Here is an 81,064-nt window from a genome sequence, read left to right as displayed (position 1 = left end):
CAGAAGACTCGCCCGACGCCCGCGAGCCGTGTTGACGACTCTAGACCAACAGGTCGCCGCAAAGATCGGGAAGGCGCAAACGGAAATGCTGGCTGGAACACCAGGAGTCTGGAAACTACATGCGGGCCACCTTCCGTGCGAGCGCCAGAAACCCGAACAGGTGGGGAGAGCGATTGTCGCGTCGATAGTTTAGCGAGAGTTTGGTGCCCGGATTGAATCCTTCAAAAGTCCGGTAGACGACACCGGTCCGCTCGTTGAGGGCCACCGACTGGGGAACGATGCACACACCCACGCCGACGGAGACGAGACTGATGGCAGTCAGAAAGTCCTGGGCCATCACCTGTGAAGCTGGGATGAAGCCGTTCCGCTTGCAGACGTCGAGAACGTAGTCCGCATAGCTTGGCCTCGGCCGGCGCGGAAAAAGCACGAACGTCGTTTCTCGCAGGTCTTCCAGTTTCATTGAACCTTGAGCGTCAGCGTATATGTCTGGCAGCGCAAGGACCAGCGGCTCCTCGATCAACGTCTCGGATTTCAGCTCCGGATCCTCGATCGCGGGACGCGCGACAGCAATGTCGATCTCCCGTTGGATCAGTGCGCGCTGCAGCTCGGCATTGTTCATGGCAGAGAGAGCCAGCTCGATGTCTGGATGGGCGAGTCGAAACGCCTTGATGATGTTGGGGAGGATACCGAACGTGGCAGTGCCGACGAAGGCGATCCGAAGACGGCCTGCAACCCCCTCGCCGATGCGCCTCACCTCGCGCTCCGTCTGGTCGACGCGCTCGAGTATCTCTCTTGCCCGTTCCTGAAGCAGCTCGCCGGCTTGGGTGAGCCTGATCTGGCTGCGGCTTCGATCAAACAGGGCCGCGCCGATCTCCTTTTCGAACTGAGCGATCTGGCGACTGAGCGGGGGCTGGGCAATGCCGAGCCGCGCGGATGCCCGGCCGAAATGCAGCTCTTCCGCCACCGCCAGAAAATAACTCAGCCGTTTGAAGTCCATTATCGTCCCTCAGATATGAGCCAGCTCCGCCCTGGAGTGCCTCATACGCTCCAGCGCCTCCTCAAAATAGGGTCGGAAAGCAGAAGGGTTCTCGCTCATCGGAAAATGTCCAAGATCCTTCATGATGGCAAGGGTGGCGCCGTCAATCGCTTCCGCCGTACGGCGGGCGTCCTCGGGTGTGCAGGTCAGGTCGTATTCTCCGCACATGATATGTACCGGCGTTTTTCTCGTGTCGATCATTCCCAGCCTGCCGGTGAGGCTGTCATCCTTCGTGTAGAAACTGAGATCGCCGCGGAACACACCCGGCCCCGATTGCATGAACATCCACTGGGTGTTCCAGCGTTCGACAGACGGCGCCTGGGGAGCAATATTGGCCGACACGAGGGCGGCGCCCATCTCTCCGCCGTGGGCGTCAGGACGATGGAACCAGTCGATGTCATACCAAGCGGGCTGGAAATCGGACGCCTCGATGGCGATGAACCCGGCAAAGCGATCGGGATGCAGCGCCGCCAGTTGCAGAGCGATCCGGCCTCCCATGGAGCACCCCGCGAGCAGTGGCTTCTCCAGCCCCAGCGCACTGCAAAACGAGAGCACTGTTTCAATGTAGGTTCCGGTGGTCAGCAGGTATTCCGCCGTCTCGAAGCCTTCCGGCGGGAGGGACTTGCCGTGCCAGGGCATGTCGAATGCCACGAAGCGGTGCGAACTGGTGAACGCCTCGTCGTTGAGAAGGAACCGCCATTGGCGGGTATCGGCTCCGGCGGTATGCAGGCAGACAACCGGGCGGCCCTGGCCGGCTTCCTCGAAGTAAACCCGCAATGGTGTGCCATTGACGGTCAGGCGGACATACCGGCCGGTGATCGGTTCGATGGACGATGTCATGGGCGTTCCTCCCGTCGGCCCAGTGCCATGAATTCCTTGAAATAGCGCAGGTTCTTCACGAGAGTCAGAATGTCTCCGTCGATGCGGCCGTGCCCATATTTCACGAGGCCGAAGATGTCATGGTACCCAGGCTCTGGCAGCGGGTGCCAGAATTTGTCCAGCGCCTCACCTTTGACCCTGAGCGCGAAGCGCCACGGCAGTTTCTTGCTCGGACCTTCCTTGATCTCAACCACGCGGCCCTTCTCGAAGGTGAGGTAGAATTCATCCCGGTCTATTTCGAGCAGCACGGTCTCATTGAACAGGCGTCCGAGGCGCAGGAGATGAGGGGTGGCGTTGAGCCTCTCCGCCATGTCTTCGAGTTTGAACCGATGGAGTGCGTACGGCATTTCCGGTGTCATTGGCTTCCTGCCTTGCGCGCCATGAAGCGTACCTTGTCTTCGTCGAGGGTCACGCCGAGGCCGGGACCAGTCGGCACATGGATCTCGAACTCCTCGAAGACCAGCGGCTCCGCGACCAGATCGTCCACGAGAATACGGGGACCGAAGTGCTCGCTTCCCCATTCGAGCTTGGGAAGCGTCGAAAACACAGCCATGTGCGCTGCTGCGCCGATGCTGCTTTCCAGCAGGCATCCGCCGTAAAGCTCGATGCCGAATGCCTGCGCGATGCCGGCCGCTCGCTTGAGCTCAAGGAGCCCGCCGCTTTTCACCAGCTTGAGGGAATAAACGCTTCCGCAGGCCTGCGAGGCGACGCTCGCCAGTTCCGTGTTGGTGAAGGCCGCCTCGTCGATGAGAAGCGGGATGCGGGTTCGGGAAGCGACGCGCGCCATGGCATCGCGTTGGGATGCCGGAACCGGTTGCTCGATCAGCGCCACGCCAAGTTCCTCGAGCGCCGGAAAGAGCCTGATGCACAGAGCTTCTGTCCACGCTTGATTGACATCGACGATCAGCCTCACGTCGTCGCCCAAGCCGCCGCGCAAGTGTTGCAGTCGCTTGACATCGGCATCCGGCGTGTTGAAGCCGAGTTTGATCTTGAAGTCCCTGTGCTGACGCAGACGTAGCTTCTCGCGTGCTTCTTCCAGTTCCTGCCCGGCATCGCCGGAGGCAAGCGCCCAGATCACGCCGATTCTGTCGCGGACCTGCCCGCCGAGCAATGCACTGGCGGGCAGGCCGAGCGTGCGTCCGACGGCATCGAACAGTGCCGACTCAACGGCCGCCTTCGCAGCGAAATTGCGCGTCGCCGCCTTTGACATGCGCACCGCATTGGCCTCGAACAGCATGGCATCCTGATCGGCGAGTGCGGGGGCGAGATAGTTTTCGATGACCGCCTGTATCGACTCCACGCTCTCCTCAGCCCAACGTGGCCCGCCGAGCGTGGATGCCTCGCCGATGCCCGTGACGCCGTTCTCAAGGCGAACCCGCACGAGGACGAATCCCTGGTGGGCAATCTCCGTATTCGAAAGCTTGTGCCGCCGAACGGTAGGAGCCTCGAGAATGGTCGCCACAATGGAGCGAACCCGTATGTCCCGGGCGTTGACCGCAGAGTGGTCCGGAATTGAGGATGGTTCAGCGCTGGCGAGGGGCATTTTCCTATTGCCTTTCGAGCTGATCCGCTGAGACATGTCTCGGCGGATCGATGCTTGAGTGCTTGTTTGGTGATTACTCGGCGGCGACAGCGATAGCGCCCGCAGCCGGCTTGAGCTTGAAATCGAATTCCATGACAAGGTCGGTATCCGCATCGGCTGCGGCCTTGTCCATCTTGCCGATGAGGCTTTCCTTGACTGCGAACACCGAGTCGTTGTCGAGATACTGGGTGTCAGCGTCATAGATCTGCGAGACGAGGCTTTGATAGCCATCCTTCTTGAGCATGAAGTGGATATGGCCTGGCCGCCACGGGTGGTGGCCCATATAGTTCAGCAGCTCTCCGGCGGCTCCATCATAGGGGATCGGATAAGGAACCGGCCGAATGCCGACGAATTCGTATTCGCCTCTTTCGTCGGTCAAGAAGCGGCCGCGAAGATTGTAGTCGGGCTGCTCAGGATCCTGCTGTTCATAGAGCCCGTTCGGAGCATCCTCCCAAACGTCGATCGTCACGCCCTCAACCGGACGCCCGGCGGTATCGCGCACGGTTCCGCGGACACGCACGGTCTCGGAGCCTTCGAAGCTCTTCTGAACAATGGAGGCGCCTTTCGGCAAAACCGGCGGGTTGTCTCGATAGAACGGCCCGAGGACAGTAGATTCGCTCTCACCATCCGTCACGGTGTGGTCGAGCATGTCGACCAGAACTTCGACGCCCAGGATGTCGGAAAGCAGAATGAACTCGTTGCGAGCATCATCAGAGATGTGTCCGGCGCGGACGAGGAATTGACAGACTTCAATCAGCTCCGCGTGGGTGATCTTCGCTTCGATGCAGAAGCCGTGGATGTGACGGATGAGGCTCTCAAGAATCTCACGGTTTCGGGCCGGGATATCCGAAGACAGCGCGGCGATTACAACATCCGAGATGTTTTGCTGGGTTACGTTTCGCATTTTCTCCTCCTTGCAAACTGTAAGTATGCGGTTCATCCTCACCACATAAACTCGGTCTCGACCTGCAGCAGGCCAGCCGTAGTCTTTCGCGTATTTTCCATGGCGCCGAATTTGCCTTTGAAGAAAAGCAGTGGTTCGTCGCCTCCGCTTCCCGCGAGCGACTGAACATGGCCCACGAAAATCGTGTGATCGCCGGCGAGGATTTCGTCGTGGACGATGGCCGAGAACGTGACGATCGCGCCGCGGATCACTGGAAGGTCATCGAGAGTGTCGAACAGATCATGCAGGTCAGCGTTTGGCTTGCCTGCGAAATGCCAGGCCACGGCGTCCATGCCGGACGCAAGAACGCTGAGGGCGAAGCGGCCCGATTTTTGGATCTTCTCCAGCATTCGAGCCTTCTCGGCGATTGAGATGGCAATCAGTGGCGGATCGAGAGAAATCGACATGAACGCGTTCGCGGTCATGCCGTGATCGTGGCCGTCGCAGTGGGTCGTGATGATGTTCACACCGGTCGCGAAGACACCACAGGCGTCGCGAAACGTGCGGGGATCAAGCAGTCGCATGGTGCCCTCCATTGTCGTTGGATCCTCGAAACGGCGGAAGCTCCGACCATCCTTCCAGTCGTTCCGCCTCCAGGAAGCGTCCTGCGGCCCTAAGGGCTCGAATCCGGGTGCTCGATACGACCTCTCCAGACTCGCAGCATACGGCCGGAAGGATGCGAGTATCGAAGTGGCTGGCGAGCAACGCTGGGTTTCCCTTCTTGCAGGAACCGAAGCGAAAATCCGAGCCGAGCCAAATGACCCGCGGCGAAATCCGACCGATTTCGCGAATGAAATCATTTGCTGTGCGGGCCCGATAGGACGCGTCGAAACGGGCGACGACGATGTGATCGGGGCCGAGGGCGCTTATCCGCTCGATTTTCTCATCGATCGAAGTGAGGGGGCGGGCACCGCACAGCAGAGCCTTGGGAGGTGGATCGAATGTGTAGACGACAGAGGGAACGCCGAGACATTGCGCATTTAGCACAGCCGACCGGATCAACGCCTGATGGCCGCCATGAACCCCGTCGAAGGCTCCGATCGTCAAGGCCGATCCGCAAAGCGTCAATTCTGCCCCATCTTGAATCTGCACATGAATGCGGGGTTGATGATCCATGGTCTCCTCCCATGTTCCCAGCCGTAGCGCCTTCGCCAGCGCCATCGATGAGTATATCTAGCGCCTGACGGCATGCTCTGCGATGCCTGAAGCGGTATCGCATGATACCTATCAATCGCTCCCTTTAAGCGCATAGTTCTCTCCCTCGGAAAGGGAAGGAGTGCCCTGTCGGATCAAAGCGCCGCACCGGCACGCAGCCCACCCGGCCAAAATGGAGGAGTGAACGACATGCACAATCTGGCTATCGCGTCCGAGGAGAACGCAAACTCGACCGACGCCTACACCGGTTCGGAGTTCCTGGAGAGCATTCAGGACGGCCGCGAGATCTACATCTATGGTGAGCGCGTCAAGAACGTCACCGAGCATCCGGCATTTCGGAATTCCGCGCGCATGGTGGCGCGCTGGTACGATCGCTTCCATGAAAAGAAGCAGCAAATCGGCGTGCTGACCGACACGGGGTCGGGCAAGTTGACGCATCCCTTCTTTCTCGGCTCCAAAACGAGCGAAGACCTCATCAAGTCACGAGACGCTATTGCCGAGCTGCAGAAGGTCTCCTACGGCTGGATGGGCCGGTCCCCGGACTACAAGGCCTCGTTCCTCGGAACGCTGGGTGCGAATTCCGACTTCTACGGCGAATACGCCCAGAATGCGCGTGCCTGGTACGCCCGTACGCAGGAACGGCTCGACTATTGGAATCACGCTATCGTCAATCCGCCGATCGACCGTGACCGCCCGATCGAGGAGGTTCGCGACGTCTTCATGCATGTAGAGAAGGAAACGGACAAGGGGCTCATCGTCTCGGGAGCCAAGGTTGTCGCGACCGGCTCGGCCCTCACGCACTACAATTTCATCGCCCACTACGGCATCCCGATCAAGGACAAGTCCTTCGCGCTGATCTTTACCGCGCCGATGGACTCGCCAGGTATCAAGCTCATTGCCCGCTCGTCATACGAGTTCAACGCGGCCGCGACCGGATCGCCGTTTGACTACCCGCTTTCGAGCCGTATGGACGAGAACGACTCCATCCTCGTCTTCGACAAAGTCCTGGTGCCCTGGGAGAACATCTTCATCTATGGAGACGTCGACAAGATCAACCAGTTCTTCCCGGCATCGGGCTTCGTCCCGCGCTTCACGCTGCATGGCCTTACGCGTCTGTCGGTGAAGCTCGACTTCATCGCAGGCCTCTTCTCTATGGCTGTCGAAGCAACGGGTTCGAAGGATTTTCGCGGCGTGCAGGCCGGCGTCGGCGAGGTCATCGCGTGGCGCAACACATTTCATGCACTGGGTGATGCGATGGTGAAGTCGCCCGTTCCGTGGCAGGGAACCGAAGGCTACAACCTGCCGAACCTCAATGCCGGTCTTGCCTATCGCGTGCTGGCGCCGATGGCGTATCCGCGCATCAAGGAGTTGATCGAGCGTCACGTCGCGAGCGGCCTCATCTATCTGCCGTCGAGTGCTGCTGATTTCGAAAGTGAGGCTATCCGCCCTTACCTCGACCGCTTCGTCCGTGGGTCGAACGGCTATGCCGCGCTCGACCGCGTCAAGCTCCTGAAGCTTCTATGGGATGCCATTGGCACGGAGTTCGGCGGTCGCCATGAGCTCTATGAGCGCAATTACGCTGGCAACTATGAAAACCTCAGGATCGAGACCTTAGGGGCGGCGACGGTAACCGGCGATCTCGAGTCCATGCAGTCCTTGGTGAAAGACTGCATGAGCGAATATGACCTGTCCGGATGGACGGGTTCTGATTTGATAAATCCGGATGACATTAGCCTGGTCGGCCGGGGTACAGTCCAGGCTGCCTAGTGGTTCCATGGCAAGCTTGGTTCGGCTTCGCCTTACCGCAGCTCCAAATACTTGTCGCATGCCTCCAACCCTTGAGAACTGGGTTGGAGGCATGGGGATTTTGAGGCCGACCAGATCAAGGAAGCGGTCGACACGGCACTGTAAACTTATCGGCCGACGGTTAAGATAAGGCCACCCGGTCAGGGATCACGCCACCTGAAGATGGGCGATCTCGCTCCACATCCGCATCGCGGCCTCTCGCAGCTCGCGATAATGATGAGATGGAATGTCGTGGCGGGGGGTTCGGAAGAGGTTGGCGATCGGGTCGTGGATCGAAACGAAGCGCCGAAGCTGTCGGGCTGACTTGAAGCGCTTCATGATCTTTTCCCTCCGTCGCATCGGCTGATGGGAGTTTTCTGCTCGGTTGTTGAGGCCTTTGTGCGAGCGATGTTCGACGCCGGGCATGACCTGGCGCTTCGCAGCACCGTAGGAGCGGAGCTTATCGGTGATCATGACGCGGGGCGAACGGCCTTGCCCTTTCAGAAGCTTGCGCATCAACCGCTTTGCAGCCCTGGTATCGCGGCGACTTTGGACCAGAACATCGAGGACGAAGCCATCCTGATCCACGGCGCGCCAGAGCCAGTGTTTCTTCCCCCCAATGGTGATGACGACCTCGTCGAGGTACCATTTGTCACCGAGCCGACCGGCTGATCGCCTCCGGATATCATTGGCGAACTGCCTGCCGAATTTCTCCGCCCACAATCTCACAGTCTGGTGAGACACGATGACGCCACGGGCTGCCAGCATATCCTCGACCATGCGCAGGCTGAGCGGAAACCGGAAATAGAGCCATACCGCATGGGCAATCACTTCTGCCGGAAATCGATGGCGACGATAAAGAGGATCTCGGGCAAGTCTGGTCATGCAGCCAGATCCCATATTTTCACCAATGCCCGCTTAACGTTACGATGCCCTTCAGACATCTCATAGGAAAGCTCACGCACATCGAAGATCGATGGTACGTACGGGCGTTCTCGCTAGCGGCCAAAGCCTCATGGGCACTGTATGCGTTTCTCCTGGTTACCATCGGCCAAGCAATCGTGACTGCCTATTCCGACGGCGGGTTGAAGGTGCCTGCCGATGGCAAGCCCACAGTGTCCGCACCCGCTCGCGCCGACTAACAGCCCTCAATAGTGCCACCAATTTGGCATTGTGGAGCGGCTTGGTTGCCGCGTACACCTACTTCAACACTCCGGCAATTAGAACCGAGCTAGCCGATTCTGCTAGCTGTACAGTAGGGCTTATCTTGAACGCGCCAAAAACGTGAACTCGACTCCGTAGAGCGACGCTGGAGCGCCTCACGGGTGACCGCAGCGCAGCGGCGGCTATTCCACTTGCGGTCCTGAAAGCTGCCATTCCGCTCTCGGCCCGATATAAGCCATTCCCGAGGGCAAGTAGTTGCCCCTATACTGAAATTCAGCGCGAACTTATCGGCCAAATAACGGGGTCGACGGTTCGAGTCCTTTCAAGGCGGCCAATCTAATCAGCGGCAGGACGGACGTCCGCGGACACTATGGGTGGGATTGGTCAGCCTGGCCGATTAGCCGCTGTGCCGTGAATTTGTCTGTCACCAGCGTGTCGATCACGCCCACTCGCAACGCGCCGGCGATTGCCGCGCTCTTCTTCGCGCCCCCGGCCAATGCAATAACGCGGTCGACGCCGTGGAGGTCTTCGAGCGGAAGGCCGATGACCCGGTCGTCGAGCGGGGTTTTCACAGACTTTCCGTCTTTGTCGAAAAAGCGAAGCGAGATGTCGCCAACGGCGCCGGCCTCGGCGAGATCGGCTAGCTCGCGTGACGAGAAGATGTTTCCGGATCGGCTGAGCAGCTCCGATGGTTCGACTGCGCCAATACCGACGATCGCCAGCGTAATGCTGCCAAACAGGTCCATCGTCTCGCGAACGAAGGGATCGGCTTGCATGAGGAGCTTCGCCTCGCGCGAGGAGGTCACGCCTTGAACAGGAAGAAGTTTGGGCTCGGCGCCCGTTAGGCGGGCCAAACGCGTCGTCAACTGCGTCGCGTGCGTCTGGACGGAAGGGTCGCCCATCCCGCCGAGCGTCTGCACGACGTATTTTGCCCGAGCGCTCTTCTGCGGATGGATGTTTTCGACCATCTTGAAGATCGTCTGGCTCCAGCTCGAGACGCCGATGATTTCTCCGGGGGACAGCGTCAATTCGAGCAGATGGGCTGCCGCCTCGCCGATGCGCGCCATGATCGCGCCATCGCGATCTTCCGTGCATTCGACGACGATTGCTTCCGGCAGGCCGTATTTTTCGCGTAGCCCGCTCTCGAGTTCGCTATAAGTCCCGACCGGAGGGATGACGCTCGTGCGCACGATGTCTTCGGCCTCCGCCCGTTTCAGCATTCGTGAGACGGTCGCTTGCGACAGTCTCAGATGCTGGGCGATTTCCGCCTGTCGTCGCCCCTCGATGTGATACATCTGGGCCACTCTCGAAATCAGGCGGAGTTCGTTGAGGCGGGACATGGGCAATTCCGGCTTGAATGTTTATTCACACTTAGCCGGTGTCGGGCGCGCCGTCGAGCGCGCGAGCGCATCATTCCACGTATTCAATAAACCGGCACGGTCCCGAGCCTCAGGAGTGATTGCCCGAACGGCCCGGGGAAGGGACGCGATTGTGTCGAGATCCTTCCACAGACCCAACGAGAGCCCGGCAAGATAAGCGGCACCAAGCGCCGATGCCTCCGGCGCTTCGCACTGGATGACGGCATGCTCGATAAGGTTTGAGACGCTTTGCATCAGGAAGCGGTTCTGGCTTGGCCCGCCGTCGACGTAGAGCGCGCCGAGCTCGCCTCCGCTTTGGGCGCGCATCGCGGCGATCACGTCATGCACTTGGCAGGCGATCGAGTCCGTCACGGCGCGCGCCATCTGCGCTTTCGTCGTGGAAAAGTTGATCTGCGAAAAAAGAGCCCGCGCCTCCGAGTTCCAATAGGGTGCTCCGAGGCCGACGAAAGCCGGGACGAAGCCTGGGCCGCCCGGTTCTGCGGTTGCGGCGAGTTCGACCAATGCCGCAACGTCGGCGAGCCCGAGGATCTCCGCCATCCACGGCAGGCTGGCGGCGGAAACGAGGATATTGCCTTCGAAAGCGAAGGTTGGCGTTCCGCCGATCCGCCAGGCAACGGTCGTCGTGATGCCGTTGCGCGGTGCGATAAATGCGGGCAGCGTCTTCATGACGGAAGACCCGGTACCGAAGGTCACCTTTCCGTCGCCCGGTTTAAAGGCGCCGTGGCCGAAAAGCGCCGCATGACTATCACCGATAGCGGCGCGGATCGGCGTGCCATCGGCAATGCCGGGCAGCCCTTGCGTGGATCCGAAATCGGCTGAACTGTCGAGCACCTCGGGTAGGAGCCCGACATCGATGCCGAAGATCTCGCCGAGTTCCTCGCTCCATTTCTGATGTTTGAGGTCAAACAACTGGCTACGCGCGGCGTTGGACGCATCGCAGACATGCCGGCTGCCACCGCTCAGGCAATGAATGAGCCAGCTGTCGATGGTCCCAAGCCTAAGCCGCCGGCCGGCTGGAGCACGGTCGAGAAGCCAGCGAAACTTCGCGCCAGGAAACATCGGATCGAGCGGCAAGCCGGTCAGCGCTTCCACACGCGATAGATGGCCCTCGCCTATCAGGCGTTCGCAATCGCTAGCGGTTCGCCGGCACTGCCAGCTGAGCACCGGGCCGAGCGCATCGCCGGTTTCGGCGTCCCAGACGGTGACGGATTCGCGTTGATTGGAGATAGCGACCGCCTCGACGGTGACTTCGCCGGCCTTCGTCAGGCAGGCCTCGATCGCTTCGCAGACGGAAGCGAAAATTCTGCGTGGATCTTGCTCCACCCAGCCCGGCTGCGGATAGGAAATTCCAACCGCGGCCGAGCCTCTGGCAAGGATCTCTCCAGCTTCGGAAACCAATACGGCCTTGGAATTGGTGGTACCCTGGTCGATTGCCAGAATTGCCCGCATCGTCGTCTCCTCACATATAGGGCCGGGGCGGATGCGCGCCCCGGCTTATATAATCTGCTACTAGATTATTTGCGCTTGAGCAGCGCGCCTGCGGCATCGGCAATTGCTATAGGCGCCATGCCGAATTCGTCGAGGAGGAATTCGGCCGAGCCCGTCGGGGCGTAGATACCGGGAACGCCGAGGCGCTTCATCGGCACGGGTGCATTGTCGACGACGACTTCGGCTACGGCCGAGCCGAGACCGCCGAAGATCGAATGCTCTTCGGCCGTCACGATTGCGCCCGTCTCGTTGGCTGCAGCTATGATTGCCGCCTCGTCGATCGGGCGGACAGTTGCCATGTTCAGGACGCGAGCCTGGATTCCGCGCTCGGCCAGGATCTCGGCGGCCTTCATCATCCGGTGAGTCAGCGTGCCGTTGGCAATCAGCGTGACATCGGAGCCTTCGCGCAGCAGGTTCGCCTTGCCGACTTCGAACTTGTGACCTTCGGGCAGCAGATCCGGAACGCCGACCCGTGACAGGCGCAGGAAACAGGGACCGTTGTAGCTTGCGGCCCATTCGACGGCGGTGGCCGTCTCGATGCGATCGCAGGGGGCGATCACCGGAAGGTTCGGCAGCACGCGGGTCCAGGCGAAATCCTCGATTGAATGATGGGTCGGCCCGAGTTCGCCGTAAGCCAAGCCCGAGGAGATGCCGACGAGCTTGACGTTGGCATTGGAGTAGGAAATGTCGGCCTTGATCTGTTCCAGCGAGCGGCCGGTCAGAAATGGCGAGGCACCGCAGACATAGGGCAGCCGCCCGCCGTTTGCGAGGCCGGCGCTAACGCCGACCATGTTCTGCTCCGCGATGCCGACGTTGACGAGGCGTTCGGGAAACTTGGACTTGAAACCTCCAAGCTTGGAGGAGCCGACGGAGTCGTTGCAGACGGCGACGATCGTTTCGTTTTCGGCCGCCAGGCGTTCAAGCGTCGTGGCGAAGGCATCGCGGCAGTCGTGAAGCTTCGGTGTGTTTAAGGGCGCGTTCATCAAATTGCCTCCGACAGTTCTGCCAATGCGATTTCATATTGTTCCTTGCTCGGAACCTTGTGGTGCCAGTCGACTGTGTCCTGCATGAACGAGATGCCGTGCCCCTTGTTCGTGTGGGCGACGATGCAATGCGGGCGCGATCCGCGGCGCTCGAGCGCGGGAACGACTTCAGCCATAGAGTTGCCATCAATCTCGGTGACGTCCCAGCCGAAAGCCTCGAGCTTTGGGCGTAGAGGGGCGATATCGTTCGTGTCGGAGAGGGACGCGCCCTGCTGGAAACGATTGTGATCGACGACAAGCGTGAGATTGTCGAGGCCGAACTGGGCGGCCGCCATGATCGCTTCCCAGTTCGAACCTTCCTGCATCTCGCCGTCGCCGGTGATGACATAGGTGTGGTAGCGCGCACCTGATAGCTTTGCGGCTTTGGCCATCCCGACAGCGACAGGCAGCCCGTGTCCGAGCGGCCCCGTATTGGTCTCAACGCCGGGAACCTTGTTGCAGTTGGGGTGGCCGTTCAGCCGCGAATGCGGCTTGAGGAAGGACGAGATTTCCTCTTCCGGGATGAAGCCGCGCTTTGCCAGCACGACATAGAGCGCGCAGGCCGTATGACCCTTGGAAAGGACGAAGCGATCGCGATCGGGGTTCTTCGGATTATCCGGCCAAACCCGCAGCACTCGAAAATAGAGTGCTGCCAGAAGATCGATCACCGACATTTCTCCGCCGATATGACCGGCGCCGGCTTCGTAGACGGCCTGTAGGTCGCGCACACGGATCTGTCGAGCAACGCGCTCAAGGTCGGTAATCTCCATGATATTCCCTCATAGTGCATAATTATTCAGATAATGATATTTTTGCACAGCGATCGGTTTAGTCAAGCCCCATTGCGGCGTTTCAATAATTGATGCGGCTGGAGAACGGTAGTTGACAGACTTTCGTCAAGTTGTTACGAATTTTCCACCATGCTTGAATATTTATTCTTATATGAACAAATATCAAGGTAACGTCGCAATTGCAGGAGGAACGATGGTGGCGGTAGATATCCAAGACCGGGCTCATTCGTCTGGGACATGGCGCAGCAAGCTCACTGGAGCCACGGGGCCGCTTGTCGGCCTTTTTCTTCTTTGCCTGTTCCTGACATTCACCACCGACGCATTCCTGTCGCTGCGCAATGGCTTGAACATTCTCGACCAGATCACCGTGCTCGGCATCATGGCCGTCGGCATGACCTTCGTGATCTTGATCGGCGGGATCGACCTGTCGGTCGGGTCGGTTCTTGCGCTTTCGATGATGGTGATGGGCTGGACGGCCAATACCGCCGGCCTGCCGCTCGGCGCCGGTATCGCACTCGGATTGCTGGCCTCGGCGACCAGCGGGCTCATCGTCGGTCTGGTCATCACGCTCTTCCGGGTGCCCGCCTTTATCGCGACACTTGCGATGATGTCGGCGGCGCGCGGTGTTGCCAACATGATCACCGACGGGCAGCAGATCGTCGGCTTTCCAGACTGGTTCATGATGCTGGCGATCGACCGCCATTTCGGTGTGTTGACGGCAACTGTTTTTCTGATGCTCGCCGTTGCGCTCATCGCCTGGCTGTTTCTACATTTCCGGTCGGAAGGCCGCATGCTTTATGCCGTGGGCGGCAATCCCGAGGTTGCGCGCCTTGCCGGCATAAACGTGCAGATCGTCACGATTCTCGTCTATGTACTGAGCGCGATTCTCGCGGGCCTCGCCGGCATCGTCCTTGCGGCTCGCCTCGACTCCGCGCAGCCGTCCAGCGGTTTCGGCTATGAACTGGACACGATCGCTGCTGTGGTCATTGGCGGGACGTCGCTCTCGGGCGGCACCGGCGGCATTGGCGGCACGCTGATTGGCGTTCTCATCATCGGTGTCCTTCGCAACGGCCTGAACCTGCTCAACGTCTCCCCATTCCTGCAACAGGTCGTCATCGGCATCGTCATCGTTCTGGCGGTCGGCGCAGAGACAATTCGCAGACGTCGGGCTGCTTGAGATTTCGGCCCGGGAGCCGTGCGGGCCAAGCATATTCCTCTCCGAAAGGTTGGAGCGGACTACGACCCGATGGGGAGGTACCCAGGGGTTCATCAAAATGGAGGAAAGAAAATGAAACTTGCGCGTATTCTTTTGACCTCGGCCGCCGTTCTGGCCGTCTCGCTCGGCTCGGTTCAGGCCAAGGAAGCTAAGAAGATCGGTCTCGCCGTCGCCAACCTGCAGGCAAACTTCTTCAATCAGATCAAGCAGGCCGTTGAGGCCGAAGCCAAGGCGCGCGGCATTCAGGTTGTAACGGTCGATGCGAAGGGCGATGGCCCGACCCAGATCAACCAGGTACAGGACCTTCTGACGCAGAAGATCGACGCCCTCATCTACATTCCGGCAGGTGCGGCAGCCGCAACCGTCCCGGTGAAGCTCGCCAAGCAGGCAGGCATCCCGGTTGTCAACGTGGACCGCAACGCTGACGGCGCGCCGGGCGACACCTTCCTTGCAACGGACTCGGTTGCATCCGCGAAGGCCGTTTGCGACTACATCCTCAAGGAAGCTGGCGGCAAGGGCAAGATGGTCATCATCCATGGCCAGAAGGGCACGACGCCCGAGCTCGACCGCTCAAAGGGATGCGCGGATTCGCTGAAGGCCAATCCGGACGTGAAGGTCGTCGCCGAACAGTATTCCAACAACTGGTTCCAGGACGAGGGCTTCCAGATCATGCAGAACATGCTGCAGGCCAATCCGGACATCTCCATCGTCTTCGCACAGGCCGACGCTCTGGCGCTCGGCGCCGCCCAGGCAATCAAGGTCGGCAATCCCTCCCAGAAAATCGTCGTCGGCGGGTTTGACGGCGACACCGCGGCGCTCGAAGCGCTGAGCAAGGGCGTGTTCGACGTGACGGCTACGCAGCAGACGCAGAAGATGGGCCGCGATGCGGTCGCAAATGCCGTTAAGCTCGTTGCCGGCGAAAAGGTGCCGCCGGTACAGCTTCTCGACGCGACCCTGACGACCAAGGAAAACGTGGCTGGCTTTATCGCCAACCACCCGTGATCAGTCGATATCCAGAGGAGGTAGTGTCGTGACCGAGCCGGTTCTTTCCCTCAGGGGCATATCCAAGCGCTACGGAGTGCTTCAGGTTCTCAAAAACGTGGACCTGGACGTATATCCCGGCGAAGTGGTTGCGCTTCTCGGAGAAAACGGCGCCGGCAAATCGACGCTATCGGGCATCATTGCTGGATCGCGGACACCCTCCGAGGGCACGATGACCTGGCTGGGGCAGCCCTATGCCCCGGCCACCCCACGCGAGGCGATCGACAAGGGTTTGGTGCTGATCCACCAGGAACTCCAGCTTCTGCCGCATCTTTCGATCGCCGAGAACGTCTTCATCGGCCGCTGGCCGATGAAGAATGGCGTGGTCGATCGCAAGGAGATGGTTCGCCGTGCTCAGGAACAGCTCGCCCGGCTCAACCTGCACATTCCGGCGACGCGCAAGGTCGCGGGCCTGTCGACCGCCAACCAGCAGCTCATCGAGATCGCCAAGGCTCTCGCGCTAAACGCGAAGCTGCTGATCCTCGATGAGCCGACAGCGGCCCTTGGCGGGGCCGAGACGGAAGCTCTCTTTGAGCAGGTGCGCAAGCTTCGCGCCGAGGGCGTCGGCATCATCTACATTTCGCACCGCATGGAAGAGATCAAGAAGATCACCGACCGTATCGTTGTTTTGCGTGACGGCGAGCGGGTTCACGAATTTGCCGACAGCTCGACGCAGGTGCGTACGATCGTCGAAAGCATGGTTGGGCGCTCTCTCGATCGTTTATTCCCAATACTTCCAGTACCGACCGACCGGCCGGTGCTTCAGGTTTCCGGCCTATCGTCGCCGGAAAAGTCCTTCCGTGACGTCAGCTTCGACGTTCATGCGGGTGAGATCCTTGGCATCGCCGGTCTCGTCGGCGCCGGACGCACCGAGCTCGTGCGGGCGATATCAGGTGCCGATCCCGTCAGTTCCGGCACGATCAGGCTGGAGGGCGAAGCCCTGAAGCTGCGCAGTCCTGCAGACGCGATTGCCCGCGGCATCGTCATGGTCCCCGAAGACCGCAAGGAACAAGGCCTCGTCGTTTCGCACAGGATCGGCGAAAACATTATCTACGCCAATCTCGACAAGCTGGGCGGGCGGTGGATTACGTCCGCAGTCAAGCGTGCCTTCGCCGATAAAGCGGTCGCCAAGTTTGGCGTCAAGGGTCGCGCCGAGCAGTTTGCCTCGGATCTGTCCGGCGGCAACCAGCAGAAGGTCGTCATCGCCAAGTGGCTGATGCGCGATCCCAAGGTTGTCGTACTGGATGAGCCGACGCGCGGCATCGACGTCGGCGCTCGCGCCGGTATCTACGACATCATCGTCAACCTCGCTAAACAGGGCGTTGCGGTCATCGTCGTCAGCTCGGACCTCGAGGAGATCCTCGGCGTTTCGAACCGCATCCTCGTTTTGGCGCAGGGCAAACAGGCGGGCATTTTGAACCGGGACGAGGCCAACGACGTCTCCGTCATGGAACTGGCGACAATCTAAACAAGACAGAAAGGAAGAGCGGTGTCGGACGTCACTCTCAATGCACCGAAACTATTCGATCTCGGCGGCCAGGTGGCTATCGTTACCGGCGCCGGCAGCGGTATCGGCCAACGTATCGCCATCGGCCTTGCGCAATGCGGCGCCGACGTCGCACTTCTCGATCGTAGCAGCGATGACGGCTTAGCGACAACCGCAGGCCACATCAGAGCTGCCGGCCGTCGCTCGATCGAAATTGCCGCTGATGTCACGAACAAGGGATCGCTCGCCAATGCGGTGGCCCGAACCGAAGCTGAGCTCGGACCTCTTTCGCTGGCTGTGAACGCGGCGGGCATCGCCAACGCAAACCCGGCCGAGGAAATGGACGAAGACCAATATCAGGCGTTGATGGACGTCAACCTAAAGGGCATCTTCCTGTCTTGCCAGGCAGAAGCGCGCGCCATGCTGAAGAATGGCCGCGGCTCGATCGTCAACATCGCCTCCATGTCCGGCGTCATCGTCAACCGGGGGCTCAGCCAGGCGCATTACAATGCGTCCAAGGCAGGTGTGATCCACCTGTCGAAGTCGTTTGCCATGGAGTGGGTCGACCGCGGCATCCGCGTCAACACCATATCGCCCGGCTATACGGCAACGCCGATGAATACGCGGCCTGAAATGATTCATCAGACGAAGCTCTTCGAAGAGCAGACTCCGATGCAGCGCATGGCATCCGTCAATGAAATGGTCGGTCCGGCAGTCTTCTTGTTGTCCGAGGCCGCAAGCTTCGTGACGGGCGTCGACCTGCTCGTCGACGGCGGCTTCTGCTGCTGGTGATGCCATGCGAAAGCTGATTGCGGGCAATTGGAAAATGAACGGTCTCGTTTCCTCCCTGGCAGAGATCGAGGCGCTGAAGGGGCTAACGGGTAGTGCGGCCTGCGATATCGTCGTCTGCCCGCCCTTTACGCTGATTGACCGCGCTGTTCGGCAGGCCGTTGGCTCGCCCCTTTCGGTCGGAGCGCAGGATTGCCACGCGCAGGCGAACGGAGCCTTCACTGGCGATGTTTCTGCCGAAATGCTCGCCGACAGCGGCGCGCGCTACATTATCCTCGGGCATTCCGAGCGTCGTGTCTCTCACGGCGAGGATGACGAGATTGTGCTTGCAAAGGTAAGAGCCGCCCATCGCGCTGGTCTGACGACCATCGTCTGCATCGGCGAGACGCGCCACGAGCGCGACGAAGGGCGGGCAATCGAAGTGGTAAACGAGCAATTGGCGGGGTCCGTCCCGGGTGAAACCGACAGCCGCAACCTCGTCATCGCCTACGAACCCGTCTGGGCGATCGGGACCGGTCTGGTGCCGACGCATGAACAGATCGAAGAGGTCCATGCCACCATTCGCAAGGGGCTCGAGCAGCGTTTCGGACACGATGGCCGTGCCGTGAGGATCCTCTATGGCGGCTCCGTCAAAGGCGTCAATGCTGCGGCGATTTTCGGATTGCGCAATGTGGATGGCGCTCTGGTCGGCGGCGCCTCATTGAATGCGTCGGACTTCGCCGAGATTGTTCTGGCAGCCACGTGAATTTGAGCGGGCACTCCGGTTGAGGAGCGCGTACAGCCGCATCCTAGAAGGAAAAGAGAATGCAACGCTTCGAAAACAAGACGGTGGTCATAACCGGCGCAAGCCGTGGCATCGGTGCCGCGATTGCCAAACGCTTTGCCCGCGAGGGCGCGAACCTCGTTGTCTTTGCCAACGAAGACAGCGTTCATGCAGTTGCCGAGCAGATCAAGGCAGACGGCGGCAAGGCGATCTCCTTCCTCGGCGACGTTACCGACAAGTCAAGCGTCATCGCGCTCTATGACGCGGCGGAACAGGCCTTTGGCACAGTAGACGTTTCCATCCAGAACGCCGGTGTCATCACCATCGCCAAGATCGAGGACATGACCGAAGGGGAGTGGGACAAGGTAATGGCCGTCAACACGAAGGGCGTATTTCTCTGCGCCCAGGAAGCGATCGCCCGGATGCGCAAGCATGGCCGCGGTGGCCGCATCATCAATACAGCGTCCGGGCAGGCTCGCGACGGCTTCATCTATACGCCGCACTATGCCGCTTCAAAAATGGGCGTCGTCGGCATCACCCAGAGCCTCGCCAAGGAAGTTGCCACGCAGAAAATCACTGTCAACGCTTTCTGCCCAGGCATTATCGAAACCGACATGTGGGCCTATAACGACCAGGCTTGGGGCAAGCTGCTCGGCAACTATGGCCCTGGCGAACTGATGAAAGAATGGGTCGAAGGCATTCCGATGAAGCGCGCAGGCTCCGGCGAAGACGTGGCCGGCCTCGTGACCTTCCTTGCGAGCGACGATGCTGCCTATATTACCGGCCAGACCATTAACGTCGACGGCGGACTGATCATGTCGTAATTCACTATTCCAGAACGGTGTGTTCGATCGCATCGCAAGGTTCGGAAGTTGGAAGGTGGCGTGGCCCTCTTGCAAAGATGAGGTCCGGTCCCTTATGTTAGATTTGTTCTCAGGGCGGGGTGCAATTCCCCACCGGCGGTATCGGGGAAACCCGGAGCCCGCGAGCGCTTCCGCGAATGGAAGGTCAGCAGATCCGGTGAGAGGCCGGGGCCGACGGTATAGTCCGGATGGAAGAGAGCATGCAGCGGGCGTCGCGGGTTGCGACGTTCTTACGCCTGTTCGCCCAAGGGATATTTGTGGCCGTCATTGGTCATGCGGCCGCTAAAGCGGTTAACCCTTGAAAGGCATTGAAATGGCAATTTCCCGAATTGAAGATGCGATCGCCGCGATCGGCCGTGGTGAAATCGTGGTTGTAGTCGATGACCGCGACAGAGAAAATGAAGGGGATCTGTTCGTCGCATCGGAATTGATCACGCCGGAGGCCATCGCGTTCATGATGAATCATGCGCGCGGTCTGATCTGCGTGCCGATGGAAGGCGAGCGGCTGGACGAACTCGACATTCCCTTGATGGTGCCTAACAACACGGAGATGCTGAAGACCGCCTTCACCGTTTCGGTCGACTATATCCCGGAGACGACAACGGGCATCTCGGCGGCTGACCGCGCTGCGACCGTCCGCGCCTTGGTGACGGAGGGTGCGCGTCCTGAGGACTTCGCCCGACCCGGCCATATCTTCCCGTTGCGCGCTCATCCCGAAGGTGTACTCGGAAGGCCGGGGCACACTGAGGCTGCTGTCGATCTTGCCCGGCTTGCTGGCCTTTCCGCGTCCGGAGTCATCTGCGAGGTCGCTAAAGACGATGGTACCATGGCGCGCCTTCCCGACCTTGAAGTGTTCGCCGAGCGGCATGGCCTCCATCTTATCACCATTGAGGATCTGATCGCTTACCGTGATCGCGATGCAGAGACGAAGATCAGGGCAGCGTAAAGTCTCAAACAGTCGCCGGCGGTGGCAACGCAGCGCTACTGCAATCCGGTGCGCTCTGCCTCTTATGCGCTTAAGCGCGGTGCCAATAAAGCGATCGTGAACTGGTTGATTATCTCGACCTGGCGCAGCCGGCCCGAGCGGCGCAACGCGTCGCCGATTTTGGTATAAAAGTCCGGGTAGTGACGGAGGCGTGCGTCTCGGCTGTCGAAGAAGGCAGACTTTAAATCGTTGGCAGCTGGGTATGGCGCGCGTAATGGCGGGGAGTAACTGCGCGCCGGCCAGCTCACGCAGTTACTCAGGCCTTACCGGCTCGATCCGGCCGAAGTATGCGCTGTCTTCCCGGAAAGACCGAGACCGTCTGCAAAGATGCGGAAGGGCTTCGGTCGCAAAACGCTTATCACTGGCGGCGATTCCGGGATGGTCCGCGCGGCAAGAACGCTCTGCTTTGTTTGTGCCGAGGTTGGTCAGGCGCACCGCTATCGCAAACCCTTCCATGGCAACGAGAATGCCGGCTGGCGTTCAGTGGACAAATTCAACAACTACGCCCGCCTTAACCATCCCTGCGAGCACTTCTACATCCCAGTTTGTCAGGCGGACGCATCTATAAGAGCCGACCTTGCCGATGAGTTCTGGATCCGACCTTCCATGAATCCCATAGGTGGGTTCTGTCGGCACCGTAACATTAACCGCGAAGCGATGAAGATGTGGGATCTGTCGGCATGACCAGATCTGCACGTGATCCTCTCTATCGTCGCCACCGATTTCCAGCGGAAGTGATCGCCCATGCCGTATGGCTCTATTTCCGGTTTCCGCTCAGCGTGCGCAGGGTCGAGGATATGCTGGCAGCTCGAGGTATCATCGTCTCTCACCAGACTGTGAGATTATGGGCGGAGAAATTCGGCAGGTAGTTCGCCAATGATATCCGGAGGCGATCAGCCGGTCGGCTCGGTGACAAATGGTACCTCGACGAGGTCGTCATCACCATTGGGGGAAGAAACGCTGGTTGTGGCGCGCCGTCGATCACCATGACTTCGTCCTCGATGTTCTGGTCCAAAGCCGCCGCGATGCCAGGGCTGCCAAGCGGTTGATGCGCAAGCTTCTGAAAGGGCAAGGATCTGTCGTTTGCCACTTAACCGGGTTCTTCCTCAATTTCTGTGGTTAACAGAGTGTTAGCGCCACGACTGCTATCTGCGGGGATGCGAACGCAATCGAAATGGTCACCCGGCCCAGGGGTCAAAATTCTGGGTATCACGCTTCATGATGAAGAAAACTGGGTTGTTTCGGCTGCTGCGAAACCGGTCGGCATCTGCCCAGATTGCGGAACACGAAGCCGACACAGGCACGGCTGGCACAACCGCCGCCTCCAGGACTTGCCTGTTCAAGGTCAAGTGGTGAGAATCAAACTCGCTCTGAACCGATGGCAGTGTCGACACAGGAAATGCGGGCGACGAACCTTCACCGACAGATTGCCCGGGATTGTTGCACCCTATATGCGACGAACTGGGCGGATGGCGGAGATTGTCGGCTTGATTGGCCACAGACTAGGTGGTCGTCCAGGAGAGAACTTGATGCATCGGCTCGGCATGCCGGTCAGCGACGACACGATCTTGCGGCAGTTGAAGCGCGGTAATCCGGCATCCATACAAAAAGACACTATTCGGGTCGTGGGCATTGATGATTGGAGCTGGCGGCATTCCTCGCGATACGGGACGATCATGGTCGATCTTGAGCGTCATTCGGTCGTCGATGTTCTGGAGGACCGCAGCGTCGAGAGCGCAAAATCTTGGTTGCGAGAGCGTCCGACGATCGAGGTCGTGAGCCGAGATCGCTGCGGCTTGTATGCACAGGTAGCCCGAGAGGGGGCGCCCCAAGCCCGCCAGGTGGCTGATCGTTTTCATCTGGTTCAAAATCTCAGGGAGGCAATCAAGGAGCAGATCAGCGTTTATGGTCACGCCCATATTAGGCCGATACTCTCCGAAGATGCTATCGCCAGCGCCAGGTCACAACAGCGCCGTGCCCGCTTGGCGCACAGGCAATCTCGTCAGGAAATTTTCGACACGCTTCAAGCTTTGCGCCAGCAGGGCCTCACCTACAGCGAGATTGCAAGGCGGACCGGATACGAGCGCCGCAGCATCGCGAATTGGCTTACTTCCAATGCACCTCGTGACAGAAACCGGGCAGCGTTGAATTCGACATCGCCATTGTATTTTGAAACATTCCTGGCTGAGTGCTGGAAGAATGGAAACCGGGTTGGGCGCCATCTGTTTTACGACATCAAGAACCGCGGCTATACCGGCAGCCGCTCCAATCTGGAGCGGCTGTTGAAGGTTTGGCGTGAAGTCGAAAACATTCAACCCGACGAGCCGACTCCGGAAATGGATGTTTCAGAACCCGTCCGCGATCCCGATACGGGCCATATGATCTCGTCCGTAGTGGCTGCAGCTTTGTGCATAAAACCGCGCGGCATGCTGACAGATCGTCAGGCCAGAAAGGTCAATGCCTTGAAGCAGGGCTCTCGAGCATTCGCCATAATGCGTGGCTTGGCCATGCGCTTCAACGGCATATTGCGCAGCAGGAGTTCGCAAGCACTGGATGAATGGATCGACGATGCCGTCGACACCGAGCTCACGGCAATCATGCGTTTCGCCAGCATTTTGCGCCGGGATATTGATGCCGTCAAAAATGCAATCGAACTCCCTTGGAGCAACGGGCAAGCCGAAGGGCAGATCAACCGCCTCAAGATGCTGAAGCGAGCAATGTACGGTCGCGCCGGTCCAGAGCTGATGAGGGCGAGAATGCTGCCGCTGAATCACAGAAATTGAGGAAGAGCCAAATTAAATGGAAAGTGACATCCGAAACGGACGCCAAAATTCCGGATTGGGCGAAGTTGAAATCCGAGTTGGACGTATGTAAATTCCGACTTGAACCCACCCTGAAGCCCGGAAGACTTTGATCGCAGCCGCGCAGCTTATCAGGGCGATAGCTCCTTGGCTCGTGCGTTGATCTTCTCGCAGGCGTCCCGGACCGGATCGCGCACTGGCACTAGCGGGGAAACGCCGAGCAGGATAAGTGCTTTAAGATGCATCCAGCCGCCCCCAAGCACCGGCGCATAGGATGTCATCACGGTGCGTTCTTCGCCATAGAGACGCGTGTACTCGGCAAAATTGGCGAAGTTCTCGTGATTGCTATCCTTTAGACAAAAAGTCTCGGCAGCAGCACCCTCGGCAAGGATGACTTCATGCGTATCGAGCATCACGGCATAGTACTCAATCGGCATGCCGTCGGCTGGGATGACAGGTGCGATAGTCGTGCCGTTCACAAGTTCCTTCACACGGATAAAAACGCCGTCCAGAAACAGCGCATGGCCGGGCGACAGGTACAGATCGGAATGTGGTGTGTGGCCATCCAGCGCGTAACGGGAAACTCGGATCGGGATGACGTCCTTGTGCCAGCGTGCGCCGCTCTTCTTGAAGACTTGGCGTCCGATCCATTTGATCGGGCGGGCGCTTCCGTCCGGAAGGGTCACGCAATCATTGATGCGTAGATCTTCTACGGGCTTTTCACCGCGATCGGTGAGGATCGCCGTACCACGCAGAAAGCAGTTCGCACCGCCGCCATAGCCTCCACCGGGACCACTGCCGTGAGAGTCTCCGTGTCCGTCAGCGTCGCCCCGCCCCCAAAGACGCCCCATCGCACTCGCGGGAGAGGTAGAAATTGCTATCGCTAAGGCTGCTATGCCAGAAAGCCCGGCACCGGCCGCTGCGGCAACACCTAAAAAATGTCTGCGTGCAGCATTACGCGGCTGCGTCGGATTTTTCCCGGAGGACATGGTCGTCTCCTTTTCCAAAAGGAATAGCTGCAAATGATACGACAGGTTGCTTTTTATTCAACTTCACCGAACAGCGCTGGCTCTCCCTCAAAAGGAGTAGGCATATCGCTCTCGAAGACGAAGCCGGCAATACGTCCTCAAACGAGCACCCGACGTTTCTTCCTTGCCGAGCCGCATGCGCACTCGGCGCCACAGCGGGCAACCTTCCGCCTTCTCTCCTCCGTGATCCTTGGAGAGATAGAACGACTTGACAGCTTCCAAGAGATCGGAGGCGCCTGCGGCCGCGGTCGACCATCTTTTTGTGGTGTTTTTCAGTGTCGCCTCGATGTAACACGGCAAGATCGTCCTTCGACGCGAATTATTTTTAGAACCGCTACGCGTGAGATTCCTTCAAGAGCTTAGCCAAATGATGATAGAGGCCATTGCCTTTTTGAACCGTATTCCTTTCCCCTTACCTCGGAGACTGCTTGGCCAAAAACACGCTACGCGCTCTGACCCAAAAGGCCGAACGCGGCTGCGCTCGATGATTAGACGTTAGTTTCGCCCATTCGATGTCTTCGCTAGCATCTCACTCAGCGTCGCCGCCGAGAGCATGGCTTCGGCCAGAAGCTTCTTGAGCTTCTGGTTCTCTTCCTCCAGTGCTCTCAATCTTTTGGTATCGAGACCGGTATTTCCGGACTGCAGGGATTGCCATCGATAGAAGGTCGGTTCGCTGATGCCGTGCTTGTGGCAAACATCCGCCACCGTCACCCCTGCCTGGTGCTCCTTCAGAATGCCGGTAATCTGGTCGTCGTTGAATTTTCTCTTGCCCATCACCGCTTCAGTCCTCACGAAATGCTCTGTTGAAGCTGTCGAGGAGTGGTCTGATGGCATAGAACGCCACGCTGCTTTTGCCCGTTTCGATCAATGTCTGTACGGGCATGCCCGCGACCAGTTCGACGTCGCTCATTTTCGCCAACCGCTTGTCCGTCACTCGGATCGTCGCGGCAAAGTACGGCTGGCCGCTCTGCGCGTCGGTGAGACGGTCCGCCGATACATATTCGACCCGGCCCTTCAGCAATGGAACGCGCCGCTGATTGTATGGGAGGAGGTGAACCTGCGCCTCAAGCCCCGCACGGACGAGATTGATGTCTTCCGGTCTGACATGGGCTGATACGATGAGCCGATCGCTGCGCGGCACAAGATCCACGAGCGGCTCGCCCGCGCCGATCACTCCGCCGGCGGTGTGGATGCGCAGGTTCATGATTGTTCCATCTTCGGGGGCACGGATCTCGGTCCTTGAAAGCTGGTCGTCGATCGCCCACAAGCGCTCGCGCAATTGCATTATCTGGTTTTCCGTATCGCGCATGCCCTGCGCGACTTCGCTCAGCCGGTCGCTCTCAAGCTTTGCGAGATCGGCCTGCGCCCCGCTGATCACTTGGTAGGCGCGGGAAATCTGCGCCTCCACCTGACCCTGCTGGCCGGCAAGGTCTGCTTTTTCCCGCTGAAGGTTGAGAACAGTATTCTTTCGTTCCAATCCCTTGGCGTTGAGAGCCGTAACCTGATCCAGTTCCTGCTGCGAGATTACCGCTCTATCGGTCAGTGCCGCCTTTTGCGCGCTAAGTCCGATGATTTCCTGCCGAACCTGCGCGATTTTCTCATTGGTGATACCAGCTTCTGCCTGCATGACCTCGCGGCGCGCTTCAAAGATTTTCCGTTGTCCGGTTATAATCGCGCCGACCGAAAGATCTTTGTCCATTGCTACCCTGAGATCCTGCGGAAAGACTATATCATCGGTGCCCGTTTGCTCAGCAAGCAGGCGGGCGCGGCTTCCTTCGGCGTCCCAAAGCTGGCCTTGGATACTGTCGCGCTCCGAGCGGGACTTCGTGTCGTCGAGTTCTATCAAGACTTGACCGGCCGTGACCGCGTCGCCGTTCTTGACGAGTATGCGTCGCACGATTCCGCCTTCCAGGTGCTGAATGGTCTTGCGGCTGGACTCCGGTTCTATGACGCCCGATGCAACCGCTGCACTTTTCAGCGGTGCGAGAACTGACCAGATTCCCAATCCGACTATAAATACGCCGATTAATAGGTTCCCTGTCCAGATAACGCCTCTAAGCCTCGGTATCGGCGAAGGGGGCGCGGGTCCGCGCTGTTTCGACTCGATCACCGGCGCGTAGGCTACCAGTTGCTTGGGCGCCGCAATTGATCGTTCAGCGAACCGTTGGCTAGCTCTTGATGAATTCGAAAATCTTGCCAGCGTTGCGTCCAGTCGAACAAGGGTCATGGCGTTCCTCCCTACGTTCCTGTTCGAGATGGCGGTTGAAGATAGGTTTCATAAATCCGCTCACTGTCGCCGAAGGCGGATACCGTCCCGTTGCGCATAATCGCAATCTTGTTGGTAACTGGCAGGATACCCATCCGGTGAGTTATGATAACGACGGTCATGCCCCTCGATTTCATGCGCTCGATCGCCTTGTAAAGCATGCGCTCGCCGTCATAATCCAGGCTCGAATTCGGATCGTCGAGAACGATGAGGGACGGATTTCCATAGGCGGCCCGTGCCAATCCCAGCTGTTGGCGCTGAGCGCGAAGGAGCAGGCTTCCGCCTTCGCCGATATCGGTCTCGTAGCCCTTTGGCAGCCGCATGATCGCTTCGTGCAATCCAACCAGCTTCGCGGCATCGATCGCTTTGGCAGAATCTGCTCCATCCAGCCGGCCGATCACATCCTTGATTGCTCCGCCGAAGAGTTCGATGTCCTGCGGCAGGTATCCGACGTGGTGGGTCCCTCCGCAAAGGCGTAGGGCCGAAATATCGACCCCGCCAAGAAGAGCGCAGCCGCTTGTTGCTTGCACAACGCCGGCGATGACGCGACCTAGCGTCGATTTCCCCGATCCCGACGGGCCGATGAGGGCGACGCAATCGCCGGGCGCCAGGCGCAATGTGATGCCCGTCAGTATCTGCCTGTTGGCGAATGGCTGGATATAGCCGACGTTATCGAGAACGAGGCCATTGGGTTCCGGTTGCGGTATCGTTCGGGCATCGCGTTCCGATGCAACGGCGATCAGCATTCGGTTAAGGCGATTGAAAGCATTGCGAGCAAAGGTCAGGGAGCGCCATGCACCTATCGCGCCCTCGATCGGCGCAAGCCCGCGCCCGAGCAGCAGGCTCGCAACGAAGATGATGCCGGGGCTGCTGTTGCTCGCAAGCACGAGCCATGTGGCAGATCCCATCATCAGGATCTGCGCGAGTGTCCGGATCGATTTGGAGAAACCAAGAATGATCTCCGTTCGATGCATCGCAATGTCTTGCGCCCTTCTTGCCATTTCCGCATCGCGATAGACCAGCAACGCTGCACCATACTGCATGCCCATTGCCCGGATCACCTCGATGTTTTTGAGGATGCTCGCAAATCGCATATAGCTTCTAGAAAGGGCAAGATTGGCGCGGGCGAGCGGCTGTTGCGTCGCCAATTCCGTGAGGAACGCAAACAGCAGAAGCGCCAGTGCGCTCAGAAGACCGATCGCCCCAAGCAGGGGATGAACAAGAAAGAGCAGGAGCAGGAAAACCGGTGCCCAGGGTACGTCAAAAAACAGGGAACTTGCCGGTGAATCCAGGAATTGGCGTAAGGTGGCCAAGTCCCTGTAGCATTCTGTGGCGGCTCCCGCATCGGCGCGCGCAGCATATTCGAATGATGCGGTGAGCACCATGGGCCGTAGTCTGTGATCCAGCCAGCTGCCGATGCGCGAGAGAGCTGCCCGCCGCACGATGTCCAGCATTGCGCCGACCACCACGGCGATGGCGATGATCATTGTCAGCATCAGAAGCGTGTCGGCGCTTCGGCTCGATAGAACCCTGTCATAGATCTGCAGGAGATAGACGGAAGGTGCTAAGAGGAAGAGATTGTAGCCGCAGCTATAGAGGAAAACCAACCCTAGGGCTCCGGCGCAGGCCCGCAGCGCAACAACGAGCTCTGTCTGTGGGCGCGATGGCGTTACAGAAGGCGTTGCCATTATCGATCTCGCTCCACGTGATGCTGACAAGACGAGGCTGCCGGTAGATTGCGCAGCCTATAAGGGTCGCCAGCCAAACCCGGCGACCCTTGGGCTCGTGGTTCATGAGCCAAGATGGCTGAGGTCGATATGGCCGAAGTCGTTCGTGAAATGATCGAGAGCATTGTTCACGGTCGTCGTTGAGGGATCCGTGTGAACTAGCGCTGCCGAGATGTCGCCGCCGCGGGCCATGTTGCCGTTACCGCCGTTGCCGCCGACTCCCGCGAGAATGGTGGCATGCTGATCAGCCATAAGCTGAGTATATTGCGTCGCCGTCGTACCCGCGCTTACCGCCGCCGTATCGCCGCCGCTCACGCTTCCCTGGCTCCCGTTGGAGTGAGAATCTCCCCCGGCACCTCCGGCGCCGCTATTCGTGACCGCCGCCAGGAAGCCATTCTGGGCCTGAGTAAAGCCACCAGGTCCGCCGCTACCGGCAGTCCAATCTGCCATCTGTCCGACATGGTCGCCGTTGTGCAGATCGGTAGATGCTCCTTCGACCGATTGCACGTTGGCGACATACGCAACCGGATTGTAGTCGATATTGCCATGGCTATTGCCAGCGCCGCCATTGCCAGCGCTCCCGTCGCCGGCAATCGGGTCGCTGAAATGAATCGTGTCAGATATTTGTGGAATAGGCATTGATGTTCCTCCTTCGCTTTCGTTTCGTCTGTGGGTTCTATGGCAGGCGTACTCAGTATTTCACCGCCAGCAATATAACCGCGGGTGAATATTACCTGTGGTCAAATCTGCGAACTATCTAGATATTCGGGGACACTCGTTCGGGCGCATGTTCGGAGATGACGGAGCGCAATTTGACCTCAGTGCGTCGTGATAGGCTGTAGATGAGATGGTCGTGATCAGGTCGGGGCCTGATCGACGCGCTTAATCCTTCGAAGCAAAGGCAGTTCAAGCGAACAGGCTGAATTTTAGGGGCTGAGGAGGGCCGGTTCAGAGCCGAAAACAGTTGCGAGAAAACGGCGCAAACACGTCGGGTCTCTCCTGCGAGGCGGCTGTGACGCCCGCAAATTCACATGATGAAAGGCTACATCCATGATAGCCAAATGGCTACGATACTAGCCGACTGGATGTAGACGAATTGCAGGCTCTGCTTTTCTCACGTTCAGATGCACAATGTTCGGAAATTCTGGCCGCATAAGTTGTCCACCCACCTCAATGTGGGTTAATTGTGCAATGGAGATGGTTATGACGGAAACCCGTTCCGTATTGGAAGACTTGCCCAAAACGGGCACCGATCAGAACCTCACCTCCAATTCTGCCACTGGGCATCTGGCTCTGGTCCCGACCTGGCTTCCACTGGATGTCGCTTCGGGTCCGACCTACAATTCAGCTGGCAGCGGCGGTGACGGGATAAGCGACGGTGTGATCGACAGCAACGCACTGGCCGTCTTCGTGCCCTCGAATGTGGCCATTGCGGGACCTCATTCGAGCGCAGACGCCTTCCAGGGTAACGATGCACTGATCAATCAGCATCCCACCGAAATAGCTGGGATCGGCGGGCATGGCGGAAGCGGCAATGTTGCCATCGGCGGCGGTGGGGACGTCAATCATGCCGGCACCGGTGGCAACGGCCTCTTTTTTGGTGGGCTCGTTAGCTCCGATGTTGCGGTGTTTGCCCCCGTGAACACCGCTGTGGCGGTTGGGCCTGGCGCTGAGGCTCACGCCGATCAATCGAATAACGCGCTATTCCTGCAGGGGGCAACCCAGATGGGCGGCATCGGCGGTTCCGGCGGGGACCATAATGTCGCACTCCACGACCCGGCGGTGAGCCCGGGAACTGCAGTTACATTTACCGGAGACAATTATGCGGGACATGGCGGCAACGGCGTTTTCGTCGGCAGCATGGTCGATGTGAACGTGGCCATCTTCTCCCCGATCAACATCGCGGTAGGCGCTGCAGGCGGTTCGGCCGAAGCCCATCAGACAAACAACGCAATTTTTGATCAGGGCACCATGCAGATTGCCGGCATCGGCGGCAACGGTGGTGGCTTCAACATGTCATCGGGGACGATTTTTACGGGCAACCACGAAGCCGGCGGCGGCGGATTTGGATCGTCGACCGGCAGCATGGTGGACGTCAATCTGGCCTATTTCCATCCTATCAATATTGCAGTTCCGGCCGGTGGCACTGCGGATGCCCAGCAGATCGACCATGTTCTCTACGATCAGCATGCACTTCAAGTGGCCGGCATCGGCGGCCATGGTGGCGGTGGCAACCTTATGGACACCCACTCAGCCCTCGTAGACGACATTCTGGGCTTCGGACATACCTGACATATAGTCTCCTGCTGGCATTGCGAAAGCTCAACTTCATGAAGTTGTCTTGCGTGCCATTTCTCAAACATATGCCGAATCGCATCATCCGAGTGGCCTTTGCCTCTCGGAGCGACACGGCGCGGAATGCCGGTCACCGGGATGCGGAATATTCCGGCATAACAATATTTACGCTGTTATAGATCCGGACAGTCTGCGTTTGTTGTGTCTGGCGGCGATCTGTAGGTGCGAAATTCAGTATTGCAGCGGCTTTAAATTGAAAGTCGCGCTTAAAACAAAGTTGAACGATAGATAGTTGCATCGACCCGGATTTGCTGACTTTGTTTGTATAACGTCATATATATTTCCAATACCCTCCAACGCTTCTCTGGTGCGCTTTCTGCCTATGATTTCAGCGCGACATATCGAAGCGATATATCCTCATAGATGAATATTTCATTTTATTATACATGCAAAGGTTTGATCTATCGTATTGCTTACATCCTATAATCACTATCGTGATAATAAGACTATTGATATCAATAATACCTCTTTTTGTATCGTGACATGAAACAAGAACGAGAATAACATAGATTACGGGCTGCAAATATTTCGGGGAGCAGTCAAGTGTCCAGCAGTGCTAAAGCTAAGCGTCACATCGGGCGCAATTTACCAACTATTGTCGTTATTCAACATTCCACATTGGCGCGCACGACTGTGGTGAAGCTTCTTGAGCGCGAATTCGCGGGTTGGAATTTTATCGATATGAACTCGACAGAGAGTCTTGATAGAGCTCTCGGAGCCGAGGTGCGCTTAATTGCGCTAGATTTGGCCGGCAGGGGTGTCGAGAGTATAAGCCTGCGTGACGATCTTGCGGCGATCGCCGAGCGCTTTCCTGAGGCTCCCGTCACCTTGCTCTTAGGTACAGATGATGTCGGCATAGTTCGTCAGGCGCTCAAGATGGGCATCCGGGGCTTCTTTTCGACATCACTTCCCATTGATATCGCCCTTGCCGGCCTTCGTCTCGTTCTGGCGGGAGGAACATTCTGTCCGCAGCTGCTGGGCGTTGTCGCAGATGGATCAGACGAGCATGCTCCAGCCAGAAACGAGGCGGAGAAAAGCTTGGATGAAAGGACGCAATATTGGCCGATAGCCGATTTCACTCCCCGGGAGGCGGAAGTTCTCGCGGAGTTGCAATGTGGCTGCTCAAACAAGGTTATTGCAGGAAAGCTCAACCTGTCGGGGCATACGGTGAAGATGCATCTGCAGCACATAATGCGCAAGTTGCGGGTCCAGAACCGGACTGAGGTGGTCGCTCGCCTGGTTCGAAGAGCTGAGGACGGGCAACGCGCCTCCCCAAATTAGATGATTTCGCAAATAACCACATGATCGATGCCAGAGCCTTGCGACGACCAGGATGATATGTCTGTCAACAGCACCGTCTTGGACGAGCATGGCGGCGAGGACGCCCCTGCGGAAGAATCACTGACGGATCCACCAGGAAGCACTTCAAGCGTTGCCGTTTAGCGGCACTGCGTTGCTGCGTTCAAAATTGCGCCCGTTCAGGAAAGAGCGATAAGCGTCTGCGATGCCCTCTTTTAGCCCTATCTTAGGCGACCAGCCGAGTGTGCGGAGTTTGTCGGCGCTCATGAGTTTGCGTATCGTGCCATCCGGTTTGGTCAGATCGTGAGTAATTTTACCTTCGAAACCCACAACCATGGAGACGAGATGCGCCAAGTTGAGGACGGTGATATCTTCGCCGGAGCCGACATTCACATGACTTTCGGCCGAATAGGTCTTCATGAGATGGACGCACGCGTCGGCGCAATCGTCGACGTGCAGGAATTCGCGTCGTGGATTTCCAGTGCCCCAGATGCATATTTCTTGCTGCTGATGAATCTTGGCTTCATGCGTTTTGCGTATTAGTGCCGGCATGACATGACTCGACTCGAGGTCAAAATTGTCACCCGGACCATAGAGATTGGTCGGCATGGCCGAGATGAAATCTTTGCCGTGCTGTTTGCGATAAGCTTGGCAGAGCTTCAATCCGGCAATTTTGGCGATCGCATACCATTCGTTCGTTGGTTCAAGGGGTCCGGTCAGAAGCGCCTCCTCAGCGATCGGCTGATCGGCGAATTTTGGATAGATGCAGGACGAGCCCAAAAACATAAGCTTTTCGACGTGAGTTTTATAAGCTGCATGGATGACGTTCGCTTGGAGGATCATATTGTCGTATAGAAAATCAGCCGGATAGGTAGCGTTCGCGAGAATACCGCCGACCCTCGCGGCGGCCAGGAAGATAGCGTCAGGGCGGTGTTTGCCCATCCAGGCTTCGACCTGTTCCTGCCGTCTCAGATCGACCTCGGCGCGCGTGGCCGTCAAAATCTCGCAGTCCTCAGAAGCGAGACGTCGCACGATCGCAGAGCCCACCATGCCGCGGTGGCCCGCGACATAGACCTTTTTTCCAGCAAGGCTGTAGATCACCTCAGGCATAAGCCAAGCCTTTGTTCACACCTATCGACGGAACATTTCGCGCCATTACTTTCAGGTCCTCGCGAACCATTTCCGCAACCAGCTGATCGAGACTGGTCTCATGTTTCCAGCCAAGCTTTTTATACGCTTTCGTTGGATCGCCAATCAGAAGATCAACTTCCGTCGGGCGGAAGTAAGCTGGATCGACCTCCACCACACAATGACCCGATGTCTTGTCGTATCCCTTTTCCTCAGCACCCTCGCCACGCCAAGCAATCGGCATGCCCAGTTTGGCAAAGGCCTTCTCGACAAAGGAGCGAACAGAGTGGGTTTCGCCGGTCGCCAGGACGTAGTCTTCCGGTTCATCCTGTTGCAACATCAGCCACATGCCGCGGACATATTCTCGCGCATGCCCCCAGTCACGCTTGGCATTCAAATTGCCAAGATAGAGTCGTTCCTGGAGGCCAAGATGGATAGCCGCGGCCGCCCGAGTAATTTTGCGCGTCACGAATGTCTCGCCGCGGATGGGGCTTTCGTGATTGAACAAAATGCCATTCGAGGCATGCATGCCATAGGCCTCGCGATAATTGACCACGATCCAATAGGCATAAAGTTTGGCAGCCGCGTAGGGTGAGCGAGGATAGAACGGTGTCGTCTCGCTCTGGGGAACTTCCTGAACTTTGCCGTAAAGTTCGGAGGTGGACGCCTGATAGAAGCGGGTCTTCTTGGTCAGGCCTAAGAGGCGAACCGCTTCAAGCAGCCGGAGGGTGCCTGTTCCATCCGCATTGGATGTATATTCCGGCGTCTCGAAAGAGACTTGGACATGGCTTTGTGCCGCAAGATTGTAGATCTCGTCAGGCTGGGTTTCCTGAACGATCCGGATCAGATTCGTTGAATCCGTCATGTCTCCGAAATGCAGGATAAAGCGAGGATTCTCGACGTGGGGATCCTCGTAGAGATGCTCGATACGAGTGGTGTTGAAGGAGGATGAGCGCCGCTTGATGCCGTGAACGATATAGCCCTTCTCCAGGAGCATTTCGGCCAAATACGCTCCGTCCTGACCTGTTACTCCGGAAATCAGCGCGACTCTGCCATTATTTCTCACCGCGTCATCCATAATTTTCCTCCCAAATGGAACCCGTCGGCATGACGGCTTCGAGAAGCTGACATCAAACGGAATAGGCGAGCTTCGCCTGTCAACCGAGTCCATCGTCCGGCTTGTCGCCCGACCGCCAGAAACCGGATGGGATTGCGGGCTCTTAAGGCAGGTTTGCGACGAAACCGTTCGGACGGATTGGCTCCATCCTTGCTTGTAAAGCCGGCACTTAAGATTTCTGGTCTACTCATTTTCACCTCCCAGATAAAATTATTGGTCTCGAAAGATAAATTTTCCAACATATTCAAAACTATGTTTTGAGAACATAGTATTTCATCAATGATTTTGAAAATAGTTCTGAGTCTGTAAAGTTGTATTGCGCATGCTTCTTCGGGTTAACGTTATTGATGGCAATCGGAATTTCGGAATTTCGTGAGTTTTTCAGATGCTGCAAGCCGAGTTCGACAGCGCGGCGGCTCGTTTTGCCCCATTTCACTATGACTAACGTTTGTTCTGCAAACGCTGCCAGGTGTCTCGTATCAGTCGAGGCAAGTACGGGAGCGCTGTCGAAGATAACGATTTGGCCGCGCGCGCGGGCCATCTCGATGATGTCAGCCACCGCAGCCAAACCGGCGCGGCGACGCAAACTGAGAGCGCCGGCTGGGATGAAGTCGATGCCACTTGGGTGGTGGTGGATAACCTCCTGGATTCCAGCCTGTCCGCGCAGGAATTCATTCAATCCATGCTTTAGCCCCGATTTGAAAATCGAGTCGAGGTTTCCGCGTTGGAGATCGCCATCGACAAGCAGCACTGAGCTTCCGCTGGCGGCGAGTTCGATTGCCAGCGATCTGGCGACCAGAGACTTACCTTCTCCGCTGTGAGCCGACGTTACAAGAATACTGCTCGGTAACTTTCCACCATTGGATTGTTTGAGCGAAATTACGATGGTGCGCATCGCTTCCTCAAACATCCCGCCTTGAACATGTCCTAAGAGTATGGATTGATTTTTCCGGTCTGTCCTTCTCAGGCGTGGTATGAACCCGGCGGGCAAGATACGCGCCATTCCGGTCAACTGGTCGAAGCTGCGGACAGTCTTATCCAACATCTCCACCACGAAAGCGGCCGTCACCGCGATCGAAATCGAACCTAGCAGGGCACCGATCAGATAGAAAAGCCGTCCGCGTCCCTGTGGCGCGAGCGGCACCGCAGCCGGTGACAGAACCTCTACTTCCGCTCCCGGCAGCATGGCTTGTCCCGCCAAGGTCCGGCGCTGCGCCTCGAGCTCATCTAACGCCGTTTGCTCCCTTTCGGCACTGCGCTGTAACCGCGCCAACTCAGTTTGTGCCAGGGCAGAGCGAGAACGTTGCTCGTAAGCGGCCGCTAACGCGGATCGGACTGCGCCTCCTTCACGATCAAGTGCCGTAAGTTTGGCGCGCATTGACTGGAGATATCGATCGACCGCAAGACCGAGATCCGTGCGGGACTTAAGTATCTTTGCACGCAAGTCGACCACTGCTTCGGCGTTATTGCCGTATGTCTCAAGAAGATGATCGAGATCTTGCTGTTGCGCGCGAAGGTCGCGTACCATCGCGCCAATGCTGTCGGGGATGGATATATTCTGCAGAGCAAGCGAGGCGTCGTCGGCCGCTTCGAGAGTGGAAATCGTTGCGGTTAGCTCGGCGCGGCTTTGTTCGATTTTTATCTGCCGGTCGCTCAGCTCCATCAACGACTTGATCTGGTCACCCTGCGTGTCGTCGTTTGAGGTCGCGCTCATCGTTTTCTGGTAACTGTCGGCAGCATCACGGGCTGCCTTTGCCCGAACCTGCTGTTCGGCGATTCGCTGTTGAATCCATCCCTCCGCTGCGTCCAGACGGCCACGGATACTCACCTTCCGTTCTTCGAGGTAGATGCTGAGAAGCCGGTTCGGAACCGCGGCTGCCAGTTCGGGATCACTTGAATCGAACCCGATCTCGATAACGCCGCCTTGGCCGTCGCGCCATACCCGGAGCGCTTTGTAGTACGCCGGAATTACCGGCTCCAGGTTGTTTCGTATCGGCAAAGACGTTCCTTCATTGTCGAACAGATCGCGAAATGTTTCTCTGGCCTTGCCGACAAGTGAGGTTTTCCGCAGTGTCGGATTGAATTCAGGCCGCTCCTCGAGCCGCAGCTCGCGGATAACTCTTTCTGCGGCACTTCTGGAAAGAAGCCGCTCGGTCTCAGATGTAAGGTCCAGCGGATCGTTACGGACGGGATCCTCCGCGCCGAGCGTTGTCGCCAGAGGCCTGTGAATTATCAGGCGGGATTCGGCATGATAGCTCGGTTTCAGTCCCCAAATCACCGAGATGGCAGGTGCCAATAGCAGTGTGGTGAGAGCCACGATCACGGGGGTCCTTCGGCGGATGAGGCGCAAGCATGACGTCAGGTCAAAATCGTCCGATTTGGCCCCTGCCTGGAACTGTGGCTCATAGCGCATCGACGGGAACGAGCCGCTGCGGGCCGGAGGAGGAGTTGAGATTGTCATGGTGCTCCAACCCTTTTTTTGCGTGGCGCGGAGACAGCTTCGTAGAGATTTTCCAGCGATCGCATGTATGCGTCCATACTGAAGTGCTTGAGATAGTGGGCACGGCCTTTGGAGGAGAGGTGGCTCCTGATGTCAGGATCACTGACCAGTTTTGCCAATGCTACAGCCAAAGCATCCTTGTCTCCGACAGGCACGAAGATGCCAGTTTCGCCATCGGAAATAGCTTCGTCATGGGCCCCAACACGGGTAGTGACGACGGCGAGGCCGTGGGCAAGACCCTCAATCACAGCCATCGCCATGCCCTCGGCATGCGAGGGCAAGACCAGAATATCTGCCCGTGCGCACAAGGCCCGCGCCGCGTTGGCGTCAAGCCAGCCTGGCATTTCCACTAAATCTGAAAGCGCCATATCTGCGGCCTGGCGTCTGTAGTCTTCTACAGGTCCGTCGCCAGCCAGCACGGCTCGCCACCGGAGCTCTTTCATGATCGGGTCGCTTAGCGCAAGCAGAAGCTCCTTAACACCCTTACGCTCGCTCAATCGACCGAGGAATACGATCAACGGCGTCTCGCCGACCCGAACATTGCGCATTCCGGGATCGGGAACGCAATTATGTGCGACGACTATACGGCACTCCTCCACGCCCAGCAGTGTCGTTAGTGTCATATGATCACGCTGGCCGAGCACCACGACGTAATCAGCATTTTGAAACATCCGGCGGATGAGCAATTGTTGCCGAGGCGAGCGGGCAGCAAAGTCGCTCGCATAATCGTAATCGTGCAGGTGCAAGACATGAAAGCACCGAAGAAAACGGGCGGCCTGCGTTAAGATCAGTTTTCGCGAAGTGCTGCCGCGACCCGCGACATGGATATGGTGAATGCGTGCCGGAGCAACGATCCTATCTTTCACCATCATCAAGACGGCACCCAATAGGTGCAGCGGCGACGTCGCCACGGACCATCGAGCTCCTCTGGTATCGGTAACCAGATGTTTTCCGCCTAACTCCCTTGCCGCACCGGATATATAGCCAACCAGCCTGCCGATACCGCCGCCGTTCTCGCAGCCACCCGGCACATAGTGGCGTACGGTTGCCGCATTCCGTGGTGCTGTCTGATTTCCGCTCGTGAATGCCTTCATCAACATGCCCCGACCACCTCCCGATAAACGGCGGCGGCCTTAGCTCCGACCTGTTTAGGCGAATTCGGTCCGGTCGCCCATTCGAGTGCGTTGGTCCCGAAGCGGCTTCTGAGCTCGCCGTTTTCTGCCAGTACCCTGATGGCTCTCGCAAGCTGTTCGGCATCCCGTGGGGGAACCACCAATCCCAACCTATTGGGCTGAACAGTGGCCCGCAATTCGCCGACGTCTGTGACGATAACGGGTTTGCCGAACGTCGCTGCGATGTTGAGGACACCACTTTGGGAGGCTTCCGTGTAGGGGAGAACAACGATATCGGCGTCCAGGAAAAGCTGGGCAACCTCCGCATCTTCAATAAAGCGGTTGTGAATATCATAGCGGATAGCTTCCCCCATGAGTGACTGGAAGGCCCACGCATCGTCGCCACGGCCCGCCACGGTGATGCGTAGATTGGGGAGCGAGTCCTTGAGCATCGCCTCGGCACGGATCAAATGCTCCAAGCCCTTGTAAGCAAAAATCCGGCCAAAGAGCAGGACGCGCACAGTTCCGTCTGCGCGGCGTCGCGCCAATTTCTGCTGCCGAGCGAGGTCGGCATAACGAGGAATGGCCGGATGGGACAGAACATGGACGCAATTGGCGGTTTTTTTGTATCGGTCGAGGATCATCTGCCTCAGCCCCTCGCCATGTACGACGACATGTTTTGATTGCCTCACCATACATCCGGATGCCCAGGCAGGTAGCGTCCGGGTATCGGAATCGCCAGGATGCACATCCACGTCATGCACGGTCGTGACAAGCGGTATGGGTCGCCAGAACGGAGCAGCGAAGTTCAACCAAAGGGTAGAATTGCTTAAGAGGTGGATGAGGTCGGGCCGTTCGCGCCGGATGAGACGTGTGAGCTGGTGAAGGAACCATGGATTAGAGAGCGAGCGGTGCCTTGGCCAGTCCATAAGGTGCAGATCGACAGCCGGATCAAGCCAGGAGGCAAGGCGCGCATAGCGCCTGCGCGGAACCGCCAGGACGACTTGCGCATGTCCCGCAACGCCGTTGGCGAAGGAGATGGTGTAGTCTTCCAGTTCGGAAACCAGCAACAGCGCTTTCATTTCGCGGGCTCCGATACGCCGGCGTCTCGATCGAGCCGAGGGAGGTTGTAAGCTGTGCGCAACGCATCGCGCACCCGCCTAAGCAAATTTGGTTCTCCTGCAAAGAAAAGTCCTTCGACTGCAATTTTGAACCGAGTGCGCCAATCAACGCCGCCCAGCTTCGCTGACGCGATCCGGTAAGGATAATGATCAGCCAGATGAAGCCTCTCTGCTAACCCCCGGCTTGCAAGAAAGATGTTTGTCGCCTCAACGACCGCAAGCCAGTGAGCCATTCGCTTTCGCAGCATGGCGGCATCATCGATCGGCCGATACCATGTATTGTTGTGAATACGGTAGAATCCAAGAGGACTGGGCAAAGCAGCAACGTCCCCTAGGAACGGATAGATGCCCACAAGCCACGCGTCGGCAGATATGCGGAACTGTTTGGGAATATCCCCTGCAGCATCCCACGCGCTGCGTCGCACAGCGATTGCAGACGTCATCGGGAAGGGCCACCAGCCAGCCGACTGAGTGAGCCGTGGCGATAAATCTCCCGAACACAAGGTTCGAGGGATTGGCTTGAGGACCGGCGAGCCATCGGTCAGCGCTGGCTGAAGTCGGTGATAGACGAGTGATGCCTGAGGATTCATATGGAAAGCCGCCGACGTCGCGGACAGCTTGTCCGGCGCCCACCAGTCGTCTGCATCCAAAAAACTGAGGATGTCGCCACTGCTTAGTTGTACTGCGGCATTGATCGCGGCGGCCTGCCCCTGATTTTCCTGAAAGAGCACTTTAATGCGGTCGCCGTAGGCGGCCAGAATGGAGCACGATTCGTCGCTTGACCCGTCGTCTACGACGATTATCTCGATGTCCGGCGCCTGTTGTGCCAAGACGCTGTCAATCGCACGGCCAACGAAGCGAGCGTAATTATAATTATTGATAAGCACGCTGATGGCCGGTCGCTTCATGACACCTCTCACGCGGGTCGCTGCGCAACGCGTTGGTGCGGCAGAGTTGCGAACTTTCGCGCGTTTGGCAGCGCGAGATATTGCGGAGAAAATAGATGCGGCCCGGCGTCATTCCCTGCAACCACGCCTTCGGCCGGAGCTGGCGAGATCAGCGCCGCTAATGCTGCAACGAGTGACGTTCTTGTCGTATAACGTAAAGAACGAGGACCAGCACCGTCACGCAAAACCATAAGAGTCCCAACCATTCTATACCTCAACTGCGGATTGTCAGTCGCGCCAGAACTATTGCCTTGTTTGACCGGAAGCTGCGGCTCAGCGCCGCGCTTTCGTGGTTAGCGCCCATCATCAAGCTACTGATGAATGATCACGGGTAACATCTGCTCTTATTGGCAAGCCGGTCGACCCGGCTATTCACCCTTTGGGGAATAGGTCGACTGAGAGCTCAAACGCACCACCGTCTTTTGATGGAGGGCATAAGCGTTAGAATTACCCCAACCTTCATTTGCGTTAGTTGACTGCGGAGGTGGCCGGATGATTGTTCTTTGGTGATTAGCGCAGCTATGAGACGGAACCCATGTCTTTCCAAATTGCCGCGATCAACACTCACTTGGTTGTCCAAGCCAGCTGGGACCGACGATGAGGCCGAATGCGCCCGAAGTTGCGAGTAGGCTGGCCTTCGGTTGGCGAGCCATAGAATGTTGGGGCGCCGCCATGTCTCTTTTTCTTCAGACCGGTGCGCTTTTTCCGCTTATGTTGGCCGATGCCGCCGGCGACCTCAACGATTCGGCCAAATCCATATTGCGTCTCCTCTGCCTGCCCGTATATGCATATACCCTATTGATGCTGATGCGGAACTTTCCGCAATTTCGGATTGCACTAAGGCAGAATCTTTTTGTCCCTCTGATGGTTGCCTTGCCGTTTGTGTCTGTCTTCTGGTCCGTCGGCCCGTCGACGACCTTGCGGCGTGCCGTCGCACTCCTGTTTACAATGCTTCTGGCCTATGTGCTGGCGATACGTTTCACTCCGAGGCAGTTGCTTCTACTCGCATTCGCAACGTTTGGAACGTGCATCGTCCTTAGCCTGGCCGTCTTTGCAGCGTCACCGCACCTGGCACGCATGCCCGATGGGGCGATACGGGGTATCTTCATTCACAAGAATAATCTCGGTTGGTATGCTAGTATAACGATACTTGCGGCGACCGCCGTACTGATGGACGGTGCTCTAAGCTTGCGGCGAACTGCTTTGGCTCTGTTGATCGCAGGCGTGGTGTGTCTCGTAGGCTCAGGGTCTGTGACCGCGATAATTGTGACGGCATCGTCATACTGTTTGATCGGCTTCTACTCCATCTTACCACGAATCCGCGGCGTCAGCCGTATCGTCTTTGTTCTGATTTCTGTTCAGATAGCAGCCGGTCTCCTGATTTCGTTGCATGAATTCCTTGTGCCGCTCCTGGAAGCTCTTGGCAAGGATTCTACTTTGACGGGCCGCCTGCCGCTATGGGAGCTGGTTGATGGTCAGATAGGTGATCATCTGCTGCTTGGTTTCGGCTATCAGGCATTTTGGACTGAATCGAATCCCGAAGCATGGGTTATCTGGGGAAAGCTCCAATGGATGGCTCCCCACGCTCATAATGGATTCCGCGATACCATGTTGAACTTCGGAATAACCGGAATGGCTTTGTTCGTCCTGATGCTTTTCCACGCGGTGCATCAAGGCGCGGCTCTTCATTGTCACGATCGGAAATATGGTTGGCTGTGGTTAAACGTCTTCACGGTCGCAATTTTGGTGATGAATCTGACCGAGAGCACGTTCTTTCTTCAGAACGACGCCATTTTCGTTCTATTTGCCACGGCGATCATTATGTTCTCGCTATATGCGCCCGTCGTCTCGAGCAATCCGGCTTCAGTGCGTCAGCCGTCCGCAGGCTGTATAATAGTGGAGTAGCAAATCTTATGAGGTTGCGCTTCACTCCGATCCTGGGCATTTTGCTTGCGACGCCGCTTCTACCGTCGGATGCGCTGGCATGGTCGAGTTCGGACGCTGATGCACCCGACCGGCTGCAAACGGCAATCAGCGAAGCGACTTGTGCGGAAGCTGCGCCAGCGAGCTTATCGGCCAAGCTGCAGGGGACTTCCCTGAGCGATTTATTGGCCAGCGCACCCGCGGCCCGGACCATACTCTACGTTTCTCCAGATGGCAAAGACACTTGGAGCGGCCTCCTTCCCAAAGCAAATTCTCAACGCTCCGATGGTCCTTTTGCCACAATTGAGAGGGCGCGCGATGCCGCGCGCGCGAAGGGGGGCCAAAGCACGATCGCGATGGGCAATGGAGATTACTATCTCACTCAATCGATCGTCTTTGACTCTCGTGATTCCGGCCTGATCATTACTTCGAGATGCAACCAGACGCCGGTCCTGCACGGCGGCCCGCTTGTGGGGCATTGGGTGTTGCAGGCCGACGGTCGTTGGACGGCATCCCTGAAATTATCTCCAGATAAGGCGGTGGGCGACCTTTTCGTAGATGGGGTCCTCCAGACGCAAGCTCGTTTTCCCAATGCTCCCCTTGATGGAGATCCGCGGAAAGGGTGGCTGTTTGCGGCCAAGTGTGGAACAGATAGCAATGCCTGGCAAGGCAATACGCGTTTTTGCTTTCACAGAGGCGACTTACCGGCGTTAAGCGATGAAAAAGGGCTTGTCGCGAACATCGTGGGTGGCTTTCGCCCCGGAAGCCAGTGGGGTAGCGACACGCTCCCAGTGATCTCAATCGACACCGCAACCCAGACCATTCATACCAAGGGCACCGCTTATTTCTTCACTGAGGAAGGCAGTCGCTATTTTTTAACCGGCGCGGCGGCCTTCCTCGATGCCCCCGGCGAATGGTGGTACGACAGCCGTGGCGGAAAGTTCGACTACATTCCTACGGACCGATTTTTACCCAGTTCCAAGGTCGTCGCCGGCCTTCTGCCTACGTTCTTCAGGCTGAATGGAGCCGATGGAATGGCTGTGTCAGGCCTTCACTTTCGTGATGGAGCCCCGCAGGGTAGCGGCAAGTTCGAGACCGACACCAGAGGGTTTGGCGCCATACGGCTCGAACATGCCGATCGCGTCAAGCTGCTCGGCAACGTGATCGAAAACGTCGGCGTTGGAATCCACGTGGCCGAAAGCAAGGATGTTCTGATCGCGGGCAATGCGATCGGAAATGTGGCCGGTAACGGGATTTACCTTGGCACGGCCTATGGTACCTTCGGCAAATCCGATCGTGCCAGGATCCTGTCGAACCATATCCATGATATCGGAAGGGTTTATTTTGAAACTGCGGGGATATGGTTCCAGGCGGCAGACGATATCAGGATAGCTCACAACTTGATCGAACACGCCGCGCAGTTCGGTATAGCCGGTGGTTCCCTGTGGGGGCCTCAGGACGCTGTGCATGACGCGATCATCGAATATAACGTGATCCGCAACGCCAATCAGCAAACGGCGGATGGTGGGGCCATCAAGATGATGGGCGAGCAGTCCGATCCCCTGAACAGCAGTATCCGCTACAATTTGGTCACCGGCACAGACCAGCTTATGAACAGGGCCGATGGTACATTCTGGCCACCCCGATATGAAAATATCGATGAATGGCCGTCTCCTATCAGTTGGGCTATCTACACCGACGGGAAGGCCAGTGGGGTACGCATCGAGGGCAATACTCTCTCCGACAACGTATCGGCGATTGGCATCAATGGCGGCTGGAGCAACTTGGTGATAGGAAACATCATTCGAGGTGGATCCGGCGCAGCCTTTCGCGTTGACGACGGCACCGGGATAGGATGGCATCCCCCTTGGGCAGATCCAAATCGGATCGAGGACAATATCGTATCCGTCGAAAGTGGCAACGGGCTTGCCGCTTATGTTTATGCGCCCGACCACAAGCCGGGCTCGGTACGATTCGCACGCAATCGCTACAGCGGTAATCTAAACGACAAAAGCTTCCGAATACATCCCAGGATCCTGCCATCCGGGGAGTTTGGCAGCCTAGGCGATCTTCAGAAAGCTGGCGTGGACTCCGGCAGCGTCCTGTCGGGTTCGCAATAAAGGCGTTTCCCGGCACGAGCGGCTTTCCTGCCGGAGACAGGGGTTCCAGCTGTGTCGATTTAGTAAACTCTACTGCCATTTCATGCGCGTTGCCGGTGAGTGAATTTATTGGCGCGGCTCGACGCGCGATTGTTCAACGCCGCCAAGCGACTTTGGTTGTCGACCATCCTTGCGAATGTGGCGACCGGGTCTCTAACCTTCCCTCAATCCGCATCCGCAAAGGGGAGAGAAAGTTCAGCAAAAATGGCTACACCTTCGCGCACAAGTACCTCGTCGCATACGACTTCAAAGCCTATTAGGCCCAAAACTCATCAAGCACTGCTTCGACAAGTTCAATACTTCCGTCGCGTCGCGACCCGTCACCACATATGCCATCAACTTCCTAGGGCTCATCCATCTATCCGCCGTCTTCGTCTGGATTTGATGAACGGTCGATGCAGCTCAGAACTGCTCAGAATTATTTGCGCGAAAGCAACTATCTTGTGCAGCGCTGCGAGCGTCACACCATTCTTTTAGTGTTGAGGTCATCCAAAAGAGCAAGGCGGTCGACCAAGATGTATGTGCCTTACTTCAAATATCGTAGTTCATGTCAGCGCCGAATTACAAATAGGCAGTCTTTTTACGTCCAATAGCTGCGATGGTAACTATGGAGGCAATCGGCCTAGCGTCATATCCTTGCGTCAGTTCAGGTCGTGAAAGCATAAGCCATGAGAATGCAAACGTCGGACAGCGGGCAAACTTCAGCTCCCAATTCAATGGGCTCATTTGAATGGACTAATGTCCTCGGTGTTCGCATTTCGGCGGTCAATCTTAAAAGCGCGACCAGACTCATTCAAAAGGCGGTTGCAGAGGGAAAGAAAGAATATGTGTGCGTTCGCGACGCACACGGCGTCGTCCGCTGTCAAACGGACCCCGAGCTTCGGTCTATTCATAATCGGGCGTTCCTAGTGACACCTGACGGCATGCCGCTGGTATGGGCATTGAAGCATGCTGGCCATTCGGAAAGCGGCAGGGTTTACGGACCTGATCTGATGCTATCTGTTTTTGAGGCCGGCAGAGCCAACGGCCTACGCCACTTCATCTATGGTGCAACTACGAAGACGCTTGAGCAGCTGCAGGCGCGACTCCTTCTAAGATTTCCGGAGGCGCTGATAGTCGGCTCCTATGCGCCGCCTTTTCGCGAACTGTCTAAGCAAGAGGAAGGCGATATCGTTGACCGGATCAATCGATCGGGCGCCGATATCATCTGGGTGGGACTCGGCAGCCCCAAGCAGGAACTCTGGATGGCGCGCATGCGCGAGCGCCTGGATGCTTCGATGCTCATCGGCGTCGGAGCTGCCTTCGATTTCCACGCAGGTCTCAAGCGGCAAGCTCCGAGGATAATCCAAAGAAGTGGTTTTGAATGGGCGTTCCGCCTTCTATGCGAGCCGCGGCGGCTGTGGCTGCGTTATGCGGTCGTCGTGCCTACCTTCATCTCACTGACTATAGTCCAGAGACTGGGGCTTCGGACGTTTCCGATCGCTGATGAGGTTGGTGGATCGAGCGCGTCGAGACAACGAATGTAGGGGAGTAAAACCATCATGTCCTCATTTGCGTCGCCGGCGTCTGTCCGACCCGTAACAAACCCCGCAAAGGTCGCCGAATCCCGTAAGCAGAGCCGGCTTGCTACGTCGTCACTTTTGGTCGCTGGCGATGTCGCGAGCTATCTCATCGCTTATTTTCTTCTTCTGCCGTTTCTTCCGAACGGTTCCGAGAACGCGGTTCTGGAGCGTGTTTTCGCTTTCGCAGCCTTGGCGGCGATCATTCTCTATGCATCGGACGCTCTCTATCCTGGATATCGGCTTCATGACCACGAGCATCTGCGCCGCCGCACGATAGCTTCCGTGAAAGTGGCTGTCTTTGCGGCGCTCGGGGCGATCCTCCTGCCAGAAGGATCGCGATTGCTGATTGGCGTCCTTGGCTTTGTTGGCCTCGGGCTGATTGTTCAACCTGTCCTGCATTGGGTCGTACGAGACCTGTGCCGGAGGCTTGGAATCTGGGGAGAACGGGCGGTAATCATAGGGAACCGCAATCGTATGCCCGCTCTCATGGCGCATTTCACCGACCATTGGCAGTATGGCATCAGGCCGGAATTCTATTCACCCGACGCTTTGGAAATATCACTCGAGGACGGGCCATCCATTGCCCTGATTGCGGGGGACACGGGCTCCCTTGCTGCCGAGTTGGCGACGATGCGTCGAAAGTTCGCCGAAGTCATTTTGCTGTCCGACACGCCGAGGCTCAAGGTAAGCGGTTTGCGACCTGCGGATATCGGCGGAGAGATCGGCGTTCGCCTCATCAGCGGGGGGAGTTGGGTCAACTCGGATCTGGTTCGCCGGATCCTCGATCTCGCAATTGCCATCCCCGCAATGATAGTGGCCGCGCCATTCGTAGCGTTTGCAGCGGTCGCAATCTATGCCATCGATCCAGGTCCCGTCTTCTTTCGACATACCAGGGAAGGGCGGTCCGGCAAGCCGGTGCGCGTACTGAAATTGAGGACAATGTATCAAGATGCGGAGCAGCGTCTTGAAGCCTTATTCCGGGACAACCCTGCCATGCGAGCCGAGTGGTTGAGCCACTTCAAGCTCCAGGATGACCCGCGCATCCTTCCGGTTATAGGTCATTTGCTGCGCTCTTGGAGCATCGATGAGCTCCCGCAGTTGGTGAACATCGTTGCGGGTCAGATGGCCATCGTCGGACCCCGCCCGTTTCCGGACTACCACCTTCGGGCCATGGACGGCGAATTTCGAGACAAGCGGCGCTCCGTCATGCCGGGGCTCACAGGCCTTTGGCAAATATCCGAACGAAGCAACGCGGACATCGAACTGCAGCAGCAACTCGACGAATACTACATCGACAACCGGTCCCCATGGTTGGACTGCCAAATTCTTCTCAGCACAATCCCTGCGGTCTTTAAAGGCAGGGGAGCCTACTGACCATCCTCGCAATCTGCGAGGCAACCATCAACAATGGAGCACACAATGCATGGACAAAGGCGAATTATGGTAACCGGTGGCACCGGCTTCCTGGGGTCATTCTTGTGCGAAAGGCTTCTGCGAGAAGGCAATGACATCCTTTGCGTGGACAATTACTACACCGGATCACGTGAAAATGTTCTGCATCTTCTTGACGATCCCCGCTTTGAGATTCTTCGCCACGACATCACCTTCCCGCTTTATGTGGAGGTCGACGAGATCTACAATCTCGCCTGCCCAGCATCACCGGTCCACTACCAGTTCGATCCCGTGCAGACCGTGAAGACCAATGTTCACGGGGCCATCAACATGCTCGGCTTGGCCAAACGCACCAAGGCGAAGATCTTCCAGGCATCCACGAGCGAAGTTTATGGCGATCCGACAGTCCACCCTCAGACTGAAGATTATCGAGGCAGCGTCAATCCCATAGGCCCGCGAGCTTGCTATGATGAAGGTAAGCGGTGCGCCGAAACTCTGTTTTTCGACTATCATCGTCAATATGGCGTGGAAATCCGCGTGGCCCGGATCTTCAACACATACGGGCCACGAATGCAGACCAATGACGGCCGAGTCGTCTCCAATTTCATCGTTCAGGCGCTTCGAGGCGAGCCGATCACCATCTTCGGAAACGGCACGCAGACACGGTCGTTCTGTTATGTGGATGATCTGATCGACGGCTTCATCCGTCTAATGGGTGCGCCCACCGGGGTGACGGGTCCAATTAATCTCGGCAACCCTGTAGAATTCCAGGTGCGTGAATTGGCCGAAATGGTGATCGAAATGACGGGATCGAAATCAGGCATCGCCTTCAAGCCTCTGCCGGCGGACGACCCGACACAGCGGAAGCCGGATATCAGCTGCGCAACGAAGGAACTTGGCTGGCAGCCGACGGTGAGCCTGCGTGAAGGGCTCGAGAGAACGATCGCCTATTTCGAGTGGAAGCTTTCGGGAGGGGTGGGGAACATGCTCAGCGCCAATTCCTTGCACCAGGCTTATCCGCATCAGCTGCTTCCGAACGCCGGCCTTCCCGTTTCAGAAGCCATCAGATAAGGACATGGATAGCAACGCAGATCATCAAAAACCAAGGCTCGTTTTCTTTCAGTGGGATCATCATCCCAATGTGAACGGCGCCGGTTACCTGCTGCTGCATATGCAGCAGCAGGTCAAATGCCTTGAGACGCACTTCGATGTCGTCGTCATAAACCACGACTGTGATTACGCTGAGATCTGCGACAGGTACGAACCGGATCTGACGCTGTTTGAAAGCGGCTATCGGTCACATGGTTCGCGGCGGATAAAAATCACCAACACCCGTTCTCATATCGACGTCCCGAAGCTTGGCCTTCATAATGCCGATCCATGGTGCGATCGGCGCACCGGGTTCCTTTCCGATATGGAGCAGTGGGGTATCGATACATATTTCTCGATCGGAACGATGACACCAGAATATATGCCGGAGTTGAAGGAGAACCTATTCGTCTGGCCCAATTTCATCGATCCCGAGATTTACCACGACTATCGCCAGCACAAGATCATACCGGTTACGCTAACGGGCCAGGTCAGTGGCCTGTACCCTTGGCGAGAGAAGGTCTTCCCGTTAATCCGCGACCGTTACCCCTGCCTAGTATCACCGCAACACACATATGAGAGCAAGCTTGCCTCCCAGCAGCTATCGGGAGAGGCCTATGCGCGCGTCCTTAACGCAAGCCTCGTCGTCCCTACATGCGGAACTGTTGCTGGAGAGGTTGTGCGGAAGCACTTTGAGATTCCAGGGGCGAATGCCTGTTTAGTGACGGAACGCACGGCAGCAGTGGAGGCGGCTGGCTTTACCGATATGGAGAACTGTGTCTTTGCCGACCACCGCAACGTTGTGGACCGACTAGACTATCTCTTTGCTCATCCCGACGAAGTACAACGAATTGCTGCAGCCGGTTATAATTTGATCCACTCGCGTCATACGCTGAATGACAGGCCGCAAATATATCAATGGTTCATGTTGAACAAAGGCCTGCGATCCGACGAAAAAATCATCCAGCCCGGACCATTCAGCGATCTTATCAAGGTGGAGCGTACCTCACAGCGAGAGAGCATCCGCATTATCGGGGAAGCGAGTGATCGCGCTTTACTGAAGCAAGGCGATTTTCTTCTTGAACAGGACAGAGTGGAGGAGGCCAAGCAGTGCTATATCCGCTGCCTGGACTACGTTTCTTATCTGCCTGAAGCCAAATTCCGTCTCGCCATATGCGCATTGCGGCAGGGCGATGCTGATCGCGCCTACGGCCTTCTGGTCAACATGGTCAAGGTAACGATGATTGACTATGGGGCGGCCGACCCGGACCCAGTCGAATGGGCGTATTTCCTACTTGCCATGATCTGTAGAGGCCACCTTGATCAGGCGCGCAGGCTGCAAGACTTTTATCCACGCTTATCCCACGACGAACTCAGGCGCGCTCGCATTGTCCTTGATCAACTCGACCGCAAGGATGAGCGTGTTAGTTCCAGCCAGCATTGCAGCGATCGAAAAAGCATTCACCAAATCCCTAAACGGAGCGATCCCGAGTGGCTTGCCTGGTTCTCCGATATTCTCGATCGCTGTCAGCAGCCAGATCTTGCAAAGGTTCTTCGTCATGTTGCCTTTGAAGGCGGCGGAGCGGCCGAGACCGTACCGTCTCTACACTCCAAACGCGACGTTGATTGGCATCTGCGGTTCTACTCAGCCGTGGATAGCCTGATGATTAAACTGCACCTGAGTGACTTCAGACCAAACGTACCACCCCTCCCGGAATTTCAGTATCTTTGGCAGCTTGCACGCGGCTTGGTCCCTCATTCGCAGAGAAGCGCGTTGCGGAGGATCCGAATAGCGTTTTCCAGGCTTTCTCTATGACCGTTGGTAATTACTATGGGTGATATTAAGTAAGAAGCACCTTACAATCACGCCTGTGCATGAGGTCGCCGCAAGCGAGACCTTCGGGGCCGCCCATCCGAGAGACCTCGGCACTAGATCTCGGTCTTGGTCAGTGCGTTTGTTTTGCGCCACCGACTATGGTTCAAAGCGAGTAATCGCTTATGATGTGAAGGAAGTCTTGAGTGGCTGAGGACATCAGAGCTGTGCTCTATTCGCCCCCGACCCTGTAGGCTTGTCCAAGAGATGGTTAAGCTTGAATACGACTTCGGTTCGGTTCGTTGCTTTGAGCTTTTTCATGATGTTGCGAACATGCACTTTAACGGTGCTTTCGCGCAGTTTGAGCTCGTAGGCAATGATCTTGTTCGCTTTTCCGCGCCGGAGCGCCTCTACGACTTCGGCCTGGCGATCCGTGAATATGTCGGCCAATGGGCGCGTGGTTGAGTTGCTCGACTCCAGTAGGTGATGCATGGCGAATAGGGCGCTTGCAGGCACAAAAAGTCCGCCGGCCACGGACAAAGCGATCAGTTCCATGCACACGCGAATGCTGACCAACGTAGGTATATAACCCTTGGCCCCCAATTCGAACGCCTTCACGATTTGGGTGAAATCGTCACTATCCGCCAATATGATGACTGGTGTCGGATCGAATTCCGACGAAAGACTTTTGATGTGCTCCGAAACTGCAGGCTCGTCGATCTTTTTGCCACCGATGTTTAGGAGGATTGCTGCAAGCGGGGGATACTCCTCGCGTTTTTGCTTCCACTCCTCAATCGATCCAAATGCCAGGATAAGCAAATCCGTCTTATGGGCGGCCATGCATTGCGCAAGGCATTGCCTGTCCAGTTCACGGTTGTCGAGTATGACGAGCGAGCGCATTGGCTCTGGCGGCAGGGTAAGTGCTGGCGAACTGTTCTCTATCTTGAGGGGAGGAGCTGCGTTTTCCTGCCGAAGGTTCAAATTTTGTATAAGCGCTGAATTCACCGCTTCATCCTCCCTTACCTAGTTTCTCCGCCACTAAGGCGAAACATTTAGCCCCTCTTTGATCCGTGGGCTCTGTAAATACATTAAATTAGGAATTGAGTAACATAATTTATAAAGAATTACACTAAGAAATATACAACAACAAAATAGAACTTTCACGAGAAATAATAAAATAGTTCTATTCATAAATGAAACTTGTTAGATACTACACTTGTCGTAGAGGTATTTAACGGTGATTTAAATTTTAAATTCAATCAGTAAGATTGTCGCGACAACACGGACGAAAACTGTGCTCATTGTGTCGCGATTGAGCGAGATATATTACAAATGTTATTGTGCATCATACATTTTGTGGTTCTCCTTCATAAAAAGATACGTCGTTAGGTGAGCCAGCTCAAACGTATTGTTTCTTTACTCGGTTGGTAAAAACATTTCTCTTGGAAGGAAGAAATATCGGCCCTGTAGCAAAGAAAGCTTGAGCGCAAATCACGCGATTGCAGGTTTCAGCTGAAAATCAGGGCCTGTTTAGGGGGGCAGGATGATTGCATCAAACGTCAACCTGGAAGACGGCGTCGTTATCCATCATCCAGACCTTGTGAACCTGTATGGCTGCACAATCGGCTCAGGAACGCGCATCGGTACCTTCGTTGAGATTCAGAAAAACGTTGTGATCGGAAAAAACTGCAAGATCTCCAGCCATTCCTTCCTCTGCGAGGGGGTGACCCTGGAAGATGGCGTTTTCATAGGCCACGGAGTCATGTTTACAAACGACATTTACCCGCGTGCCGTTAATCCGGATAGCAGCCTCCAGACGGAGGCCGACTGGATGGTCATCCCTACGCTGGTTAAGCGCCACGCGTCGATCGGCAGCAACGCCACCATTCTGCCTGGTGTGATGATCGGAGAAGCTGCGCTGGTCGGCGCCGGAGCGGTTGTGACAACGGATGTGCCCGCCGGCGGCATCGTCGCTGGCGTCCCGGCCAGAATAATCGGTCGCGTGAATGGCGGGCCAGACGATGATATGCATGCGTTGGAGGGAATGCGATGATCGGCATCGCTGTTGTCGGGTATGGATATTGGGGCCCTAATCTGGTTCGCAACATCTCGGAGGCGGCTGGAGCACGCCTCGTTTCGGTCTGTGATCTCAATAGCGAGCGACTGGCTGCTGTTCGGAGCCGGTATCCGGCAATAAAGACCACCGATAATTTCGAGGAAGTCTTACGCGATTCGACTGTGGATGCCATCGCAATCGCGACGCCCGTTTCAAGCCATTTCAGGCTTGCCATGCAGGCTTTGATGGCAGGAAAGCATGTTTTTGTCGAAAAGCCGATGGCCGCGACGGGGGAGGAAGCCGCGCGGATGGTCGACGAAGCAGCGCGCCGCCGCGTCGTCTTGGCCGTGGACCATACCTTCGTCCACACGGGCGCCGTTCGTAAGATGTGCGAACTCGTCGAAAGCGGCCTGGGAGACATGTATTACTACGACTCTGTTCGGGTCAATCTGGGGCTCTTCCAGCACGATGTCAGCGTCATTTGGGACCTCGCGGTGCATGATCTGTCTATCTTGGACTATGTCCTGCAGGAGAAGCCTGTGGCGGTTTCGGCCACGGGAATGAGCCATGTGCTGGGCGAACCGGAAAACATCGCCTATTTGACGCTCTTCTTCGAAAGTAAGCTCATTGCGCACATCCACGTGAATTGGCTGGCGCCGGTCAAAGTACGCCGCACGCTGATCGGCGGCAGCAATAAGATGATCGTCTATGACGATCTGGAACCAAGTGAAAAGATCAAGGTCTACGACAGGGGCATCACGCTGAACCCCAATTCTCTCGCATACGGCGAGAACGTCCATCAGATGTTGGTGGGCTATCGCAGTGGCGACATGTGGGCGCCCAAGCTTGATATGACCGAGGCATTGAAGCGCGAACTGGAACTGTTCGTCGATTGCATCGAGCAAAGTGCGCGGCCCATCACAGACGGCCTTGCCGGGTTGCGTGTCGTTCGCATCCTGGAAGCCGCGACCCGATCGCTCGCCCAGCGCGGCCGTATCGTTGAGCTCGAAGAGGTGAGGCGCATCGCATGATCCCCTTCCTGAACATCAAAGCACAATATGCGTCGATCAAGGACGAGATCGACGCGGCAGTGCTCAGTGTCCTGGCATCGGGCCAGTACGCTTTGGGCGACGAGGTCGCGCGTTTCGAGCAGGAATTCGCGGACTATTGCAACGTCAAGCACGCGATTGCCGTCAACACCGGAACGAGTGCCTTGCATCTTGCCCTTCTTGCTGCGGGCATCGGCCCTGGCGACGAGGTCATCACCGTGCCGTTCACGTTTGTCGCAACCGCATCGGCAATCTGCTACACAGGCGCGCGACCCGTGTTCGTCGATGTTGAGCCGGTGACGCTCACAATGGATCCGGCCAGGATCGAGGCAAAGATTACGCCTCGGACGAAGGCCATTGTTCCTGTCCACCTTTACGGACAAATGGCGGATATGGACGCAATCAAGGCGGTTGCTGGCCACTACCGGATACCGATCATCGAAGATGCCTGCCAAGCCCATGGCGCGCGTTACAAAGGCGACCGTGCCGGCAGCATCGGTGTATCCGGCTGCTTCAGCTTCTATCCCGGCAAAAATCTCGGCGCCTGCGGCGAGGGGGGGATGGTCGTTACCAGCAGCGACGAGCAGGCCAAGACGATACGCATGCTGCGGGACTGGGGTCAGGAACAGCGCTATCACCATCTGCTGAAAGGCTTTAACTACCGCATGGACGCCATTCAAGGCGCAATCCTGCGTGTCAAGCTTCGGCATCTCGAAGCCTGGACCGAAGCGCGTCGTGCTCATGCCCGCCGCTACTCATCGCTGCTTGCCGGATCAGTGGATTTGATAACCCCTGTGGAAGCAGCCGACCGGCGTCACGTCTATCATGTCTATGCGATAAGAAGTCGCGATCGCGACGGGCTCCAGCGCGCGCTTAGCGCGGAAGGCATCCAATCCGGACTGCACTATCCCATTCCTGTTCACCTGCAGAAGGCCCATGCCGATCTTGGTTACAAAACCAATGATTTCCCAATCTCGGAGGACGCCGCACGGGAGGTTCTCTCACTGCCGATCTATCCCGAGATGCCCGCGTGGCATCTTGACCAGGTGGTCGCCGCGCTGGAGCATGCCTATGTCAGTTAACCGCGCAGGGAAGACTCGACTCGTACAAGCGGTCCATGGCCGCCATGAAAAGCGGGCAGATCCGGCCTACCAGGCCGGGTTGGTCGAAGAACTCAGGCAATCCTACGGACGTGCCGGCCTGATCGAACTCTACGGTCGCTTCGCGACAGGCGAAGGGGTTGTCGACACCTTGATGCGGAAAGCTATCTGGCAAAGCATCGCGCGACGCTGCGGTGAAGCTTTGCACGTCTCAAGCGGCGCCGGCTTCAAACACCCCGAAACTTTCGAAATCGGCAACGGAGTGTTCATTGGAGCTCAGGCCTATATCCAGGGACGCTACGATGGCACATGCGTGATCGGGGACAACGTCTGGATCGGGCCGATGGCCTATTTCGACGCGCGTGATCTGGTGATCGAGGATTGCGTGGGGTGGGGGCCTGGCGCCAAGGTGCTTGGCTCGACCCACACAGCGCTGCCTGTGGACGTGCCAATCATTCGCACGGACCTGGAAATCAAACCGGTGCGCATCGGCGCATGGGCCGACATCGGAACGAATGCGACAATTCTTCCCGGCGTATGCATAGGGAAAGGCGCGATCGTTGGAGCGGGAGCAGTCGTTGTCTCTGACGTCGAGCCGTTTTCAGTCGTAGCCGGTGTGCCGGCGAGGTTCATACGTTGGCGCACCGACGCCGATCCGGTGATGGATATTTCGCGTGGGAAAGATCATGAGAGATAAACGGGTACTCATTACCGGCGGAGCCGGTCTTATCGGTTCGCATATTGCCGATCTCGTTGCATTGGAAAAGCCGCGTGAGATTATCATCCTCGACAATTTCGTGCGCGGTCGCCGCGACAATCTCAGCACGGCAATAAGCCGCGGGCCGCTTAACATTATCGACGGAGATATCCGAGACAGATCGCTGTTGGCGAAAGTCTTCGAAGGCGTGGACATCGTCTTCCATCAGGCGGCCATCCGAATTACGCAATGTGCCGAAGAGCCGCGGCTTGCCTTCGAGGTTCTGGCGGAAGGCACATTCAATGTTCTCGAAGCTGCCGTTAGGGCAGGCGTCTCGAAGGTGGTTGCAGCCTCTTCCGCTTCGGTGCTGGGCCTTGCCGAGAGCTTTCCGACGACTGAAGAGCATCACCCTTACAACAATCGGACGATCTACGGCGCGGCGAAAACCTTCAACGAGGGGCTCCTTCGCAGTTTCGCGGAGATGTATGGGCTGCGCTATGTCGCGCTGCGCTATTTCAACGTCTATGGCCCACGAATGGACGTTTACGGGGCCTATACGGAAGTATTGATCCGCTGGATGGAGCGACTGGCGGCCGGAATGCCGCCCATCATCTACGGAGACGGCAACCAAACCATGGACTTCGTGCATGTCCGCGACATTGCGCGAGCTAACCTGTTGGCCGCGACGAGTGATGTCACGGACGAGGTGTTCAATGTCGCCAGCGGCAAAGAGACAAGCCTCCGGGAACTCGCGAAAATTCTGAGCGACGTCATGGGGGCCGCGCTCGAACCGCAGCACCTCGAGGCGCGGACGGTCAACGGCGTGACCCGTCGTCTTGCCGACACGGGCAAAGCCGAACGTCTTCTGGGGTTCAAGGCAGAGATGCCGATAGAGGAGGGACTTCGTGACCTCGTCGCGTGGTGGCGGCTGAAGACCGCACTGACAGGAGGTCAAGCTGCATGACACTATCGCTCTCTGCAATTCCAGTCGCCAAGCCCGTTCTCGGAGAAGAAGAGGCTGAGGCTGTTCGCCGCGTTATTCTGTCGGGATGGGTGACGCAGGGACCCGAAGTCGCAGCTTTCGAGCGTGAATTTGCGGCCTTTGTCGGCGCCACATACGCCTGCGCCGTTTCCAACTGCACGACTGCGCTTCATCTGGCCTTGAAGACGGTCGGCGTAGGCGCCGGTGATGAAGTCATTACGGTCAGCCATTCGTTCATCGCAACGGCGAACGCCATTCGATATTGCGATGGCGTGCCTGTTTTCATCGACATCGAGGCGGATGGTTACAACATCGACCCCAGTCAGATCGAAGCAGCAATCACATCCCGTACCAAGGCAATCCTGTGTGTGCATCAGCTCGGCATGCCTTGTGATCTCCGCGCCGTCGTGGAAATCGGGAGGCGCCACTCCATACCGATTATTGAAGATGCTGCCTGCGCGACGGGAAGCGAAATCTTCTGGAATGAGCGTTGGGAGAAGATCGGCAAGCCGCATGGCGATATTGCCTGCTTCTCTTTCCATCCCCGGAAGGTGATCACGACAGGTGATGGCGGCATGTTGACTACTGCTAATCCCGAATATGACCGAAAATTCCGGCTATGGCGCCAGCATGGCATGAGCGTCACCGATGCAGTCCGCCACGGTTCGAAACAGGTGATCTTCGAGAACTACGATGAATTGGGTTACAACTATCGTATGACCGATCTTCAGGCGGCGGTCGGACGGGTGCAGTTGCGGCGGCTGCCGGACCTAATTGCGCAGCGAAGGCGGCTTGCCGAACAGTATTGCGAGCGGCTTTCAACGATCACCGGACTAACGCTGCCGATCGAGCCTGGCTGGGCTCGCAGTAACTGGCAGAGCTTTTGCGTGAGATTGCCTGATACGGTCGACCAACGAACAGTCATGCAGGCGCTACTCGATAAGGGGATCTCGACCCGGCGCGGTGTGATGAACATTCATCTGGAGGGAGCCTATACCAGCGCAGGCTTCCATCGTGCCGATAAAAGCTTGGTTCGAAGCGTGTCGGCACAGCGGCAAACGATAATTCTGCCGCTTTTTGTTCAGATGACGGACCTTGACATCATCAGGGTTGTCGAGGAACTGCGCAGATCCTTTGGTGGAGGCGCCACCACAGACGCGATTTACCGCGATCGGAACATCGCTCTTGCGTGATGTAGCATTTGCATGCTGCAGGGCTCGATGCCCATCGTTTGTCACGCGGAATTCGTGATCCACCCCTTGATAAATGCGGGCACTGACTCGAGCGGTAGCAGTTCGACCAACATGCGCAGCGAGTACAGCCCGCTGAGAGCCACGGCGATGAAGCCAACTACCATCGCCGACCGCGGCGGCAAGACCAGGAAGGCCGAAAATACCAATCCTGATGCGGGCAGGAAAAGCAGCGAGTGCCTGCGATTGGCTATGGACCAGCGGAAGCCGGTAAGCCGCCGCACGATCACGTAAATCAGGATACCGTGCCAGACATAGAGGCCAAAAAATGCCATGCCGGCTCCTGGCGCGCCGAGCTTTGATACGAAGAGCCAGGCCAGCCCCACATGCACCAGCGTCGCCGCTACCTCGGTCCAGAAAAAAATAGTCTGCGCACCCTTCGCCACGACGATGAAACCCATCGGCCACGCGACGATCCTGAGCATCATCCCCAGGCATATCCAGCGAAGAAGTTCCACCGCTCCATGAAACTCCGCGGAGTAGAACAAACTCATCATGAGCGGCGCCAGTGTCAATGTGGCAAGCAGACCGGGGCCGGCCAATAGTATGCTGATTTCTGTCTGCTCATTGACCAGCCGGTTGCATTCGGCATGGTTGTCTGCGGTCGCAGTCAAGCGCGGATAGAAGTCAGTTCCCATCGCCTGCAAAATGAAGCCTGCGTAGAGACCGCCGAGCCCCCAGGCCGCCTGATATAATCCCGCGGCTACGGCGCCCCCTTCCTTGAGCATAATGAGGCGGATGGCATAGGCTGCGCCGAAGGTCAGCAGTCCGCTTGCCATGAAGACGATCCCGAGCCTGAACAATACGTTACCTTCCCGGCTAAACTGGCGCATCGACATCGGAGGCGGGCTTGCGCCTATCCGTCTGCTGTACCACCAGGTCGAAAGGGTTGTGACTGCTGCTACGGCCACGACGGAAGGCGCAATGGCGTAAGCACCGAAAAGGTAGATCAGCGGGACACTGATCAAGGTGCCGAGAAGACCTGCGAGCACGTTGATGCGCGCAAGATTTGCTATGCCCCGCAATCCTTGGATCAACGCAGTCTGTCCAGAAGATACCACGCGGAAGAATACGGCCAGGGAGAGCAGCGCAATGCCGCCGGCGTGCTGATAGTCGCCGAACGTAAAATTCGAGACCGGAAATGCCAGCGCAGCGAGGAAGAGTGCGCCAAACAAGCCGAGCACCATTGATATGCGTCTGAGCACTTTAGCCGACTGTGCGATCCTCGCGGCATCGTCGGTGCCCGCAGCCTCGGCGATCTGGCGTACCCCGCTGCCTCCCAATCCCAGGCCCGCTGCCGTTTGCGCAATATCGACGATGGACCCATAGAGGCCGATAAGCCCCACACCCTCCGGTCCGAGCAGAACAGCCAGAGCTTTGTTGCGGATGATGCTAAGGGCAACATTCACGAGCGAGGAGCCGCCCATCAGCATTGTCGACTTGAGGATCTGGGTATAAGTCTGACCGCTGGGTGGGATTGTGCGCAAAGTCGTCAGATATCCCTGGCCAGTTGTCTTGTGGGATTGGATCTCCGGTGTCTAACGGAACTCGGCTTTGCCGACTTGTCCTGATTGCTTGAGGTTTTGCCTTCGACCCAGCCCAAGTGGACGACCGCTTCCGCGTTGATCTTGCCTGTGGAGCGCAAGAAGCCAGCCGACAAAGGGCTTGATTGGAACACTTGCTTTTCGCTGATCATTGATTTGACCTATTGGCGAGCGTCTCAGGATCAGAAGAGAAATCAGAGGCGGCCTCAGACGAGGCGTCTGAAATGTGGTGCTGAACAACTTTCACGACATCGCCCGGTACCAACGCGGTTGTCTCAGAGGCTTCGAACTGTTTGATCTGTCCTTCACTCCGCCGGCTTACGGTAAAAGTGAGCGGAAGTTCTTCGCCTCGATTTTTTGCGCCGCCGCCGGTCGCGAGGTCATCGACGAGTAGCCTTTGCGTCATCTCACGCTTCATTTTGAGCTGATCCAGATTTGCCCGTTCCGACTGCGCTTCGGAAGCGACTTCGCTCCGTCGCGTGTCAGACAATCCCTCAAGGTTCCGCGTTGTCTCGCTGATTGCCTGGCGGCCCCGCATGACGGCGGTAACGAGGTCAAGCTTATCGGAGCGGTAGGTCGTGAGCAATCGCTCCAGGTCCAGTTGACGCGACGAGAGCGCAAGGCCCTTCTCGACCAGGCCCTTAACGCTGCTCAGTTGGTCCTCGACCGATTTGATGTTGTCATCGGCACCTGCCAGCTTTTCCGTCAGTGTTGCGATCTCGGTGGTCAAAAGATCGCGCAATTCCGTGAGCGCCTTTGACTGCCTGTCCAGCGCGTTTGCGCGAGCTTGAAAGATAACCCTTTCCTCGTTGTCGATCCCGGCGACATATTGCTGGTCGACATCCGGCGCGTTGTCGAACGTTATCTCCTTCGCCCCCTCCATCTCTGCTTCTAGTCGCGATAACTTTGCCGCGCTGCGCAGGATAGAGTGATCGATTTCTCGCAATTCGCCTGCAAACCTGATCGACTGCGTTTGCGGTTGGCTTTTTTCACGGAACGGGCCGCCGCTCATTGCAAGGGATTGCAGGACGGTAAGTCCTGGACGGAATTTGTACTCGCCAGGTGTGGTTACGTCCCCCACGACATAAATTGGGGGGTAGTCGAGAATTTCGATGGTGACTGCGGGTGGCTGAACCAAGCCGATTTTTTCCTGCAGACGCCTGGCAATCTCGCCTGTAACGCTGGCGCTGTCGCGGTTTACGACGGGAAGGGATCCTAGAAAGGGTAAAAGGACGGCACCTTCATCCGAGACTGTATATTCGCCCCCAAGCGCATCCCATCGTTCATATTGGCCTTTCGATTGAATCCATTGGACAACTGTCAGGCGCATTCTAGTCTGCGAAACAAAGGGACCGCCATCGGCGTGTGCTGGCGACATTGCTCCGAAGAGGAAGGCGACTACACCGATGACAGATGCAGCTCGAAAGAACAAGTGTGGAGAGTGGTGCGATAGCTTCATGTACATGTCCCGCCTGCGACGCTTCCCAAACGGACGCTGTTCCATACGAGGGGAGCTACGAACGCCGGACGTTAAGTCCAAGGCCGCAACGCCAGTATGCAGCCTGGGGAAGCCTTGAGGAAGGTGGAGGTCGTTCGCCTTGCCTCATCATTATTGATGAGGTGGGGGAAGGTGCTTCAGCCTAAACGGAGCCGGGATATGTCTTCGCAGCGATATGGATGAAGCGCTGCAGAGGTCAGGAAGTTATACGCGCAGGCGCAGCATTTCTGGGCCTAAGACGATTACAGGTGAGGGGTCGGAAAGTATTCATAGTCGGCGAAGCCATTGAACTGCATCTATAGTGATATCTACCGTGGGTCGCCATCTTCAACCCACGCATTTTCAAGTACTGGAGGTGAGGGAGCATGTATGTGTGAACGACAGATAGGGGAGCGTGAGGATTTGTAGGGCGGGCTGGAACGACTCTCGGCCGGGATACACCCTGGCAAGATCGCGCAGACATGGCAACCGCTTCGATACGCATGGTCGATTTGTTGCGAACAAACAGGCGTAGCCGTGCGCGGACTTGCTCTACCAGCCTTCATAGACAACGCGCTCCGTTTGACGGACAGCATTCGCGCGGGCTGCATCTACGGTGCCATTAGTCCGGACGTAAAGCTGCCGCATGTCGTGACACGGGACGTGGGTGCCGCTGCAGCCAACCTGCTGCTGGACCGTTCCTGGATTGGACAAAAGCACGTTCCCGTGCTCGGACCCGAGAGCATTCCTATACCGATATCTCCCGCATTATCAGCGAAGAGACCCGATATCGATGCAGCTATCAGCAGGCTCCATTTGACGAATGGAAAGCGCGGCTTATTGGTGTCGGATGGCCCGAGCCCTTCGCCGAGGCTTACATCGTGATGTTGAAGGCGAAAGACGAAGGCATGGACAACGTTGCTCCGCGCTCCACTGCGATCATTGGGCCGACCAGTTTTCGGCAGTGGGTTCGCGAGGCATTGTCGCCGATCCTTTGAACTTTAACTTCGGGCTTGTTCGCAACCGCCGCCTGCTGAGTGCGACGGTGCATTCCATCCGCCGACCGTTGTTGCTGGCTCTTGTAGCACTGAAGGGCGGTGGGTTCGATTCCGTTCAAGGCGAAGCTATATATTGCGTACTTGAGTACGCCTATGCCACTGATATCGTCTATTGTCTATTGTCTATTGTCTATTGTCTATTGTCTATTGTCTATCGTCTATCGTCGCCGCGCCCAATTATTGACGTCTGGCATAACATCTCAAATGCCGGCATACCATTCGTAGCCGCGATCTTCCCAGAACCCGCCGTTACCACCCCAGAGATCATCAAACCGGTCACGGATTTCGATGCGCATGACGTATTTGGCGTGTTTGTAACCAAGATGACGTTCGACGCGCAGCCGCAAGGGAGCGCCATGTTCGACTTCCAGATCCTTGCCATTGAGCGAGTAGGCGAGGATTGACTGCGGATGAAAGGCGTCAATCAGGCCAATACTCTCGTAGTAGCGGCCGCTGCCATCGAGCGTCTGTTCCAGTTCATCTGCACAATAGAAGACGGCGTAGCGAGCGCCTGGCTTTAAACCCGCAGTCTGCAGGATCAACCCGAGAGGAACGCCCTGCCATTTGCCGATGGCGCTCCAGCCTTCGACGCAGTCGTGGCGGGTGATCTGGGTGCGAGAAGGTAGTTTCTTTAGGTCGGCCAACGAAAATTCCATCGGCCTGTTGACCATGCCGTCGATCTTGAGCCGCCAGTCGGCAAATTGGGTTTCGACCATCCGGACATATTCGGCGCTGTTTGGCTGAATTGATCCATTCGGATGAAAGCTCGGCGAGATGTCCGCGTCGGTATATTCTCGGGCAAGCGTTTGCGGAGAGACGATGAGCCGTTGTGTGCCCATGGTCAGGCGCTCCGCCAGCGCAAGCACCTTCTGCACATGCTGGTTCTGAGAAATGTCATCGCATCCGGTCAGGCCGACAGCGCCCAGACTGGCGGCCGAGCCGATGAGAAACCGGCGGCGGGTAAAGATGGAGCTCATCGGCCGGTCTCCTCGTTGATGATAGCGTAGCGGCCGGTCACCATCGAACGCATGTTGTTCCAAAGACCGGAGAGAATGACCATCGCGACATGAACGACGACGAAGGCCACTAAACTCCAGGCGGTGATGAAATGAATGGAGCGGGCCGATTGCCGACCACCGAAAATATCGAGCAGGAAGGGGTAACCGGCATCTATCGCGGGTGACATGGTCAATCCCGAACCGATCATAAGCGGCAGCAGGATGAAGATAACGATGAGATAGGTCAGCTTCTGCAACGCATTATAGCGCCGCGCCTTTTCGCCTTGCGGGAAGCGCAACCGGGCATGATCCTTGATTTCATGCCAGATGTTTCCCGGTCGGATATCTTCTATCGTCGGTGTCAGATCGCGGCGGAAATGAGCGCCGATCAGGCCATAGATCATGTAAACGAGCCCGTTGATGACAAACAGCCAAGCGAAGAAGAAATGCCAACGCCGGCCGGCCGCAAGATCCTGGTAGCTCGGTATCGTCGCCCAGGCCGGGAATGCGCGCGGCATCATCTCGCCGTCGGCCGTGGAAGCGCCGAGTATGCCGGTGGTGGTGATCGAGAGACGGCCGATGCGCAATATTCCGATGATGTTGTCGCCATCCTGATTGCTGGCGATTTCGAACCACGACGGATCTTCCACCGCTCCGTAATTTCCCCAATGTAATTGTGGATCGGCATTGAATATCTGCATGCCACTCATCAACAGCAAGGTCAGACAGAGCACATTGACCCAGTGCGTTATCCGCGTAAGAGCCGAATGACGGCGAATGAAGATCTTGGCCGGGGGAGATGGCGGCGCGGTGCCGATCTCTTCGATGCTTGCCATGGATTACTCTCCTGACGTGTCGCCGGGAAGCGGCATCTGAAATTACATGCTGCGACGATGTCGCTGTCCATTGAGGTTGCCCGGATGCCTTCGCAACCGGGCAACCCACGATGTCGGCATCGATGCGTCACATTGGCGGAATGACGCCGTTTATGCCGACCAGAACACGGTCGGATTCAATCGTGTTGTCTCCATTGGTCGTGCCGTTGATAATGACCCCTGCACCGGGTTTGATGTCGTCCTTCGTCGCGTTGCCGAGGGTGACGACCGGCGTGCCCGGCGGGATCGAGATCTTCTTCTCGCCGCCCTTGTAAGTGAGCGACAGGGTGGGACCGTTGACCGAGGTGACGGCACTGGCAACAGTCGCATTCGTCATCGAGCTCTTCGGCTTCAGATCCCAGCCGTAGTCGCCCTCGCCGGTGCCTTTCATCGCGGCCGGGAAGATCAGCACCTCGAGCGCCCCGTTGATGCCGCTGTCGGTCGGAACGGACGCGATGCCGACGAAATCCCCAGGCTTGATGTCTGTCACGGAGGCGTTGACGATACCGTTGACGGCCCAGCCGGGTTTCAGCCTGATCCTCACGTCCTTGCCTTCGCGCGATTTGACCATCAGGGTATCGCCGCTGAGGCTTTCCACCACGCCGCGAATGCGTGCCTTGTCGGCAGCCTGTGCGGATAGTGTGGTTGCGGCACCAAGCGCCAGCACCATACTGATGATCTTCAACTTCGTGAGCGACATTCTGCTCTCCATATCTTACATCTTTTCGACATGATGCCCATCCGGCTATGTGGAGCGGGTAGGGCGATCGCTTTGGAAACGGGGCAAGGTGGCTATCGCATCCTGTCGGCGACAGCAGATTGTCCCTCAATTCCGCACCCTCATTCGGAACTCGTGCAAATGCGTTACAGCGATCACGCCGTTGTGATCGCAAGAAGGGCGACAAAAAATCGGGTTCAGGATGTAACAAGTAGCGCTCGTCAACGAATGACTGTCGGTGGATGACGAAATCGGCGTCGGAACAGGTCCTGAAAGGCTTGATGCTTCTATCGCTTGATGGCGATGAAGCTGCATACAGGCGCTTGCTTGTTATTTTGCGGGATCTGCTTTTGGCCTTTTATCGGCGGAGGCTTGGGTCCAATGCCGACCGCGACGCTGAGGATCTGGTCCAGGAGGTGCTTTTGGCGGTGCATGGCCGGCGCATTACCTATGATCGGGAACGACCGTTCACTGCGTGGTTTTTCCAAATCGCGAAATACAAGCTGATCGACCACTTCAGGACAAATGGCAGCAAAAGGGGCGTCGAAATAGCATTGGGAGACGAGATCGCTGCTGAATTTCGAGAGGAGGCGCTGTTTGCTCACCTCGACATCGACCGTCTTCTCGACCAATTGCCTGCCAAGCAGAGGGAGCTTGTGCGGCAGGTAAAGATTAGCGGAAAGAGCACCGCTGAAGCCGCGATCGAGAGCGGGCAGTCTGAAGCAATGGTTCGTGTCAGCATTCATCGCGGGATGCGCGCGATTGGACGCAAGCTGGGTTTTGCCAATGACGAAAAATGATGAATTCATCGAGGCTCTGGTGAGCGATCTCACCCCGGTTCGCCGTCATGCGCTGCGAATGCGGCTTGCGCTTACGATCATTGTCGGCGTGATCGGCGCGGCTGCTGCGCTGCTGATATCGCTCAGCTTTCGCCCGCATCTGCACCATGTGACGGTGACGGCGTTTTGGGTGAAGTTTTTATACACTGCTGTCTTGATGAGCGCGACGATCGTGGCCCTTGATCGGGTTGCGCGCCCCGGGGGGGCGATCAGGAGTATGGTTCTGGTTCTGGTCGTGGCATTCAGCATCGTCGTGCTTCTGGCCGTCGCTCAACTCACACTGTCGCCGGTTTCATCCTACCCGGGTTTGATCATCGGATATTCGGCGTCCTTTTGCCCGTTCCTGATCGTGGCTTTCGGCATTCCCGCTTTCTGTGCCAACATGTGGTTTCTCAGGCGCGCAGCCCCAACGCGTCCGGCGCTTGCCGGCTTCGTTGCGGGTGCTTGCGCAGGGGGCGTCGGCGGCTGGGTATATTCCTGGGCCTGTGTCGAAAACGGTATCCCCTTTATCGCAATATGGTACACGCTCGGGATCCTGCTGAGCGGGTTGGTTGGCAGCCTGGTCGGCAAAGTCAGCCTGCGCTGGTAGTTTCGTTTTCGCCAGCCGACTGGCCCCGCACGCGGCCGATCTGAAGCCGCACCAGTTTTCTGATGGTGACGGTCGTTGCAAGAGGGATCGAGGGGAGACGATAAGGCTTTTTCGCGTTATGAATGGTAGTCATTGATCCTACCAATTAGACGCCGAGGTCCTCATATGGCTCTGAACGTGCTTTTCATTGGCGGTACCGGCCAAATCTCATATCCCTGCGTCGAGCGTGCTGTTGGCGAGGGACATCGCGTCAGTGTCTACAACCGCGGCCTGAGGGGCGAACCGTTGCCTGCGGGTGTGATTTCGATCACCGGCGAACTCGGATCGGCTGCCTATGCCGATCTCGCCAGGGCTAACTATGACGTCATATGCCAGTTCATCGCGTTCACGCCGGATCAGATTGCGCGAGACATCGAGGTGTTTGCGGGCAATTGCGGCCAGTACATCTTCATCTCTTCGGCTTCGGTCTACGAGAAGCCGGCACGCCACTATATCATCACCGAAAAAACGCCGGCCATCAATCCTTACTGGCCCTACAGCCAGGCCAAGATCGCCTGCGAGGAGCTGCTTATGGCGTCAAAGGGGCTAGCTTGGACGATCGTCCGTCCCAGTCACACCGTGCGCACCGGCCTGCCGATCATGATGGGTGACAGCGACATAATGGCGAGGCGCATGCTGGATGGCGAGCCCACGATCGTCGCGGGTGATGGCCACACGCTGTGGACACTGACGCGCTCGGTCGATTTCGCAGTGCCTTTCGTCGCGCTTTTCGGCAAACAGACAGCCCTGACTGAAATCTTCCATATCACCTCCGATCGCGCCCATATATGGGATGACATTCAGAAGGCGATCGCCAGATTGCTGGGTGTCGAGGCGAAAATCGTCCACGTGCCGACGGATACGCTGATCAAGTATAATCCGGATTGGGTAGGCCCCCTGGTTGGCGACAAGGCCTGGACCGCGATCTTCGACAATTCGAAGGTCAAGCGCGTCGCCGGTGGCTTCACCTGCGCCGAGAACTTGGAGGAAATCCTCGCCGAACCGATCATGCATTTTAAGCATCGCCTCTCCAAAATTCGCCCCCCAAAGGGTGAACTCGATGCACTGATCGACAGAATTTGCGCAGCGCAAAGCGCTTTGGGATAGGACAGACATCTCTCGAATGGTGCTTATAAGGCGTGCCCCGCCGTCTTAGTCTCTAAGATGAGGCGCAGCGCTCATGCCTTCCATGCGAATACTCGTCGTCGAAGATGAATTCCTGATTGCTTTTGACGCGGAATATGTGCTGCGCTGCTCCGGCTATGACGTTGTCGGGCCGGTTGGCAGCAGCGAGGAAGCTTTGCGGCTGGGAGCTGGCGTGGATATCGCCCATGTCGATGTTCATCTCAGGGATGGCGCGACCGGCCCGGAAGTGGCCGCGCATCTAAGTCAGGCACATGGGGTCACCGCCATATTTTCGACCGCCAATCCGGAAATCGTAGCCGCGGATCCTAACGCTATCGGGGCTCTTGTTAAGCCAGTCTTTGCTCCGGATCTTCTCAGCGCCATGGAATATGCCGTAGCGCTGCGTAGCTGCCGGCCCGCTACGGCACCCAACTGCCTGAACCCCCTTCAGGCATAATCTCTTGCCACCGGTGCGGTGTATACATTCGCAAGCGGATTAGCACCGGTTTGTGGTAAGGCTAGAGAGGTTTGGAAGTTGCGGCCGACGGCATTTCTCTCCAAAACACAGAATAAGGCGCACGAGTTGTGAAACAACACCGAACGGGGAGAAAATCGGGCTCTATTGATGGCATGGATGTCCTCTGCTGCTGCGATGTCTTCCGCCCTCTTCACATTGGCACATTGCAATGCCGGCGTAGGGGCGTCCATGCCATCAACAGAGCCTCACGTGTATCAATGGTCGCGAGCGCTCTGCTCTGACCTTCAGAAGGGATAATGGGCGGAATCCTCGATGGTGATCCAGCGTAGGTCGGTGAATTCGGTAATGGCCGCCTTGCCGCCGAAGCGGCCGTAGCCGCTGCCTTTGACGCCGCCGAAGGGCATTTGCGCTTGGTCATGCAGGGTCGGGCCGTTAATGTGGCGGATGCCAGACTGGATGCGGCCCGCGACCGCAAGCGCGCACTGCACGTCGGAGCTACCGGGCTGCGAAGCTCCGCTTAGAAAATGTCGCCAATCGAATGGACGTGGTGGAATGCCGATATCGTTGCCGGCGAGCGCGCGCGTGGAGACGTTTGCCGTGTTTGAGGAGCCGGTCTCACTAAAATTGAAGAAGGGCCCCGTCGACGGCAAATGAAGACCTCTTCGATGTAATTAATATGTTAAGTATTAGATTGACGGACCAGAAGATCTGTAGCAGTCTTCCGCAGTGCTGACACTGTTGGGAGGCGGAGTTGGACCTGTTGCAAAATCGCAGTCTGGTTGACCGGACCTGGTCGCCGACGCCCTACGATCAGTGGGTTGACGACCTTCAAAGCATTTGCGGCAACTTCAATCCGCACAGTATGCAGCGCGGTGATAGCGTCATCGGCACGGCGAGCCGTATCGACGTCTGCGGCATGGAGTTCGCCCATGTCTCCAACGATCTTGATTATGTCCATCGCGATTGGGAGGACATTCGCCGTGATGCCAATGAGCATCTGTTTCTGATCCTGCAGCTGGAGGGCGTCTGCGGTGTCGAGCATTCCGGCCAACAGAACATTCTCGATGTCGGCGAATGCATTCTTGTCGATTCGACGCGGCCGACCACCTTCTACTTCCGCGGGCACTTCTCCAATCATCTGTCGCTTCATCTGCCCCGGCAGCTAATGTATTCGGACAGCAAAATCGATTTTGACGTTGCGCGCAAGCTCGAGGCGAGCGACCCGATGGCCATGATGCTACGTGCATTGATTGCCAAGATGATGACCACGCCGGATAATGAAGCAGCTTCGCCCTATCTTCGCCAGCTGATGTTCGACACGACCCGCCAGGCATTCCTCTCCACAGGCGCCCAGACGGCAAGCCTGAATTCGCTGCATGAAAGTGCCAGTAAGCGCATGCAGATGGTCGATATCCTTATCGACAAGCATCTGACCGACAGCGACCTCAGCGCCAAATGGCTGGCGACACGGCTCGGCATTTCCATCCGCACCCTGCAGCAGGATTTCCAGGGCATGGGCATGACCTGCACGATGGTCATTCGCGACAAGCGGCTGCGCTTTGCGCGGGAAAAGATCGAGCAGCTCAAAGAGCAGCGCAACCCGACGACGATAGCCGAAGTGGCCTATTCGGCCGGGTTCAACGACATTTCCTATTTCAATCGCAGCTTCAAGGAGCTGTTCGATTGCGCGCCGAGCGAGCTGCTGCGCGCCGCCGAGCCGGCTCATAGGTTGGACTGAAGCGCGAGACTGCGCTCCAGTCCAAGACGAGGCGCGCTTCTCCCCAAGACGGGTTTTAGGGCAAGGGCCATAGTCCTCTCGAAAGTCACGGGAGGAAAATGTCGTGAAGCAGTACACCCTGCTTATCGGTGGCGAGGCTGTTGCCACATCTCATCATGCACCGGTTAAAAATCCGTCGAATGGTGACATTGTCGGCCATATGCCACTCGCCAGTGAGGCGGATCTCGACCGCGCGGTTGCCGCGGCCGCCGAAGCCTTCAAGGGCTGGTCGCAGATCTCCAGCGAGGAGCGCGCGGCGGCCTGCCGCGCCGTCGCCGAAAAGATCGGCGAGCACGGTGAGGAACTTGCTCAAATCCTGACCCGCGAACAGGGCAAGCCGCTCAATGGTCTCGGCTCTCGCTTCGAGATCGGTGCCGCGCTGGCCTGGACGCGCCATACTGCCGAACTCGATCTGCCAGTGGAAATCCTCCAAGACGACAATGAAGGCCGCATCGAACTACATCGCAAGCCTATCGGCGTCGTTGGTTCGATCACGCCCTGGAATTGGCCCGTGATGATTGCCTGCTGGCATATAGTTCCGGCCGTTCGTGCTGGCAATACCGTTGTCATCAAGCCCTCGCCGCTGACGCCGCTGTCGACCATTCGTCTGGTGGAGATCATGAACGAGGTTCTGCCGCCCGGTGTCGTCAACGTCGTCACTGGTGAAAACAGTATCGGTGCGGCGCTTTCTTCCCATCCTGGTATCGCCAAGATGACCTTCACCGGCTCGACGGAAACCGGCAAAAAAGTCATGGCGTCCGCGGTCGCGACCCTCAAACGCCTCACGCTGGAGCTTGGCGGAAATGACGCCGGCATCGTCCTGCCCGATGCCGACCCCAAGGTCATAGTCGAAGGACTCTTCTGGGGCGCCTTCATCAATAATGGTCAGACGTGTGCGGCGCTGAAACGGCTCTATGTGCACGACAGCATCTATGAGGAGGTCTGCCGCGGTCTTGCGGAATATGCAGGCAAGATCGCCGTCGGTGATGGGCTGGATGAGGCGAGTATTCTCGGTCCGGTGCAGAACGAGATGCAGTTTAACAAGGTGCGCGAACTCGTCGACGATGCGCGCGCGAATGGCGGTCGTATCCTGACCGGTGGGGCGCCGATGGATCGCCCGGGCTATTTCTATCCGATTACGCTCGTTGCCGATGTCGACCACGGTATCCGCCTGGTCGACGAGGAGCAGTTCGGTCCGGCCCTGCCGATCATCCGCTACAGCGACATCGATGAAGTGGTCGCGCGTGCCAACCAGAACCCGGCTGGCCTTGGTGGCTCCGTCTGGTCCTCCGATGCGGAGAAGGCGAAGCGCTATGCACTGCAACTCGAGTGCGGCTCGGTCTGGATCAACAAGCACGGCACGATCCAGCCGAATGCGCCTTTCGGCGGTGTGAAGCAGTCTGGCATCGGCGTCGAATTCGGCGCCGAAGGGCTGAAGGAATTCACGACAATCCAGACCGTATTGAGCTGAGTCATGACGACTTACGACTACATCATCGTCGGTGGCGGTTCTTCGGGTTGCGTACTGGCAAACCGGCTTTCGGAAAACCCGGCGCACAAGGTGCTGCTGATCGAGTCCGGTCGCCGGGATTCCGATCCCTGGATCCATATCCCCGCCACTTTTTTCAAGGTGCTGGGCAAGGGCATCGATATCCACCCCTATGCATCGAATCCCGACCGGGGCCTCAATGGCCGGCCCAGCATCGTGCCGCAGGGAAATGTGCTGGGCGGCGGCAGTTCGGTGAATGCGATGATCTATATTCGCGGTCATCGCAACGACTACGATACCTGGGCGCAAATGGGCTGCCAGGGCTGGTCCTACGAGGATGTGCTGCCGGCCTTCCGCTCGCTTGAGAATAATGAGCGGCTGAATGGCCACTATCACGGCAACAAGGGCGACCTGCGCGTCTCCGATCCCCGCCATCGCCACCCTTTGAGCGAAGCCTTCATCAAGGCGGCGACCGAAATCGGCATTCCCCGCAATGACGATTTCAACGGTGCGGATCAGGGCGGCGTCGGCTTCTATCAAAGCACGACACATGGCGGCCGCCGCTGGAGTTCGGCGCAGGCCTTCCTGCGCGAGGCGGAGAAGCGGCCGAACCTGACCGTTCTCACGGAGCGCAAGGTCGCTCGCATCCTGTTCGAAGGGCTGAAGGCCGTTGGCGTCGAGCTGCTCGATGGCGCGATCTTCAAGGCATCGCGCGAAATCGCGCTCACCGCCGGAGCGATCGCAACGCCGAAGATTCTGCAGCTGTCGGGTATCGGTGATGGCGCGCATCTTTCCTCGATCGGCATTAAGGTCGTCGCCGACCTGCCGGGTGTCGGCAGCAACTATCAGGACCATCTGGAAGTGCCGGTGCAAGGCGAAACACGCGAGCCGATCTCGATCCTCGGCCATGACAAGGGGCTGCGGGCGGCAGGCCATATGCTGCGCTATCTGACGGCGCATCAGGGGTTGTTGACGTCCAACGTTGTCGAATGCGGCGGTTTCATCGACACCGCGGGCACCGGGCAGCCGGATGTGCAGTTCCATGTCCTACCTGTCTTGATCGGCTTCGTTGATCGCGATCCGGAGCCGGGTCATGGTTTGAGCATCGGTCCATGCTATCTGCGGCCACGCTCGCGCGGTTGGATACGGCTGAAGAGCAAGAATCCGACCGAGCAGACGGATTTCAACGCCAACCTGCTGTCCGATCCGGCCGATCTTGAAACCCTGGTGCGCGGCGTCGAAACGGCGATCCGCATTCTCGATGCGCCGGCGCTTGCCAAGCTGGTCAAGCGCCGCTTGCTGCCAAAGCCAGGTGTCGAGAAGGACCCTGAAGCGCTGCGCGATTACATCCGCCAATCCTGCAAGACCGTGTTCCATCCAGCGGGCACGGCGCGCATGGGTCGAGCAGACGATCGCATGGCCGTCGTCGGGCCCGACCTGAAGGTACGTGGGATCGAGGGGCTGCGCGTCTGCGATGCCTCCGTCATGCCGACCCTGATATCGGGCAACACCAATGCACCGACGATGATGATTGCGGCAAAGGCTGCTGCCTTCATGACTGGAAAGGCGATTTCCGGCTGAGCCGGAAATCGGGGAAGCAATAAGCCCGTGGGGAACGGGACAACAAATTGGGAGGAGACTATGCCTATTAATCTAAGAGGGCTGGTGATCGGCCTTTTGCTGACGCTGGCATCAGCATTCAGCGCGCATGCGGCCGTATCCTGCGGCGACAATAGCGGCAAGCCAGCAACGGGTGAACCGATCATCATCGGCGCCATCACCGGCAAGACCGGACCGGATGACTTTTCTAATTCCACCAAGGCGGCGAAGGCCTATTTCGATTGCCTCAACGCCAACGGCGGCATCAATGGCCGGCCGGTCAAATATCTGGTCGAGGATGACCAGTGGAACCCCGAAATTGCGGCGCAACTGGCTGCAAAACTCGTCAATGACGAGAAGGCCGTACTTATGGTCGGCAATTCCAGCTATGTCGAATGCGGCGCGAATGCCGATTTCTACAAGAAGTCGGGCATTCTTGTCGTCGCCGGCGTCGGTGTGCCGCGTGAGTGCTACTTCGCTGAGAATTATGCGCCGACCAACGCCGGGCCGCGCGTCTCGATGCTCGGCGCCATGGGGTATGCGCTCGACAAGCTGAATGCCAAGTCCGTAGTCTGCATCGGTCCGAACATCCCGAATGTCGGCACCTGGTCCTGCGATGGTGTGATGCTGCTCGCTAAGGAAAAGGGCTTTGCCGCCCAGACGATTTTGATGGATCCCGGCTCTGCCGATGCGACATCGATCATCCTGCAGGCTGCTTCAAGCAAACCGGATGTTATCGTTCTTGGTCTTTCCAAGGGTGTTGCCGTACCGTTGCTGACGGCTGCCGAAGAGCAGGGCCTCAACCAGACGATCACCTTCCTGAGCGCCGCCTCCGCCTATGATCTCTCGGTTCCGTCGACCATCGGCTCCGGTTGGGATGGCAAGTTCTACGTCAATATGGAATTCAATGATCTCGAGGCAACGACGCCGGACAATCAGAACTGGCTCGCCGTCATGAATCAATACGGCCAGAAGTCCGATCCGCGCGATACCTTTGCTCAGGCAGGCTATCTCGCAGCTCGCATCGCCGAGAAGGCGCTGATGACTCTCGATCCGGCCAAGATCAACCGCGAGACCGCCTCTGCCGCCGTGCGAGAGATAAAAGACTTCAAGAGCGATATCTTCTGCGCTCCCTGGTACTTCGGCGATGGTCAGCCGCGCCACAACGCCAATTCGACGACGCGCATGGCCGTTGCCGAGGGTGGAAAGTGGAAGGTAGTCTCCGATTGCGCGCCGTCGCCGGATCCGGAGCTGAAGGATATCCGCGCCTTCGAAAAGTCCGCCGGCATCAACTGAGCTCTCACACTTGCAACCGGTTCCGCGGTAAATCCGCGGGACCGAACGACCCCACGCATCGGCCCGGAAATCGGGATCGATTTTCGGAAAACTCGATGCGCTGATCTAAAGTGTTACGGCGTCCCTAGCGCGTCTGAAGACGCGCTGCGCCGTAGAGGATTGATCCATGAATCTTCTACCCTTCGTCATTTCCGGGCTAGGCATCGGCGCCGTCTATGCGCTCTCCGGTGTCGGTCTTGTCGTCCTGTTTCGGGCGACGGGCGTTCTCAACTTCGCATTCGGAGCCTTCGGTGCGATCGGAGCCCATTGTGCCTGGCAATTGCTGGAGTGGAAGATGCCGCTCGCCGTCGCCATTCTCGCTGCCGTTGCCGTTTCGACCGCGATCAGCTTCCTCTATGGCCGCGTCTTCGCGCCCATGCTGTCGCATCGCGATATCGTCGTGCGCGCTGTCGGCACCTTGGCGCCGGCGTTGGTCCTGATCGCGATCATGGGCGTTATCTGGGGCGAGCTGCCGCGTCGCCTGCAGTTCCCGACCGACCAGATGTTCGTTTCTCTCTTCGCAGTGCGCCTGACCTTCACACGCATCATCGCCATCGTCCTCGCCATCGTCATGGTCGTTGCCATCACGCTGCTGCTCACCCGCACGCGCCTTGGTTTGGATATGCGCGCACTCGCCAATGATCGCGATCTCAGCGCCGTCCTCGGCGTACGCATCCTTTACACCGAAACAGCCGCCTGGATCATGACCGGCATCTTCTCCGGCTTTGCCGGCCTCTTGCTTGCCGATCTCGTCCGGTTGCAGGGCACGTTTTTGACTCTGCTGGTGATCCCGGCAATCGCGGCGGCGATCCTTGGTCAACTGCAGTCGCTTTGGCAAACAGCCGTTGCCGGCATTTTGATCGGGATCGTCGAAGCCGTGCTGACGCCGATTACCTGGATATCGCCCTATCGCGCAGCAGCGCCTTTCATCATCGCGCTTATCGCGGTCACCATTCTGGGAGGCACGGCGCGCGCCGTGTTGAAAGACCGATGACCATTCAGGAGCAAACAATCGCCCCAACAGCCGAAAGCATATCGATGGTGCGTCTGCCCAAGCAGCTTCTTCATGTGCCCGTGACGATGGCGATCTTCTCGCTCGTCGTCGCCTTGCTTGCGAATTCCTTCTGGCTGTCCGCGGCAACATCGGCTGTCGCTCTGTCGCTGTCTGTTGCCGGACTTGCCATTCTCTACGGCCAGCTCGGTCTTGTCTCCCTTTGCCAGTTCGCCCTTGTCGGCGTTGGCGGTTGGGTGACGCTTCGCGTGGGCCACGCTTTTCATCCGCCATTCGAGTTGAGCCTGCTTGCCGGCGGCGTCGTTGCTTCGGTGGTGGGGTTGGCATTCGGCGTACCGGCCTTGCGCTTGCGCGGTCTTTATCTCGCGCTCGTGACGCTGATGCTCGCGGGCGCCTTCCAGATCGTCATCAGCGCCTGGGGTTTTCCGGATGGCGGTCCCGGCTTCCTGGGTCGAGCCGACGGTTCTGGCCGCGCGATGCTGGCGAGGCCGGTCCTCGCCGATGGAGAAGTCTCGTATTTCCTCTATGTCTGTGCGATAGCGGCAATCGCCCTGCTGATCGCGCAGTGGCACAAGCTTGCCCGTCCCGGCCGGGCTTGGGCACTGATCCGCAAGGGCGAGGCGGTTGCGGTTGCCAGCGGCGTCAATGTGCTGATCTATAAGGCCTGGGCGTTTGCATTGAGCGGATTTCTCGCCGGCCTTGCCGGCGGATTGCTGGCGGGCAATGTCGGCCAGCTCGATGGACGCGCCTTCGGCGCTTTCGAAAGCCTCAATCTCTTTGCGCTTGCCATCGTCGGCGGTGTCTTCAACTGGTACGGCGCCGTCATCGCCGGCCTTCTCTTGCGTGCAGTGCCGGCACTGCTCACCGATCTCGGCATTGATGGCTACGTCACGATCGGGATATTCGGCGTCGCCCTGTTCCATGCGCTGGCAACCGCGCCGACCGGCATTGCCGGGCAGGTCTCGGCTCTCATCATCAGGCTGAATGCCGCTCTTTCCCGGGGGAGGGCGCGATGATCAAGATCGACAATCTCATCGTCCAGTTCGGCGGCGTGCGGCCGATCAATGAACTCAGTGCCGTGCTGACTGCACCCGTCGCCGGTCTCATCGGTCCGAATGGCGCGGGCAAGACCACATTGCTCAATGTGCTGTCCGGTTTCGTGAAGCCTATCCAGGGCTCGGTTTCGCTCGGCGAGCGGGCGTTATTACCTATGACGCCGCTGCAGCGGGTGCGCGCAGGCCTGCGCCGTTCGTTCCAGACGGAGCAGGTGGTGGAAGACTTGACGGTTGCAGGCAATATCGCCGCAATCGCTGATCATGTCGTTGGTGCTGGACATCATGCCCGTGCGGTCAACCAGGCACTTGCTTTTGTTGGCTTGACCGATGTTGCCGAGAGGCTCGGGCAATCCCTCAATCTCTTCGAGCGCCGCCTTGTCGAACTGGCGAAATGCATCGTCGGCGAGCCGAAGCTCATTCTGCTCGATGAACCGGCCGCCGGGTTGACTGAGGAAGAAGGTAAAGCCTTTCGCGAGCTAGTGCTGCGCATCCCGGCGGAATTCCGGGCGCAGGTTCTGATCATCGACCACGATGTCGATCTCATCCGCTCCATGTGCAGCGAAACCATGGTGCTCGATTATGGCAAGCTTCTGGCGCTCGGCCCGACGCAGACCGTGCTGGCCGATCCCAATGTGCGGCGCGCCTATCTGGGAGAGTTCTGACATGGACACCAAATCCGAAATCCGCGTCGAGCATCTCGTCGTCGAGCGCGGCGGCAAGCGCGTCATTCATGATGTTTCTTTTTCGGTCGCAGCCGGCAAGATTACGACGCTTCTCGGCGCCAACGGGGCGGGCAAGTCGAGCACGGTCATGGCGATGGCCGGCGTCCTGCCGCGCGGCGGCTCGGTGCGACTCGGCGATGCGGCGCTCGAAGGGTTTTCACCCGACCGCATTCGTCGTGCCGGTCTCGCGCTCGTACCGGAAGGGCATCGCGTGCTCGGGCAGCTTTCCGTCGAGGACAATATCCTCGTGGCGGCCCTTGAAGGATCGGCGACTGCGCGGCGAGAGGGGTTGGCTCACGCCTATGAGATATTTCCCGAGCTTTCGGAGCGTCGGCGCCAATCGGCATCGGATCTTTCCGGTGGCCAGAAGCAGATGGTGGCGATGGCGCAGGCCTTCATTGCCAAGCCGCGCTTCATGATCGTCGATGAGCTGTCGCTCGGCCTGGCGCCGGCTGTCGTCAAGCGGCTGGCCGAGGCGCTGAAGATCGCGGCTGCGCGCGGCATCGGTGTCCTGTTGATCGAGCAGTTCGCCAATCTCGCACTCGATCTCGCCGACCAGGCTCTCGTGCTGGAACGCGGGCGCCTCGTCTTTTCCGGCGCCGCTCTGGCACTCAAGGCCCAGCCGGACATTCTGCACGGCGCTTATCTGGCAAGCTAAAGCGAAGGAGCCTTCATGACATTCTCTGCCGATCTTTTTGCCGGGCGAACGGTCGTCGTTGCCGGCGGTACCTCTGGTATAGGAGCGGCGACTGCCCGGCGTTTCGCGGATCTCGGAGCCAGCGTTATGAGTTTCGGGCTTGGCGCCTCGATGTCGCCGGCAAGCCCGCGGATCGAAAGTCGCGAGGTGGACGTACTGAAACCCGGCGCGCTGGAGACCTTCTTTGCCGCTGTCGAGACGATCGACGTTCTCGTCAATTGCACTGGCGTCAGCCGCGATCGAGGCGAATGGGTGAAGGCGACCTTCGATGAAGTTATGGCGATCAATCTCACATCGGTCATGGATTGCTGCCGACTGGCGCGTCCGCGCATGCGGGCGGGGTCGGCGATGGTCAATATCGCCTCGATGTATTCGACTTTCGGCGCTGCGGATCGGCCGGCCTATGCGGCGAGCAAAGGCGCGATCGTTCAATTGACGAAGTCTCTCGCCCAGGAATATGCCCAGGCCGATATCCGCGTGAACGCGGTAGCACCCGGCTGGATCGTCACCCCTCTGAGCCGTGCGCTGTTTGCCGACGAACGGGCTTCGTCCTCAATCCTGAGGCGCATTCCGGCAGGCCGCTGGGGCGCTTCCGAGGAAGTCGCCGATGCGATTGTCTTCCTGTCATCCGACGCTGCGCGCTATATCACCGGCGCTTGCCTGCCGGTCGATGGCGGTTATCTCACCTCCTGAGGACAGCAATCATGGCGGCAATACTTCATCGACATATCGACAGCGCCAGCGGCGGAGCGTTTGCGGGGCTGGCACGCAATCTCTTCGGCAATGTTCGGCTCGATTTCGGCAGCGCCGACGAGGAGAAGAGCCGGATGACATCCGCCATGCTGGGTGCATGCCGGCTGACGCGACTGGAAGCGGACCGACATGTCGTCTTCGGCGATCATGTGACGGCGGCGCCCGACGATCCCGACGCGATCAAGCTGATCGTGCAGACGGAGGGCAGCGCCGCGCTCACGCAGGGTGGATTGCATGCGCCCATCTCGCGGAATGCGCTTGTCATCTACGATCCCAGCCGCCCCTACATGCTGACGAACAGCACGCCGGTCCGCCAGCTGCTGCTGCAATTGCCGCGTCACGCGCTGCCTGCAACAGCGGTGGAACGACTGGCACGGCCTTTTACGGCGCATGCCGAGCAGGACGGCATGTGCCGGATCCTTCTATCGCTGATGGACTCGACCATTCATGAGATCGATCATCTTGATGAGGCTCGGCGTATAAGTGTCGGCCAGACCATGATCGAGCTTGTGCGCACCATGATCGGTTCTGATCCGCCGCAGCCAAAATCCATCGCCAATCCGCTTGGCGTGCTGCTGCAGCGGGTCAAGGACTTCATCGATGGCAACCTCGAACGACCGGACCTGACCGTGGCGATGATCGCGCGCCGCATGGGCTGTTCGGTGCGATACGTATACCGCGCATTCGAGGTCGAACGCCTGACTCCCTCGGATTACATCTGGGATCTGCGGGTGCAGAAAGCCGCGGAACAACTGCGGGAAGCCGGCGGCTATGCCGGGGAAATATCCGGGATCGCTTTCGCGCTCGGCTTTTCCTCCAGCGCGCATTTTTCGCGGGCGTTCCGCCATCGCTATGGCGTTTCGCCGTCGCAGTGGCGCAAGGTCCGTGTGTCCTGAATGGGATAAGGCGGCCCGGCTGGAGCCGAACCGCCTCAACGGTTAGTGCATGGATTCCGCCACTCTCAGCGTATCGGTGAACTGCTCGAAACGTCGGATTTTGTCTTCAGCGACACCCCAAACATGGACGACACGGGCCTTGAATGCCTTTCCAGTTCGCTTGTTCGTGCCGCTGTAATCCCCGACGGCAACCACTTCGTCGCCGGCGTCGAGGAGACGCTCGAGCTTGAAGGTGTATCCGTCAAAGGCCTGCCCGAGCGCCTGGAAGACGTTCTCGAAGATCTCCTGCGGGCCGACATAGGTGCCGGCGCAGGGAAATCCGTCCATCTCGGTCCACCGGCAGTCAGGGGCTATGTCCGCAAGCATGCCATCCATGTCGCGGCGGTCATTGGCGTCGTAATGCGCCTTTACGATATCGAATGCTGTGCGCATGGGGTCCTCACACGGGTTCCTGCCCGGGCAGGTAATAGGTCATCGAGGCCTTGCGGATGAAGGCGCCTGCCGGGCTATTCTGGATGCGGCCGTCCCCCGTGATGCCCAGGAACTTGCCTGTCGAACGCATATCATTGAAATTGTAGAAGAAAGTGGATGCGACCGCGATCTTGAACTCGCGGAAGGTGAATATGTAGAGGTTGTCGTCGAACTTGTAGGTCGTGGTCAGGTCGACATCACCATGGCCGCGCTGCACGCCGACGAGGCATTGCCAGGCATAGCGTTGCGACGAGAGATAGGTGTGCTCGTAAACGTGGTTGGGGCTGTAGGTGAAGTGCGCCCTGAGCCCGATCAGGTCGCGGCTCTCGTGCGGCACTGGCCCGCTTGCGGCGCCACCTTCAATAACACCCGGCCGGAAGATCTGCGCGACCTGCGGCTCACCGACGAAATCTTCGAACTCGCGAACGACGGAATAGATGGAAAGCACGCGGCGCGTTTCGGTGTTGAGGATCAGCGTCTCGGCTTCCTTGGGGCGGCCGGCAAAGATAATCTCGACGAAATAGATCTTCGGCGCGACTTCGATCACCTCGGATAAATCGTTTCCGCTGTCCTTGCCATCCGACCATTCGACCTCGCCCTTGCCGAATGCAAGGTCCAGGGTGCGGCCGTCGTCGAACGCGATCTTGTGAGACGTGCCGGTCAAAGCCTGTGTCGCCGGCAGTCGGTTCGTATCGATGCCATAGGCGAATTCGTCATAGGTTTTCCAGTCCGTGGGATTCTGGTTCATCGGTATGTCCTCCCCGTCATTCTACAAAGGCCAGTGTCGGCAGATCGACTGTGCCGGCGCCGCCGTCAACCGTCAGGACGGCACCATTGATCATCGATGCTTCGCCCGAGGCGAGGAAGCAGACGGCATTGGCGACGTCTTCGGCGGTTGCCGGCCGGCCAAGCGGCACGTCCTTGGTGACGAGCGCATAGGCTTCCGCGATGCTCTTCAGCTTGTACTTCTCGACAATGAACTCCATCTGCTCGTCGGCCATGGCAGTCGTGACCCAGCCGGGACAGACGGTATTGGTGCGAACGCCCTTGCGGCCATAGTCGCGCGCGAGCGATTTCGCGAGCCCGATGCAGCCGTGCTTCATCGTGACATAGCCCGCCGCATCCGGCCCGGCAAAGAGGCCGGCGATCGAGGCGAGGACGACGATGTTGCCCTGGTTCTTGATGAGATGCGGCAGGGATTCGCGGGCGCTGACGAAGGCAGTGTTGAGGTTTAGCCGTACGGCGAGATCCCAGGTCTCGTCCGACATGCTGACCGTCGGCCCGACGCCATGGCCGCCGGCATTGGCAATCAAAATGTCGAGGCCGCCATAGATCTCGACAACCTTCGCGACGGCGCCCTTCATCGCCGCACCATCGGCGGCATCGGCCGCGACGATGGTCGCGCCGATTTCATCGGCAACGCTTCTCAGCGGCTCGGGACGGCGCCCGACGAGCGCGACATTGCCGCCCTCCTGCCGGATGCGGCGCGCAACCGCCGCGCCGATGCCAGTACCGCCGCCGGTGATCAGGGCGGTCTTGTTCTTGAAACGCATGTTTCCTCCTCTTAGCTTTCGGGTTCATCATGACCGATGCTTGCAGAGGCGTCGCGTCCAGCTGTGCAGTCCGTTTTGACTGAGCGTGCACAAAGTTTTCCTATGCGGAAATTTGGCTGATGAGGCGCAGGTCACGCGACACCAACGGCATGGCCTATCCTAGGAATGGACCTCAACGTCCTCGGACGAGTTGGTGCCTGCTCCGCGCGCCAAACCGTGCCTTCGGCTGTATGACCCAATGGCCCGAAATTCACGCCTTGCGGTTGCACTTATATTCGTCCTACCTCATGATCAGTCCCTGGCTGTAATAAGGACCATCCTCAGAGATTCTCGTGACCTAGTGATCTGAATTTGCTAGGTCGTCGGTTCTGATCCGTTCAAGAGCGTAATGCCGGATCTTTGGCAATCTTTGCCAAAGTGGTTTACACCCGTTGGAAATGGAGCAAGCTGATGGCAACGATGAACGTGTCCCTACCGGATCCGATGAAGGACTGGGTTGAGGCGCAGGCTACGACGGGACGATATTCCAATGCCAGTGACTATGTGCGTGATTTGGTCCGACGCGATCAAGCGCGAATGACAAGATTGCTGCCATGCAAAGCTTCGTTGACGCCGGGCTCCAGAGTGGGGTTGGAAGCCGATCGAAGGATGAGCTGTTTGCCGAGGCTGAGGCTCGTGCCAATAAATCATGAGCTATAAGCTTTCGGTCAAGGCGGAAGAAGACATCATCGCGATCGCTGAGCAAGGTGTGCGTGTATTCGGCGCCCAGCAGGCGCGTCGTTACCACAATGACCTTTTTGCTTTGCTTGATTTGCTCGCCGATAATCCACGTATCGCGCGCGAAAGAATTGAGATTGAACCGCCAGTCGGAGTTCATCCCTTTAAAGCGCATCTGATCGGATAGTCGAAGATGAGACCATCTTCGTTATAAGAATTCGTCACGGGCATGAAGATTGGGTAAACGATGCAACGTCGGCGCAGGATGAAGTTCAGACGTTCGGCATGCCATTAGTTCGATTCTCTTCAAGAGCGAATCCGTTTATCTCGGCGGACGAGATCAGATCGTTGCCAAGAAGATAGCCGCGATGCGTGCGGCTGGCTTCAAGATTGCGCTGGATGACTTCG

Annotated in this window: 69 protein-coding genes, 5 pseudogenes and 1 riboswitch; of the genes and pseudogenes, 40 read left to right on the top strand and 34 right to left on the bottom strand. The window is 57.9% G+C overall.

All coding sequences use genetic code 11. The features are described 5' to 3' along the window. Positions 1–115 precede the first annotated feature (115 nt). The 7 genes from FHX05_RS27450 to FHX05_RS27420 all read right to left on the bottom strand — a co-directional run bounded on the left by FHX05_RS27450 (position 116) and on the right by FHX05_RS27420 (position 5,556). Positions 116–997 (bottom strand): LysR family transcriptional regulator, encoded by an 882-nt coding sequence (locus FHX05_RS27450; RefSeq protein ID WP_112610918.1) that lies wholly within the window; start codon positions 995–997, stop codon positions 116–118. A 9-nt stretch (positions 998–1,006) separates the two neighbouring features. Continuing rightward, a complete protein-coding gene (locus tag FHX05_RS27445) occupies positions 1,007–1,876 on the bottom strand; it encodes an alpha/beta hydrolase (protein WP_183875823.1) in 870 nt (289 codons plus the stop codon). Beyond that, the gene (locus tag FHX05_RS27440) at positions 1,873–2,274 is read right to left on the bottom strand and encodes a hypothetical protein (protein ID WP_029616264.1); all 402 of its coding nucleotides are present in this window, start codon (positions 2,272–2,274) and stop codon (positions 1,873–1,875) included. Before FHX05_RS27440 ends, FHX05_RS27445 begins: the two co-directional genes overlap by 4 nt. Further along, the gene (locus tag FHX05_RS27435; protein WP_183875821.1) at positions 2,271–3,458 is read right to left on the bottom strand and encodes a muconate/chloromuconate family cycloisomerase; all 1,188 of its coding nucleotides are present in this window, start codon (positions 3,456–3,458) and stop codon (positions 2,271–2,273) included. Before FHX05_RS27435 ends, FHX05_RS27440 begins: the two co-directional genes overlap by 4 nt. A 73-nt stretch (positions 3,459–3,531) precedes the next feature. Beyond that, positions 3,532–4,401, bottom strand: coding sequence for a dioxygenase (locus tag FHX05_RS27430; protein ID WP_183875819.1), 870 nt, complete (start codon positions 4,399–4,401; stop codon positions 3,532–3,534). A gap of 38 nt (positions 4,402–4,439) precedes the next feature. Further along, positions 4,440–4,976, bottom strand: a complete 537-nt coding sequence (locus FHX05_RS27425; RefSeq protein ID WP_246699124.1) for a flavin reductase family protein — start codon at positions 4,974–4,976, stop codon at positions 4,440–4,442. Continuing rightward, the gene (locus FHX05_RS27420) at positions 4,951–5,556 is read right to left on the bottom strand and encodes an FAD synthetase family protein (protein WP_210295007.1); all 606 of its coding nucleotides are present in this window, start codon (positions 5,554–5,556) and stop codon (positions 4,951–4,953) included. Before FHX05_RS27420 ends, FHX05_RS27425 begins: the two co-directional genes overlap by 26 nt. 228 nt (positions 5,557–5,784) lie before the next feature. Between FHX05_RS27420 and FHX05_RS27415 the strand changes: the two genes are divergently transcribed. Continuing rightward, positions 5,785–7,362 carry a 4-hydroxyphenylacetate 3-hydroxylase N-terminal domain-containing protein gene (locus FHX05_RS27415; protein ID WP_112610908.1) on the top strand — a complete coding sequence of 526 codons (1,578 nt, stop codon included), beginning with the start codon at positions 5,785–5,787 and terminating at the stop codon, positions 7,360–7,362. 186 nt (positions 7,363–7,548) lie between these two features. Here FHX05_RS27415 and FHX05_RS27410 read toward each other — a convergent pair whose 3' ends face one another. From FHX05_RS27410 to FHX05_RS27390, 5 genes are all read right to left on the bottom strand, one after another. Further along, positions 7,549–8,265, bottom strand: coding sequence for an IS6 family transposase (locus FHX05_RS27410; RefSeq protein ID WP_183875817.1), 717 nt, complete (start codon positions 8,263–8,265; stop codon positions 7,549–7,551). A 647-nt stretch (positions 8,266–8,912) separates the two neighbouring features. Then, positions 8,913–9,884, bottom strand: a complete 972-nt coding sequence (locus FHX05_RS27405; RefSeq protein WP_112609667.1) for a sugar-binding transcriptional regulator — start codon at positions 9,882–9,884, stop codon at positions 8,913–8,915. 21 nt (positions 9,885–9,905) lie between these two features. Then, positions 9,906–11,372 (bottom strand): FGGY-family carbohydrate kinase, encoded by a 1,467-nt coding sequence (locus FHX05_RS27400; RefSeq protein ID WP_183875815.1) that lies wholly within the window; start codon positions 11,370–11,372, stop codon positions 9,906–9,908. Positions 11,373–11,437: 65 nt separating this feature from the next. Then, the gene (locus FHX05_RS27395) at positions 11,438–12,394 is read right to left on the bottom strand and encodes a transketolase family protein (RefSeq protein ID WP_183875813.1); all 957 of its coding nucleotides are present in this window, start codon (positions 12,392–12,394) and stop codon (positions 11,438–11,440) included. After that, positions 12,394–13,203 (bottom strand): transketolase, encoded by an 810-nt coding sequence (locus FHX05_RS27390; protein ID WP_112609673.1) that lies wholly within the window; start codon positions 13,201–13,203, stop codon positions 12,394–12,396. Before FHX05_RS27390 ends, FHX05_RS27395 begins: the two co-directional genes overlap by 1 nt. Before the next feature lie 214 nt (positions 13,204–13,417). Between FHX05_RS27390 and FHX05_RS27385 the strand changes: the two genes are divergently transcribed. The 7 genes from FHX05_RS27385 (at position 13,418) to ribB (ending at position 20,328) form a co-directional block, all read left to right on the top strand. Continuing rightward, positions 13,418–14,401, top strand: coding sequence for an ABC transporter permease (locus tag FHX05_RS27385; RefSeq protein ID WP_112609675.1), 984 nt, complete (start codon positions 13,418–13,420; stop codon positions 14,399–14,401). Positions 14,402–14,512: 111 nt separating this feature from the next. Further along, positions 14,513–15,442, top strand: coding sequence for a sugar ABC transporter substrate-binding protein (locus FHX05_RS27380; protein ID WP_112413065.1), 930 nt, complete (start codon positions 14,513–14,515; stop codon positions 15,440–15,442). Positions 15,443–15,470: 28 nt separating this feature from the next. Continuing rightward, entirely contained in the window at positions 15,471–16,949 is a 1,479-nt protein-coding gene (locus tag FHX05_RS27375) for a sugar ABC transporter ATP-binding protein (RefSeq protein ID WP_183875811.1), read from the top strand. A 21-nt stretch (positions 16,950–16,970) separates the two neighbouring features. Continuing rightward, positions 16,971–17,759, top strand: coding sequence for an SDR family oxidoreductase (locus FHX05_RS27370; RefSeq protein ID WP_183875809.1), 789 nt, complete (start codon positions 16,971–16,973; stop codon positions 17,757–17,759). Between the two features lie 4 nt (positions 17,760–17,763). Continuing rightward, positions 17,764–18,501, top strand: a complete 738-nt coding sequence (gene tpiA, locus FHX05_RS27365; RefSeq protein WP_183875807.1) for a triose-phosphate isomerase — start codon at positions 17,764–17,766, stop codon at positions 18,499–18,501. Positions 18,502–18,560: 59 nt separating this feature from the next. After that, a complete protein-coding gene (locus FHX05_RS27360) occupies positions 18,561–19,343 on the top strand; it encodes a glucose 1-dehydrogenase (RefSeq protein ID WP_183875805.1) in 783 nt (260 codons plus the stop codon). Between the two features lie 101 nt (positions 19,344–19,444). Beyond that, a riboswitch (FMN riboswitch) is annotated at positions 19,445–19,586 on the top strand. A gap of 109 nt (positions 19,587–19,695) precedes the next feature. Further along, on the top strand, positions 19,696–20,328 hold the full coding sequence (gene ribB, locus FHX05_RS27355; RefSeq protein ID WP_183875803.1) for a 3,4-dihydroxy-2-butanone-4-phosphate synthase: 633 nt from the start codon (positions 19,696–19,698) through the stop codon (positions 20,326–20,328). A gap of 519 nt (positions 20,329–20,847) precedes the next feature. Here the strand turns inward: ribB and FHX05_RS30890 are convergent. Next, positions 20,848–21,015, bottom strand: a pseudogene (locus FHX05_RS30890) (L,D-transpeptidase family protein); the annotation flags it as partial. 32 nt (positions 21,016–21,047) lie between these two features. On the opposite strand from FHX05_RS30890, the pseudogene FHX05_RS27340 reads away from it, so the two are divergent. Next, positions 21,048–21,442: pseudogene (locus tag FHX05_RS27340) on the top strand (IS6 family transposase); the annotation flags it as partial. 82 nt (positions 21,443–21,524) lie between these two features. Next, the gene (locus FHX05_RS27335; protein ID WP_246699123.1) at positions 21,525–23,150 is read left to right on the top strand and encodes an ISL3 family transposase; all 1,626 of its coding nucleotides are present in this window, start codon (positions 21,525–21,527) and stop codon (positions 23,148–23,150) included. Positions 23,151–23,299: 149 nt separating this feature from the next. On the opposite strand, the gene FHX05_RS27330 is transcribed toward FHX05_RS27335, so the two are convergent. The 5 genes from FHX05_RS27330 to FHX05_RS27310 all read right to left on the bottom strand — a co-directional run bounded on the left by FHX05_RS27330 (position 23,300) and on the right by FHX05_RS27310 (position 28,828). Beyond that, entirely contained in the window at positions 23,300–24,157 is an 858-nt protein-coding gene (locus FHX05_RS27330) for a Hint domain-containing protein (RefSeq protein WP_183875801.1), read from the bottom strand. A gap of 534 nt (positions 24,158–24,691) precedes the next feature. Continuing rightward, positions 24,692–24,970, bottom strand: a complete 279-nt coding sequence (locus FHX05_RS27325) for a transposase (RefSeq protein ID WP_183875799.1) — start codon at positions 24,968–24,970, stop codon at positions 24,692–24,694. Between the two features lie 7 nt (positions 24,971–24,977). After that, a complete protein-coding gene (locus tag FHX05_RS27320) occupies positions 24,978–26,423 on the bottom strand; it encodes an HlyD family type I secretion periplasmic adaptor subunit (protein WP_183875797.1) in 1,446 nt (481 codons plus the stop codon). A gap of 11 nt (positions 26,424–26,434) precedes the next feature. Continuing rightward, positions 26,435–28,150, bottom strand: coding sequence for a type I secretion system permease/ATPase (locus FHX05_RS27315; RefSeq protein WP_112611280.1), 1,716 nt, complete (start codon positions 28,148–28,150; stop codon positions 26,435–26,437). A gap of 102 nt (positions 28,151–28,252) precedes the next feature. After that, a complete protein-coding gene (locus FHX05_RS27310) occupies positions 28,253–28,828 on the bottom strand; it encodes a PE-PGRS family protein (protein WP_112611278.1) in 576 nt (191 codons plus the stop codon). A gap of 564 nt (positions 28,829–29,392) precedes the next feature. Here FHX05_RS27310 and FHX05_RS27305 point away from each other — a divergent pair. Both FHX05_RS27305 and FHX05_RS27300 read left to right on the top strand, forming a co-directional pair. Continuing rightward, the gene (locus FHX05_RS27305) at positions 29,393–30,481 is read left to right on the top strand and encodes a hypothetical protein (RefSeq protein WP_112611276.1); all 1,089 of its coding nucleotides are present in this window, start codon (positions 29,393–29,395) and stop codon (positions 30,479–30,481) included. Positions 30,482–31,087: 606 nt separating this feature from the next. Next, a complete protein-coding gene (locus tag FHX05_RS27300) occupies positions 31,088–31,825 on the top strand; it encodes a response regulator transcription factor (RefSeq protein ID WP_183875795.1) in 738 nt (245 codons plus the stop codon). Between the two features lie 144 nt (positions 31,826–31,969). Here the strand turns inward: FHX05_RS27300 and FHX05_RS27295 are convergent, their stop codons facing one another. From FHX05_RS27295 to FHX05_RS27270, 6 genes are all read right to left on the bottom strand, one after another. Further along, a complete protein-coding gene (locus FHX05_RS27295) occupies positions 31,970–32,953 on the bottom strand; it encodes a GDP-L-fucose synthase (RefSeq protein ID WP_183875793.1) in 984 nt (327 codons plus the stop codon). Continuing rightward, the gene (gene gmd, locus FHX05_RS27290) at positions 32,946–34,049 is read right to left on the bottom strand and encodes a GDP-mannose 4,6-dehydratase (protein ID WP_112611270.1); all 1,104 of its coding nucleotides are present in this window, start codon (positions 34,047–34,049) and stop codon (positions 32,946–32,948) included. The genes FHX05_RS27295 and gmd overlap by 8 nt, the downstream gene beginning before the upstream one ends. A 289-nt stretch (positions 34,050–34,338) precedes the next feature. Then, on the bottom strand, positions 34,339–36,549 hold the full coding sequence (locus tag FHX05_RS27285; RefSeq protein ID WP_183875791.1) for a polysaccharide biosynthesis tyrosine autokinase: 2,211 nt from the start codon (positions 36,547–36,549) through the stop codon (positions 34,339–34,341). Further along, a complete protein-coding gene (locus FHX05_RS27280) occupies positions 36,546–37,688 on the bottom strand; it encodes a glycosyltransferase family 4 protein (protein WP_183875789.1) in 1,143 nt (380 codons plus the stop codon). The genes FHX05_RS27285 and FHX05_RS27280 overlap by 4 nt, the downstream gene beginning before the upstream one ends. After that, entirely contained in the window at positions 37,682–38,782 is a 1,101-nt protein-coding gene (locus tag FHX05_RS27275; protein ID WP_183716233.1) for a glycosyltransferase family 4 protein, read from the bottom strand. Before FHX05_RS27275 ends, FHX05_RS27280 begins: the two co-directional genes overlap by 7 nt. Further along, positions 38,779–39,729, bottom strand: coding sequence for a glycosyltransferase (locus tag FHX05_RS27270; protein ID WP_183875787.1), 951 nt, complete (start codon positions 39,727–39,729; stop codon positions 38,779–38,781). Before FHX05_RS27270 ends, FHX05_RS27275 begins: the two co-directional genes overlap by 4 nt. Positions 39,730–40,365: 636 nt before the next feature. Between FHX05_RS27270 and FHX05_RS27265 the strand changes: the two genes are divergently transcribed. From FHX05_RS27265 to FHX05_RS27240, 6 genes are all read left to right on the top strand, one after another. Then, a complete protein-coding gene (locus FHX05_RS27265; protein ID WP_183875785.1) occupies positions 40,366–41,673 on the top strand; it encodes an O-antigen ligase family protein in 1,308 nt (435 codons plus the stop codon). 8 nt (positions 41,674–41,681) lie between these two features. Then, positions 41,682–43,811 carry a right-handed parallel beta-helix repeat-containing protein gene (locus tag FHX05_RS27260; RefSeq protein ID WP_183875783.1) on the top strand — a complete coding sequence of 710 codons (2,130 nt, stop codon included), beginning with the start codon at positions 41,682–41,684 and terminating at the stop codon, positions 43,809–43,811. 707 nt (positions 43,812–44,518) lie between these two features. Further along, positions 44,519–45,376 (top strand): WecB/TagA/CpsF family glycosyltransferase, encoded by an 858-nt coding sequence (locus FHX05_RS27255; RefSeq protein ID WP_183875781.1) that lies wholly within the window; start codon positions 44,519–44,521, stop codon positions 45,374–45,376. A gap of 15 nt (positions 45,377–45,391) precedes the next feature. Further along, a complete protein-coding gene (locus FHX05_RS27250; RefSeq protein WP_112611252.1) occupies positions 45,392–46,786 on the top strand; it encodes a sugar transferase in 1,395 nt (464 codons plus the stop codon). Between the two features lie 45 nt (positions 46,787–46,831). After that, the gene (locus FHX05_RS27245) at positions 46,832–47,875 is read left to right on the top strand and encodes a UDP-glucuronic acid decarboxylase family protein (RefSeq protein ID WP_183875779.1); all 1,044 of its coding nucleotides are present in this window, start codon (positions 46,832–46,834) and stop codon (positions 47,873–47,875) included. Between the two features lie 4 nt (positions 47,876–47,879). Next, on the top strand, positions 47,880–49,709 hold the full coding sequence (locus FHX05_RS27240) for a glycosyltransferase (protein WP_183875777.1): 1,830 nt from the start codon (positions 47,880–47,882) through the stop codon (positions 49,707–49,709). Positions 49,710–49,925: 216 nt separating this feature from the next. On the opposite strand, the gene FHX05_RS27235 is transcribed toward FHX05_RS27240, so the two are convergent. Then, positions 49,926–50,711, bottom strand: coding sequence for a response regulator transcription factor (locus FHX05_RS27235; RefSeq protein WP_183875775.1), 786 nt, complete (start codon positions 50,709–50,711; stop codon positions 49,926–49,928). Positions 50,712–51,249: 538 nt separating this feature from the next. Between FHX05_RS27235 and FHX05_RS27230 the strand changes: the two genes are divergently transcribed. The 6 genes from FHX05_RS27230 to FHX05_RS27205 are packed head-to-tail and all read left to right on the top strand — an operon-like array spanning position 51,250 to position 56,783. Then, on the top strand, positions 51,250–51,759 hold the full coding sequence (locus FHX05_RS27230; RefSeq protein ID WP_183875773.1) for an acyltransferase: 510 nt from the start codon (positions 51,250–51,252) through the stop codon (positions 51,757–51,759). Continuing rightward, positions 51,756–52,793, top strand: coding sequence for a Gfo/Idh/MocA family oxidoreductase (locus FHX05_RS27225; RefSeq protein WP_183875771.1), 1,038 nt, complete (start codon positions 51,756–51,758; stop codon positions 52,791–52,793). Before FHX05_RS27230 ends, FHX05_RS27225 begins: the two co-directional genes overlap by 4 nt. Beyond that, positions 52,790–53,893 (top strand): DegT/DnrJ/EryC1/StrS family aminotransferase, encoded by a 1,104-nt coding sequence (locus FHX05_RS27220; RefSeq protein ID WP_183875768.1) that lies wholly within the window; start codon positions 52,790–52,792, stop codon positions 53,891–53,893. Before FHX05_RS27225 ends, FHX05_RS27220 begins: the two co-directional genes overlap by 4 nt. After that, positions 53,883–54,608, top strand: coding sequence for an acyltransferase (locus FHX05_RS27215; protein ID WP_183716225.1), 726 nt, complete (start codon positions 53,883–53,885; stop codon positions 54,606–54,608). The genes FHX05_RS27220 and FHX05_RS27215 overlap by 11 nt, the downstream gene beginning before the upstream one ends. Next, complete coding sequence (locus FHX05_RS27210) at positions 54,598–55,572, top strand: NAD-dependent epimerase/dehydratase family protein (RefSeq protein WP_183875766.1); 975 nt, start codon at positions 54,598–54,600, stop codon at positions 55,570–55,572. Before FHX05_RS27215 ends, FHX05_RS27210 begins: the two co-directional genes overlap by 11 nt. Continuing rightward, a complete protein-coding gene (locus FHX05_RS27205) occupies positions 55,569–56,783 on the top strand; it encodes a DegT/DnrJ/EryC1/StrS family aminotransferase (RefSeq protein ID WP_183875764.1) in 1,215 nt (404 codons plus the stop codon). Before FHX05_RS27210 ends, FHX05_RS27205 begins: the two co-directional genes overlap by 4 nt. 41 nt (positions 56,784–56,824) lie before the next feature. On the opposite strand, the gene FHX05_RS27200 is transcribed toward FHX05_RS27205, so the two are convergent. The 5 genes from FHX05_RS27200 to FHX05_RS27180 form a co-directional block, all read right to left on the bottom strand. After that, entirely contained in the window at positions 56,825–58,273 is a 1,449-nt protein-coding gene (locus FHX05_RS27200; protein ID WP_183875825.1) for an O-antigen translocase, read from the bottom strand. Positions 58,274–58,532: 259 nt separating this feature from the next. Continuing rightward, a complete protein-coding gene (locus FHX05_RS27195) occupies positions 58,533–59,843 on the bottom strand; it encodes an SLBB domain-containing protein (protein WP_183875762.1) in 1,311 nt (436 codons plus the stop codon). 1,276 nt (positions 59,844–61,119) lie between these two features. Beyond that, complete coding sequence (locus FHX05_RS27190) at positions 61,120–61,896, bottom strand: molybdopterin-dependent oxidoreductase (protein WP_183875761.1); 777 nt, start codon at positions 61,894–61,896, stop codon at positions 61,120–61,122. Beyond that, positions 61,893–62,753, bottom strand: coding sequence for a cytochrome b/b6 domain-containing protein (locus FHX05_RS27185; protein WP_183875759.1), 861 nt, complete (start codon positions 62,751–62,753; stop codon positions 61,893–61,895). Before FHX05_RS27185 ends, FHX05_RS27190 begins: the two co-directional genes overlap by 4 nt. Before the next feature lie 127 nt (positions 62,754–62,880). Then, complete coding sequence (locus FHX05_RS27180; RefSeq protein WP_246699125.1) at positions 62,881–63,462, bottom strand: hypothetical protein; 582 nt, start codon at positions 63,460–63,462, stop codon at positions 62,881–62,883. Positions 63,463–63,752: 290 nt separating this feature from the next. On the opposite strand from FHX05_RS27180, the gene FHX05_RS27175 reads away from it, so the two are divergent. The 4 genes from FHX05_RS27175 to FHX05_RS27160 all read left to right on the top strand — a co-directional run bounded on the left by FHX05_RS27175 (position 63,753) and on the right by FHX05_RS27160 (position 66,559). Continuing rightward, on the top strand, positions 63,753–64,310 hold the full coding sequence (locus FHX05_RS27175; RefSeq protein WP_183875755.1) for a sigma-70 family RNA polymerase sigma factor: 558 nt from the start codon (positions 63,753–63,755) through the stop codon (positions 64,308–64,310). After that, positions 64,297–64,938 (top strand): DUF1109 domain-containing protein, encoded by a 642-nt coding sequence (locus FHX05_RS27170; protein WP_183875753.1) that lies wholly within the window; start codon positions 64,297–64,299, stop codon positions 64,936–64,938. The genes FHX05_RS27175 and FHX05_RS27170 overlap by 14 nt, the downstream gene beginning before the upstream one ends. 165 nt (positions 64,939–65,103) lie before the next feature. Continuing rightward, entirely contained in the window at positions 65,104–66,084 is a 981-nt protein-coding gene (locus tag FHX05_RS27165) for an SDR family oxidoreductase (protein ID WP_183875751.1), read from the top strand. Positions 66,085–66,157: 73 nt separating this feature from the next. Beyond that, positions 66,158–66,559 (top strand): response regulator, encoded by a 402-nt coding sequence (locus tag FHX05_RS27160; RefSeq protein ID WP_183875749.1) that lies wholly within the window; start codon positions 66,158–66,160, stop codon positions 66,557–66,559. 305 nt (positions 66,560–66,864) lie between these two features. Here the strand turns inward: FHX05_RS27160 and FHX05_RS27155 are convergent. Then, positions 66,865–67,071 (bottom strand): annotated as a pseudogene (locus FHX05_RS27155) (aldehyde dehydrogenase family protein); the annotation flags it as partial. Positions 67,072–67,331: 260 nt separating this feature from the next. Here FHX05_RS27155 and FHX05_RS27150 point away from each other — a divergent pair. The 10 genes from FHX05_RS27150 (at position 67,332) to FHX05_RS27105 (ending at position 77,915) form a co-directional block, all read left to right on the top strand. Beyond that, complete coding sequence (locus tag FHX05_RS27150) at positions 67,332–68,318, top strand: helix-turn-helix domain-containing protein (RefSeq protein WP_183875747.1); 987 nt, start codon at positions 67,332–67,334, stop codon at positions 68,316–68,318. Positions 68,319–68,421: 103 nt separating this feature from the next. Continuing rightward, the gene (locus FHX05_RS27145) at positions 68,422–69,828 is read left to right on the top strand and encodes an aldehyde dehydrogenase family protein (protein WP_183875745.1); all 1,407 of its coding nucleotides are present in this window, start codon (positions 68,422–68,424) and stop codon (positions 69,826–69,828) included. Positions 69,829–69,831: 3 nt separating this feature from the next. After that, the gene (locus FHX05_RS27140; RefSeq protein ID WP_183875743.1) at positions 69,832–71,427 is read left to right on the top strand and encodes a GMC family oxidoreductase N-terminal domain-containing protein; all 1,596 of its coding nucleotides are present in this window, start codon (positions 69,832–69,834) and stop codon (positions 71,425–71,427) included. A gap of 60 nt (positions 71,428–71,487) precedes the next feature. Continuing rightward, positions 71,488–72,741: an ABC transporter substrate-binding protein gene (locus tag FHX05_RS27135; protein ID WP_183875741.1), complete on the top strand. Its 1,254-nt coding sequence runs from the start codon at positions 71,488–71,490 to the stop codon at positions 72,739–72,741. Between the two features lie 166 nt (positions 72,742–72,907). After that, positions 72,908–73,774: a branched-chain amino acid ABC transporter permease gene (locus tag FHX05_RS27130; RefSeq protein ID WP_183875739.1), complete on the top strand. Its 867-nt coding sequence runs from the start codon at positions 72,908–72,910 to the stop codon at positions 73,772–73,774. Further along, positions 73,771–74,808 (top strand): branched-chain amino acid ABC transporter permease, encoded by a 1,038-nt coding sequence (locus FHX05_RS27125; RefSeq protein WP_183875737.1) that lies wholly within the window; start codon positions 73,771–73,773, stop codon positions 74,806–74,808. Before FHX05_RS27130 ends, FHX05_RS27125 begins: the two co-directional genes overlap by 4 nt. After that, on the top strand, positions 74,805–75,509 hold the full coding sequence (locus FHX05_RS27120; RefSeq protein WP_183875734.1) for an ATP-binding cassette domain-containing protein: 705 nt from the start codon (positions 74,805–74,807) through the stop codon (positions 75,507–75,509). Before FHX05_RS27125 ends, FHX05_RS27120 begins: the two co-directional genes overlap by 4 nt. Position 75,510: 1 nt before the next feature. Next, positions 75,511–76,227, top strand: a complete 717-nt coding sequence (locus FHX05_RS27115) for an ABC transporter ATP-binding protein (protein ID WP_183875732.1) — start codon at positions 75,511–75,513, stop codon at positions 76,225–76,227. A gap of 15 nt (positions 76,228–76,242) precedes the next feature. After that, positions 76,243–76,959 (top strand): SDR family oxidoreductase, encoded by a 717-nt coding sequence (locus FHX05_RS27110; protein ID WP_183875730.1) that lies wholly within the window; start codon positions 76,243–76,245, stop codon positions 76,957–76,959. A gap of 11 nt (positions 76,960–76,970) precedes the next feature. Beyond that, positions 76,971–77,915 carry a helix-turn-helix domain-containing protein gene (locus FHX05_RS27105; RefSeq protein ID WP_183875728.1) on the top strand — a complete coding sequence of 315 codons (945 nt, stop codon included), beginning with the start codon at positions 76,971–76,973 and terminating at the stop codon, positions 77,913–77,915. Between the two features lie 42 nt (positions 77,916–77,957). Here FHX05_RS27105 and FHX05_RS27100 read toward each other — a convergent pair whose 3' ends face one another. From FHX05_RS27100 to FHX05_RS27090, 3 genes are read right to left on the bottom strand one after another with little or no spacing between them, the layout of a single operon-like run. Next, entirely contained in the window at positions 77,958–78,347 is a 390-nt protein-coding gene (locus FHX05_RS27100; RefSeq protein WP_183875726.1) for a nuclear transport factor 2 family protein, read from the bottom strand. 7 nt (positions 78,348–78,354) lie between these two features. Beyond that, positions 78,355–79,134 carry a MoaF C-terminal domain-containing protein gene (locus FHX05_RS27095; RefSeq protein ID WP_183875724.1) on the bottom strand — a complete coding sequence of 260 codons (780 nt, stop codon included), beginning with the start codon at positions 79,132–79,134 and terminating at the stop codon, positions 78,355–78,357. 16 nt (positions 79,135–79,150) lie between these two features. Beyond that, positions 79,151–79,939: an SDR family oxidoreductase gene (locus FHX05_RS27090; RefSeq protein WP_183875722.1), complete on the bottom strand. Its 789-nt coding sequence runs from the start codon at positions 79,937–79,939 to the stop codon at positions 79,151–79,153. A 450-nt stretch (positions 79,940–80,389) separates the two neighbouring features. On the opposite strand from FHX05_RS27090, the pseudogene FHX05_RS27085 reads away from it, so the two are divergent. Together FHX05_RS27085 and FHX05_RS27080 are read left to right on the top strand one after the other, a co-directional pair. After that, positions 80,390–80,631: pseudogene (locus tag FHX05_RS27085) on the top strand (type II toxin-antitoxin system ParD family antitoxin). Then, positions 80,628–80,908, top strand: a pseudogene (locus FHX05_RS27080) (type II toxin-antitoxin system RelE/ParE family toxin); the annotation flags it as partial. The pseudogenes FHX05_RS27085 and FHX05_RS27080, both read left to right, overlap by 4 nt. Positions 80,909–81,064 lie beyond the last annotated feature (156 nt).

Source organism: Rhizobium sp. BK491, from assembly GCF_014194925.1.
GTDB lineage: Bacteria > Pseudomonadota > Alphaproteobacteria > Rhizobiales > Rhizobiaceae > Rhizobium.
The sequence above is the reverse complement of the archived record's forward strand: the minus strand, read 5'-3'. Positions and strand labels throughout refer to the sequence as shown.

Excerpts from the sequence above, each read along its gene's own strand:
- FHX05_RS27450 (WP_112610918.1), bottom strand. The coding sequence starts at position 997 with ATGGACTTCAAACGGCTGAGTTATTTTCTGGCGGTGGCGGAAGAGCTG.
- FHX05_RS27445 (WP_183875823.1), bottom strand. The coding sequence starts at position 1,876 with ATGACATCGTCCATCGAACCGATCACCGGCCGGTATGTCCGCCTGACC.
- FHX05_RS27440 (WP_029616264.1), bottom strand. The coding sequence starts at position 2,274 with ATGACACCGGAAATGCCGTACGCACTCCATCGGTTCAAACTCGAAGAC.
- FHX05_RS27435 (WP_183875821.1), bottom strand. The coding sequence starts at position 3,458 with ATGCCCCTCGCCAGCGCTGAACCATCCTCAATTCCGGACCACTCTGCG.
- FHX05_RS27430 (WP_183875819.1), bottom strand. The coding sequence starts at position 4,401 with ATGCGAAACGTAACCCAGCAAAACATCTCGGATGTTGTAATCGCCGCG.
- FHX05_RS27425 (WP_246699124.1), bottom strand. The coding sequence starts at position 4,976 with ATGGAGGGCACCATGCGACTGCTTGATCCCCGCACGTTTCGCGACGCC.
- FHX05_RS27420 (WP_210295007.1), bottom strand. The coding sequence starts at position 5,556 with ATGGATCATCAACCCCGCATTCATGTGCAGATTCAAGATGGGGCAGAA.
- FHX05_RS27415 (WP_112610908.1), top strand. The coding sequence starts at position 5,785 with ATGCACAATCTGGCTATCGCGTCCGAGGAGAACGCAAACTCGACCGAC.
- FHX05_RS27410 (WP_183875817.1), bottom strand. The coding sequence starts at position 8,265 with ATGACCAGACTTGCCCGAGATCCTCTTTATCGTCGCCATCGATTTCCG.
- FHX05_RS27405 (WP_112609667.1), bottom strand. The coding sequence starts at position 9,884 with ATGTCCCGCCTCAACGAACTCCGCCTGATTTCGAGAGTGGCCCAGATG.
- FHX05_RS27400 (WP_183875815.1), bottom strand. The coding sequence starts at position 11,372 with ATGCGGGCAATTCTGGCAATCGACCAGGGTACCACCAATTCCAAGGCC.
- FHX05_RS27395 (WP_183875813.1), bottom strand. The coding sequence starts at position 12,394 with ATGAACGCGCCCTTAAACACACCGAAGCTTCACGACTGCCGCGATGCC.
- FHX05_RS27390 (WP_112609673.1), bottom strand. The coding sequence starts at position 13,203 with ATGGAGATTACCGACCTTGAGCGCGTTGCTCGACAGATCCGTGTGCGC.
- FHX05_RS27385 (WP_112609675.1), top strand. The coding sequence starts at position 13,418 with ATGGTGGCGGTAGATATCCAAGACCGGGCTCATTCGTCTGGGACATGG.
- FHX05_RS27380 (WP_112413065.1), top strand. The coding sequence starts at position 14,513 with ATGAAACTTGCGCGTATTCTTTTGACCTCGGCCGCCGTTCTGGCCGTC.
- tpiA (WP_183875807.1), top strand. The coding sequence starts at position 17,764 with ATGCGAAAGCTGATTGCGGGCAATTGGAAAATGAACGGTCTCGTTTCC.
- FHX05_RS27360 (WP_183875805.1), top strand. The coding sequence starts at position 18,561 with ATGCAACGCTTCGAAAACAAGACGGTGGTCATAACCGGCGCAAGCCGT.
- ribB (WP_183875803.1), top strand. The coding sequence starts at position 19,696 with ATGGCAATTTCCCGAATTGAAGATGCGATCGCCGCGATCGGCCGTGGT.
- FHX05_RS27335 (WP_246699123.1), top strand. The coding sequence starts at position 21,525 with ATGCGAACGCAATCGAAATGGTCACCCGGCCCAGGGGTCAAAATTCTG.
- FHX05_RS27330 (WP_183875801.1), bottom strand. The coding sequence starts at position 24,157 with ATGTCCTCCGGGAAAAATCCGACGCAGCCGCGTAATGCTGCACGCAGA.
- FHX05_RS27325 (WP_183875799.1), bottom strand. The coding sequence starts at position 24,970 with ATGGGCAAGAGAAAATTCAACGACGACCAGATTACCGGCATTCTGAAG.
- FHX05_RS27320 (WP_183875797.1), bottom strand. The coding sequence starts at position 26,423 with ATGACCCTTGTTCGACTGGACGCAACGCTGGCAAGATTTTCGAATTCA.
- FHX05_RS27315 (WP_112611280.1), bottom strand. The coding sequence starts at position 28,150 with ATGGCAACGCCTTCTGTAACGCCATCGCGCCCACAGACAGAGCTCGTT.
- FHX05_RS27310 (WP_112611278.1), bottom strand. The coding sequence starts at position 28,828 with ATGCCTATTCCACAAATATCTGACACGATTCATTTCAGCGACCCGATT.
- FHX05_RS27305 (WP_112611276.1), top strand. The coding sequence starts at position 29,393 with ATGACGGAAACCCGTTCCGTATTGGAAGACTTGCCCAAAACGGGCACC.
- FHX05_RS27295 (WP_183875793.1), bottom strand. The coding sequence starts at position 32,953 with ATGCCTGAGGTGATCTACAGCCTTGCTGGAAAAAAGGTCTATGTCGCG.
- gmd (WP_112611270.1), bottom strand. The coding sequence starts at position 34,049 with ATGGATGACGCGGTGAGAAATAATGGCAGAGTCGCGCTGATTTCCGGA.
- FHX05_RS27285 (WP_183875791.1), bottom strand. The coding sequence starts at position 36,549 with ATGACAATCTCAACTCCTCCTCCGGCCCGCAGCGGCTCGTTCCCGTCG.
- FHX05_RS27280 (WP_183875789.1), bottom strand. The coding sequence starts at position 37,688 with ATGTTGATGAAGGCATTCACGAGCGGAAATCAGACAGCACCACGGAAT.
- FHX05_RS27275 (WP_183716233.1), bottom strand. The coding sequence starts at position 38,782 with ATGAAAGCGCTGTTGCTGGTTTCCGAACTGGAAGACTACACCATCTCC.
- FHX05_RS27270 (WP_183875787.1), bottom strand. The coding sequence starts at position 39,729 with ATGAAGCGACCGGCCATCAGCGTGCTTATCAATAATTATAATTACGCT.
- FHX05_RS27265 (WP_183875785.1), top strand. The coding sequence starts at position 40,366 with ATGAGGCCGAATGCGCCCGAAGTTGCGAGTAGGCTGGCCTTCGGTTGG.
- FHX05_RS27260 (WP_183875783.1), top strand. The coding sequence starts at position 41,682 with ATGAGGTTGCGCTTCACTCCGATCCTGGGCATTTTGCTTGCGACGCCG.
- FHX05_RS27255 (WP_183875781.1), top strand. The coding sequence starts at position 44,519 with ATGAGAATGCAAACGTCGGACAGCGGGCAAACTTCAGCTCCCAATTCA.
- FHX05_RS27250 (WP_112611252.1), top strand. The coding sequence starts at position 45,392 with ATGTCCTCATTTGCGTCGCCGGCGTCTGTCCGACCCGTAACAAACCCC.
- FHX05_RS27245 (WP_183875779.1), top strand. The coding sequence starts at position 46,832 with ATGCATGGACAAAGGCGAATTATGGTAACCGGTGGCACCGGCTTCCTG.
- FHX05_RS27240 (WP_183875777.1), top strand. The coding sequence starts at position 47,880 with ATGGATAGCAACGCAGATCATCAAAAACCAAGGCTCGTTTTCTTTCAG.
- FHX05_RS27230 (WP_183875773.1), top strand. The coding sequence starts at position 51,250 with ATGATTGCATCAAACGTCAACCTGGAAGACGGCGTCGTTATCCATCAT.
- FHX05_RS27225 (WP_183875771.1), top strand. The coding sequence starts at position 51,756 with ATGATCGGCATCGCTGTTGTCGGGTATGGATATTGGGGCCCTAATCTG.
- FHX05_RS27220 (WP_183875768.1), top strand. The coding sequence starts at position 52,790 with ATGATCCCCTTCCTGAACATCAAAGCACAATATGCGTCGATCAAGGAC.
- FHX05_RS27215 (WP_183716225.1), top strand. The coding sequence starts at position 53,883 with ATGTCAGTTAACCGCGCAGGGAAGACTCGACTCGTACAAGCGGTCCAT.
- FHX05_RS27210 (WP_183875766.1), top strand. The coding sequence starts at position 54,598 with ATGAGAGATAAACGGGTACTCATTACCGGCGGAGCCGGTCTTATCGGT.
- FHX05_RS27205 (WP_183875764.1), top strand. The coding sequence starts at position 55,569 with ATGACACTATCGCTCTCTGCAATTCCAGTCGCCAAGCCCGTTCTCGGA.
- FHX05_RS27200 (WP_183875825.1), bottom strand. The coding sequence starts at position 58,273 with ATGCTGATGGGCGGCTCCTCGCTCGTGAATGTTGCCCTTAGCATCATC.
- FHX05_RS27195 (WP_183875762.1), bottom strand. The coding sequence starts at position 59,843 with ATGAAGCTATCGCACCACTCTCCACACTTGTTCTTTCGAGCTGCATCT.
- FHX05_RS27190 (WP_183875761.1), bottom strand. The coding sequence starts at position 61,896 with ATGAGCTCCATCTTTACCCGCCGCCGGTTTCTCATCGGCTCGGCCGCC.
- FHX05_RS27185 (WP_183875759.1), bottom strand. The coding sequence starts at position 62,753 with ATGGCAAGCATCGAAGAGATCGGCACCGCGCCGCCATCTCCCCCGGCC.
- FHX05_RS27180 (WP_246699125.1), bottom strand. The coding sequence starts at position 63,462 with ATGGTGCTGGCGCTTGGTGCCGCAACCACACTATCCGCACAGGCTGCC.
- FHX05_RS27175 (WP_183875755.1), top strand. The coding sequence starts at position 63,753 with ATGACGAAATCGGCGTCGGAACAGGTCCTGAAAGGCTTGATGCTTCTA.
- FHX05_RS27170 (WP_183875753.1), top strand. The coding sequence starts at position 64,297 with ATGACGAAAAATGATGAATTCATCGAGGCTCTGGTGAGCGATCTCACC.
- FHX05_RS27165 (WP_183875751.1), top strand. The coding sequence starts at position 65,104 with ATGGCTCTGAACGTGCTTTTCATTGGCGGTACCGGCCAAATCTCATAT.
- FHX05_RS27160 (WP_183875749.1), top strand. The coding sequence starts at position 66,158 with ATGCCTTCCATGCGAATACTCGTCGTCGAAGATGAATTCCTGATTGCT.
- FHX05_RS27140 (WP_183875743.1), top strand. The coding sequence starts at position 69,832 with ATGACGACTTACGACTACATCATCGTCGGTGGCGGTTCTTCGGGTTGC.
- FHX05_RS27135 (WP_183875741.1), top strand. The coding sequence starts at position 71,488 with ATGCCTATTAATCTAAGAGGGCTGGTGATCGGCCTTTTGCTGACGCTG.
- FHX05_RS27130 (WP_183875739.1), top strand. The coding sequence starts at position 72,908 with ATGAATCTTCTACCCTTCGTCATTTCCGGGCTAGGCATCGGCGCCGTC.
- FHX05_RS27125 (WP_183875737.1), top strand. The coding sequence starts at position 73,771 with ATGACCATTCAGGAGCAAACAATCGCCCCAACAGCCGAAAGCATATCG.
- FHX05_RS27120 (WP_183875734.1), top strand. The coding sequence starts at position 74,805 with ATGATCAAGATCGACAATCTCATCGTCCAGTTCGGCGGCGTGCGGCCG.
- FHX05_RS27115 (WP_183875732.1), top strand. The coding sequence starts at position 75,511 with ATGGACACCAAATCCGAAATCCGCGTCGAGCATCTCGTCGTCGAGCGC.
- FHX05_RS27110 (WP_183875730.1), top strand. The coding sequence starts at position 76,243 with ATGACATTCTCTGCCGATCTTTTTGCCGGGCGAACGGTCGTCGTTGCC.
- FHX05_RS27105 (WP_183875728.1), top strand. The coding sequence starts at position 76,971 with ATGGCGGCAATACTTCATCGACATATCGACAGCGCCAGCGGCGGAGCG.
- FHX05_RS27100 (WP_183875726.1), bottom strand. The coding sequence starts at position 78,347 with ATGCGCACAGCATTCGATATCGTAAAGGCGCATTACGACGCCAATGAC.
- FHX05_RS27095 (WP_183875724.1), bottom strand. The coding sequence starts at position 79,134 with ATGAACCAGAATCCCACGGACTGGAAAACCTATGACGAATTCGCCTAT.
- FHX05_RS27090 (WP_183875722.1), bottom strand. The coding sequence starts at position 79,939 with ATGCGTTTCAAGAACAAGACCGCCCTGATCACCGGCGGCGGTACTGGC.